The organism is Pseudoduganella sp. OTU4001, from assembly GCF_038440195.1.
Lineage (GTDB): Bacteria > Pseudomonadota > Gammaproteobacteria > Burkholderiales > Burkholderiaceae_D > Rugamonas.
Window position 1 is genome coordinate 53,963 of the sequence record NZ_JASATG010000011.1, and the last position, 98,199, is coordinate 152,161.

Genomic DNA, 98,199 nt, shown 5'->3' on the forward strand with positions numbered 1-98,199 from the left:
CTGGAAGCCACCATCGACGCCGGCCTGCCAGCGAACGTGGTGCGCGTGTCTGCCGCACACGCATCGACCTCGATGCTGGGCGCGATGTTCGGTGAAATCACCGTTGCCAAAGCAGGGGAGGGCAAGTAATGGCTCTGCCAGAAATGATTGATTCGATTAAAGCGATGGGCGAGGCCAACCTCGGCACCTTCTGGCCGTTCGTCTGGACCATGGCCAAGATCCTGTGCGTGACCCTGCCCCTGATGGGCCTGGTCGCCTACCTGACCCTGTGGGAGCGTAAGCTGCTGGGCTGGATCCAGATCCGTATCGGCCCGAACCGCGTAGGCCCGAACGGCCTGCTGCAGCCGATCGCCGACGCGCTGAAACTGCTGTTTAAAGAGATCATCGTCCCGACCAAGTCGAACAAGTCCCTGTTCTTCATCGGTCCTGTGATGACCATCATGCCGGCGCTGGCTTGCTGGGCGGTGGTGCCGTTCGCCCCGGGCGCTGCCCTGGCCGACGTCAACGCCGGCCTGCTGCTGATCATGGCAATCGCCTCGATGGAGGTGTACGGCATCATCATCGCCGGCTGGTCCGCCAACTCGAAGTACTCCTTCATGGGCGCGATGCGTGCATCGGCACAGATGGTGTCCTACGAAATCGCGATGGGCTTCTGCCTGGTGATCGTACTGATGGTGGCGGGTTCCCTGAACCTGTCCGAGATCGTCGCCGGCCAGCAGAAGGGCATGATGGCCGACATGGGCCTGAACCTGTTCTCCTGGAACTGGCTGCCGCTGCTGCCGATCTTCGTGGTCTACCTGGTGTCCGGCCTGGCCGAATGCAACCGCCACCCGTTCGACGTGGTGGAAGGCGAGTCCGAGATCGTCGGCGGCCACATGGTCGAATACGGCGGCATGGCTTACGCCATGTTCTTCCTGGCGGAATACGCCAACATGATCCTGATCGGCCTGCTGGCATCGATCATGTTCCTGGGGGGCTGGTCCGCTCCGATCGCAGCGCTGGAAATCGGCGGTGTGTTCGGCGGCTTCTTCTGGCTGTTCATCAAGACCTTCTTCATCGTATCGCTGTTCATCTGGACGCGTGGCACCTTCCCACGCTACCGCTATGACCAGATCATGCGTTTGGGCTGGAAAGTGTTCATCCCACTGACCCTGGTGTACCTGGTGTTCGTGGCGACCTGGATGCAGACCTCCTGGAATATTTGGAAGTAAGAGAGCGAATACGAAATGGACCGATTGAAAGACTTCTTCGGCAGCTTCATGCTGACCGAACTGTTCAAGGGGATGGCGCTGACCGGCAAATACATGTTTGCCAAGAAGATCACCGTCCAGTTCCCGGAAGAGAAGACCCCGATCTCGCCGCGTTTCCGCGGCCTGCACGCCCTGCGCCGTTATCCGAACGGCGAAGAGCGCTGCATCGCCTGCAAACTGTGCGAAGCAGTTTGCCCGGCGATGGCGATCACCATCGAGTCGGAGCAGCGTGACGACGGCAGCCGCCGTACCACCCGCTACGACATCGACCTGACCAAGTGCATCTTCTGCGGCTTCTGCGAAGAATCCTGCCCGGTGGACTCGATCGTCGAGACGCACGTACTGGAATACCACGGCGAAAAGCGCGGTGACCTGTACTACACCAAGGAAATGCTGCTGGCCGTGGGCGACCGCTACGAAGCGGAAATCGCGGCCAACCGCGAAGCCGACGCCAAGTACCGCTGATCGCCGAGGTTAAAGATAATGAACTTCACTAATATCCTGTTCTACGTGTTCGCTGCCATCCTGGTGCTGGCATCGCTGCGCGTTATCACTGCACGCAATCCGGTGCAAGCTGCGCTGTTCCTGGTGCTGGCCTTCTTCCAGGCGGCCGGCATCTGGATGCTGCTGAAAGCTGAATTCCTGTCCATCGTGCTGGTGCTGGTGTACGTCGGCGCCGTCATGGTCCTGTTCCTGTTCGTCGTGATGATGATCGACATCGACCTCGACAAGCTGCGTGCGGGCTTCTGGAATTACCTGCCGGTGGCTGCCGTCGTCGGCGGCGTGATCGTGGTGGAAATGGCTGCCGTCATCTGGCGCGCCTTCCCATCGACCGGCACCGCGGTTCCTGCAGCGGCCAACACCATCGGCCAGACCAAGGCCCTCGGCCTGAAGATCTACACCGAGTACATCTACGCGTTTGAAATCGCGGCGGTGGTACTGCTGGTGGCGATCGTGGCTGCCGTGGCACTGACCCTGCGCAAGCGCAAAGACACCAAGTTCTTCGACCCGGCAGAAGCTGTCCGCGTCAAGCGTAACGACCGCCTGAAGATCGTGAAGATGGACGCTACCGTCCACGCTCCGGTCGCCGCTGCGGAAACCAAGGAGGCACCATGACTTTATCCTCGGTACTGATCCTGGGCGCGATCCTGTTCGCGATCTCGATCGTCGGTATTTTCCTGAACCGCAAGAACGTCATCGTCCTGCTGATGGCCATCGAACTGATGCTGCTGGCAGTGAACATGAACTTCATCGCGTTCTCGCACTACCTGGGCGACGCGGCCGGGCAGATCTTCGTCTTCTTCATCCTGACCGTGGCGGCTGCCGAATCGGCAATCGGCCTCGCGATCCTGGTGGTGATGTTCCGTAACCTGGACACCATCAACGTGGAAGACCTGGACAGCCTCAAAGGCTAAGTTAAATCCTCGAATAATAGATAAGGTAAATCATGACGGGGCAACTTAACCCAACCCTCCTTCTGGCCGTTCCGCTGGCGCCGCTGGCAGGTTCCGCAATCGCGGGCCTGCTGGGCACCAAGTTCTTCGGCAATGTCGTCGGCCGCAAGGTGTCGCATACCGCGACCATCCTGGGCGTGCTGATCGCTTTCCTGATCTCGTTCCAGACCCTGCTGCAGGTGATGGATGGCGCCACCTTCAACGGTGACGTCTACCGCTGGATGACCGTGGCCGGCGTCAAGCTGGCGGTCGGCTTCCAGATCGACACGCTGACCGCGATGATGATGAACGTGGTGACGTTCGTGTCGCTGATGGTGCACATCTACACCATCGGCTACATGGCGGAAGATGAAGGCTACAACCGCTTCTTCTCCTACATCTCGCTGTTCACCTTCTCGATGCTGATGCTGGTGATGTCCAACAACTTCCTGCAGCTGTTCTTCGGCTGGGAAGCTGTGGGCCTGGTGTCCTACCTGCTGATCGGTTTCTGGTACACCCGCCCGACCGCCATTTTCGCCAACATGAAGGCCTTCCTGGTCAACCGTGTGGGTGACTTCGGCTTCATCCTGGGCATTGGCCTGATCCTGGCTTACACCGGTTCCATGGACTACCAGGAAGTGTTCGCCAAGAAGGACGCGCTGATCAACGGTACCCTGCCGGGCACCGACTGGGCGCTGATCTCGGTGGCCTGTATCTGCCTGTTCATCGGCGCGATGGGCAAGTCGGCGCAGTTCCCGCTGCACGTCTGGCTGCCTGACTCGATGGAAGGCCCGACCCCGATCTCGGCACTGATCCACGCTGCAACCATGGTTACCGCCGGTATCTTCATGGTGACCCGCATGTCGCCGCTGTTCGAAATGTCGGATGCTGCGCTGTCCGTGATCCTGGTGGTGGGTTCGATCACCGCGCTGTTCATGGGCTTCATGGGCATCATCCAGAACGACATCAAGCGCGTGGTGGCTTACTCGACCCTGTCGCAGCTGGGCTACATGACCGTGGCGCTGGGCGCCTCCGCTTACTCGGTGGCCGTGTTCCACCTGATGACCCACGCGTTCTTCAAGGCGCTGCTGTTCCTTGGCGCCGGCGCCGTCATCATGGCGATGCACCACGACCAGGACATCCGCAATATGGGCGGCCTGAAGAAGTACCTGAAGATCATCTGGATCACCTCGCTGCTGGGCTCCCTGGCGCTGATCGGTACCCCAGGCTTATCCGGCTTCTACTCGAAGGACATGATCATCGAAGCGGTGCACGCGACCCATATCCCGGGCGCTGGCTTTGCCAACTTCGCTGTGCTGGCAGGCGTGTTCGTGACCGCGTTCTATTCCTTCCGTATGTACTTCCTGGTGTTCCACGGTCCGGAAAACTTCGGCAAGGAGCATCACCACGACCACGCGTCGCACCATGCTGACGAAGGCGAAGAAGACGACCACGGCCACCACGGCCTGGCGCCAGGCGAGAAGCCGCATTCGCCAGGCCTGGTAGTGACCCTGCCGCTGATCCTGCTGGCTATCCCGTCGGTCCTGATCGGCGCGATCGCGATCCAGCCGATGCTGTTCGGCGATTTCTTCAAGGGCGTGATCTTCGTCGGTGAAAACCACGGCGCAATGGAAGCACTGCACCACCACTTCCACGACTGGCTGAGCATGGCCCTGCACTCGGTGCAGACCGCGCCTCTGTGGCTGGCTGTCGCCGGTGTGGCCACCGCGTACTACTGCTACATGGTCAACCCGAAGGTGCCGGAAGCCTTCTACAAGACCCTGAAGCCGCTGCACACCCTGCTGGACAACAAGTACTACATGGACAAGTTCAACGAGGCTGTCTTTGCCCGCGGCGCACGCCTGCTGGGCGAGGGCCTGTGGAGCGCGGGCGACCGCACCATCATCGATGGCTTGTTCGTGAACGGTTCCGCGAAAGTGGTGGGCTGGTTCTCCGGCATCACCCGCGTGTTCCAGACCGGCTACATCTATCACTACGCCTTCGTGATGATCATCGGTATCCTGGGCTTCCTGGTGTACTTCCTGCCGTTTTGGCACGCTTAACAGCTGACGCAAAAGAGATAACAAATGCAGTCAACGACTAATCTTTCTACTTACCTGAGCCTGTCGATCTGGGTGCCGATCGTCTTCGGCCTGATCGTGCTGGCCATCGGCCGCGATTCGCGTGCCGGCATGGTGCGTGTGCTGTCGCTGGTGGGCGCGCTGGTCTCGCTGGTGCCGACCATCCCGCTGTTCACCCAGTTCGACAAAGCTGCCCACGGCATGCAATTCGTGGAGAAGGCTCCATGGATCGAACGCTTCAACATCTTCTACTCGCTGGGTATTGACGGCCTGTCGATGTGGTTCATCCCCCTGACCGCCTTCATCACCATCATCGTGGTGATATCGGCGTGGGAAGTGATCACCGAGCGCGTGGCGGAATACATGGGCGCGTTCCTGATGCTGTCCGGCCTGATGATCGGCGTATTCGCCGCCACCGACGGCCTGCTGTTCTACTTCTTCTTCGAAGCGACCCTGATCCCGATGTACATCATCATCGGCGTGTGGGGCGGCCAGAACCGCATCTACGCAGCGTTCAAGTTCTTCCTCTACACCTTCTTCGGCTCGCTGCTGACGCTGGTTGCCATCATCTACCTGTACAACAAGTCCGGTAGCTGGGACATCCTGGCGTGGCACAAGCTGCCGCTGACGCTGAAAGAGCAGACCCTGATCTTCTTCGCCTTCTTCATGGCCTTCGCCGTGAAGGTGCCGATGTTCCCAGTCCACACCTGGCTGCCGGACGTGCACGTGGAAGCGCCGACCGGCGGTTCCGCCGTGCTGGCCGCGATCATGCTGAAGCTGGGTGCTTACGGCTTCCTGCGATTCTCCATGCCGATCGCGCCTGACGCGTCGCGCGAATACGCCTGGTTCATCATCGGCCTGTCGCTGATCGCTGTGATCTACATCGGCCTGGTGGCCCTGGTGCAGAAAGACATGAAGAAACTGGTGGCGTATTCGTCCATCGCGCACATGGGCTTCGTGACCCTGGGCCTCTTCATGTTCAACGACATGTCGGTGCAGGGCGGTATCGTGCAGATGGTGTCGCACGGCTTCATCTCCGGCGCCATGTTCCTGTGCATCGGCGTGCTGTATGACCGCATGCACTCGCGCCAGATCGCCGACTACGGTGGCGTCGTGAACAAGATGCCTAAGTTCGCCGCACTGTTCATCCTGTTCTCCATGGCCAACTGCGGCCTGCCAGCCACCTCCGGCTTCGTGGGCGAGTTCATGGTGATCCTGGGCGCCGTGCAGTTCAACTTCGTGACCGGTATCGCGGCGGCGACCGCCCTGATCTTCGGCGCGGCTTACTCCCTGTGGATGGCCAAGCGCGTGATCTTCGGCGCCATCACCAACCCGCACGTGGAAGAACTGACCGACGTCAACAATCGCGAGTTCCTGATGCTGGGCATCCTGGCAATCGCCGTACTGTATATGGGCCTGTACCCAGCCCCATTTACCGACGTGATGCAAGTATCCGTGGCCGACCTGCTGGCGCATGTCGCCCAGAGCAAGCTGCCAGCCGTTGTGGCCCCTTGATAGCAGATAGGACCAAGTTTTCATGAATACCACTAACCTGATCCCGCTCTACGCAGAAGTCTTTCTGCTGATCGCCGCTTCGGCGATCCTGCTGATCGACATGTTCCTGGACCAGAGCAAACGTGCGGTCACTTACATGCTGTCGCTGGCCGCACTGGCCGGCGCCGCAGTGTTCAGCTTTGGCGATTACAGCCAGGGCACGACCGTGTACGCGTTCTCGAACATGTTCATCAGCGACCCGATGGGTAACCTGCTGAAGCTGTTCTCCTACCTGACCATGGGCATGACCCTGGTGTATGCCCGCCAATATTCCACCGACCGTGGCATGTTGGGCGGTAACCTGGGCGGCGAGTTCTACGTCCTGGCGCTGTTCTCCATGCTGGGCCAGATGGTGATGATCTCGGCTAACAGCTTCCTGTCCATCTACCTGGGCCTGGAACTGATGTCGCTGTCGCTGTACGCCCTGGTGGCCCTGCGCCGCGACGACGCACGTGCGACCGAAGCTGCGATGAAGTATTTCATCCTGGGCGCGCTGGCTTCCGGCTTCCTGCTGTACGGCATGTCGATGCTGTACGGCGCCACCGGCTCGCTGGAAATCGGCGAAGTGGCCAAGAAGATCGGCTCCGGCACCCTGGACAAGTCGATCCTGACCTTCGGCCTGGTGTTCGTGGTGGCCGGCCTGGCCTTCAAGCTGGGCGCCGTGCCGTTCCACATGTGGGTACCGGACGTCTACCAGGGCGCGCCGACCGGCGTGACCCTGCTGCTGGGCGGCGCACCGAAGCTGGCGACCTTCGCCATCTGCGTGCGCCTGCTGGTGGAAGGCATGCTGCCAATGGCATTCGACTGGCAGGAAATGCTGATGATCCTGGCGGTGCTGTCGCTGGCCATCGGTAACCTGACCGCGATCGCCCAGACTAACCTGAAGCGTATGCTGGCTTACTCCACCATCGCTCAGATGGGCTTCGTGCTGCTCGGCCTGATGGCCGGCGTGGTGGGCCAATCGCAGGCCAACGCCGCTGCCGCTTACTCGGCTGCCATGTACTACGCCATCACCTACGTGATGACCACCGTCGGCTCCTTCGGCCTGATCATGGTCCTGGCGCGCCAGGGCTTCGAAGCGGAAGAGATCGACGACTTCAAGGGCCTGTCCAAGCGCAGCCCAGGCTACGCGCTGCTGATGTCCGTGCTGATGTTCTCGCTGGCCGGCGTGCCTCCGATGATGGGCTTCGCGGCCAAGTTCGCGGTGCTGCAGTCGGTGCTGACCACCGGCGCCGTGTGGCTGACCGTGTTCGCCGTGATGTTCTCGCTGGTGGGCGCGTTCTACTACATCCGCATCGTGAAGGTCATGTGGTTCGACGAAGCGACCGATACCGCTCCGCTGTCGGTTGCCAGCGACAAGGGCCTGGTACTGGCACTGAACGGCCTGGCCGTTGTGGTGCTGGGTATGATCCCCGGTCCGCTGCTGAACGCCTGCATGTCGGCGATCTCCAAGACCCTGGCTTCCTGATCGCCCGATCGATGGACGTCAATGCATCATCCTGGCTGGTCATCCTGCTCGCAGTGGTGGCCGCCAACCTGCCTTTCCTGAACGAGAAGGTGTTTGCCCTGGTTCCCCTGAAAGCCGCCAAGAAGCCATTCCTGGTGCGGCTGGGGGAGCTGGCGGTGCTGTATGTCGTCGTTGGCGGCATCGGCATGGCCCTCGAATCCCGCATCGGCACCGCGTTTCCACAGAACTGGGAGTTCTACTGGGTCGCGGCGTTCGCATTCCTGGTATTTGCATTCCCTGGCTTCGTGGTACGCTACCTGCGTAAACACCACTAAAACCGGTAAACCTGGGTCTGACCCAAGGGTCAGACCCGGATCTGCTGCGGGCGCGGGCCATCATCCGCAAGACCGTACAGGGTCTGACCCTTGGGTCAGACCCAGGTTTACCGGTTTGAAAGAAGACATGGACAAGCACCTAAAAGAAACCAAGATAGAAGGCAGCATTGCCTACGACGGCGGCTTCCTGAAAGTCCACCGCGACACGGTAGCCCTGCCCGACGGCAAGCACACCTCGCGCGAGTACATCAAACACCCCGGCGCCGTCGTGATCATCCCCGTGCTGGACGACGGCACGATCCTGCTGGAGCGCCAGTACCGCTACCCGAACGACCGCGTCTTCATCGAACTCCCGGCCGGCAAGATCGACCCGGGTGAAGACCCGCTGGCCTGCGCCATCCGCGAGCTGGAAGAAGAAACCGGCTACACCGGCACCGACTGGCAGTTCGTCTGCACCATCCACAACGCCATCGCCTACTCGGACGAGCACCTGGACATCTACCTGGCGCGCGGCCTGACCGCCGGCGAGGCCAAACTGGACGAAGGCGAGTTTATTGAAACCTTCACCGCCACGGTGGATGAAATGCTGGACTGGGTGCGCAACGGCCAGATCACCGACGTGAAAACCGTGATCGGCGCCTTCTGGCTCGATAAGCTGCGCTCAAACGCCTGGAAGCTGGACTGAGGCCATGTACATCCTGCGCTTCCTGCTGCTGGTTGCCGCGCTGAGCGCAGGCCAGGCGCAGGCGGCGCAGGTCAAGCGCACGCCGTTCCAGATCCGCTGCGAGGATACGATCAGCAAAACGGTGTCGGTGCTGTCGGCGCGCCAGAGCGGCTACACGGTCAACACCCAGCTGTCGTACAAGCAGCTGTCCGCCATGAAGACGGACAAGATGCCGGCCACCGGTTTCGTGCTCGGCCTGACCCGCACCGAATCGCGCGTGCAGATTGGTCTCGATGGCCCGATGCTGACCGACCCGGTAAGCGGCTACGAATGCGTGGCGCCGCAGATCAAGGTGCAACTGACCTATGCGCCGGTGCGCATTTATGTCGGCAATGAATTCCCGCCGGGCAGTTGCGGGTATGCGGAGATTCTGTCGCATGAATTGCGGCACATGAATGCGTATATGGAGCATCTGCCCAAGGTCGAGGAGATCGTGCGCTCCGCGCTGGCGCGGCGCTTTGAGGCCAAGCCGCTGTACGCACCGGCCGGCACCGCGCGTTCCGCCCTGGCGCATGAAATCGACAGCGGCTGGATGCCGTACATCAAAGCCGAAATGGCCAAGGTGGAGGCGCTGCAGGCCGCCATCGACTCGCCGGCCGAATACGCCCGCCTGGGCAAAGCGTGCAACGGTGAGATACAAAGTATTTTGAGAAAGTCACGTAGCAAAAAATGAATCGCTATTTCGCATTGATCCCAGCCGCCGGAGTCGGCGCGCGCATGGCGGCGGCCAGCCCCAAACAGTATTTGCCGATCAACGGCGTGCCGATGCTGCAGCATACGCTGGAAGCTTTCCGCCGCAGCGATCTGATCGCCCACACCTACGTCGTGGTCAGCGCCGGCGACGGCTATATCGATTCGGTGACGCCGGAGCGCGGCGTGACTGTCCTGCGCTGCGGCGGCGCCACGCGCATGGATTCGATCCTGAACGGCCTGCGCGCGATCCGCGCCGAAGTGAGCGACGACGATATGGTGCTGGTGCATGATGCCGCGCGCCCCGGCTTGACGCCAGCCTTGATCGCCAAGCTGATCGCCACTGTGGGCGAGCACGAAGGCGGCGGGCTGCTTGCGCTGCCGGTGGTGGACACGGTAAAGTCCACGCGCTCGGGCGCGGTGGAGACCACGCCGCGCGATGGCTTGTGGCTGGCGCAGACGCCGCAGATGTTTTCTTACGCGCTGCTGCTGCGGGCCTTGGCGCTTGCGCCGGACCCGAATGCGATCACCGACGACGCCAGCGCGGTCGAGATGCTGGGGTATTCGCCCAAGCTGGTCGAAGGCCATCCACGCAATATGAAGGTGACGCTGCCGACTGACATCGCCATCGCAGAAATGTATTTAGGACAGGATTCTCAAAAATGACGCAACTCCCATTCCGTATCGGCCAGGGTTATGACTCGCACCGCCTGGTGGAAGGCCGCAAGCTGATACTCGGCGGGGTCGAGATCCCGCACGAGCGCGGGCTGCTGGGGCATTCGGATGCCGATGCGCTGCTGCATGCGATTACCGACGCCATCCTGGGCGCGGCGGCTTTGGGCGATATCGGCAAGCACTTCCCGGACACCGCCGAAGAATTCCGCGGCGCCGACTCGCGCGTGCTGCTGCGCGAAGCTGCCAAGCGGGTGCGCGCCACCGGCTACGATATCGGCAACGTCGACTGCACCATCATCGCCCAGCGCCCGAAGATGGCGCCGCACATCGCCACCATGGCAGCCAACATCGCCGCCGACCTCGGCGTGCCGGTCGGCCACGTGAACGTGAAAGCCAAGACCAACGAAACGCTCGGCTACCTTGGCCGCGAAGAAGGCATCAACGCCGAAGCCGTGGCATTGCTCGTGCTGCGCGCGGGAGCGTAGGCGTGTCGTCCCGCTTGCCGCCGCTGGAGGCGTCTCGCAGCGTGCCGCCCGAAGGCGAAGCCGCGAAGGCCGAAGCCCGCGCACGACGCGATGCGCAGGTGCGCGGGGTGGCTTCGATGCAGGAAATGCGCGAAGCGATCCGCGCCGCCAGCCGTACCGTGCCGGCGATTGACGCCGTGCCGCGCGTGCGCCCGATGAGCGCGACGGCATTTCGCGCCCGCGCCAAGGAAGGCCTGCCATTCCTGGTCCCCGGCGCAGTTGCCCGCTGGCCGATCTGTGCGCTGCAGCCGGATGTGCTGCGGGAACGCTTCGGCGAAGTACACGTACGCGCCCGCGTCGGCGACTACGTCGGCACCGCCTTCGCTCCCGACCGCGCCATGCAAGACATGACCATGCGCGCATACCTCGACCTGGCCGACGCCACCGAAGGCCTGCCGCCATACCTCGGTAACCTCGAACTGCGCGAACTGAATAGCCTGTGCCACTGGCCGACGTACTTCGAAAAGATGGGCCCGCCACGATTCTGGATCGGCCCAGCCGGCACCGTCACGCCACTGCATTGCGATTTCGACGACAACATCTTCGCCCAGGTGTGGGGCACCAAGCGCATCTTCCTCGCGCCGCCACATCACGACGAATTCCTCTACACGCGCGAAGCCAACCCTGTGCTGTTCGGCAGCCCCTTCGACCCGGAGGCGCCAGACTTCGAGCGCTATCCGCTGGCGAAGCGAGCCACCATGCTGGAAGTGATCGTCCAGCCGGGCGACATGCTGTATGTGCCGGCCGGCTGGTACCACCAGGTGCGCGCGCTGACGTTCTCGCTGTCGTCCAACCGGTGGGCGCGTGGCGTGCCGTACTTGATTTCCTGTTAAGTGACGCCAGATGGTGGTCTCCACTAACAATGAGAGACCACTACATGCGTCAATTCGCCACCGCACTCGTATTCGCAGCCGCCGCCATGCTGGGCGGCGTTAGCCATGCTGCCGACACCGTGCCCGCCTATATCGGCAAGCACGTCACCAGCCAGCAGGATACGGATGCGATCAACAAGATCATCCAGGACTTCCAGGCCGCGATCATCAAGAAAGACCAGAAGCTGCTCTCCACCCTGGTACTGAACTCCAACATCCTGTTCGATGCGCCTGCCGATCCGAAGTTCATTGCCGAGGTCCGCAATAAGCTCGACGTCACCTTTGATGGCCTGCGCAGCGGCGGCTTCAACGACTTCGCACGCTTTATCGCCACCAGCAAGGAGCCGGTGGAAGAGAAGTTCTACAACGTGAAGATCACGCAGGACGGCCACGTGGCGTGGGTGATGTTCGATTACGAATTCCAGATCGGCGGCAAGACCCAGAACCACGGCATCGAAACCTGGCAGATGATGAAGAACGCCGACAACCAATGGAAAATCGCCAGCGTGATGTGGACGATGAACCGCCCTTGATGGTAACTATTTCTTCTGCCGAGGGCGGTTGATGTAAGCGAGGACTTGCAGCTTTAGATCTTCAATCTCGGCAGATGTCGCTGGGCGGCCCTGGACTGTTACTTGGCTTCCCTTCCAGAATCCTCTTGGAATTTCCGGGCTGTCCTCATCAAAGATGATGTCTTCGTCGTCCATTGCATGGACTCGGGCCCAATCCGTTTTGCTTAAGCACTTCTCGGATGTAATTTCGGGACTCTCTTCGATTTGCTTTTCGAAATGAGATGACATGGATTTCCTCTGCTGTAAGCGTGTGAATGATAATTACGACTTGTCCTGCAAGCATCCCAGTTGAGCAATAACGTCGCTCTGTGTAAGCAAATCGCTGGTCCTCCTTTGAGATGATTGCGCCGGTAAATACGCACGCGACGTCCACGAAGTCCAAACCGTGGGAGCGAAGATTTTCGATCCTTTTAGATTCGTTCCAAGCAAATTTCATGGTATGCCTGTTAGTGGAAGTCTTCAAGCAAGCGCGGCAGATGGGTTTATTGTCGGGCGGGTGTACGGCACACGTGTTGAGGTGGATCAGGTAACATGTTGGGATGACAAGAGATCTGTTTGAGTATCGCGAGGTGGCGGTGGAGTCGCTGGAGGAGGGCGGCCAGGTGGTGGTGCGTGCGGTGAATGGGCAGGCGTTCAGCCCGGAGATGCGGGTGCAGTGCTCGCAGCGTTTGCGGGACACCAGCGTCTACCCGCTCGGCACCAGCTTCCTGGTGATGGCGAAGATGACCGACCGGCTGGGCGGCGAGCCTTACCTGTACGTCTTCCACGGCGATCCGGTAAAGGTGCTGACGCCGCAGCAGCTGGACACCTTCCTCAACGACCGCCGCCGCTTGCGGATCTAGGAGCGCCGATGAAGCCATTCATCGCAGCCTTGCTTGCCGTGCCAGCGCTGGCCAGCGCGCAGCCCGCCGATCCGCAGCCAGAGGAGCTGCTGCAAATCGTCTTCCCGAAATGGGCAGACGAGGAGGGCGGCCGCGTCGTATCGATCCCCACCAGCACGGTGACGCGCGGCTGGGACACCCGCCAGGGCAAGCAGCGCAAAGTCGCCATCGTCCCGCGCCAGGTGGTGCGCGTGGCGCCCGACCGCCTGGTCCTGCTGGCGGCCATGACGCCGGTTGGCGAAAGCGGCGACCTGCAGGTATCGCACGGCACACCGATTGGCCTGTCTGCCTATACCTTCAAGCCTGGCAAGGATGGCTGGCAGGTGGCCCGGCGTCAGGAACCTTTTGACCTGCAGGGCTTCGAAGGGCGGGTGCAAATGGACGTGGTGCCGCTGCCAGCCGCGCCGCACGCCCTGCACGTAAGCTGGGGCAGTTGCTGGCAGGGGCATTGCGTGGACCTGTTCGCGCTATACGCCATCGGCATGGATGGCGTTCAGGCGCAGCCGCTGGTGCTGCAAAAGATCAAAGGCGGCAATGTGTACTCGCGTCCCGATTGCGTGGACCGGCTGGGTGGATTGCTGCCCGGCCTCGCGCCTCCGGACGGCGCGGATGAGAAGGTGCCGCCGGGGAAGTGCTATGCCGTTGAGGGCCGCTGGGAGATCTCCGGTGGCGGCGCGCTGACCATCCGCTTCAAAGGCGCGATGAGCACCGCCAGCAAACAAGCCAACGAGCCGGCCAGGCGCGTTGACCAGGTGATGAAATTCGAATTCCGTGGCGGGCGCTACGTGCCCGTCTCCGGCAGCAACCCCGTCCCAGACGCATAGGAGACTACCTTGATCAAGATTCGAGAGATTGACCACATCGTGCTGCGCGTTGTCGATGCCGACCGCATGATCCGCTTCTACACCGAAGTCCTTGGCTGCCACATCGAGCGCAGGCAGGACGAAATCGGCCTGATCCAGCTGCGCGCCGGCAGCTCGCTGGTGGACCTGGTCCCGATTGACAAGAAGCTGGGCAAGATGGGTGGCGCAGCGCCGGGCAAGGAAGGCCGCAATGTCGACCACTTCTGCTTCCGCGTCGAACCGTTCGACGAAGCCGCGATCCGCGCCCACCTGACCGCGCACGACGTGCCCAACGGCCCGTCCGAATCGCGCTATGGCGCGGAAGGCGAGGGCCCATCGATCTACGTCAACGACCCCGAAGGCAATACCGTCGAACTGCGCGGCGCGCCATTCCCCGCATAGGCGCCTGGGAATAAGCTTAGCGGTGGCCCGGGTTGTGGAGGATCTCGTCCACGATGGCTTTGAGCCGGGCTTCCTCTTCAGGCTCGATGATGGTGAATTTGCAGCCGAGGTGGAGCTGTTCGCCCAGCAGGAAGGAGCGCACCGAACGCGTGACGCGGACTTCCATCTCGGTGATGGTGATGGATTCGTCGCCCAGGGCCAGCACCACATCGCGCACTTTACGGCCCCGCAGCAAGCCTTTCATCTGGGCCTTCGAGCCACGCAGGCCAAGCCCACCCTGCGACAGATCGAAAACCGTCAGCTCATACGGCGTGGTGCCGTTCATCACGAACGAAGCCTCGAAGACGGAGCCCACCGGCGTTTCAACGCGCTCGAAGGCGCGGCGGTTCAATACCGTGCAGGTCTCGGGGAAGGTCAGTGGGATCAGGTGCGGCTGGCCGGGGAGCGATTTCCAGTCCTGGCTGGATAGCTTGAACTGCATCTTCGAGTTGCCAAGCACCGTGGCAAAGGTGATTTTCCCAGGCGGCAGGACCGACCCTTCGTTCAGCTCCATGACGAAATGGGGCTGCTCGGGATCGACCGACAAGATGCGTCCCAGCACCGGTTCACGGCTGCCTGCGGCATACATGGCGATGCAATCGCCATGGGTGGCCAGCACGGTCAGCGCGTCGCCGATCTCGTCTTCGGTTTCCATCTCAAACGAGTTAGTCGAAGCTGCGAATGGGGCTATCGCATCTTGTGGCCGGGGCGGACCTTTGCGGATCGGCGCGGCATGAGGTTCGTGGAGCAACATAGTGCCTCCTATTAATATCATTCTAGACGGTTAGAACCATCTATCTATAAATTAATAGTAGTCCAGAATTTTCCTCAAAGCAATATCTTTTGCTTAAAGCAAATCAATCTTCTTCGTCATCATCCTTCTTCAATTTCGACGATTTACGGGCCTCATCGGCTGCTGCTTTAAGCTTTGCGGCCTCGCCCATGAACTCATCCACGGTATGGTCCGGGCTTTGGCGCACCTCGGGCGGCAGGATCAGTGACATATACAACTCGTCCCGCAGACGGCCGGCGTTCTCGTAGTTGCGCATCAAAATCAGGCCGGAACCCAAGGCCAGGAAGATGGCGCAGGACGAGATGAAGGCGCGCGGCTTGTGCGGCTTGATGGTGCGCAGGTGGTTATAGATCATCGTCACCAGGATTAACATGACGACATGGTTGCCATAACGCGTGAACACTTCCGCCGACCAGGCATAGGCCAGCACGCCGCTGACGGCCTTCCAGGCGCCGATGGCGACCAGGCCGCTGCCCAGGATGAACAGGTGGCGTCCCAAGCGTGCATGGCCGCCGAACAGGCGATTGGCCAGCGCCCAGACGCCGCTCCACACCATGCCGATGCCAACACCGGATGCAATCACCAGCAGGTAGCGGATGGCCTGGAAGGTGCCGGTATCGGCCAGCGCTTCCGTTACGCCGACGAACAGGGCGATCAGCGCCAGGCCGGCCAGCGCCGGCACGCCGCCTTCCCAGGCGTGCATGGTGGTGTCGGTGACTTCCGCTTCGACCGGGAAGGCGGCATCGCGCACGCGCAGGCGGGTGTGGCCGAGGCGGACCACCGTGGTGCCGTTGATCGGCACCGAAGCCTGGCGCTTGCCATGCACCACGATGCCGTTCTGGCTGCCCAGGTCGCGCATCACCAGGCCGCCGTCTTCGGCCAGTTCCACCACCGCGTGGGTGGCGGCGGTGTGGGCGTCGTCCAGGATGAAATCGTTGTTGTAGCCGCGGCCGATCGTGATCGGCAGCGTGTTCACGCGGTGGCGGTGCAGCACATCGCCATTACGCGCCAGCGTCTCGATGAAAAACGGGCCGTTCATTTCTTGCTCCCGCGCGCCAGCGAATCAAGGAAGGCGCGCGAGGCACGCATGCCGTTTTCATACGACACACCGCGTGCATCGAGGCGGCTTTGCAGGTTCATCTTGCCCTCGTCGGTGCTGGACGTGAGCAGGGCGAAGTCGTACAGGCCGTCGAACTTGCGGTAGGCGCGCACGCACATCACGGCACGCATCGGCAGGCTGGAATTTTTGACGAATTGTTCGGTGCAGATCGGGCCGGTCAGGCGCTTGTCCTTGTGGCTGCCGAAGGCTTCGTTGCGGAAGGAGGCGCTGGACAGCACTGCGAAGCGCACTTCATCAAGGCCGGTGCTCTTCATGTACTGGTGCTGGATCTGCACCTGGCCGGTCTGCAGCGAGCTGGAAACGAACAGCGAGGATTCCATGGCGCAGTTGGTCAGCTCCACCGAGAACGAGTCGCGGTCGTTGGAGCGCCCCCAGCAGCGCATCTGCTCCGACTCGCGCACCGGCACCGAGTAGGGGCCCATGGCTTTGGCGGTCAGCGGCTTGGCAAGCAGCTGGTCGACCATCGCGGCCTGGTGCGCCAGCAGCTGCTGGGCGACGACCGCCGTGAAGTCTTTGGGCGGCTTGGCGTCGGGCGCGACTTTCTTCAGCAGCTCCTGCGCGTACTTGGCCGGCACCAGGAAGGACACCAGTTCGCCGTCCAGGCGCTTGGAGACGTTGACGCCGGCCACTTCGCCGTCCACGGTCACGCTTGGGCCGCCGCTCATGCCGGCGTTGATCGGGCCGGTGAACATCAGTTGCTCGTAGAAGCTGCGCGCGATCACGCCGTTGTAGGCGCCTTCGGAAATGGCGAAGCCCAGGTCGAGCGGGTTGCCGAGGGAGTAGAGGTACTGGCCCTGGGTCAGGCGGGCCGGTTTGTCGAGCTTGAAGTAGCCGGTGCCGTAGCGGTTCACGCGCACCACGGCCAGGTCATGCAGCACGTCCACCGCCAGCAACTCGATGCTGCCGCGCTGGCCTTCGGTATCGACCCATTCGCCGGTGTAGGTGTCCGGATCGAGGGCGAATTGCGAAACCACGTGGTAGTTGGTCAGCACCAGGTTGGAGGTGCCGACCAGGAAGCCGGAGCCGACCGAGGATTGGGTACGGCCGCTTTTCAGCAGCGAGCGTACCTGCAGCAGGTCGGCCTTGGCGGCGGAATAGAGTTTTTGCGCGGTGCTGGATGGCGTCGGCAAGGACACGGCATCCGTAGCGGCAGGGGCGGGCGCCTGCTGCGCATTGGCTGCCACGCACCCCCAGGTCAAAGTCAGTAGTAAAGCCAGTTTAGTGAATTTCATCTATTCCTTGACGCGGGTGCGGGGCGGGGGCTGGATTACAGCTCGCCGTCTTCGGCGGCTGGCGGGTTCACCGGGGTCATCATGTGTCCCAGTTTGAGCGCCTTGGTGTTCAGGTAGTGCTGGTTGAAGGCGTTGCGGTTGACCAGCAGCGGCACACGCTCGGCCACTTCAACTCCCAGGGAGCCCATGGCTGCGATCTTGCGCGGGTTGTTGGTCATCAGCTTCAGGCTCTTCACGCCGAACTGCTTCAGCATCGGTTCGACCAGGGCGTAGTTGCGCTGGTCGGGCTTGAAGCCCAGTTGTTCGTTGGCTTGCACGGTGTCGGCGCCTTGCTCTTGCAGGCGGTAGGCGCGCATCTTGTTGATCAGGCCAATGCCGCGGCCTTCCTGGCGCAGGTAAAGCAGCACGCCGCGGCCTTCCTGGGCGATGCGTTTCAGTGCGCCTTCCAGCTGGGCGCCGCAGTCGCAGCGCTGCGAGAAGAGGACGTCACCGGTCAGGCACTCGGAGTGGACGCGGGCCAGCACGGGCTGGCCGTCGCTGATATCACCCAATACCATGGCCAGGTGCTCCTTGCCGGTGGCGTGTTCGACGAAGGCATGCAGCGTGAACTGGGCCCACGGGGTCGGCAGGGCGCACGACGTGACGTAGTCCAGTTCTTCTTTTACCGGTTGTTCTGCTACGGGCTGCATGTTGCTCTTTCAATCTTTGTATTGTGTAACCCTACAATCATAACAAAGAACCGGTAAATCTGGGTCAGACCCAAGGGTCTGACCCTGGTTTACCGGTTTAAGGCAGGTCGAAGAGCAAGACTTCAACATTGTCCGCCGCAGACAAGACCACCTTCTCCTCACCGGTAATCTTGGCGGCATCGCCACCCTTCAACGCGGTGCCGTTGACCGTCAGCGAACCGCGGATCACGTGGACATAAGCCTGCCGCCCCGCCGCCAGCGTATGTTCCGCGCCGCCCTCGTTCAGGATCGAGGCATAGATATAGGCATCCTGGTGCACCAGCACCGACCCCTCGCGCCCATCCGGCGACGCCACCATCCGCAGCACGCCAGCCTTGCTCTCCGGCGTGAAGTGCTTCTCCTCGTACCCGGGCTCGATCCCGCCCTGCGAAGGCTGGATCCAGATCTGCAGGAAATGCACACCCTCGCGGTTCGAATGGTTGTACTCACTATGCCGCACGCCGGTACCTGCCGTCATGCGCTGCACATCGCCATAGTGCAGTACCGAGCCATTGCCCATGCTGTCCTTGTGTTCCAGCGCCCCGCTCAACACATAGGAAATGATCTCCATGTCGCGGTGGCCGTGGGTGCCAAAGCCCTGGCCTGGCGCCACCTTGTCCTCATTAATCACCAGCAGCGGGCCGAAGCCAACGTGTTTCGGGTCGTAGTAGTGGCCGAAAGAGAAGCTGTGCTTCGAGTCCAGCCAGCCGAAATTGGCGGTACCGCGTTCTTCAGATTTGCGAATTTGCAACATGATTAGCTCCTTGTGCGATAATTTCGATCAGATGTTTCACAGTATATGGGCGGTTCTTCGTGTAAAAAAGCGAATAATTTGCCTTCTTATAATCGAAAATTTCGAATGCTTAGACTCAGCCTGGAAGCCCTGCAAATTGTGGACGCCATCGACCGTGGCGGCTCCTTCGCTGCCGCCGCGCGCGAACTGTTCCGCGTGCCCTCGACCATCTCCTATACCGTGGGCAAGCTGGAGGAGGAGCTGGGCGTGCAGGTGTTCGAGCGCATCGGCCCGCGCGTCGAGCTGACCGCCGCCGGGCGCGAGCTGCTGAAAGAAGGCCGCTACCTGCTCAAGGCCGCAGGCGACCTGGAACAGCGCGTGCGCCGCGTGGCATCGGGCTGGGAGACCGAACTGGCGGTCGGCCTGGATTCGATGTTCAGCGCCACCGTGCTGGCGGACGATGTGGACGCCTTCTACGGCGTGACGCAGCAAACCCGCCTGCGCCTGGTGCAGGAAGCGCTGGGCGGCACCTGGGAAGCCTTGCTCGAACGTCGCGTCGACCTGGTGGTGGGCGCGCCAGGCGACGGGCCAGCCGGTGGCGGCTACGTATCGCAGGCCATCGGCCAACTGAAATGGGTGTTCGCCGTTGCGCCGCACCATCCGTTGGCCAAGGCGCCCGGCCCGCTGGGGCGCAACGACCTGCAGCACCACCGCGCCATCGTGGTCGCCGATTCCTCGCGCCTGCTGGCGCCGCGCACGGTGGGCCTGGTGCTGGGGCAGGACTCGCTGGCGGTACCGACCATGCAGGCCAAATTCGACTACCAGTTGGCCGGGCTGGGTTTCGGCTTCCTGCCGGAACGCTGCGCGCGGCAGGCGATTGCCTCCGGCCTGCTGGTGGAGAAGGCGGTGGAGGAGCCAAAGCCGGACGAAACCTTCTATCTCGCCTGGCGCAGCGGCGAGTCCGGTGCTGCGTTACGCTGGTGGCAAGAGCGCATGCGTGAGCCGGGTTTGTTCGATCGCCTGTGCCGCCACCTGCCGACTGTTGCGAATGGTCAAGAAATGCGCAGATGAGGTAGCTTTCATGTTGACGCCAGCCAACTGTTTCGGAGTACCATAAGGATCGTTTCCTCATGATTTCGAATGTATGACTAGTCCAGCAACTCCAGTGTTTTTAAAGCTACTCGCCGACCGCCAGGGCAAGCCAGGCGGCTTCCTGTTTTGCGGCAGCGGCGAACCGGCGCTGCCGGAGGAGCTGGGCGAGCTCGCCGCCAGGCTGCCGTGCTTCTTCAAGGAGTCGACGGCGGCGCCGCTGTCCGGGCAACTGGCGGCTGCCGGCTTCAAGGCCATGCCGGCCGGCGCCTTGCAGCGCAACGATACCGAATTCGAACTGGTGCTGGAGCCGAAGATCGACTGGATCGAGGGCGATTGGCCCTTGCAGGCGCCACCGCGTTCCACCGGCGCGCAAGCCGCTTCGCGCGCGATGGCGCTGCAGCTGGTGCAACTGGTCACCAACGACGCCGACACCCACGAGATCGAAGAGATCCTGCGCCGCGACCCGACCTTATCCTACCATTTGCTCAAGCTGGTGAACTCGCTCGGCATGGGCACCGGCCGCAAGGTGACGAGCTTCAGCCAGGCGATCCTGATCCTGGGCCGCCAGCAGCTGCGGCGCTGGCTGAACCTGATGCTGTTCGCGGCCCGCAGCGATGATGTGCGCTCGCCGATGCTGCTGGCGCGCGTCTCGGTGCGTGCGCGCACCATGGAATTGCTGGCGCGCGAAACCGGGCAAGGCAAGCAGGTGCAGGAGCAGGCCTTCATGGTCGGCATGTTCTCGCTGCTGGGCGTATTGTTCGGCGTGCCGCTGGGCGAGCTGCTGGCGCCATTGAGCTTGAGCGACGCGGCGCAGCAAGCCTTGCTGTCCAAGTCCGGCGAGCTGGGCGAGCTGCTCGGCATCGTCGAGGCTGCCGAGCATTGCGATATGGTGGCGGTGGCCAAGGGCCTGGAAGCGCTGCAGCTGCCGGCCATGGAGTTCAACCGCCTGGTGGCGGAAGCCAATTTGTGGATGTTGAGCGTAACCAGCGAAGCGGGCGGCAATGGATAAGGACCGGATAGCGCACTGCCTGAAACTCAGCCTGCTGGCCCGCAGCCAGCAGGGTGAGGAGCTGGCGGCTACGCTGGCCGAACTGGATGCCGCGCTGCAGGCGATCCAGTCGGCGCCGCCCGCGCTGCCCGGCGCGGAGATGATGCTCGACCAGGCAGGCTATCTGACGGCGTGGAATGCCGGCGCCGAACACCTGTTCGGCTATCGCGCCAGCGAGGCCCTGGGCCAGCACGTGCTGTTCCTGTACGACGGCGACGATGAAAACGGCGACATCGCCGAAATGGTGCTGGATGCCGACCACGCGGTGGCGGACGTCAAGCGCCGCAAGAAATCCGGCGAAGTCATCCGCGTACGCCTGTCGATTTCGCTGGAGCGCGACGCGGCGGGCCAGCCGACCAGCATGCGGGTGCAGATCGCGCCGCTGATGGAAGGCCTGACGCTGGAGGAAAAGACCAAGCTGCAGGCGCGCATCATCGAGGACAGCGACCAGGGCGTGCTGATTACCGACGCCAATGAACGCATCGTCTCGATCAACGGCGCCTTCACCCGCATCACCGGCTACAGCGCAGCGGAAGCGCTGGGCAAGACGCCGGATCTGCTGCGCTCCGGCGTGCACGACGCCGAATTCCGCGCCAAGGTGCGCGCCGCGATGCAGGGCGCCGGTCCGTGGCGCGGCGAGATCATCGGCAAGCGCAAGAACGGCGAGCTGTTCCCGCAGTCTGTGACCGTCAGCGCGGTGCGCGACGAGCAGGGCGCGATCAGCCATACCTTCTCGCTGTTCTCCGACATCAGCGTGCATAAGGATGCCGAAGCGCGCATGCAGCAGATGGCCAATTACGACTCGCTGACCGGCTTGCCGAACCTTGGCCTGCTGGGGCGCCTGCTGGAGCAGGCCATGACCGAAGCGCGCCGCAAGGGCGAGCATGGCGCGCTGCTGGTGATCGATTTGCCGCGCATGGGCGCCATCAGCGACACCCTGGGCTATGAAGTTTCCAATTCGGTGACGATCGCGGTAGGGCGCCTGTTCCGCCAGGTGCTGCGCGATGAGGACATCCTGGCGCGCCTTGACGGCGGCAGGTTTGCGGCAGCCTTGCCGCAGATCGAGAAGCGCGAGCACGCTGCCATCGTCGCGCAAAAGCTGATGGCGGTGCTGGAGTCGCCGATCCAGATCGGCAGCCACTCGCTGCAGATGAATGCGCAGATCGGCATCGCCGTGTATCCGGAAGATGCGCAGGATGCGCCGGAACTGGTGCGCGGCGCCGAGGCTGCGATGTCGCGCGTGGTGCCGGGCCAGGTGCCGGCGCTGCTGTTCTACAGCGAAGAAATGAACCAGCGCGCCAAGGAGCATCTGCGCATCGAAAGCGAATTGCGGCAGGCGCTGGCGAACAACGAGCTGCTGCTGTACTACCAGCCGAAAGTCAGCCTGCGCAGCGGACGTATCGTCGGTGCGGAAGCGCTGCTGCGCTGGCGCCATCCGGTGCGCGGGCTGGTGTCGCCGGGCGTGTTCATCCCGGTGGCGGAAGAGACGGGACTGATCCTCGAGCTGGGCAACTGGGTGCTGGAGGAGGCCTGCCGCCAGATCGCTGCCTGGCGCGACGCCAACCTGATGATGCCGCCGATTGCCGTCAACCTGTCGGCGCGCCAGTTCGACAGCCAGCTGCCGGAGCGCGTGGCCGACGTGATGGCGCGCCACCAGGTGCATCCCGAGCAGCTGATGCTGGAAATTACAGAGAGCCTGCTGGTGCGCGGCGCCGAGAATGTGATCGCCATCATGAATGAGCTGGTGGCGATGGGCTTGTCGCTGGCGCTGGATGATTTCGGCACCGGCTACTCGTCGCTGGCCTACCTGAAGAAATTCCCGATCAGCACCCTGAAGATCGACCGCGCCTTTGTGGTCGGCCTGCCGTTCGAGGAGAACGATTGCGCCATCGCGCGCGCCATCGTGACCATGGCCAAGCAGCTGCGGCAGGAAATCGTGGCCGAAGGCGTGGAAACCATCGAGCAGATGAGTTTCCTGCGCGAGCTGGGCTGCGACCAACTGCAGGGCTACCTGTTCAGCCAGCCGGTCGGCTCGGCGGACTTCGAACGCATGCTGCGGGAAGGCAAGCGCCTGGCGGTGACTGGGCGGCAGGCGTCGCTGGCCCTATAAAATCCGCCATTCCTGGATCTTTTCTGGGGCCAGGTGGCGGCGCAAACTATCCCTGACGAAACATGAAAGGGATGGGCCATGCTGGATTTCTACTACGTCGACACACCGCAAGGGCAGCAGCTGCTGATGTTCCTGGAAGAGACGCGCCTGCCATTCCGCCGCATCCCCAAGCCGACGTCGCTGGCCCTGGTCGACCACTGGCCGGCCGATGGCGGCGAGCCCTTGCCATTGCAGGATGCCGGCGCGGCGTTGCTCTACCTGGCCGAAAAAGCCGGATCCGGCATTCCCGCCACCATGCGCGGTCGGGTCGAAGCGCGGCAGTGGCTGTTCTGGCAGAAGGCATTCGAGTGCGAGGGCAGAGGCACGGCCGAGCTGTTCGGCGTACTTGAACGCAAGCTGGCGGACAGCGCCTACCTGTGCGGCGAGCAATACACGGTGGCTGACATCGCCTGCTTCCCCTGGGTCAGCACCCGCGGCGCCGAGCTCTCGGCATATCCCAGCCTGGCCCGCTGGTTCCACGCCATCAGCCAGCGCCCCGCCACCCAGCGCGCCTATGGCCGCCAATCAGCTGAGCAACTTTTGTCCGCTTTGGGGTCAGGAACGAATGTGGACAAAAGTTGCTTGCTGGCGGAGGTGTTGCCATGAGGCGGGGGGATGTGGGGCAGCTGGTGTCGGTGGCGGCGATTTGGGGGGCGTCGTATCTGTTCATCCGCGTCGGGGCGCCGGAGTTTGGGGCGGCGGCGATGGGGGGCGTGAGGGCGGTGGCGGCGGCGGCGTTGCTGTTGCCGCTATTGCTGTGGCGTGGGCAGCTGGCAACCCTGCGCCGGCATTGGCGTGGAATCGGTTTCGTCGGCGTGACCAATGCAGCGCTGCCTTTCCTGCTGTTTAATTTCGCGGCGCTGACCATTCCGGCGGGGCTGTCTTCGATCCTGAGCGCGACCACGCCGCTGTTCGCGGCCCTGATCGGTGCGATTTGGCTGGGCGAGCGGCTGACCATCGGGCGCATGGCCGGGCTGGCGCTGGGCTTCGGCGGCGTGGTGCTGCTGGTGGCGGGCAAGCTGCACTTCTTGCCGCAGCAGGATATGCTGCGCACGGCGCTGGCTTCGCTGGCCTGCCTGATGGCGACTTTGCTGTATGGGATTTCCGGCAATTTCAGCCGGCGCTATTTGTCCGATGCGCCGCCGCTGGCGGTGGCAGCGGGCAGCCAGCTGGTGGCGGCCATCTTGCTGATCGGCCCGGCGCTGCTGCTGTGGCCCGCCGCGCCGCCTTCCATGCAAGCCTGGGGCGCGGTGCTGGCGCTGGCGGCGCTGTGCACGACCTTTGCCTATGTGCTGTTCTTCGGCTTGATTGCGCGGCTGGGCGCGAGCAGGGCGATGAGCGCGCTGTTCCTGATCCCGGCCTTTGGTGTGCTGTGGGGCTGCGTATTTCTGGGGGAGAGCTTCTCGCTGCAGATGGGATTGAGCTGCCTGGTGATCCTCGCAGGTTGCGCGCTGACCACCGGGCTGCTACCGGAACCGTCGCGCTGGACGGTCCCGTTCATGACGAAACGCGCTTAACGTTTGTCATCATTTTTGTGGCTCTGGCGGCCGGCTTCGGCATGCTGTTCAGGCGTGCCGCCGCGGGTACCGCCACTACTGCCACCGCTGCTGCCGCCACCACCGCTTTGGCGGCTGCTGCCGGAGTCCGAGCTGGACTGGCGGCTGCCGTCGTTCTTGTGGCTCATGCTGCCGGCTTTGCGGGCTTCTTCCGAAGTAAACTCATGCGCGTTGCCGGAAGCGTGGGCGGCTTTGCCGCCTTCGCTGGCGATTTCACGCTGGCGTTCCGGATCCATCGAGGCGAAACCACGGTTGCTGGTATCGCCGCCGCTTTGCTTGTTGCCGCCCTGGCCGCCGGACTGTTTGGAGCCGCCTTTGTCTTGATTACTCGATGCCATGATCATCTCCCATTAGGTTCGAAGGAGTCGTCATGGTAGGCGGGGGCCATGGGCCTATTAATCAGAACACGCGACTAGACTTTGTAGGACAATGGCTCATTGAAAAGTAACTTTTCGAGGGGCCGCCATGTTCGAATTGGAACGTTTTGTCGCTGCTCAGGAAGGTATCTACCAACAGGTGGTCGATGAACTGTCGGCTGGACGCAAGCGTAGCCATTGGATGTGGTTCATCTTCCCGCAGCTGGCGGGCCTTGGCTTCAGCGCCATGGCGCAGCGCTATGCGATCAGCGGGCTGGCGGAGGCGCGTGCTTACCTGGCGCATCCGGTGCTGGGCGCGCGGCTGCGCGAATGCAGTGGGCTGGTGCAGGCTGTCCAGGGGGCCACGGTCCATGGTATCTTCGGGTCGCCGGACAATATGAAATTCCATTCGTCGATGACGCTGTTCGCGCAAGCTGCGCCGGAGGAAGCGCTGTTCCGCGCCTGTCTCGACAAATATTTTGGCGGTGCGCCCGACCAGGCCACGCTGGACTTACTGCTTAAGGAGAAACGATGACCCGCACCATCCTCGACGACGCCCACCTGCATCCTGCCATCCGCGAGCGCGTGGCCAAGAACCATGCCGATATCGTGGCGGAAGTGCAGGCGGCGATTGCGGCCAACCGCGTGGTGGTGGTCGGCATGCGCCAGAATCCCTTCCCGAAAAAGGCGCGCAAAATGCTCGATGCGCAGGGCACGCAGTACGCTTATCTGGAATACGGCAGCTACTTCAGCCAGTGGCGCCGCCGCACCGCGCTGAAGATGTGGACCGGCTGGCCGACGCTGCCGATGATCTTCATCGACGGCGTATTGATCGGCGGCGCGCAGGACCTGGAGCGCCTGATCGAGAAGGGCGAGTTCACCACCTTGGTGGCGCCGCGCCTGCAGGGATGATGGAAGCGCTGCCGTTACGCCTGAATCCGGGCGATGATTTGCGCGAGGCGGTGGAGCGGGCCTTGCGTGACGCGGGCGCTGCGGCGGGCTACCTGCTGCAAGGGATCGGCAGCCTGTCGGTGGCGCAGATCCGCTATGCCGGGCTGGCGCAGCCGACCGAGCTGCTGGGCGACCTGGAGATCCTGACCGTGGCGGGTTCGGTGGCGCCGGACGGCGCCCACCTGCACATGATGCTGTCCGACGCGCGCGGCCGGGTGTTCGGCGGCCATGTGGGCCGTGGCTGCATCGTGCGCACCACGGCTGAATTGCTGCTGGCGCTCCTGCCCGCGCACAGCTTCGCGCGCGAGCACGATCCGCTTACGGGTTTTGCGGAGCTGGCGATCCGACGCGCGCCAGGCTAGGCTTGCGTTCCTTTTGCAGCCTGGCGGCGACCTGCTCGGCGCGGGCGAAGGCGCGCACCAGGTTGCCGCCGGCCAGCTTGGCCAGATCCTTGTCGTTCCAGCCGCGGCGCACCAGTTCTGCGAACAGGGCGGGGTAGGTGGAGACGTCTTCGAGACCTTCCGGATTGGTGGCGCCGTAGTAGTCGCCGGCGATGCCGACGTGGTCGTGGCCTGCGGTGCGGGCTACGTGCTCGATATGGTCGGCCACCTGGGCCAGCGTGGCCTTTGGCGCGGGGCCGACCTTGGCGATGTAGGCGGCTTCGCGTTCCTTGAATTCCGGCGTGCCGGCTTCGGCGCTGCCGACCGCCTGCATCAGGCCTTTGCGCCAGGCGGCAACTTGCGGCGAGATGAAGGTCGGGACGAAGGTCACCATCACCACGCCGCCATTGGCCGGCAGGCGTTTCAGCACTTCGTCGGGCACATTGCGCGGGTGGTCGTTCAAGGCGCGCGCGCTGGAGTGGGAGAAGATGACCGGCGCTTCGCTGGTGTCCAGCGCCTGGTGCATCACTTCCGGGCTGACGTGGCTCAGGTCCACCAGCATGCCGAGGCGGTTCATTTCGCGCACGACTTCCTTGCCGAAGGCGGTAAGGCCGCCATGTTTACGCTCGCCCAGTGCGGCGTCGACCCAGTCCAGCGTGCTGTTGTGGGTCAGGGTCATGTAGCGTGCGCCCAGCTCGTAGTAGGCGCGCAGGGCGCCCAGGCTGTTCTCGATCACGTGGCCGCCTTCCATGCCGAGGAAGCTGGCGATCTTGCCTTCGCGCTTGGCCTTGGCGATGTCGCTGCTGCGGGTGGCCAGCACCAGCATTTCCGGATACTTGGCGATCATGCGGCGCGCCAGGTCGATCTGCTCAAGCTGGGCGACGGCCCAGCCGGTTTTCAGTTCGCCGGGGACGTAGACGCTCCAGAACTGGGCCGACAGCTTGCCTTGCTTCAGGCGCGCCAGGTCGGTTTCGTGCGGGGTGCGCTGGCGCAGGTCGTAATGCTCGATGTCCATCGAGTGGGCGGCGTCTTCGCGGATGGTCCAGGGCAGGTCGTTGTGGCCGTCGATCAGGGGCACTTTGTCGAGCAGGGCGCGGGCGTGGGCGAGGGCGGCGTCGCCGGAGGGTGCAGCGGAGGCGGCGAGCGGCAGGGCGAAGGCGGCGGCTACGGCGAAAGCGAGAGTGCGGGTGCTGCGGAACTTCATCGGTATCCTTTCGGCGCGCGCAGCGGGTCGAGCAGGCTGCGCAGGTTGTTGTGGTCAATCTCGTACATCAATGCCAGCAGCGCGCCCAGCTCCCCCTTGGGGAAGCCTTCGCGCGCCATCCAGCCCAGGTAGTGGCCCGGCAGGTCGGCCAGCTTGCGGCCCTTGTACTTCCCGTAGGGCATATCGCGTGCCACCAGCATGGCCAGGTATTCAGGGTTCATTGTTCTTACAGTGCTCGCACAGGTATGCAAATCTCGCAGGTGAAGCTGCCGTCGGACTGCGTTGCCAGCGCTTCGTAGCGCTCAAAGCATGGGCGCTCGTCGCATTGCAGGCCGCTTGACGGCAGCCACTCCTTCATCAGCCGGTTCCACACCGGGCCGATGTCGCGCGGCAGGCCGGTATAGCGGGTGACAGCGTAGCGCCCGCCGGGCAGCTTGGCAACGCTGAATTGCCCGCCCGGTTCGAAGCCGTCCGGAATTTCAACGCAGGCATCGTAGCGGCATTTGTCGGCCGGGGTGACGCTGGGATCGTCGTGGCCGATCCCATAGCAGGTGGCGCCGGCCAGGCCGTTGGCGAACAGCCAGGGCATCATCACGCGGCCCCAGAATTCGCCGATAGCCGGGCCGTAAGGTCCGATGTGGCGGCGGTAGGCGATGCGGGCTGGCGGCAGGTCGATCAGTTTGACTTCCATGGTGGTGTCTCCATATGGGTTGTTGGAGCCGCCATGTTCGCCGTTCCCGCCCTGGCCGGCCTGACCGTAGTTGCGGTTCGCCTGATCAGGATTGCTATTTTGCGCGCGCAGTCCGGCCAGGAAGGCGGCCGTGCGCTCGGGCGTATTGTTGCGCCATTCGGTCGGCGTGCTGCCGAAGCGGGCCTTGAAGGCGCGCGCGAACGCTTCGCCGGAGCCGAAGCCGGTGGCCAGCGCCACCTCCAGCACAGCGCCGCCGGCGGCCAGCTTGTGCGCCGCCACTTCCAGCCGGCGCCGCCGCACATAGTCGCCGATGGTTTCACCCATCCACGCTGCGAACAGGCGGTGGAAGTGGTAGCGCGAGAAGTTGGCGACGTCGGCCAGCGCCGGCAGGTCCAGCTGGGCGTCCAGGTTGCGGTCGATGTGGTCGAGCACCCGGTTCATGCGGCGCTCGTATTCGCTGCGCGGATCGTTCATGCGATGGGGTAGATGCGGTCAAGGCTGCCGGGGCCGAAGTATTTTTCGTACTCCCTGGCGGCGTAGGAGTCCATCATGCCCGAGATGTAGTCGACCACCAGGCGCTCGCGCGAGTCCTTCAGGCTGCGGATCGCCGGCGGCAGCAGGATGCCGCCCTTGTTGTAGCTCTTGTCGGTCAACACTTCAAACAGGCCGCGGATGATCTTTTCGCCGCGCTTTTCGTACAGCTGCACGTCCTTCTTGCGCAGGATGGCGCGCCACAGCAGGCTTTTCAGGCCGCGCGCCAGCAGGCCCTTGGTGCGGTAGCCCAGCTCGGGGCCGTGCTTGCCTTCGACCACGGCGATGTCGCGGCAAAGTTCGTGCACGATCTGCGACGTCAGTTCCTTGCGCAGCACGATCGAGTATTCCTCCGAGCTTTCCTGCATCTCGCAGTCCAGCGCCACGGCGTGGGCATGGTTGGCGATGGCGGAAAACTGCTCGTAGGCGCCGCAGAAGTCCTTGCTGATCTTGAATTCGTGGACGATCTCGCCCCAGGTGATGATGCCGAAGCTCAGCGCATCTTCCACGTCGTGCGCGGCGTAAGCGATTTCGTCGGCCAGGTCCATGATCTGGGCGTCGATGCTTTTGCGCAGGGAGACGCTATGCGCGGCCAGCTGGGCGCTCAGGAAATCATGGTCTTCGTCGTACAGGAATTTCTTGGGATTGTCGGCGCGGCGTTGGAAGTACTTGGTGATGCCAAGCAGCGAGCGCACGGTCAGGTTCAGGCCCGCATAGGCGTGGTGCTTCTTTTCCAGCGTGCGCAGGGTGCGGAAGGCTTGCGCATTGCCTTCGAAACCACCGGCATCGGCCACTAGTTCGTCCAGGATTTTTTCGCCGTAATGGCCGAAGGGCGGGTTGCCGATATCGTGCGCCAGCGAGCAGGTTTCCGACACCACGGTGCGCTCCAGCCCCAGGTCGGCAGCGATCGAGCGGGCGATCTGCGCCACTTCCAGGCTGTGCGTCAGTCGGTTGCGGTTGAAGCGGTTGGCGTCGACGCCGAGCAGCTGCATCTTGCCTTGCAGGCGGCGGAAGGAAGATGAGTACAGCACGCGCGCGTAATCGCGCATGCATTCCTCGCGGCCCTCGCTGCGGCCGTCGGCCTGGGCGTGGACCCGGTATTCCAGCGGCAGCACCAGCGCCTCCTGGGCGCGGGCGAATTCAATGGTGGTTTGATCGTACATGCGGTGATTCTACGGTATATTGCAGGCCAAAATGTTTCATGACTAGGTAATAAAATGTCACCTGTTTCGCTTTTCATCGTGGTGCTGGCCTATTTCGGCCTGCTGCTTGGCGTGGCCTGGGCCACTTCCCGCAACGCCAACAACGACAGCTTCTTCATCGGGAACAAGAGTTCGAACTGGATGCTGGTGGCCTTCGGCATGGTGGGCACCACGCTGAGCGGCGTCACCTTCATCAGCGTGCCGGGCGCGGTGGGGCGCGACGGCTTCGGCTACCTGCAGATCATGCTCGGCTACACGCTGGGCTATATCGCGGTGGCCTTCGTGCTGCTGCCGCTGTACTACCGGCTGAAACTGACCTCGATCTACCATTACCTCGACGTGCGCCTGGGGCGCCGTTCCTACCAGAGCGGGGCGGCTTTCTTCATCATTTCGCGCACGCTCGGCGCCACGGCGCGCCTGTACCTGGTGGTGAACATCCTGCAGGCGACCATCCTGGACAGCCTGGGCGTGCCGTTCTGGCTCACCAACGCGATCATCCTGGCCATGATCCTGCTGTATACCTACGAGGGCGGGGTCAAGACCATCGTGTGGACCGATACGCTGCAAACCAGCGGCATGCTGCTTGGCCTGGTGGCGTGCGCCGTGTTCCTGCTGAACCAGATGGATATGGGCGTGCTGGAAAGCCTGGACAAGATGCGCTCCAGCGGCCTGGCGCGCGTGTTCACGATGGACGTCGACAGCCCGGCCTACTTCTGGAAGCAGGTGCTGGCCGGCGCCTTCATCACCATCGCCATGACCGGCATGGACCAGGAGATGATGCAGAAGAATATCTCGGTCAAGACCTTGGGCGATTCGCAGAAAAACATGCTGACCCTGACCGCCATCCTGTTCGGCGTGCTGTCGCTGTTCCTGTTCCTGGGCGGCCTGCTGTACCTGTACGCGCCGCAGGTCGGGGTGACGGCGACCGGCGACAAGATCTTCCCGGCGGTGGTGATGGGCCACCTGCCGGCGGCCTTGCAGCTGGTGTTCATCATCGCCCTGATCAGCGCCTTGTTCCCCAGCGCCGATGGCGCGATCACGGCGCTGACGTCGTCCTTTTGCATCGACATCCTGGGCCTGAAGCGGCGCGACGACCTGGGCGAGGGCGCCCAGCTGCGCATCCGCCACCGCGTGCACCTGTCGTTCTGCGCACTGTTCCTGCTGCTGGTGATGGTGTTCAAATGGATCGACAACCCCAGCATGATCGGCGTGGTGCTGAAACTGGGCGGCTACACCTACGGGCCGCTGCTTGGCCTGTTCGCCTTTGGCCTGCTGAGCAAGCGCGCCGTCAACGACCGGCTGGTGCCGTGGGTGGCGCTGGCCGGGCCGCTGCTGTGCGGCCTGCTCGACTTTAACCAGCATTTGCTGTTCGTCAGCTACCGCCTGGGCCTGGAGCTGCTGGTCATCAATGGCCTGCTGGTCATGGCCGGGCTGTACCTGATTTCTTCAGCAGATAAAGCGAATGTCGCTTATAGTGTGAAGTAGTTATATTTTATGCACCAGGAGTAACGATGTCCCGCTCAGTTTTCTCTTATATCTGTGGTGGTTTTGCCTGGTTCTGGCGCGCCGTGGATAGCGGCCGCCGCACCACCATGAACCTGCTGTTCCTGCTGGTGGTGGTGATCCTGCTGGCCGCGATTTTCGGCGGCGGCGCCAAGCCGCTGTCCAACAAGACCATGCTGGTGCTGAACCTGGAAGGCGCACTGGTGGAGCAGTCGCACGGCAATAGCCGCGAAGCGCTGATGGCCGGCCTGGCCGGCGGCGAGGTGCGCAAGTCGGTGCAGCTGCGCGATGTTCTGAACGTGCTGGATGCGGCGGCCAAGGATCCGAATATCGGCGGCGCGGTCCTGATCCTGGATGAAATGCAGGGCGGCGGCCAGGCCATGCTGCGCGAGATCGGCGCGGCGCTGGACCGCTTCAAGGCCAGCGGCAAGAAGGTGATCGCCTGGGGTTCCAGCTACAGCCAGCGCCAGTACCAGGTCGCCATCCATGCCGACGAGGTTTACCTGCACCCGATGGGGATGGTGATCCTGGAAGGCTTCGGCGGACACCGCAACTATTATCGCGACGCGCTGGACAAGGTGGGCGTGACCGTCAACCTGCTGAAGGTCGGCACCTACAAGAGCGCGGCCGAGCCCTTCATCGCCAACGGCCCGTCGCCGGCGGCGGCCGAGGCGGAAGCCTTCCTGAACAACGACCTGTGGACGCGCTACACCGCCCAGGTGGAGCAGGCGCGCAAGCTGCCGGAAGGCGGCGTGATGAAGTTCATCGACAGCCTGCCGGCGCTGGTGCAGGACGCCAAGGGCAACCTGGCCAAGGTGGCGCTGGACGCCAAGCTGGTGGACGGCCTGAAGACCAAGGACGAACTGCGTGCGCTGGTGACCAAGCTGGGCGTGCATGATCCGGCGGCCAAATCGTTCCGCCAGGTGAGCTTTGGCGATTACCTGGCGCGCGTGTATCCGAAACTGACCGGCGATGCGGTCGGCGTGGTGATGGCGGTGGGCGAGATCAGCGACGGCGATGCCCCGGCCGGCCAGATCGGCGGCGCTTCCACTGCACGCCTGGTGCGCATGGCGCGCGAGGACAATTCGATCAAGGCGGTGGTGCTGCGCGTCGATTCGCCGGGCGGCAGCGCCTTCGGTTCGGAACTGATCCGGCGCGAACTGGAACTGACCCGCGCGGCCGGCAAGCCGGTCGTAGTGTCGATGGGGAATGTGGCGGCTTCCGGCGGCTACTGGATTTCGATGGCGGCCGACGAGGTGATCGCCGACCCGGCCACCATCACCGGTTCGATCGGCGTGTTCGCGCTGTTCCCGACCGTGGACAAGGTGATGGACAAGCTGGGCATCCACAGCGCCGGCCAGCCCACCACCTGGCTGGGCGGCGCCGGTAATCCGCTGCGGCCGATGGATCCGCGCTTCGGCCAGTTGATCCAGGGCGCGATCGGCCACACCTACGACGAATTCACCACCAAGGCCGCCAAGGCGCGCAACACCACGCCCGACAAGATCGACGCGGTGGGCCAGGGCCGCGTGTGGACCGGCGCGCAGGCGCAGGAGCGCGGCCTGGTCGATACGCTGGGCGGCTACAAGGATGCGCTGAAATCCGCTGCGCGCCGCGCCAAGCTGGCCGGCGAACCGCGCGTGGTGTATATCGAGCGCGAAGTGTCGCGCTTCGACAAGGTGCTGGAATTCTTCGGTGCGTCCGGCGCCCGGGCAGTGGCCAAGGCCTACGGCGAACAGGCGCGCACGGCGCTGCTGCCGGCGGGCGTGCCGGCCGGCGTCGCGCAGGAAGTGGTACGGGACCTGAGCTGGTTGAACGAGATGACTGTCCAGGGCAAACCATTCGTGGCGCTGACCCATTGCCTGTGCACGTCGCCGGACTGATTGTTGGTTTGCTATTTCCCCCTGGCACTGGCATCATGGTGGGATGACCAACCCCTTAGTTTCATCGGAGTCCGATGCCATCGATGGTCTGCGCCACCGCCAGGCGGTGCAGATCGTCGGCATGGGCGCATCGGCCGGCGGGCTGGACGCAATCTCTGAATTCCTTGCGTCGATGCCGTCCCGCACCGGGATGGCATTCATCGTGCTGCAGCACCAGGATCCTTCGCGCCGCGGCTTGCTGCCGGAACTGCTGCGCCGTATCACCACCATGGAAGTGTGCGAGATCGCCGAGTCGATCGAAGTGCGGCCCGACCATGTCTACGTGGCGCCGCCCAATTCCGACCTGGCCTTCGCCAACGACAAGCTGATGCCGGTGGAGGTATCGGAAAGCCACGGCCGCTATCCGATTGATTCCTTCTTCCGCGCGCTGGCCGCAGAAAAAGGGCAGGCGGCGGCCGGGGTGGTGTTCTCCGGCATGGGGACCGATGGCACGGCGGGCTTGCGCGCCATCCAGGAAGCCGGCGGCGTGACGCTGGCGCAGGAGCCGCTGTCGGCCAAGTTCGATTCGATGCCGCGCAGCGCCATTTCCGCCGGCGTGGCCGATTTCGTGGCGCCACCGGGCGCCATGCCGATGTGGCTATGCCAGGTGCGTTCGGTGCCGCACGGCGGGGCCCACGGCGCGGCGCGCGCGCGGCGCCAGGCCCTGCGCGAATTGATGTCGCTGCTGCAGCGCCACACCGGCAACAACTTCACAGAGTACAAAATGAGCACGGTGCTGCGCCGTATCGAACGGCGTATGAAGCTGCACCAGCTGGACTCGATGGAATCCTACGTTGCCTTCCTGCGCGAGAATCCGGGCGAAGTGCAGCTGCTGTTCCGCGAGATGCTGATCGGCGTGACCAGCTTCTTCCGCGACCCAGCCGTGTGGGAGCACCTGCGCAGCGAGACCATTCCGCAGCTGCTGGATGCCAATCCAGACGGCGCGGCTTTCAAGGCCTGGGTGCCGGCCTGCTCCACCGGCGAGGAAGCCTATACCCTGGCCATGGTGTTTGACGAAGCGATGTCGAAGGTCAATGAGACCGGCAAATACTCGCTGCAGATCTTTGCCACCGACCTGCATGGCGATGCCATCGACAAAGCGCGCCAGGGCGTGTTTGCGCGCGGCGTGGAGGATGCGCTCTCGCCGGCGCGGCTTCAGCGCTACTTCATCGCGGACGGTGCCGGCTACCGCATCCGCAAGGAGCTGCGCAATATGATCATCTTCGCGCAGCAGAACATCATTTCCGATCCGCCGTTCACCAAACTCGATATTCTTAGCTGCCGCAATCTGCTAATCTATTTCAACCCAAAGCTGCAGGAGCAGCTGATACCGTTGTTTCATTACGCCTTGAAACCGGAAGGCTTGCTGGTGCTGGGCAGTGCCGACACGCCGGGCAGCTATAACGAATTGTTCTGCCCAGTGCCAGGTTGCGGACGCATCTACCGCCGCCTGGACGCCAACACGCAGCGCGTGGCGAACTATTTCCCGACCAAGATCGCGAAGGCCGCGCAACCGAGTTCCACCGAAGTTACCACCATCACCATGAATGGCAATATCCAGACACAAGTAGAGCAATTGCTGCTCAAGGCCCATACGCCGGCAGCGGTCATGATCAACGCCGAGGGCGATATCCTGTATATCCATGGCCGTACCGGAACCTTCCTGGAGCCGGCGGCCGGCCGCGCCAACTGGAATATCCACGCCATGGCGCGCGACGGCTTGCGCTACGAGCTGGCCGACCTGATCGAGCGCGCCACGCGCAGCGAATCGACGGAAACGGTGCGCGAACTGCTGTTCAAGGACGGTGCCGCCTCGCTGCTGGTGGACATGACGGCCGAATTGCTGCGCGAGGAAGGTAGCCAGAGCGGCTACAACCTGCTGGTCACCTTCAATGGCGTGCCGGTGCCGCCGCGCAAGCGCGGCAGCCGCGGCGCCGATACGCGTCCGCAGGAACTCGAGCAGCAGCTGTCCATGGCGCGCCTGGAGTTGCAGGCCGTGCGCGAAGAGATGCAGACGTCGCGCGAGGAACTGAAGGCGGCCAACGAGGAACTGCAGTCGACCAATGAGGAACTGCAGTCGACCAACGAGGAGCTGACCACCTCGAAAGAAGAGATGCAGTCGCTGAACGAGGAGCTGTACACCGTCAACGCCGAGCTGCAGTCGAAGGTGGACGACCTGTCTCTGGTCAACAGCGATATGAAGAACCTGTTGAACAGCACCGACATCGCGGTGATCTTCCTGGACAGCCAGATGAATATCCGGCGCTACACCAACCAGGCCACCCAGCTGTACAAGCTGATTGCGACCGACCTGAACCGGCCTTTGAGCGATATCGCCAACGACCTGGTGTACCCGAATATGGAAGCCGACGCGCATGAAGTGCTGCGCAGCCTGGTGTTCTGCGAACGCCAGATCCCGACCCGCGACGGGCGCTGGTTCATGGTGCGCATCATGCCTTACCGCACCGTCAATAACGTGATCGACGGCCTGGTGCTGACCTTCGTCAACGTCACCGAACTCAAACTGCTGGAAGCGCGCCTGACGCCTGAAGGAGGCGTCAGCAAATGACCCGCACCGACGCCCTGCGCCAATGGCACGAGCTGCAAGTCAGCCAGCTGGAACTCGAAGTCCAGAGCGCCGCGCTGGCGGAGCTTGGGCGTCAGAAGCGCGAGGCCGAACAAGGCCTGCTGCGCTATGCGGGCCTGTTCGACCAGGCGCCGGTATGCTACCTGGCGCTGGCGCGCGACGGCATGATCGCCGGCGCCAACCACGCGGCGGCGGCGCTGTTCGGCGTGCCGCTGCACGATTTGCCGGGGCAGGCGGTGGAGCGGTTCCTGGCGCCGCATAGCCAGGTGGCGCTGCGCCACCTCTTGTCGGGCCTGCGCGCGGACGGCGCCAGTACGGCGATGGAGGCGCAGCTGTTCGACGCCCTCGGCGGCGCGCGCGTGCGCATCGAGGCCAACCTGGACCGCGCGGGCGAAGCGATCCGCATGGTGCTCACCGATGTGCGGCTGCGCGGCCAGCACGACGCCGCCTTGCAGCGCACCTTTGCGGTCCTGGATTCGCTGGGCGAGGGCGTGGCCGTGGCCGATGCCGGCGGCGCGATTGTGGCGGTCAACCCGGCCTTCAGCGCGATCAGCGGCTATGGCGAGGCGCAGGCGATCGGCAGCGCGCTGTCCGCCATCTGCGGCGAGGAAGCGCTGCTGGTGGCGCTGCACGACGGCAGCTGGCAGGGCGAACTGGCGGGCGCGCGCCCGGACGGGGGCGAGTTCCAGGCGGCGCTGTCGCTGCGCACCCTGGCGGGAACCGACGGCAGCGTGGCCGGCCTGGTGGCGGTGCTGTCCGACATCAGCCGCCGCAAGCAGGCCGAAACCGCGCTGCAGGACCTGCACCGCAACCTGGAAACGCGCGTGGTACAGCGCACCGCCGAGCTGCTGCACACCAATGGCCAGCTGCGCCAGCTGTCGGCCCATATGGCCTCGGTCAAGGAAGAAGAGCGCAAGCGCATCGCGCGCGAAATCCACGACGAACTGGGGCAGAACCTGTTGGCGCTCAAGCTCGACATCGTGCAGCTGAACGAGCGCATGGCCGGCCGCCAGACCCGCTTCGCGCGCCGTGTATCGGCCGCCCTGGCCAATATCGACGCCACCCTGCGCAGCGTGCGCGGCATCATGAACGAGTTGCGTCCTTCGGTGCTGGACCTGGGCCTGGCGGCGGCGCTGGAATGGCTGGTCAACGATTTCCGCCACCGCAGCAGCCTGCGCTACGATCTGGAATTGCCCGGCGAAGCCGAACTGGCGGCCATCGGCAGCGAAGCGAGCCTGGTGCTGTTCCGCATCGTGCAGGAAGCCCTGGTCAACGTGCTGCGCCACTCGCGCGCCACGCAAGTGGCGGTGCGCCTGGCGGTGGGGCAGGGCGCGGTGGTGCTGGAGGTGGAGGATAACGGCATCGGCATCGCGCCGGCCTGCCGCGAACGTCCCGGTTCCTTTGGCCTGATCGGCATGCAGGAGCGTGCCGACGCCCTGCACGGCAGTTTTGCCCTGAACGACTATGAGCCGGGCGCCGGTTGCTGCGTCACGGTGCGCCTGCCGTTGTAATTAAGTCAATAGCCCTGCGGCCCCGGAACGCATATACTGCCGGTGCTTTTATCTGTTCAGGGGATTGTCTTGCTTAAAAAAATCGCACTTTCGGCTGCTTTGGCAGCTGCTTTCGCTCCTGCCATGGCCGACGAGGGCCAATGGCAACCGCACCAGCTGCCTCAATTGAAGGCGGAGCTGAAGCGCATCGGCATCACGATCCCGGCAGAACGCCTGGCCGACCTGTCCAAGCACCCGATGAGCGCCATGGTGTCGCTGGACGGCTGCTCGGCGTCCTTCGTCTCCCCGGACGGCCTGGTGGTCACCAACCACCACTGCGCCTACGGCGCCATCCAGCGCAATTCGACCGCTGAAAAGAATTACATCGCCAACGGCTTCCTGGCCAAGACCCGCGCCGAAGAACTGCCGGGCGGCCCGACCACCCGCGTCTACGTGACCGACAAGCTGGAAAACGTGACCGCGCGCGTGAACGATGGCCTGGACAAGCTGTCCGGCAAGGCGCGCCACGAAGAAGTGAAGAAGCGCATCAAGGCCCTGATCGCGGAATGCGAAAGCGATAAGATCTACCGCTGCTCCGTGCCGGCCTTCCACCGCGGCGCCGAGTACTACCGCATCCGCCAGATGATGATCAAGGACGTGCGACTGGTGTACGCGCCGGCCGAATCGATCGGCAACTACGGCGGCGACATCGACAACTACGAATGGCCGCGCCACACCGGCGACTATTCCTTCCTGCGCGCCTACGTGGGCAAGGACGGCCGTCCGGCCGACCCGTCGCCGGACAACGTGCCGTATAAATCCAAGGACTTCCTGGTGGTTTCCGCCGAAGGCCTGAAGAACGGCGACCCGATCCTGCTGGCCGGCTACCCGGGCCGCACCAGCCGCTACAAGCTGCCGGTCGAAATCCGCTTCGCGCGCGACAGCAACTACCCGGCCATGGTGGCCGACTACCAGGCCGACCTGGATGCCATCGACGCCGCCACCAAGGGCAAGCCGAACGACGTGGTGCGCTACGCGTCCGTGGTCAAGTCGATCAACAACCGCATGAAGAAGACCCAGGGCCTGCTGGACGGCTTCGCGCGCAAGGACATCGCCGCCATCAAGGACGCCCAGGACGCCGGCTTCCGCACCTGGTACGGCAAGCAGCCGAACGCTTCGGCCGCCATGCTGGCCGAGCTGGACGCCGCCATCGCCGCCGACATGGCGCTGACCAGCGAGGAATTCGCCTACGGCGTGGCGACCTACAGCGACCTGCTGAAGAGCGCCCGCACCCTGTACCGCCTGGCGCTGGAAAAACAGAAGCCGGACGCCGAACGCGAGTCCGGCTTCCAGGAGCGCGACATCGCCAACATCAAGGGCCGCCTGACCCGCCTGGAGCAGTCGCTGGTGGCATCGGTCGACCAGGCGCGCTACACGGCGGGCCTGCAGCGCTACGCCAAGCTGGATGCCAAGCTGCATCCGCAAGGCCTGGATGCGCTGGTGCCTGCCGCCGACGCCGTGCCGGCCATGTACGCGCAATCCAAGCTGGCCGACACCAAGGCCCGCCTGGCGTGGATGGATGCCGCACCGGCCGCCTTCGAGCAGAGCGACGACCCGTTCATCAAGCTGGCCGTGCGCATGCACCAGGTGGCGCTGTCGTTGGAGGACCGCCGCAAGGAAGTCGACGGCAACCTGGAAAAGTTCATCCCGCAATACATGGGCGCCGTGATCGCCTGGAAGAAGTCGCAAGGCAAGCCGGTCTACCCGGACGCCAACTCGACCCTGCGCGTGACCTACGGCACCGTCTCGGCCTATTCGCCGAAAGACGGCCTGACCAAGGGCCCGTTCACCACGGTGGAAGGCATCGTCGAGAAGTTCACCGGCAAAGACCCGTTCGACGCGCCGAAAGGCCTGCTGGAAGCGGTCAAGGCCAAGCGCTACGGCCAGTTCAAGGATCCGGTGCTGGGCACCGTGCCGGTCAACTTCCTGTCCTCGGCTGACACCACCGGCGGCAATTCCGGTTCCGCCATCGTCAACAAGCGCGGCGAGCTGATTGGCCTGAACTTCGATTCGACCTACGAGTCCATCACCAAGGACTGGTATTTCGACACCGACATCACGCGCGCCATCCACCTGGACGTGCGCTACATGCTGTGGGTGATGAAGGAAGTCGACCATGCCGACAACCTGCTGCAGGAAATGAAGATCAAGTACCCTAAAAAGTGAACGAGACTATTTCCCTGTTCGGCCTCGCCGCCACCACGCCGCTGGAGCTGGTCTCCTTCGTGCTGTCGGTGGCGACGGTGTGGCTGAATATCCGCCAGAACCACTGGGCCTGGCTATTCGCCATCCTGTCGTCCGCCACCTACGGCGTGGTGTTCTTTGGCGCCAAGCTTTATGGCGACATGGCCCTGCAGGGCGTGTTTGTATCGGTGTCGTTCTGGGGCTGGTACCAGTGGCTGCATGGGAACCAGGGCAAGGCGCTGGGCGTGTCCACGCTCGACATGCGCGGACGCATGCTGGCCGGCGTGGCCTGGCTGGCATGCTTCGGCGTGCTGGCCTGGTTCCTGCGCAGCTTCACCGATACCGACGTGCCGAATGCGGACGCTTTCCTGACCGCCGGCAGCCTGGTTGGCCAGGCACTGCTGTCGCGCAAGAAGATCGAGAACTGGCATGTCTGGATCATCGTCGACGTGCTGTACGTCGCGCTGTACGTGCATAAAGGCCTGATGCTGACCGCCGTCCTGTACGGCATGTTCGTCGCGATGGCGATTGCCGGCCTGCTGGCCTGGCAGGGCAGCAGCGCCGAACCGGAAGAAGCAGTCGTCTGGAAATGAAGCGCCCTTACCGCGTCGCCATCATCGGCGCCGCATCGTCCGGCAAGACCACCCTGGCGCAGGCCCTGGCAGAGCGCTATGGCGCGCTGTGGGTGCCGGAGTACCTGCGCGAGTTCTGCGACGTACGCCAGGGCGTTCCTGTAGCCGGCGACCAGTTCCATATCGCTACCACCCAGGTGGCGCGCGAGGAGGCGATGGCCGCACAAGGCGGCCGTTTCCTGTTCTGCGACACGACGCCGCTGATGACGGCGGTGTACAGCATCCACTACTTCGGCGGCATTGACGACCAGCTTGAAAGCCTTGCTTCGTCGCGCCAATACGACATTACCCTGGTCTGCAAGCCGGAATTTGCATGGATACCCGACGGACTTCACCACGAAGAGGAAGATGTCAGCGGTATTATTGATGCAATATTGCTCGCAGAGCTGGCCCGGCGCGGCGTCCCATACACGCGCATCAGCGGCAGCCTCGAGGAACGCTTACTGCAAGTAGCACAACTGCTAGGGGACTGAAGCGATGAAAAGACTGCTCGTACTGGCCGCCATGCTTCCACTGGCGGCGTTGGCGGAGACGGGCTACTACATGGTCACCACCTACGATGTGGAAGGCCAGGCTTCAATCGACTACAAGTACTGGAATGCCCATTACAAAAATTCGCGCAATGTAGCCAGCCCGGAGATCGGCATCGGCTATGGCGTGACGTCGCGCTGGTATACCGAAGTCACCGCGCAGTGGGTCCAGTTCAACGGCCGCCAGACGCGCGCCACCGGCGTGGAGTGGCAGAACGATTTCCTCCTGACGCAGGGCCAGTATGACGTGGATGTGGCGCTGCATACGCTGGTGGAGCGTGCGCGCCGGCGCGACAACGGCTACTACGTGGAGTTCGGGCCGGTGCTGCAGACGCAGGTCTGGCGCACGCAGCTCAATTTCAACCTGTTCTTCCAGCGTGAGATGGATAACGGGCTGCAGAACGAGACCGAGCTGGCTTACCAGTGGCAGGTCAAGCAGCGTTGGAAGCCGTGGTTCGCGCCGGGCTTGCAGGGGTTTGGGGAGGTGGGGAAGTGGAATGACTGGCTGCCGTCGAAGCAGCAGTCGCACCGGGCCGGGCCGGCGCTGTTTGGCGAGCTTGGCCGCGTCAAGTACGAGGCGGCCTACTTGTTCGGGAAGAACTCGCGACGGCCGGCCAATTCGTTCACCATGCGCGTCCAGTACCTTTTCTAGAACCGGTAAACCAGGGTCAGACCCTTGGGTCTGACCCTGGTTTACCGGTTTAAAAGTCGACCTGAGCCGACACCTGGAAAGTACGCGGCGCACCCGGGAACAGATACCCGCCCAGATCCGGCGTCACATCACGCCAGTAGAATTTATCGAAGGCATTCTTCACCTGCGCCCGCAGGATCACCGACGAACCGCCCATGCGGGTAGCATAAGACCCACCCAGGTTCACTACATGGTAAGCCGGCACCATGACCTTGTTCTCCAGGTCAAAAGCCTTCTTGCCCGCATACTGCCAGTTGGCAGTCAGCTTCAGCCCCGGCACAGCGGAAACCACATAATCCGCCCACACGGTCGACTTAAAGTTCGGCACATTGGTCACACGCTTGCCGTCATAAATCGCCAGCCCGGTCCCATCCTGCTCGGTATCAATGGCCGCAGCAGAAACGCCCAGCAGCAATTCGCGCGACACCTTACCCTGCGCCATGAATTCCACACCGCGGTGGCGGTCGTCGCCCTGGCGCACGAAGGTGTTGCCCGGATTGGTGAACTCCAGCCCCTGCTCGATCTGGTACACGGCAGCCGACAGCGAAATGCCATTGATCTCCGCCTTCGCACCCGCTTCCACCTGCTTCGACTTGCCCGGCGCCAGAGCGGTATTCCGGTTGCTGGTCTCAATCGGCGCCACGCCGCCATGCTGCAGGCCCTGCGCGTAGGAAGCATAGTAGGACAGCTTGCTGGAAGGGCTGAACACCAGCGACACATTCGGCAGCCAGAAGTTGTCGCTGGTCGGCGCAGCGGTGGCCTGGGTACGGCGCACCGACACGTAGCGCGCGCCCGCGTGCAGCGCCACTTGCTCGCCCAGGCCGATGATGTCGTGCACGAATGCAGCACGCTCATGGTCGGTACGGCGCTCGGACACCGGTCCCAGGACGCCGGTCGACATCGGCACCACCACCGGGTGGAAGATATTGCTCACACCCGCGTAGTCGTACACATAGTCGCCCCAGCGCTCATGGTTGCTGAAGAAGGACAGGCCGCCGGTCAGCTCGTGCTTGATGCCGCCGGTCGCGAACTTGCCTTGCAGCTGGGCCTTGGCCGACAGCGGCTTTTTCTCTTCGCCCAGGCTGCGGTAGTCGTACACGTCGTAATCGCCGTTGCTGCAATAGCCCGGCCACAGTTCCTCGCTCGAGCAGCCGTAAGGGAAGGCGGTGTAGTCGTCGCGCTTGAAGTGGTGCTGGTTGGCGCTGACGGCGGCTTTCCACTCAGGCGAGAGCTGGTATTGGAAGGCGATGCCGATATTGCTCGATTCGGTCTCCACCGGCTTGGCCCATGGCTGGTCGTTCAGGAAGATGTCGGCATCGACCACCGGCAGCTGGGTGCCTCCGGTCAGCTGGAAGCCAGGCGCGGTCTTTTGCGACTTCTTCTGGAAGTCGCCGTCCACGGTCAGCAGCGCCTGTGGGCTGATGCGCCAGTCGAAGGCGGCGGAGACGAAGCTGCGGTGGCCGTCGGCGCCCTTGATGATGGAGCGCATGCGCTCGCCGGCAGCGTTGATGCGGTAGCCGAAGCGGCGGTCTTCGAAGCGGCCGCCCAGGTCCACGGTGCCCAGCACGGAACCGCGCTCGCTCACTTCCAGCACCACGGAACGCAGGTTGGCGTCGGTCGGGCGCTTGGTCACGTAGTTGACGATGCCGCCCGGCGCCGCGACGCCCATCTGCAGGCCGGCCAGGCCGCGCAGCACTTCGATGCTTTCCTTGTTTTCCAGAGGGATCTGGGTGTCGCCGGAGATCGCATGGCCGTCCTTGCGGTAGGAACTGGCGTTATCGAGCTTGAAGCCGCGGATCGAGAATTGCTCGGCATAGCCGACGGCGTTGTAGGCGTCGCCGATGGCGGCGTCGAATTTTACGGCGTCGCTGGTGTTGCGGATGTTCAGGTCCTGCAGCTGTTCGCGCGTCAGCACGCTGACGGAGGCCGGGGTTTGCAGCAAAGCCTGTTCGCCGAAACCGGCGACAGAGGCGCGGTCGGCTACGATGCGGTTGGCGGTGATGACCACTTCGGTCATTTTCTGGTCCTGCGCGTGGGCGGCAGGGGCGAAGGCGGAAGCGATGGCCAGTGCGGCCAGGGTGAGGCGGGTGCTGTTCATATTGTGCTCTTGCTGTGCGTGTGCGCCAGCGGGGAGAGCACGAGTGTGAGGCGGGGCCCGGGTTCCCGGGCCTTCAACCGTCTTGCGCTTTCCTTCGCTGGCATTATCCAGATCAGGTTCGGAGGGTATTTCTCACCCCGCGCACATTGCGCGAGGACCCCTAGCGAGGCGGTATTGTACTACAGGCTCAGTTGCAGCGCCTGGCGCACGTCGGCCGGCGTGATATCGCGCCGTTCGCCCAGGCCGGTGATGCCGGCGGTTTCCAGCGCCGCCACGGTGGCGTCGATGGCTTCGGGACCCAGGCTGTAACCTGACAGGCGGGTCGGCACGCCCATCTGCTCGAAGAAGGCGCGGGTGCGCGCGATGGCGAGATCAATGCGCTCGTCTTCGCTGCCCTGGCTGGCGCCGAGACCCCACACGCGCTCCGCATACTGCAGCAGCTTGCCGCGCTTGGCCTCGCGCCGGATTTGCAGGATGCCCGGCAGGACGATGGCCAGCGTCTGCGCATGGTCCAGGCCAAACAGCGCGGTCAGCTCGTGGCCGACGCCGTGGGTAGCCCAGTCCTGCGGCACGCCGACGCCGATCAGGCCATTCAGCGCCATGGTGGCCGTCCACATGATATTGGCGCGCACTTCGACGTCGTCCGGGCGCTCCAGCACTTGCGGACCCAGTTCCAGCAAAGTTTGCAGCAGGCCTTCGGCGAAGCGGTCCTGCACCGGCGCGTTGGCCGGGTAGGTCAGGTATTGCTCGGTGGTGTGCACGAAGGCATCCACCACGCCATTGCCGACCTGGCGCAGCGGCAGGGTCAGGGTCTTGGCCGGGTCCAGCACCGAGAAGCGCGGGTAGACGTGGGGCGACATGAAGGCGCGTTTTTCCTGCGTCGAAGCGCGGCTGACCACACTGGCGCTGTTCATTTCCGAACCGGTGGCCGGCAGCGTCAGCACGGCGCCGAAGGGCAGGGCGCCCTTCACGGCCTTGCCGCCGATTTTCAGGATGTCCCACGGGTCGCCGTCGAACAGCGCCGCCGCAGCGACGAATTTGGTGCCGTCCACCACCGAGCCGCCGCCGACGGCCAGCAGGAAGTCGATCTTCTCGCGCTGCACCAGCTCGACTGCTTTCATCAGCGTTTCGTAGCGCGGATTCGGCTCGATGCCGGAAAACTCCAGCACAGGATGGGCCAGGCCGGCCAGCGCGGCGCGCACCTCGTCATAGGTGCCATTGGTCTTGATACTGCCGCCGCCGTAGAGCATCAGCACGCGGGCGGTGGCGGGAATATGTTTCGCCAGGGCGGCGATCTGGCCCTTGCCGAAAATGACACGGGTCGGGTTGTGGAATTCAAAGTTTTGCATAGTGCCCGGCATTATCGCGCAATTCCCGCCCAGCCGTGCGACACTCCCAAAACGGCCTTGCTACACTTGAGAAATCCGCGCCGCAGGCTGACAATGCGTGTATCCGTACGCCTAAGGAGAGTGAGATATGACACAGGAACACGTGGTCGAGCCGCGCGATTACCTCAATGCCCAGGTGCTGGACATGCACCGTGCCTTGACGTCGCTGAGCGAGAAAATCGAAGCACTGGATTTGCATAACCAGCGCATTGAAACGTGCACCGACCCCGAGCTGAAGCTGGTCATGGCCAGCCACCGCGATTCCACGCGCAAGCAGATTGCGATGCTGCTGGAATGGGTAAGGCGGCGCGACCCGAAACTGGATAAGGAAATGAAGGATGCGCTGTTCAAAGCGGGCCCCATTGCCGCCCAGTATCATTACGAGTAAAGGAATTGAATGAAGTTGCAGCCGTACCGGGAGGGCAGCTGGTTTGCCGTCCCGCTCAGGAATGGCGGTTATGCCACAGGTTTGGTGGCGCGCCTGTCACCGCAGGGGAAGGTCATGCTGGCTTATCTGTTCGGGCCGACGCATTGGACCTTGCCGACGCTGGCCGATGTGCAGGACCTGTCGGCCAGTGACGCGTTGAAGGTAATCCGCACCGGAGATATCGCGGTTGCGAACGGGCGCTGGCCGGTGATCGGGAATACCGTCGGCTTCCAGCGCGAAGCGTGGCCGGTACCGATGTTTATCCGCCGCGCCGATGCATTGAAACGGGCCTGGCAGGCCACGTACGGCGACGATCCGGCCAAGCCGGAGCGCGAAGTGTCCGTGCCCTATGACACGGAGGGGTTGGAAAGCGATTCGCTGTACGGCTACGGATCGGCGGAACTGCTGATGACCAAGCTGCTGGAGTAGGGAGGCCCTATGTACCTGGGCGGCTGTTTTTGTGGCGCGGTGCGCTATGAGGCGGATGCGCCGGTGCTGAACTGCACCTGGTGCCATTGTTCGATGTGCCGCGGGGTGTGCGGTGCGCCCAGCGTGGCGTGGTTCAGCGTAGCGCGCGCCCAGTTCCGCTATGTGCGCGGCCAGCCTTCGGCCTTCCATTCCAGTCCCGGCGTGCGGCGCGAGTTCTGCGGCGTGTGCGGCACCCAGCTGACTTTCGCCGACGGCCGCACGCCGCAGGAAATCGACATCACCACCTGCAGCCTGGACGATCCGGAAGCTTTGCCGCCGGAAGACCACACCTTTGCCGGCAGCCGCCTGCACTGGGAGGCGATTTGCGACGACCTGCCGCGCTACCTGCGTACGCGCGGCGATGGGGCGCTGGAGAGCGCCTAGGCCTGGCAGGCGGCCGCCCGCGCCAGCAGCAGGTCGCGTTCGCGCTCATTCTGGGTGAGCGCCGCCGCCCGTTCGAATTCCACCCGGGCCTCCTTCTGGCGCTCCAGCTTGAACAGCAGGTCGCCGCGCACGCTGGGCAGCAGGTGGTACTGCTTGAGCGCCGGCTCGTCCAGCAGCTGGTCCACCAGTTCCAGCCCCACCGCCGGTCCATAAGCCATGGCCAACGCCACCGCGCGATTGAGTTCCACCACCGGCGACGGCGCACGCGTTGCCAGCGCGTGATACAGGTCGGCGATCATCTGCCAGTCGGTCTGCTCGGCGCGCCGCGCCCGCGCGTGGCAGGCCGCAATCGCCGCCTGCAGCAGATACGGTCCCGGCACCCGCCCCAGGGCCTGCGCCCGCTCCAGCGCCGCCAGCCCGCGCCGGATCAGCATCTGGTCCCAGCGCGTACGGTCCTGTTCCAGCAGCAGCACCGGCTTGCCCTGCGCGTCGGTGCGGGCGCGCGAACGGGACGACTGGATTTCCATCAGCGCCACCAGGCCGTGCACCTCCGGTTCGTCCGGCGCCAGCTCGGCCAGGATGCGACCCAGGCGCAACGCCTCATTGCACAGGGCAGGGCGCATCCAGTCGGTGCCCGCGCTGGCCGAATAGCCTTCGTTGTAGACCAGGTAGATCACCTGCAGCACGGCCGCCAGGCGCTCTTCCAGCTCGGCGCCGCGCGGCACCTCGAACGGTACCTTGGCGTCGCCCAGCGTGCGTTTGGCGCGCACGATGCGCTGCGCCACCGTCGCTTCCGACGCCAGGAAGGCGCGCGCGATTTCGTCCGTGGTCAGGCCGCCCAGCAGGCGCAGGGTCAGCGCCACGCGCGCTTCCATGGTCAGCACCGGGTGGCAGGAAATGAAGATCAGGCGTAGCAGGTCGTCGCCGATATTGTCGTCCAGCTCGCGCTCCAGGTCGGGCGCGGCGTCCTGCAGCAGGCCTTCGATTTCATAGGTCAGTTCCGGCTCTTTTTCCTGCGCCAGCTTCTGGTGGCGCAGGTAGTCGAGCGCCTTGTTTTTCGCCGCCTGCATCAGCCATGCCGCCGGGCGCTCCGGCGTGCCGTTTTCCGGCCAGGTCTCCAGTGCGCTGACCATGGCTTCCTGCGCCATTTCCTCCGCCAGCGCCACGTCGCGCAGCATGCGCGTGAGGACGGCGATGATCTTGGCTTCTTCAATGCGCCAGACGGCGACGATGGTGCGGTGGATGCTGTTGTCGTTCATGCATCTACTTTAGCATGATAAACTCAATCTCTTTTCGATCGAAAACCAGGGCAATGAAGAAGAGCGTAGCGACAATCCGCGATGTAGCCACCGCCGCAGGGGTTTCCACGGCCACGGTCTCCAAGTTCGTCAACGGCACGCAGCGCTTTTCACCGGCAGTCGAAGCCCGCCTGACCAGCGTCATCGAGCAACTGGGCTACCGCTCCAACCCGATGGCGCAGTCGATGATCACCGGCCGTACCAAGGCCATCGGCCTGTCTGTGCTGGATATCACCAACCCGCACTTCACCAGCGTGGTCAAAGGCGCCAACCGTGTGGCCCAGGCGCATGGCTACACCGTACTGCTGGTCGATACCGAGGAAACCCAGGAGCGCGAACGCCAGTTGCTGGAGGCGCTGAGCCGGCGCGTGGACGGCATGATCGTGTATTCGCGCACGCCGGAAGAAGAATTGGGCTGGCTGCTGGCGCTGGACCGTCCTGCCGTCTATTTTGGCCGTCCCGAACGCCTGGCGCTGCCTGCCGTGGCCAGCGACGACCAGCTGGGCGCCTTCATGGTGACGCGCCACCTGCTGACGCAGGGCCATAAGCGGGTGGCCTACCTCAGCTTCGCCCCATCGCGCCGCGACCGCGAACGCATGGCCGGCGTGCGCGAGGCACTGGCGGCGCTCGGCCTGGAGCTGACGGTGTTCGAAGCCGATGCGCCAAGCGCCGACGGCGGCGAAAGATTGTCCTCGGCCATCATGCTGGGCCGCCAGCCGCCCGATGCGCTGGTCTGCTACAACGACCTGACGGCGCTGGGCTTCCTGAAAGGTGCGCAGGAATTGGGCTTCAATGTGCCGGACGATATTTCCGTGGCCGGCTTCGACAACATCCAGTACGGCAGCTTCGCCACGCCGGGCCTGACCAGTGTTGACCTGCATAGTGAACGCATGGGCGCTGCGGCGATGCAGAAGCTGCTCGCCTCCATCGAGGGCCAGGAAGTAGAGCCGCTGACGGTGATCGACGCGCAGCTGGTGCTGCGCGGCTCGACCACTACCCGCGCTTAAAGCGCGACCTTGCGCAGTTCCACTTCCATATCGCCCGGGTTAGGGTAGGGATAGGACTTGACCCAGGCAATCACCTCGTCGCGCGATGCGGCGTCGACAGCCCAGTAGCCGGCGATCAGTTCCTTCACTTCGGCGAACGGACCGTCGGTGATGAAGGGCTTGCCGCCGCTGAACTTGACGCGCGCGCCGCGCGCTGTCGACTTCAGGCCCTCGCCGGACAGGGCGATGCCAGCCGCCACACCGGCCTGGTTGGCGCGGTTCATAATGTCGATGATGGCGGCCGGCGGCTCAAAGTCCTGCTCCGCGACGGGATCTGAGCGCAGCAGGATGGCCCAGGCAGTGTGGCTGGGCGCCTTGCCGGTGTCGAAACCGACGCAGCCGCCGGGGCAGCCCGCCTCGCGCACTTCGACGGTGGCGCCGCCTTCCGCGTCGGTGCTCGGCCAGCGCGCAGCCAGTTCGCTGGCGGCGCGCCGGTCTTCGGCATCGATGAAGGTGAAGCCGGCCACGCTCACATCGTCGAACGGGCCTTCCTCATATAGCCACTGGCCGTCGCGGCGGCGCATTCGCAGGCCGCCGTCGGCGCTGCAACGCAGCCACTTGGCACCCGGTACGGCCCGCACCAGTTCAGCGGATGGAAAATCATCCAGTTCCGACGCGGCGTCGGCCTTGCGAATTACCATGTACTGCATTGCAATCTCCTTTATGCGCGCGCGGCGATCTTGTCGGCGATGCGCTGTTCCTGCTCGCGCAGTTCCGGCGTGAACTCGGCGCCGAAGTCTTCGGCCTCGAACACCTGGCGGATTTCGATGTCGGAATCGCTTTCCATCGGGTTAGGGCAGCGCTTGACCCATTCGATGGCTTCGTCCAGCGACTTGACCTGGATCAGCCAGAAGCCGGCGATCAGCTCCTTGGTTTCCGAGAACGGGCCGTCGATCACGGTGCGCTTGTTGCCCGAGAAGTGCACGCGGGCGCCGCGCGAACTTGGGTGCAGGCCTTCGCCGGCCAGCAGTACGCCGGCATTCACCAGTTCTTCATTGAACTTGCCCATGGCTTCGAGCAGTTCGGTGCGGGGCATCTTGCCGGCTTCGGATTCCGGGCTGGCCTTGACGATGAGCATGAATCGCATAACGGTGTCTCCTAAAAGTTGATCAAGCTTTGCCGCATTCGGGCATGGTTTTTTTCATTTCTTCCTGCATCTGCTCGGGCGTCAGGTCGCGCTTGTGCGTGGCGATCGACCAGTTATGGCCGAACGGGTCCACCAGCACGCCGTAGCGGTCGCCCCAGAACATATCGGCGGGCGGCATCTTGGCAGTGCCGCCGGCGTCGACCGCCCGCTTGTAGACTGCGTCGACGTCCTCCACGTACAGGTGCAGGGTAACGGGCGAGCCGTTCAGGTGTTTCGGACCGAAGCAGCCCATGTCCGGGAAGTCGTCGACCAGCATGATATTGGAATCGCCGATTTTGATCTGGGCGTGCATGATTTTGCCGCCAGGCCCTGGCATACGGGCGGTTTCGACGGCGTTGAAGGCTTTCTTATAGAAAGCAATGGCGTCGGCGGCGCCTTCGCAAACCAGGTGCGGGGTGACGGAACGCATATCTTCTGGAATCGGTTTGACAGTCATGGTGGATCTCCGTTGTAGTTGAGAATTCTGGACACCGTTTTGCGGCCTCCATACTCCCACGACGAACGGCGATGCGCCAGATCGACACGATTAAAAAAGATTTTTTTGTTTTAGCCAGTCCGGATTGAAAAGACGGGCGGCATAGGTTGCGCCGCGGTCGCACAGCAGGGTGACGATGGTGTGGCCGGGACCCATCTGCTGCGCCAATGCGACGGCGGCGGCCACGTTGATGCCACTGGAGCCGCCGACATACAGGCCTTCTTCGCGCAGCAGGTGGTAGACCATCTTGACGCAGGTCTTGTCGTCGATGCGGATGGCGTCGTCGATTGGCGTTCCTTGCAGGTTGGCGGTGACGCGGCTGTTGCCGATGCCTTCGGAGATCGAGCTGCCCTCGCTCTTCAGTTCGCCATGCTTGACCCAGTTGTAGAGCGCGCTGCCAAAAGGATCGGCCAGGATGATGCGGATGGCGGGGTCCTGTTCCTTCAGATAGCGCGCCACGCCGGCCAGGGTGCCGCCGGTGCCGGTGGCGCAGGTGAAGGCGTCGATGCGGCCGGCGCTGTCGTTCCAGATTTCGGGACCGGTGTGGGCGTAGTGGGCCTGGCGGTTGGCCAGGTTGTCGAATTGCTGGGCCCAGATGGCGTTGGGCAACTCTTGCGCCAGGCGGCCGGCGACTTTTTGGTAGTTGTTGTCGTCGGCATAGGGCACGGCGGGGACGGGGCGGACTTCAGCGCCCAAGGTGCGCAGGATGGCGAATTTTTCTTCGGACTGCGTTTCCGGGATCACGATCACGCATTTGTAGCCGCGCGCCGCGCACAGGTGGGCCAGGCCGATGCCGGTGTTGCCGGCCGTGCCTTCGACCACGGTGCCGCCGGGTTTGAGTTTGCCGCTGAGTTCGGCTTCCTGCAGGATGGCCAGGGCGGCGCGGTCTTTGACGGAGCCGCCGGGGTTCATGAATTCGGCTTTGGCCAGGATTTCACAGCCGGTCTCGGCCGAGAGGCGGGCGAGACGGATCAGGGGCGTGTTGCCGATAGTGCCGGCGAAACCGGATTTGGGGTGCATGGGTTCACTTTAGTCCAAAACCGGTAAACCTGGGTCTGACCCGCAGGGTCAGACCCAGGTTTACCGGTTTCAGAGCGCCCGCAGCGTGATGGTGAACTTAAGCCCACCGCCCTCGCGGTTCGCCACCTCCAGCTCCGCATCATGCCGCGACAGCACGCGGTCGACGATGGCGAGCCCGAGGCCGGCGCCATTGGCCTGCCCACGCGCGGTATCGAGCCGTGTGAACGGTTTCAACAGCTGCGCAATCTGGCCGTCGGGCACCCCCACGCCATGGTCCTGCACCTCCACCACCACCCGCTTTGCGGTATGCATCCCGCGCACCGAGCACTTGATATCAATCTCCGCCACATCCTTGCCCGGCGTCTTGCCATAGCGCCGCGCGTTCTCCACCAGGTTGGCGATCACGCGCTTGAGATCGGTGGCATTGCCCAGCACATGCGCATGTTCCGGCAGCTCCGTCGTCACCCGCACATCCGCATGCCGTCCGGCCTCATGCGCGGATTCGGCCAGCAGCGCCGCCATATCCACATTGATAAAGGTCGACGCCTCGGTCGGCTTCGCATAGTCGAGGAACTGGGCAATGATGGCATCCATCTGCGCAATATCCGACTGCATGCCTTCGCGCGCCTCGGTCGACAGGTTGGCCATCTCCACTTCCAGCTGCATACGCGCCAGCGGCGTGCGCAAGTCGTGCGAGATGCCGGCCAGGATCACGGCCCGGTCCGATTCGACTTGCCGCAAGTCATCTACCATCTGGTTGAAGCTGCGGTTGGCCTGGCGTACTTCCTGCGGGCCAACTTCCGGCAGCGGCGTAGGCGGGCGGCCCTGGGCCACGTCGCGCGCGGCGGCGGTCAGGCGTTTCAGCGGCAGGTTGATCAGGCTGGAAATCACGGCCGCGCCCAGCAGCGACACCACCGACACGATACCGGCCCAGCCCAGCCACTCCACCGACTCGCGCACGCGTTCGCGTTCCAGCATCAGCCAGTAGCGGTCATCGGCAATCTTGAAACTGACCCAGTAGCCCGGCACGCCATTCACCTCGGACGAGAAGCGCGTATCGGCGCCCAGCTTGGCGCGCACCAGGGCCTGGGTGTCGCGCATCAGGGCCGAATCGGGCGGCGGCTCGACCTCATCCTCATCCTCCATGGTGAAGACGCGGATGCCCTCGTTCGACACCAGTTCGAACAGCAATTCGTTGCGCAGGTCGGGCGCGGAGTGGGTCAGGGCGGCGCGGGTAATGGTCACCACCGACACCACCTGGGCGGCGGTCTGCTGTGCCAGCGGCTCGCGCTGGACGAAGTTGACCACGCCGAACCAGGCCGACATGGAGAGCGTGGTGAGCACGCTCAGCAGCAGGAAGGTGCGCCAGAACAGGCCGCTGGACAGCGACCCGAGGCGCGGCAGGCGGAATTTCATCGACAGCCCAAAATCAGCGTGGCTGGCCCTCAGGGATGAAGACGTAGCCCAGGCCCCATACGGTCTGGATGTACAGCGGGCTGGATGGATCCGGCTCGATCAGCTTGCGCAGGCGGGAGATCTGCACGTCCAGGCTGCGGTCGAACACCTCGTATTCGCGGCCGCGCGCCAGTTCCATCAGTTTCTCGCGCGACAGCGGCTGGCGCGCGTGGCGCGCAAACACTTTCAGCACCGAGAATTCGCCGGTGGTCAGCGGCACGGTCTCGCCGTTCTTTTTCAGGGTGCGGGTGCCCAGGTCCAGCACGAACTGGCCGAATTCGAAGGTCTGCGGATGTTCCGACGGCGCACCCGGGATTTCGTCCGGCTGCTTGCGGCGCAGCACGGCGCCGATACGGGCCACCAGCTCGCGCGGGTTGAATGGCTTGGGCAGGTAGTCGTCCGCGCCCATTTCCAGGCCGACGATGCGGTCCACGTCTTCGCCCTTGGCGGTCAGCATGATGATCGGGGTCTGGTCGCCCGCGCCGCGCAGGCGGCGGCAGATCGACAGCCCGTCTTCGCCAGGCAGCATCAGGTCCAGCACCAGCAGGTCGTAACGTTCGCGCAGCCACAGCTTGTTCATGGCGGTGGCATTTTCAGCGGTGACGACGTTGAAGCCTTGCTCGGTCAGGTAGCGGCGCAGCAGGTCGCGCAGGCGGACGTCGTCGTCCACCACCATGATCTTGGCCTGGTGGCCGTGCTGGCCGCCTGGTGCGGCCGGAGGGGTAGTGGTCGTAGTCATAGGATTTGTTGATATTGTTGAATTGTCAGATGCATGTCGCTATGGTAACGTCATATTCGTTGCGGGGGCCACCCCGGTGAAAACTCATTACAAATTCTTACAAACTTTACCCCGACACTCTTACCTTAGGAAGTCGGAGCGCATACACTGCGGGCATGGATACGGCAAGTACGACGAGGATGGCGATGAAATTCGGTGCAAAATCAGGAGTGGGCAAAGCGGCATCCGCGCTGTGCGCAGCCCTGTGCTGCACCTTGATGGCCAGCGCCCAGGCCCAGTCCGACCAGCAAAACCGCCAGCAGGAACAGCGCAAGGAAGGCCGCCGCGATTTCCGCGACCCGCGCTGGGGCGATGCCCGTGATCCACGCTCATTTGAAGCGCGCGCCGAAGAACAGCGCCGCCTGATGGAAGAAAACCGGGATAACGCAGATTCGCGCCGCATGGGCCGCATGACGCCCGACGAACGCCGCGACCTGCGCCGCCAGATTAACGAAGCAGGCCAGCAAGTTTATTCACTGCCGCCACGGCGCTGAAAATGTGACATTTACGTAACGTCACGAAAGCTTTCGGCCTTCGAATCCTCCGATATTCGATGTTTTGCGTGTAATATTGATTGCCCGCAAGATAATGCGCCCCGGCGCGCCCCATAATAGGGCATTGGAGGAGAGCTTTTGCCCCACACCGCACAACAGGACAGCCCCGGTACCTTGCCGGGTGGCGTGGTTGAAAGGCCCGATGGGGTCTTCCTCGACCTGCGCCGGCTCGCGCCTGAGCTGGTTGGGGCGGTCGACGCCTTGTTCCGCAGCGGCCGTCTGCTGCGCGGCCTCGATTACCCGGTCCTGACGCGCGTCCTGTACGGCGTCGGCCCCGAATTGGCGCCGAGCGCCGAGCTGCTGGCCCGCGTGGCCGACAGCCTGGAACCATTCCCCGCCGAGCGCAAGCCGCTGTACCGCAACGTCAAGGTGCGCGACGGCGAAGCGGAATACTTCTTTGAACCGATTTACCTGCCGGCCGAGGAGCTGCCGGATGGCACTCTGTTGCCGGAACGTCCGGCCCAGCTCGATTTCGACGAGTTTGTGGCCGATATGTGGCTGAAGAATGTGCGCTTTGGCATACAGGTGGCAGCCGTGCGCGCCGCGATTGCCGCGCCCAAGGGCGAGCGGGTGGCGGCGGCGCTCGACCTGGAACCGACCCCGGCGCAGGATGCGCAGGTGGTGGAAGTGGCCTCCGAGCTGCACCGCAGCGATGCGCCGCGCCAGCGCGCCGACGGCACCATGGACCTGACCAGTTTCCAGAACCGTTTCCCGCAGATCAAGCAGGGCATGCGCCTGCTGCAAAAGCTGCCGGGCAAGGCCGGCGAGCCGGGCCGCAATATTGCGGGCCAGCTGATGCCGGCGCTGCAGCCGAAAGACGTCGACTTCCAGCGCTATGCCGGCGAGGGCACCCTGATCGCGCGCGAGGCCGACGGCGAATTCCTGGTGGCGGCGCGCGAAGGTTTCCTGAATGTGGACCCGAAGAGCGGCCAGGTGGCGCTGAGCGACAAGATCATCAGCCGCGAAGGCGTGTCCGGACGCACCACGGGCAACCTGGAGCTGATGGGCGCCTTCGAGGAGTTCGGCGACGTGCAGGAGTTGCGCGACGTGAACGGCAGCGACATCACGGTGCACGGCGACGTGTTTGGCAATATCAATTCCAGCGGCGGCACGATTGTGCTGGGCCGCAACCTGGTGGGCGGCAAGGCGATCAATGCCAAGGGCGACATCAAGGTCGCCGGCGTCGCTTCCGGCGCCATCATCCAGACCGCCAGCGGCACGGTCATCATCAAGGGCCGCGCTGAAAGCTGCGTGATCAGCGCACCCAAAGTGGTGATCGCGGAAGCTTCCAACTGCGAGATCTTCGCCGACGAAGTGGAAATCGAACTGGCCGTCGGTTGCGCCGTGGCGGGCCGCAGCGTGGCCATCGAAAGCGCCGGCCCGCGCAAGAGCAGCGAGATGTTCGTCTACGTCATCGTCAAGGACGTGGCCGGCCACGACGCGGAACTGGAAGCGCTGCAAAAGCAGACCGCCGGCCAGGAAGCTGATATCGCCACCTGGACTGCCGAGCATGAGCGCCTGAACGGCCTGGCCGAAGTGCGCAGCTACCTGACCCTGGCGGAAAAGCTGCGCAAGGGTGAAATCCAGCTGACGCCGGCCCAGGTGCCGCAGCTGAAGAAAGTTGCCGCCGCCGTGGCGCCGCAGGTGAAGGCCATTGGCCAGCTGCTGCAGGCGATCAAGCAGGCGGAAGATTCGATTGCCGGCGCGCGCGCCCGGCGCGATGAGCTGGAGGCGCTCAAGCGCGACGCGGCGGCGCGTTCCTCGGTGCGCCTGCATATGGTGGACGGCGACGTCCTGGTGCGCACCTTGCCGCTGGGCGAGGCCGTGGCCGCCAATTTCATGGCCCAGCCCAAGGATTACAAGGCCATGCTGCGCGGGCCAAGGCTGGACAGCCTGACCATCTTCTCCGGCTCGGCCGGAACGGTGTCCTGGCACGGTTCGGCACAGGTTGAGGCGGTTGTGAGCTAGCCGTACAATGGCCGAAGAAAACCATCCGGGAGACAAGGTGCCTGCAGATGCCGCCCCGGCCGCCATGGCGGCTGGCGATCTGCCATCGTCGCTGGTGCAGCGCGCCGATGGCGTCTATTTCAAGGCGGAAGCTCCAGCCGCCTTGCTGCAAGCGGCTGTCAACCAGGTCTTCCTGTCCGGCGCCAGCTTCCGCGGCATCGACTACGGCGTCTTCATCCGCGCACTGTATGGCGCCGGGCCGGAGCTGCCGGCCGGCATGAAAGACCAGCCGCTGTGGCGCTTTGCCGATGAGATCGCGCCATTCCCCAGCGGCCGCCGCGAACTTTACAAGTCGGTGCGCATTGTCGGCGGCGAGGCTGAATACTATTTCGAACCCGTCTTTATCGAAGTGGAAGGCATGCCGCCCACGCCGGCGCAGCTGGACTTTGGCGAATTCGTGGCCGATATGTGGACCAAAGGCATCCGCTTCGGCATCGACGCGCCGGTGGTGCGCGAAGCCATTGCCAGCGGCAAGGTGGCGCGCCTGATCGTGGCGCGCAAGCTGCCGGCGGCGCCGGGACGCGATGCCGCCATCGTCGAAGTGTCCGAGAGCATCCACCGCTCCAATGCGCCGCGCCTGCTGGCCAATGGCCGCTTCGACCTGCACACCTTCCAGAACCGCTTCCCGCAAGTGAAAGCCCAGGTGCGCCTGCTGCGCAAGGAGCCGCCGGTGCCGGGCACGCGCGGCTTTGAATTGTCCGGCATCGTGCTGGAACCGCCAGCCTCGCGCGACCTGGAAATGACCAGCGTGGCGGGCGAGGGCACGGTAGTGTTGCATATCGACGACGCCGATTACCTGGTGTCGTCGGTGGAAGGCTTCATCAACGTCGACAGCAAGAGCAAGCGCATTTCCATCGGTCCCAAGATCGTCAGCCGCGAAGGCGTGTCGGTGCGCACCACCGGCAACCTGACGCTGGATGGCGATTACGAGGAGTTCGGCGAGGTGCAGGAACAGCGCGTGGTGGGGGGCGGCAATATCACCGTGCATGGCGACGTATTCGGCAACATCAACTCGCGCGGCGGCACCATCGCCCTGCGCAAGAACCTGATGGGCGGCAGCGCCACCAATGCCGATGGCAATATCCGCGTATCCGGCGTCGCTTCGGGCGCGGTGCTGCAGGCCAAGAAGGGCGAAATAGTGCTGGGCAAGGCGCAGAACTGTGTGATCACTGGTTCGCGCGTCATCATCACCGAGGCCTACAACTGCGAAATCATGGCTGACGAAGTGCTGATCACGCTGGCGGCGGGCTGCGCGATCGCGGCGCGCCGCATCGAGGTCGACGGCGCCGGTCCGCGCAAGCAGGCCGAGATGCTGCTGCACGTGATGGTGCCCGACACCGCCAAGTACGACCAGAAGCTGGCTGAGTGTGCCGCGCGCGCCACGCGCCATGAGCAGCAGGCGGCGCGCTGCAAGGAGCAGATGGATGCCATCACCGCCGACCAGGAAGTACGCAACTACCTGCAGCTGGCCAGCAAAGTGCGCAAGCAGGAAGTCACGCTGAACCAGGAGCAGCTGGTGCTGTTCCAGAAGATGGCGCTGAAGGTCGGTCCGTCGCTGAAAATGGTGGCGCGCTTGCAGGTGCAGATGAAGGAGGCCCAGGCAGCGCAGCAGAAGGAGCAGGAGCTGGGCGAGCACGTCTACCAGCAAAAGTTGATGGTGATCGGCAGCGCGCGCTGTACGGTGCGCAAGGTCAATGGCGACACGACGGTGCGCAAGATGATCTTCAACCCCGACCTGGGACCGGCCTACCTGCTGCCGCCCAAGGAAGTCAAAGCCCGCCTGCGCGCAGCGGCGACCTCGCAGCAGCCGCTGTTCTCCGGCAGCAGCGGTGAGTTCGACTGGAGCGCCAGCGCCGCTTAGCGCTTAAATGAGCGCCGCGTAGCACGGCATGGCGCCCAACGGCAGGCCGTGGAACAGGTTGTTTTCCGAATCATTCAGCTCGCCCTGGGCCGCCAGCATGCGGATCTTGGCCAGGTAATCTCCCAGTACCAGCACGCGCGCCATCGGCGACAGGGCGCTGCCTTTGCGCACGTCGCCCTGTTCGCGGATCGCTTGCGTAATAGCGGGCGGGAAGCGCCACGCTTCGGCAATGCCGGCGGATATGGCGCGCGCTTCGTGCGCCATGCGGGCCCGGAACATCGACGAGCCAAGCACGCCGGGCACATTGCTGGTGCTGTCCATTACGCGCAGGGCGGTCAGCAGTCCCGCGTTCAGCACCAGACCCGCCAGGAAGGCTTCAAACGGAGCGACGCCGAATTCCGGCGCCAGCATGCGGCAGGCGATGGCGCTTTTCTCGGACTGGTCCCAGATGCGCGGCGCCATCAGCTTGGTGTAGTAGCCGGAGTTGAGGTCGATGATGGGGCGGAATGCCACCGTGGTGATCAACTGGCGCAAGCCTTCCTGGCCGATCACGATTACCGCGTGCTCCACGCTGGTGATGGTGGTCGGTTCGCCGCTGTTCTGGATGGCGGCATTGGCCAGGCGCAGCACCGAACCTACCAGTACCAGGTCGTTGGAAATCTTGCGGGCGATATCGGCGCCGGCGAAATTGTCGCTGCGCAGGCTTTGCAGCAGCTGCGGGATGACGCCGGGCATGCGGCGCAGCATATCGGCGGCATTGTGGCCGGACTTGGCGGCTACACCCAGTTCCTGCAGCACCCGGTTTTCTGGAGCTGTGGTGTCGAGCGAGTCGCCTTCCGGCAGGGCGAACAGCCAGTGCTGGAAAGCGGAGTTGACCAGGTCCTTCTGCTCAAAATCGGGGCCGCCTTCCAGGGCGGGCGACAGTGCAGCGGCGGGCGGCGGGGCGGCTGGCTGCGGCGAAGGCGCCTGCGGCACGGTCGGCGGCTGCGGATCTTCGTCAGATTTCGCGAACAGTCGCTTCAGCCATTGGTACATGGGCGCTTTCCCTGGCAATTGTCATGAAAGCATTGTAGCCCACGCGGCAACCTTTGAGGATGCTCAAACTGCTTGCTGTTGCGTAACGGTACGATGGAACAGCGTATCAGCGGATTCAGAGGAGCATTAAGTTATGGAAGCCGACCTGCGACAGTACCTGACCTTCCGCCTGGGCGGGCTTGAGTATGCGCTGGACTACCGCCGCGTGCAGGAGCTGCGCCCTTTGAGCGCGCTCGAACGCGTGGCCTCGGGCGGGGCGATTGTGGAGGGCGTGGCGCTGTCGCGCGGGGTGATCATGCCCATCGTGGACATGCGGGTGGCGTTCGGCCCGCGCCCGCCGGCGCATGACCCGTGCACGGACGTGATCATCCTGCAGCTGTCGGCCTGCGTGATGGGGATGGTGACGGACGGCGTGACCGACCTGGTGACCCTGCCGGCGACCGCCATCCACCCCCTGCCGCATGTGGGCGAGGAGGTGGATTACCTGCTGGGCATGGGGCAGCTGGGCGAGCGGCGCCTGATTGTGCTCGATATCGACCGCCTGATGGCGGTGCGCAATGCGATGCGTCCGCGTCAGGCCGCCAGAGCTTCCAGCTGCTCCTGAAGCTCCAGCCATTCGCCTTCCAGCTGCTCCAGCTCCTTGGTGCATTCGACCTGGTCGGTCAGCAGGGTTTTCAGCTTTGGCTTGTTGTCCGCTTCGTAGATGGCCGGATCGGCCAGGGCGGCGTCGATCGTGGCTTTCTGCTCGCTGCGCTGGGCCATCGCGGCTTCCACCTTCTTCAGGCGGTTTTCCAGCGGCTTGCGCTGGGCCGACAGGCGCTGGCGCTGCTCGGCTTCCAGGCGCTTTTGCTCCTTGCGGTCGACCGGGCTGGCTTCGACCGCGGCGCTGGCGGCGCCAGCCGCTGCAACGGGCGCTGCGGCTGCCGGCTTGGCCAGCTTGGTCTGCAGCAGCCAGTCCTTGTATTCATCCAGGTCGCCATCGAACTCGCGCAGGCGGCCGTTCTCGACGATGATGAACTGCTCGGTGGTGGCGCGCAGCAGGTGGCGGTCGTGGGACACCACCAGCAGGGTGCCTTCGAACTGCGCCAGCGCATCGGTCAGCGCTTCGCGGGTTTCCAGGTCCAGGTGGTTGGTCGGTTCGTCCAGCAGCAGCAGGTTGGGGCGTTGCCACACGATCAGTGCCAGCGCCAGGCGTGCCTTCTCGCCGCCGGAGAACGGTGCGATCTTGCTGGTCACCATATCGCCGGGGAAGTTGAAGCTGCCCAGGAAGTTGCGCAGTTCCTGCTCGCGTACAGTCGGCGCCATCTTCTGCAGGTGCCACAGCGGCGACTCGTCATGGCGCAGCATCTCCACCTGGTGCTGGGCGAAGTAGCCGATCACCAGGCCTTTGCCGGTGGTGGCGGTGCCGGTCAGCGGATCGATGTCTCCGGCGATGGTCTTGATCAGGGTCGATTTACCGGCCCCGTTCACGCCCAGCAGGCCGATACGCTGGCCCTGCACCAGCGAGAACGTCACGCCGCGCACGATGGTTTTGTCGCCCTGCTCGGTGTGGTAGCCGCAGTTGACGTCTTCCATCACCAGCAGCGGGTTGGGGGCGCTGACCGGGTCGCGGAATTCGAAGCTGAACTCGGCGGCGGCGCGCAGCGGCGCCAGTTCTTCCATCTTGGCCAGCTGTTTCATGCGCGACTGCGCCTGGCGCGCCTTGGTGGCCTTGGCCTTGAAGCGGTCGATGAACGATTGCAGGTGGGCGCGGGCGCGCTGCTGCTTCTCGATGGCGGAAGCCTGCAGCACCAGCTGCGCGGCGCGCTGGCGCTCGAAGCCGGAGTAGTTGCCGGAGTAGCGTTTCAGCTTGCGGTCGTCGATGTGGACGATCACGTTCACGATCTCGTCGAGGAAATCGCGGTCGTGGGAAATGATGATCAGGGTGCCGGGGTAGCGCTTCAGCCAGTCCTCCAGCCAGATGATCGCGTCCAGGTCCAGGTGGTTGGTCGGTTCGTCCAGCAGCAGCAGGTCGGATGGGCACATCAGCGCTTGCGCCAGGTTCAGGCGCATACGCCAGCCGCCGGAGAAGCTGGCTACCGGCTGCTGCATCTGCTCCAGCGAGAAGCCCAGGCCCAGCAGCAGCTGCTCGGCGCGCGACTGCACGGTGTAGGCGTTGGCGTCGGCCAGTGCGGTGTGCACGTGGGCGATCTCGATGCCGTGTTCCGGCGAGTCCGGCATGGCTTCCAGGCGCGCCAGTTCGGCCTCCAGCTCGCGCAGGTGGGCGTCGCCGTCGATGGCATAGTCGATGGCGGTGCGCGGCAGGGCAGGGGTTTCCTGCGCCACGTAGGCCATGCGCCAGCTTTTCGGGAAGTCGATGTCGCCCAGGTCCGGGTGCAGCTCGTTGCGCAGCATGGCGAACAGGCTGGATTTGCCGGCGCCATTGGCGCCGATCAGGCCGATCTTGTCGCCCGGGTTCAGGGTCAGGTCGGTGTTTTCCAGCAGCGGCTTCAGGCCGCGCATCAGGCTGACGTTGGTGAAGCGGATCATTTTCTTGGTCGTTTTGTTTTAACCCCGGTAAACCGGGGTCAGACCCGGGTTTGCCGGGTTTAGATTTTCAGTTGGTCAGCGGTGAGCAGGAACACCATATCGTCGCCCTGGCTGGTGGTCAGCCAGGTCAGGCCCAGGTGGCCGAAGGCCGCCTCGGCAAACTCCTTCTCGTTGCCGATTTCAACGATCAGCAGGCCGTCGTCGGTCAGGCGCTCGGCGGCGCCGGCCACAATCTTGCGCACCAGGTCCATGCCATCCGCACCGCCATCCAGCGCGATTTGCGGCTCGTGCAGGTATTCCTGCGGCAGCTTGGCCATCGACGAAGAATTCACGTACGGCGGGTTGGTGATGATCAGGTCATACTTTTTGCCGGCCGGGACGTTGGCGTACAGGTCGGACTGGATCAGGTTCAGGCGCTTGCCCAGTTCGTACTTGTCCACGTTCTTGCGCGCCACTTCCAGCGCATCGCCGGAAATATCCACCGCATCGACTTCGGCGTCAGGGAAGGCATCGGCCATCATGATCGCCAGGCAGCCGGAGCCGGTGCACAGTTCCAGGATGTTGGAGACGTTCTCCGGATCCGGCACCCACGGCGCGAAGTATTGCGGGATCAGTTCCGCGATATAGGAACGCGGCACGATGGTGCGCTCGTCCACGTAGAAGTTGTAGGTGCCCAGCCAGGCCTCGTTGGTGATGTAGGCCGCCGGAACGCGGTCCTTGGCGCGGCGTTCGATCACGGCCAGCACTTCCGCCACTTCTTCCGGCTGCAGGCGCGCATCCATGAACGGCTCCAGGCGGTCCAGCGGCAGCGCCAGGGTGTGCAGGGTCAGGTAGGCTGCTTCATCGTAGGCTTCCGCGCTGCCATGGCCGAAGAACAGCTTGGCCTTGTTGAAACGGGTGACAGCGTGGCGAATCAGGTCGCGCGGGGTCGTGTACAGGGTGGTATCCATAGTGTTCTTCTCAAGCCAGGAGGTTTTCCAGGGTGCGGCGGTAGATGTTCTTCAGCGGATCGATGAAACGCACTTCAATGTGCTCGTCGATCTTGTGGATGCTGGCATTCGGGGGGCCAAATTCTATCACCTGGGGGCAGATCTGGGCGATGAAGCGCCCGTCGGAAGTGCCGCCGGTGGTGGACAGTTCGGTGTCGACGCCGGTTTCATCCTTGATGGCGTGGCACAGCGCTTCGGACAGCGTGCCGCGCGGGGTCAGGAAGGGCAGGCCGGACAGGGTCCAGTCGATGTGGTAATCCAGGCCGTGCTTGTCGAGGATCGCATGCACGCGCTCGCGCAGGCTCTCGTGGGTGGAGGCGGTCGAGAAGCGGAAGTTGAAGTCGATGTGCAGCTCGCCCGGAATTACGTTGTTCGCGCCGGTGCCGCCCTTGATGTTCGACATCTGCCACGACGTCGGCAGGTAGTACTCGTTGCCGTTGTCCCAGACTTCCGCCACCAGGTCGGCCAGCGCCGGCGCGGCCAGGTGGATCGGGTTCCTGGCCAGCTGCGGGTAGGCGATATGGCCCTGCACGCCCTTGATGGTCAGGATGCCCGACAGCGAACCGCGGCGGCCATTCTTGATCATGTCGCCCAGGGTCTGGTCGGAGGTCGGCTCGCCGACGATGCAGTAGTCCAGGGTTTCGCCGCGCTCGCGCAGCATCTCCACCACCTTGACGGTGCCGTCCACCGCCGGGCCTTCCTCGTCGGAGGTGATCAGGAAGGCGATCGAACCCTTATGGCCAGGGTGTGCGGCCAGGAATTCTTCGCAGGCCACCACCATGGCGGCGATCGAGGTTTTCATGTCGGCCGCGCCGCGGCCATACAGCTTGCCGTCGCGGTGGGTCGGGTAGAACGGCTCGGACGACCACTTCTCCAGCGGGCCGGTCGGCACCACGTCGGTATGGCCGGCGAATACCAGCACCGGGCTTGCGGTGCCCTTGCGCGCCCACAGGTTGGTGACTTCGCCCGAAATCACGGTCTCGCAGCGGAAGCCGAGCGGCTCCAGCCAGGACTTCAGGTGGTCCTGGCAGCCCTTGTCTTCCGGCGTAACGGAGGCGCGGCCCAGCAGCTTTTCGGTCAGGTCGAGGGTGCGGGACGCGCTCATGCTGCGAAGATTTCCTGGTACATGCCGGCGTTGAAGCCGACATGGGCGCGCGGGCTGGCGCCAACCAGCACCGGACGCTTGATCACGGACGGGTTCTCCAGCATCAGGGCGACAGCGGCATCGGCGCCGGTGACGGCGGCCTTGCGCTCGTCCGGCAGGGCGCGCCAGGTGGTGCCCTTTTTGTTGACCAGCACTTCCCAGTCCAGGGTTTCCAGCCAGCCGCGCACGGTGGCTTCGTCCAGGCCCTGTTTCTTGAAGTCGTGGAAAGTGAAGTCGTGCTGCTGGTCCGCCAGCCACACGCGGGCTTTCTTGACGGTGTCGCAGTTCGGGATGCCGTAGAGAGTAATCATTCAGTAAATATTGATGTGCGGGGAGGCCTGGCGGCCGAAGGACGACATTATATCGCGGCTCCAACTGCTATCATGGGACACATCTTGCCAACTCATTAACTGCGAATGCGTCACCACCTGCTTGCCCTGATCCTGTGCTTCCCGCTTCACTCCTTTGCCGCCGATGACATGCCCGCCGGGCTGACCATCGCACAGGCGATCGATCCCCTCGGTTTCACGTCGGCTGTGCTGTCGCCCGATGGCCGCCATGTTGCTGCGCTTGGGTACACCGGACACGAGGCGGGCCTGGTTTTGTACGACACGGAAACCCGCAAAACGGCCGTATTGGTGAAGGGCCGCTACGTAAGCGAATACGGCAGGGTGTTCCAGAAAGACCCGCTGCGCGCGACTTGGGTAAGTAACGACCTGATCGCTGTCGATTACGGCATCTGGGCCGAGTCCATCGATTTATCCGGCAAAAAGGTCGCTGAGATTGGCGTTTCGGTGATCGGCAAAGCGGAGCCGGCCCGGCCCGACTCGACTTCGTTGCTCGTTTATGACGATGAAGGTGGACAGACCCTGGCCAAGGTCGATGCCCGCACCGGGAAAAAGAGGAAATTCGACTACCCGTCGGCTGGCAAATTGCGCCATTGGGCTTTTGACCGGCTGGGCAACCTGCGTGCGGTGACGCTGGTTGATTCGGCCTTCTGGAGCGACGATACCAAGGTGGTCAACTGGTACCGTCCCGCGCCGGACGCGCCATGGCAGAAACTGGCCGAATTCCAGATCACGGACGACTACTGGACGCCGCTGCGCGTGCCCGACGAAGACGGCCGGCTGCTTGTCATGTCGGCCGAGGGCCGTGAAACGCGCGCCGTGTTTTCCTACGACACGGTGCAGCGGCAGCTCAAGGAGGTGGTGTACGGCCATCCAAGCCAGGACCTGGCCGTAGTCAAAGGACTGGTCCTTGCAGAACCAAGTGCGGTTGTCACCATGGGCATGAAGCCGGAGCAGCACTGGCTGGATCCGCAATGGAGCAAGGTGCAGCAACGCATCGATGAAGCGCTGCCCGGACGTATCAATGTCCTCTCAGGTAACCCGGCAGGAAAGATGCTGGTGTACTCGTATAGCGACCAGGATCCTGGTGTTTGGTATCTGCTGGAGCGCAAGACAATGCACATGGAGCCTATCCTCTACCGAAACCGGGAGGTCGACCCGGCAGAGCAGCGGGCGATGGAGGTAATGCGCTACCCGGCCCGCGATGGGCTTTCCATACCGGCCTACCTGACCCGCCCGGTGCAACAGGCAGGGCCGATGCCAACGGTGGTGCTGGTGCATGGCGGCCCGGCAGTGCGCGACCATTGGAACTGGGACGCGGAAGTGCAGCTTCTGGCGGCGCACGGCTACCTGGTGTTCCAGCCGCAGTTCCGGGGTTCTGCCGGTTTTGGCAAGGTCTTTGAGCAGGCGGGCAAGGGCGAGTGGGGGCGTGCGATGCAGGACGATATCAATGACGGCATCGCTGCCCTTGTTAAGCAAGGCTTGGCGGATCCTTCGCGCATCTGCATCGTTGGCGCCAGCTATGGCGGGTATGCCGCGCTCTGGGGCTTGGCCAGGGACCCGGACCTGTATCGCTGCGGCGTCAGTTTTGCGGGAGTGGTCGATATCGGCCTGATGCTGCGCGATCGATCCGACGTCAACCGCAATACGATCGGTCGCCAGTTCCGTGCCCGCGATTTCGGCGATGCCGAGGCAAACAAGAACCGGTATGACGAGGTGTCGCCGCTGCAGCACGTGGCGCGCATCAAGGCTCCGCTCATGCTGCTGCATGGAGAGAATGACCGGCGCGTGCCGTTCGAGCATGGCCGCAGGATGGCGGAGGCATTGCGCAAGCATGGCAAGGTCCATGAGTGGCACGACATACCTCAGGAAGGTCATGGGCTGAGATATGTCCGCAGCCAGATGATCTACCATGCCAATGTGCTGGGCTTCCTGGCCACCCATTTGGGCGGCAGGCGGCCACTGGTGCCAGCGGATTTTGAGTGAGGGCAAAGCTTGATGGCGTGCTAACGGTTGGTGCAAGGAGCTAAATTTGCTATTTCGACCCGGAGTGCACACTGACCCGCGCACGATTGAATTTCGCGTTGACGCATGGAAATTGTGTGGCGATACTGGGGTTTCCGTTTCACATTTGTTTTCGCACCCACCGATATGGCAACTGTTTCCCAAGTCCGCAGCACCACGCTTTCTGGCCTGAATTACATCGATTCCCTGCTGGGTAACCTGCCCAACTGGAATTACCAGACCGGTACCGTCAACACCCTGTATTACACGTTCTCCGTCGCGAGCGGCCTGGAAACGGGCAACAGCTCGATCCTGAGCGCGCCCAAGGCTTTCACCGCGGCCCAGCAGGCGGCCACGCGCGGCGCCATGGCCTATGCGGCCAAACTGACCGGCATCAACTTCGTGGAAACCACGGATGGCAGCGCGGCGCAATTCCACTTTGCCAACGCCAATATCAGCGGCGCCTATACCACGGGCCTGGACAGCTCGCGTTACAGCTATTCCTACAACAGCGCCGGCACGGTGACCAAGTTCACCGCCGCGACCTACGTCTACCTGGATAACGCCGAATGGGCGACCAAGAACGCCAACCTGACGCCCGGCACGCAGGGCTACGAAACCCTGTTGCACGAGATCGGCCACGCCCTCGGCCTGAAGCACTCCTTCGAGGGGACGATCAAGCTGCCGACGGCGCTGGATAACACTTCGCACACGCTGATGTCTTACACCCACTCGGGCGGCTTCCACTCCACCTTCAGCGAGTACGATGTCGCTGCGCTGAAGTGGCTGTATGGCGGCGATGGCCTGGCGGGCGCACTGGGTGTGAATTCGACCACCGGCGCGCGCTATCTGGCCGGCACCAGCGTGGCCGATACGCTGACCGGCACGGCCTTCAACGACAAGCTGGAAGGCAATGGCGGCAACGACGTGCTGAATGGCGGCGCGGGCAACGATATCGCGGTCTACAACGGCTTGAGCACGGCCTACACCTTGCTGCGCACCGGCGCCAGCACCTGGCAGGTCTCGGGTGCGGAAGGCGTGGATTTGTTGAGCAATATCGAAATGCTGCAGTTCACCGACCGCAGCGTTGCGCTCACTACCACCACTACGACCGCCACAGCAACCAGCGCTGCGACCACCACCACGACGGCGTATGCCGCTGGCACTGGCGTAGTGGGCACGGCGGCGCGCATGGAGAGCGATGCGCCGATGGACGATCTGGTGCAACTGGTGGGCCACCGCGGCCACCAGCTCCACCATCTCGACCACAGCCTGGTTTAAGGCGTGCTGAAGGCGGGCAGGTAAATCCCGCTGAACTCCGGCGGCAGGCGTTTCGGCTTGCCGCTGGAGAGTTCTATACATACCAAGTCCCAGCGCGCACGCAGCACCGTGCTGCAATCACGTTCGCGCACCAGCTGGAAGCAGCGCTGCATCGACAGCGGGCTGTCGCCTGGCAGCAGCCAGGTTCCCAACAGCAGTTTCTCACCCTCGTCGGTCGCGAAGATGTAGTCGAATTCGCTGCGGCGGATCGCCATGCCGCGGTCCAGCCGTTTGTAGTCGGCCAGGGTCAGGCCGAGCGCATTCGAATGCGCCCAGCCGGCTTCCTCGCACCAGCGCACGTAGACTGCGTTGTTGGTGTGGTCCAGGCCATCAATATCGGCAGCTAGCGGTGTGACCGGCAGGATGAAGGGTTGCGGGCGGTCCCAGGCGATTGCTTCTGCCGTCATCAGCGTTTTTTCAGGATCGAGCCGAGTACGCCGCGGATGATTTCGCGCCCGACTTGCGAGCCGATGCTGCGGGCGGCGGATTTCACCATGGCTTGTACGGCGGTGTCGCGCTTGCTGCTGCCGCCGCCGAACAGGCCGCCCAACACGTCGCCGAAGATGGAGCCGCCGCTGTCGGCTGGGGCTTCGGCCGGGGCTGGGGCGGGAGCACGGCCTGCCGGTGCGCGGCCGGCTGGCGCTGGTGCCGTGCCGCTGCCGCCGGCGACGCGGCCGGTCAGCTTCTCGTAGGCCGATTCGCGGTCGACCGCTTTTTCGTACACGCCCGCCACGACGGAGTTGTCGCGCGCGGCCTGGCGTTCGGCCGGCGAAATCGGGCCAAGCTGCGAGGCAGGCGGCAGCACGAAGGCGCGCTGCACGATTTGCGGCGTGCCTTTCTCGTCGAGGAAGGACACCAGCGCTTCACCCACGCCAAGCTCGGTGATCACCTGCGCCACGTCGATGGCGGGATTGGGGCGGAAAGTTTCGGCAGCCGACTTGACGGCCTTCTGGTCGCGCGGGGTGTAGGCGCGCAGGGCGTGCTGCACGCGGTTGCCCAGCTGGCCCAGCACAGTTTCCGGAATATCGAGCGGGTTCTGGGTGATGAAGAATACGCCCACGCCTTTGGAGCGGATCAGGCGCACCACCTGCTCGATCTTTTGCAGCAGCGCTTTCGGCGCCTCGGCAAACAGCAGGTGCGCTTCATCGAAGAAGAACACCAGTTTCGGCTTATCGAGGTCGCCCACTTCTGGCAGGTTTTCGAACAGTTCGGACAGCATCCACAGCAGGAATACCGCGTAGATACGCGGCGCGTTCATCAGCTTGTCGGCAGCCAGGATATTGACCACGCCTTTGCCCGCCGCATCGGTTTGCAGCAGGTCGTCTATATTCAGCATCGGCTCGCCGAAGAAGTGCTCGCCGCCTTGTTCCTCAATCGCCAGCAGGCCGCGCTGGATGGCGCCGATGCTGGCGGCGCTGACGTTGCCGTAGCTGGTCTTGTAGTCCGCCGCGTTGTCGCCCACGTGCTGCAGCATGGCGCGCAGGTCTTTGGTGTCGAGCAGCAGCATGCCGTTGTCGTCGGCGATCTTGAAGACCAGTTGCAGCACGCCTTCCTGCGTGTCGTTCAGGTTCAGCATGCGTGCCAGCAGGGTAGGGCCCAGGTCGGAGATGGTGGCGCGCACCGGGTGGCCCTGTTCGCCGAACACGTCCCAGAAGGTGACCGGGCAGCCGGCCCATTGCGGCGCTTCCAGTTTCAGCGACTCCAGGCGCTTGGCCATTTTCTCGCCCAGTTGGCCGGGCTTGGCCATGCCGGACAGGTCGCCCTTGATGTCGGCCATGAACACCGGCACACCGATGTCGGACAGCGACTGCGCAACGCGCTGCAAGGTGACCGTCTTGCCGGTGCCGGTGGCGCCGGTAATGCAACCGTGGCGGTTGACCAGATTGGACAGTATGTCGAGGCTTTGGTCGGCGGATTTGGCGATGGGCAGGGCGGTGCTCATAGGGACAGAATTTCTTGTTGATATGAAATTCTGATGATACCTCATGCCAGCCTATGTACGGCAGGAGTGCCGATCGCTTCGGCAATTTTGTCGGCAAACTTACTTAACCAATACCATGGCAGGATCGGCGGTCCGATTTTCTTAACCACCTCGTCATTTGAAATGACCATGAGTTCGCACATGCGATCCTCATGCGGGAACAAATAGTCATCGATATACATTCGTTTTTCCACGCAAATCAGCTTTGCAGGACTGCCCTCGAAGGTAATCGGCGCTTCAAACTGCCGCATTATGTTCCATGGCTCATTTATTTGCTTAGCATGTTTTTCTTTAGGGACCGGATGCCATTTCAGGGAGCCATCGTAGGTTCCATCCAGGATGTCTTCTATGAAGTCCAAATACTTGTTCATATGTCCTCCGAGTAAGAACTGATGTCCTTAAGGACTTCCTTGATGCCCCTTAAGTCACGCAAGTCAATCCTTTGATGAAGCGCGATCACAAGGCGACCACGTTTGGTAAGGTTTGACCAACGATAGAGGGGAAAGTTCCTGCGTAAGGAGTCAAAAATGCTGTCAAACTCATCGGACGCTGGGACGCCCTTTCCCATGTCGCTAATCGTTGATGCGAGTTCTTTCAGCCGTTGCTTGCGGCGGAAACGAATGATGTTGGTTTTAATGCTGCGAACCAGCAACAGCGAGATGACGGCAACGACCAAAGAGATGATCGATGCCCAGGATGAGATGAAGACGAGCTGGTCGGTCGTCATGGCGCGCTCCGCAGAAAGGCCGAAGCCTTGTTGTACTACGGAGCGGCCAGGGCGGCCTTGCGGGAGATCAGGAGTTCAGGGTGAACTCGGTGAAGGAGGTGTCGCCGACGGCTTTGAGTTCTTCTTCCTCGGCCGGAGGCGGGGCTTCCATGCCATGGTTCAGCAGCCACAGCAGGTTGGTGGCGGAATCGGCGTTGGCCAGCGCTTCGTCCTTGGTGATGGAGCCGTCCATTACCAGCTTGTACAGCGCCTGTTCGAACGATTGCGAACCCGGCGACAGGGACTTCTCCAGCGCTTCCTTGATGGCGCCGATCTCGCCTTTTTCGATCAGGTCCGAAATGTAGCGGGTGTTGACCATGACTTCCACCGCCGGGGTGCGGGTGCCGCCGCCGGCGGAGCGGATCAGGCGCTGCGAGACGATGGCCTTGATGGTGGAGGACAAGTCCTGCAGCAGCGCCGGGCGGTTCTCGATCGGGTAGAAGGAGATGATGCGGTTCAGCGCGTTGTAGGAGTTGTTGGCGTGCAGGGTGGCCAGCACCAGGTGGCCCGACTGCGCGTAGGCCATGGCCGAGGCCATGGTTTCGCGGTCGCGGATCTCGCCGATCAGGATGCAGTCCGGCGCCTGGCGCATCGAGTTGCGCAGGGCGGTGTAGAAGTCCTTGGCGTCGCTGCCGATCTCGCGCTGGTTGACGATCGATTTCTTGTTGCGGAACAGGTATTCGATCGGGTCTTCCAGCGTCAGGATGTGGCCTGAACGCAGTTCGTTGCGGTGGTCCAGCATGGAGGCGATGGTGGTGGACTTGCCGGAGCCGGTGGCGCCGACCAGCAGCACCAGGCCGCGCTTTTCCATGATCAGGTCGGCCAGCACCGGCGGCAGGCCCAGTTCGCCCAGCGGCGGGATGTTGGCCGGGACGAAACGGAATACCGCCGAAATGCTGCCGCGCTGGCGGAAGGCCGACAGACGGAAGCGGCCCAGGTTGGGCACGGAGATACCCATGTTCAGCTCATTGGTCGTGTTCAGCTCTTCCAGCTGCTCGGGCGAGCATACTTCGGCCAGCAGGCCGCGCAGGTTGTCGGGTTCGAGCTTTTGCTGGTTGATGGGGATCAGCATGCCGTTGATCTTGAGATGCACCGGCGAGCCTACGGCGAAAAACATGTCCGAGGCGTTCTTTTCCTTCATCAGCTGGAACAGGCGGTCCATTGCCATTTTTTGGGTATCTCCCTAAGAGGTTTTATACGCCGCGCAGCAGTTCGTTGATGCCGGTCTTGGCGCGGGTTTGTGCGTCCACGCGCTTGACGATCACGGCGCAGTACAGGCTGTACTTGCCGTCAGCCGACGGCAGCGAGCCCGACACCACCACGGAACCGGACGGCACGCGGCCGTAGGTCACTTCGCCGGTGGTGCGGTCGTAGATCTTGGTCGACTGGCCGATGTACACGCCCATCGAAATCACCGAGTTCTCTTCCACGATCACGCCTTCCACGATCTCGGAACGGGCGCCGATGAAGCAGTTGTCTTCGATGATGGTCGGATTGGCCTGCATCGGCTCCAGCACGCCGCCGATGCCCACGCCGCCGGACAGGTGCACGTTCTTGCCGATCTGCGCGCAGGAACCCACGGTGGCCCAGGTGTCGACCATCGCGCCTTCGTCAACGTAGGCGCCGATGTTCACGTAAGAAGGCATCAGCACCACGTTCTTGCCGATGAAGGAGCCGCGGCGCGCCACAGCCGGCGGCACCACGCGGAAGCCGCCCTTGGCGAAATCGTCGGCGCTGTAGTTGGCGAACTTGGTCGGGACCTTGTCGTAGAACTGCATGGTGCCGTCCGATGGCAGCACGACGTTGTTCTCCAGGCGGAAGGACAGCAGCACGGCCTTCTTGATCCACTGGTTGACGATCCAGGCGCCGTTTTCCTTCTGGGCTACGCGCAGCGAGCCGTTGTCCAGGCCAGCCAGCACGTGGTTGACGGCGTCGCGCACTTCGGCGCTGGCGTTGGACGGGTTGATCTCGGCGCGGTTTTCCCACGCGGTTTCGATGATTTGCTGGATGCTCATGATTTAACTAGTTGATGGCAGAATTGGACAATGCGGCGCGCCGCTTCCAGCCCTTCCTCGGTTTCGGCAACCAGCGCCATACGGATGCGGTTGCGGCCCGGGTTGGAGCCATGGGCGTCGCGCGCCAGGTAGCTACCCGGCAGCACCGTTACATTGTACTCGGCGTGCAGGCGGCGGGCGAATTCAGTATCGGACAGGCCGGTGCGGGTCACATCGGCCCACAGGTAGAAGCCGGCGTCCGGCATTTGCACGTCCAGCACTTCCTGGATAAGGGGCGTGATGGCGGCAAACTTGGCGCGGTATTGCGCGCGGTTTTCCTCGACATGGGTTTCGTCGTCCCACGCGGCGACAGAGGCGGCCTGCACATGCGGGCCCATGGCGCTGCCGTGGTAGGTGCGGTACAGCAGGAATTTCTTCAGCACTTGCGCGTCGCCGGCCACAAAGCCGGAGCGCATGCCCGGCACATTGGAGCGCTTGGACAGGCTGGAAAACACCACCAGGCGGGCGTAGGGCTCGCCGACCTTGGTCAGGCCAAGGATATTGGCGGCTTGCATGGCGCCCAGCGGCGCCTCGTCGCTGTGGTAGATCTCGGAATAGCACTCGTCGGCGGCGATGATGAAATTGTAACGTTCGGACAGGGCGAACAGGTGCTCCCAGTCGGTCAGCGTCAGCACGGCGCCGGTCGGGTTGCCGGGCGAACAGAGATACAGCAGGCGTACGCGCTGCCAGACTTCTTCCGGCACGCTGTCGTAGTCCGGGGCGAAATTGCGCGCCGGGTCGGAATTCACGAAATACGGCTCGGCGCCGGCCAGGAAAGCCGCACCTTCATAGATCTGGTAGAACGGGTTGGGGCACATCACCAGCGCGCCGGTATCGGGTGCGATCACCGTTTGCGCGAACGAGAACAGCGCTTCGCGCGAGCCGTTCACCGGCAGCACCTGCGTGGCGCGGTCGAGCGGCGGCAGGTCGTAGCGGCGTTCCAGCCAGCTGGCAATCGCATTGCGCAGCGCTTCCGAGCCCGCCGTGACCGGGTAGCTGGCCAGTCCGTCCAGGTTGTCCACCAGCGCCTGGCGGATAAAGGCCGGGGTAGGGTGTTTTGGCTCGCCCATGCCCAGGCTGATCGCCTTGTAGGCAGGATTGGGAGTGCTGCCGGCAAACAGCTGGCGCAGCTTTTCAAACGGGTAGGACTGCAGCTTGTCGAGATGTGGATTCATGGCGCTTACGGCTGGTTGAGCTATTGATTATATAGCGACACCGCGCAACAGTGGCGTTGCTGCAAAATTGACAACCAGCTATGATCGTCCGATGGATGCCATGCCGCCTGATCCGGTCTTGCCGGCCGCCCAGCCGCCGGTGCGCGATGGCGCCGTTACACGGCGCGTGGGCCAGCTACGGCTGCTGGTCGGACTGCTGCAGGGCGGCTTGCTGTACTTCCTCTATCACGCGCAGCAGGCGGGGGCCTGGCCGGCCAATCATCCGGGACTGTTTTTCCCGTTGGTGCTGGGTGCGATTGTGCTGCCGGTGCTGCTGATTTCCAGCCTGGGGCACCTGCCCCGGCGGCCGCTGGGGCTGTGGCTGGGGGCGGCGGCGCTGGTGCTGGTGGTGGTGGGCATGCATGACGCCTGGCGCAGTGCGCTGGATGGCGCGCCGCAGCCGCATCCTTCGGTATTGGCTATCCCGTTCTGCCTGGGCTTCTTTTTTGTCGCCCACAGCCTGGTGCTGGCCGGCGCTTATGACCAGCGCCGGCTGCCCCATTACGCCACCTGCTTCGAAAGCGCCTGGAAGCTGGCGATCCAGCTGCTGTTTTCCGCCATGTTCGTGGCCGGCGTGTGGCTGGTCATGTGGCTGGGCGATGCGCTGTTCGACCTGCTCAAGCTGAATTTCATCGAGGAGCTGCTGCGCCAGTCCTGGTTTTCGGTGCCGCTGGTGTGCCTGGCGTTCTCCAGCGCCATGCATACCACGGACGTGCGGCCGGCCATCGTGCGCGGCATCCGCAGCCTGCTATTGGTGCTGATGGCTTGGATCTTGCCGATTGCCGCGCTGCTGGTGGGCGGCTTCCTGGCGGCGCTGCCATTCACCGGCCTGCAGGCCTTGTGGCAGACGCGCCACGCCACCGCCGTGCTGCTGGCCAGTTGCGCGGTGCTTATTGTGCTGGTGAATGCCGCCTTCCAGGCTGGCGACGCGGAGGATAGCCTGGCGCGCAGCGTACGGTTTGCGGCGCGCGTGGCGTGTTTCCTGCTGCCGCCACTGGCGCTGCTGGGTGTGTACGCGCTGGGGCTGCGGGTGGGGGAGTATGGCTGGACCACCGAGCGGGTGCTGGCGGCGGCCTGCCTGCTGGTGGGCCTGTTTTATGCCGGCGGCTATGTGCTGGCGGCGGTGCGGCGTAGCGGGCCGTGGCTGGACGGGCTGCGCCACGTCAACCTGGCGGCTGCGTTCCTGGTGCTGGCGGTGGCGCTGGCGCTGTTTTCGCCGCTGGCCGATCCGGCGCGCATCGCGGTGGCGGACCAGGTGGCGCGGCTGGCTGGCGGCAAGATAGCGCCGGAGCGGTTTGATTTCGCCTTCCTGCGCTTTCATGGGGAACGCTATGGCCAGCAAGCCTTGCAGCGGCTGGCCCAGGACGGGGCGGGGCCGCAGGCGGCCGCTGTGCGCTCCCTCGCTGCGAAGGCGCTTCGCCTGAAGTACGAGGTGCCGGGCGACCGCGAGGTGGCGGTGACCCCGGCGGACAATCTGCGCGTCTGGCCCCAAGGCGGGCAGTTGCCAGCCGACCTGCTGGCACAGGATTGGCTGGCCGACCAGCCGCCTGCGACGCCGCGCTGCCTGCGCTACGCCGACAGCCGCTGCGACGCCTTCCTGCTCGACGCCGATGGCGATGGGGAGCAGGAGGTGCTGCTGCTGGGGGATACCCGGCGTGATGGCGATGCCTTGCTGGCGCGGCGCGACGGCAAGTGGCAGATGGTGGCGCGCTTGCCCATGCATCTTCTGGCGCCGGGCTGCCAGCAATGGCGGGAGCGCTTGCGGGCCGGTGATTTCACGCTGGCCGAAGCGCGCCTGCGCGAGATCGAGATCGGCGGCCAGCGCATCCCGCTGACGCCGGTCGAACCGCGGCGCATCGACTGCCCGCCCGCCGCTGCGCCGCGCTAGCCGGTGTCGACGCCCTGGCTGGCAAGCAGGGCCTGCATGCGGCGCCAGTGCGAGCCGCGCCAGAACACGCCGTGGCAGGTATCGCAGGTCAGGAACTCCTCATGCGCGGCGCGCACCGACGGCGGCAGCTGCCCGGTCACCTCGGTCTTGGACACCGGCCGCAGCGGCGCATTGCACGCCAGGCAGAGCGTGAATGGCCGCGCACTGGCCGCCAGGTCGAGCCGCTGGAACAGCTCCGCAAACTGCAGCGCCGGTTTCAGCGCCCGCACATAGCAGCCATGCGTGATGCCGCGCCGCTTGAGCAGGTCGCGGTCGCGGGTGAGGGCGATGCGGCCTTCATCCTCGGACAGCGCCGCCACGGTAGGATCATCGATCCGGTTATCGTACAGCGTATCGAAGCCCGCCATGCGCAGCAGGCGCGCCAGCCCGCCCAGGTGGGCGTCGGCCACGAAGCGCACCGTGCGCAGCGGCGCGCTGCGCACCCGCAGCAGCGGGCGCACGTCGAAGCTCTCGAATTTGGGATAGACCGCCACCCGGTCCCCATCGCACAGCATGCGCTCGAAGCCGGACGATTCGCCGTTGACCAGGATCAGCTCCACCTCGGTGTGCGGCACGCCCAGCGCCTCGATCATGTGCTTGGTGGTGGCGGCGCGGGCGCAAGGCACCGTGAATTCCACCTTGCGCCGCGCGCGCGGCAGGAAGTCGTTCAGTTCTTCATAAAAACGGAAGGTGGCCGAAACCATGGCTATGCAGCCGCCCGCAGCGGGCAGTCCGCCATGGCTTCGCCCAGGCGGCGCGCCAGTTCGCCGCGCAGGGCCTGCAAGCCATCGATGCGGCGGTCGATTTCGTCCAGTTTGGCCTGCAGCGCGCCGCGCAGGGCAACTGCGGTGGCGGCGCCGTCAGCCGCCGCCGACAGCAGCGGCAGGTCGGCTTCGATCTCCTGCAAAGTAAATCCAAGCGCCTGCGCGGTGCGGATATAGCGCAGCCAGTCCGCCGCTTCGGGCGGGTAATCGCGGTAGCCGTTGCCGCTGCGGCGCGCCCGCAGCAAGCCGCGTTTTTCGTAATAGCGCAGGGTGTCGCGGCTGATGCCGGTCACCTGCGCCAGTTCACCGATCTGCATGGCGCCTCCAAAAAGTGCTTGACCTTGGAGTGTACTCCAAGGTTTAAGCTGCGCAGCATGAAACTTCAAAACATCCAGAATCTGGTGCGCGCCAGCGCCGCCTACGACCTGCTGCTGACGGCGCCTTTCGCCACCCCATGGACCTTCGCCCTCGCCCATGGCCAGCTCTCCACCCTTAACCAGGCGCTGGGCGGGGCGCCGCTGCCGTCATTCGGCGCCATGCATATCCTGTTTGCCTGCCTGCTGGGCAGCATTGTGCTGGTGTGGTCCTGGCTGCGCCTGCGCGATCCGCAGCCGCAGTTCGCCGCCTACGACGGCACGGCGCGCTTCCTGTTCAGTACCTGGTTCGCCTGGGTGCTGGCGAGCGGCGGCCTGCCGCTGGTGTGGCTGTTCCTCATGCCGGAATTCGCCTGGGGTGTTGCGCAATGGTCGGCATTTGTCATTTTCCGTCACAAATGGTGACTAGTTGAAGTGCCGGTTCACCTCTCCGGGCTTATATTCCCCGCATCCAACGGGAGGTGAAATGAAGCAAGCTTTAAGTATTAAGAAAACGATTTTCTATTTCTTAATTTTTACCGCACTATTATCCGGCGTGACGTTCTACGGCATGTTGCAAGTGCTGCAGGCCCAGAACGAGGCCAGCCAGGCGAATGCGGAGCGCTACCGTTCTTATTTGCTGGCCGACGAACTGCGTCAGAGCTCCGACGACCTGACCCGCCTGGCCCGTACCTATGTGATGACCGGCGACCAGTCTTACGAGCGGCAGTACCTGGAAATCCTCGACATCCGCAACGGCAAGAAGCCGCGCCCGGAAAACTACGAGCGCATCTACTGGGACTTCGTCGCGGCCGGCAACCTGAAGCCGACCGCCGACGGCGAGACGGCGCCGCTGCTGGAGATGATGAAGAAGACCGGCTTCACCGAGCAGGAGCTGGGCAAGCTGGCGGAGGCGCAGGCCAATTCCGATGGCCTGGTGCGCACGGAAACCATCGCCATGAATGCCGTCAAGAAGAAGGACGAAGCCAGCACCGAAATGGCGCGGCGCCTGATGCACGATGGCGACTACCACCGCAACAAGGCCAGGATCATGCAGCCAGTGAACGAATTCCTGGCGTTGCTGGACCAGCGCACCAGCCAGCGGGTGGCCCAGGCCGAAGCGGCGACCGCCAAGGCGTTCCGCACCACGGTCGGCATCCTGGCGTTTTCGCTGGTGGCTTCCGGGATTGCGCTGTATGCCATTTACCGCAGCCTGATCGGCCAGCTGGGCGGCGAGCCCGCCGCAGCCAAGGAGATCGTGCAAAGGGTGGCGGAAGGTGACCTGACGGTGGAAATCGAACTGCGCGCCAATGACCGCAGCAGCTTGCTGTCGACCATGAAGGGCATGGTCGACAAGCTGGCCCAGGTCACGCGCGAAGTGAATAGCAGTGTCGAAATCCTGTCCAGCGCTTCCGAGCAAGTCAGTTCGACGGCGCAGTCGCTGTCGCAGGCGGCCAGCGAACAGGCGGCCGGCATCGAACAGACCAGCGCCGCCATCGAGCAGATGGCGTCTTCCATCGCCCAGAACAATGGCAATGCCAAAGTGACCGACGGGATTGCCAGCCAGGCCTCCAGCGGCGCCGCCGAGGGTGGCCGCGCGGTGAAGGAAACCGTGGCCGCGATGCAGCAGATCGCCCGCAAGATCAGCATCATCGACGATATCGCCTACCAGACCAACCTGCTGGCGCTGAATGCCGCGATCGAGGCGGCGCGCGCCGGCTCGCATGGCGCCGGCTTTGCGGTGGTGGCGGCCGAAGTGCGCAAGCTGGCGGAGCGCAGCCAGGAAGCGGCGCAGGAGATCGAGCAAGTGGCTTCCGGCAGCGTGGCGCTTGCCGAACGCGCCGGGGTCCTGCTTGACGAGATGGTGCCGAAGATCCGCCAGACCTCCGACCTGGTGCAGGAGATTGCCGCCGCGTCCGACGAGCAGGCGGCCGGCGTGAACCAGATCAATGCCGCCATCTCCCAGCAAAGCCAGACCACCCAGCAGAACGCTGCCAGTTCGGAGGAGCTGGCTGCAACGGCGGAAGAAATGAGCTCCCAGGCGGAACAGCTGATGCGGACCGTGGCCTTCTTCAAGCTGGACAAGCCGGGGCACCAGGCTCCCGCCGCACGCATTGCGCAGCCTATACGGCTGGCCAGACTTGAAGTATGCTGAACCTCCGGTAAGCAACAAGGGAGGGTGATATGCAAGCGCAACCTTTAATTGCTGTCAGCAACGTCGAGGCGGCCAGCCGCTGGTACCAGAAGACGCTGGGCCTGAAGAGCGGCCACGGCGGCCATGAGTACGAACAGCTGCTGCACGACGGACGCATGGTGCTGCAACTGCACCGCTGGGACGCGCACCACCATCCCCACATCGGCAATCCGGAACAGCGGCCCTATGGCAATGGCGCGCTGCTGTGGTTCTGGACCGACGATTTCGACGATGCGGTCGAGCGCGCCGCAGCCGCCGGCGCCACCGTGCTGGAAGGGCCGAAGGAAAACAGCAACGCGCAGCACCGGGAACTGTGGCTGCGCGATCCGGAAGGGTATGTGGTGGTGCTGGCCGGGCCTTACGGCGACGTCGGCATGTGATTACTGCCAGGTGGCGCGCGCCACCCGCAGCATATTGCGGCCCAGGACCTGCTCGATCTCGCTGGGCGCCATGCCCAGCTTGCGCAACTCCATCGGCAGCGCCTTCCACGCGTTGAGCGGAACGAAGGCAGGCGCGCGCCCGGCGCGGTAGCCCGCCGCTTCCGGCCACCACCAGGACGGGTCGAAAGCGCCGGGCGGCGTATCGTCCAGGTCTTTCTGGGTGAGGCAGATATCCAGGCCGATGCCGACGTGGGCCACGCCCACCAGGTCGGCCACATAGCCCACGTGGCGCGCCACGTCGGCCGCCGCAGGCTGTTCGCTGCCAAGGAACCAGGACAGGCCCGAAATGCACACCACGCCGCCGGTGGCCGCGCAGGCGTGGATCTGTTCATCGGTCACATTGCGGCCATGCGGCACCAGCGCGAAAGGGTTGGCGTGGCTGAACACCACCGGCTTGCTGGATGCGGCCATGATCTCCAGGCTGCACAGGCGGCCCGTATGCGAGCAATCGACAATGATGCCGGCGGCGTTGACCGCTTCCAGCATGCGCTGGCCCAGCGGCGTCAGTCCGCGCGCGGTGTCGTGGCAGCCGTCGGCCACGCTGTTGTTGCGGTTGTAGGCGAAATGCATCTGGCGCACGCCGAGCTGGGCGTAGACTGCGGCCATCTCCGGCTGGTCCATCAGCGGCATCGCACCTTCCAGGTCGAAGCCGATGGCCAGCACGCCGTCTGCGGCGGCCTGGATGATTTCATCCACGCCCGACACCAGGCGGTAGCGCTCCGGATTGGCGGCGATGGTGGCGCGGTAGCCGGCGATCACGGACATCACCTGCGGAACAGGATTCATGTCCGCGCCCACGTTGATCGACACATAGTTCACGCCGGCGGCGTGCAATTGCTGAAGCGGTGAAAAATCCGCCTGCGGATGCTGCGGCAGGCAGAGGTGGGCGTCCCAATTAATCATTCTTCTACGGCAGTTGGTAGTTTGATAGCACGCGTATAGTCGCATGAAACGGCGCGCAAGGTATACTGGCGCCTTGTCCATCAGAAGCACACCATGAATTTTTCCAGCCTGGGCCTTGCGGCCCCACTGCTCAACGCCATCACCGAAACCGGCTATAGCACGCCGACCGCCATCCAGTCCGCCGCCATCCCGCCGGCATTGAAGGGCGCCGACGTGCTGGGGCAGGCGCAAACCGGCTCCGGCAAGACGGCCGCTTTCGCGTTGCCGCTGCTGGATGCCTTGCTGGCTGGCCGCAGCGGCGCCGGCGCCGGTCCGCGCAAGCTGCACGCGCTGGTGCTGACGCCGACGCGCGAACTGGCGGCCCAGGTGGGCGAGACCATCCGCGGCCTGGCCTCGCATTTGCCGGTGCCGGTGAAGGTATCGGTGGCCTTTGGCGGCGTCTCGATCAATCCGCAGATGATGGCGCTGCGCGGCGGCACCGACATCATGGTTGCCACGCCCGGCCGCCTGCTGGATCTGATCGAACACAATGCGCTGAAGCTCGAGGGCACGTCCGTGCTGGTGCTGGATGAAGCCGACAAGCTGCTCGACATGGGCTTTGCCGACGAACTGGCGCGCATCATGGCGCTGCTGCCGGCGCGGCGCCAGAACCTGTTCTTCTCCGCCACGTTCCCGCCGGCGGTGCAGGCGCTGGCCGAAAAGCTGCTACACGATCCGGTGCGGGTGGCTGCCGAAGTGGTGGCCGCGCATGCGCCGGATATCACGCAGCGCGCGATTGAAGTCGACCAGGCCGAGCGCACCAAGCTGCTGCGCATCCTGCTCAAGGAAGAAGGCTGGCGCCAGGTGCTGGTGTTCGTCGCCACCAAATACGCCTCCGAACACGTGGCCGACAAGCTGCGGCGCGGCGGCGTGGCGGCGGAAGCTTTCCACGGCGACTTCAGCCAGGGCGCGCGCACCTCGGTGCTGAACGACTTCCGCGAAGGCAAACTGAAGGTGCTGGTGGCGACCGACGTCGCCGCGCGCGGCATCGACATCGCCCAATTGCCGGTGGTGGTCAATTACGACCTGCCGCGCTCACCGGCCGACTACACCCATCGCATCGGCCGCACCGGCCGCGCTGGCGCATCCGGCCTGGCGGTCAGCTTCATCACCCCCGACGCCGAGCAGCACTTCCGCCTGATCGAAAAGCGCCATAACGTGCGGGTTGCCCGCGAGCGCGTGCCCGGTTTCGAACCCACCACGACCGCCCAGCCCCTGCCACCCGGCGCCAGCGACGGCAGCGGCGGCATCAAGGGCAAGCGAAAGAGCAAGAAAGACAAGCTGCGCGAAGCCGCCGCCAAGTCCGCAGACTAACTACGGCCGCGCCCGTGTCCACCTTGGGGTCAGGCTCTTTTGTAGACACGAACTCAGCCGCACGACGCTTGAGTCTGTGTCCACCAAAGAGCCTGACCCCAAGGTGGACACGGGCTCAGCTGGAGGCGAGGGTGATGCGGCGGCGGAGGCGGGCGGCTTCGGTGCTGTCGCCGGCTTGCTCGGCGCGCTGGAGCTGGACTTGCAGCCAGGCGAGGACGGCGCGGCGCCAGCCTTGCGATGAGGCGGTGTCGGCGGCCATCGCCAGCAACTCGGGTGTGGCGCGGTTGGCGCGCAGCAGGGCGCCGGCGGCGACCAGCCGTGACAGGGGATCGGCAATCGCCGCGGCGGCGCTGGCGGCTGCGCGGTCGTCGCCGGCTCCAGCGACGGCGCGCTGGGGCTCGGGCAGCAAGGCGGCATCGGCGGCGCTGGCGCGGCCTGATAGGTAGCGGGCGTAGGCTTCGTCGGCGGCGCTGGCGTCTGGCTGCAGGGCGGCAAAGCCGCTGCATTCTTCGAAGGCGAGGGCGGCGACTTGCACGGCGCAGCGCAGCAGCTCCACTCGGATGGCTTGCTCGGGCTTGGCAGTGCTGCCTACCTGGCTGCGCGCCAGCTTGAATTCACGCTCGGCGACGGCGCTCTTGCCTTCGAGGTAGGCGGAGGTGGCGCGTTCGGTGGCGCCGGCGGCATTCAGCTGCCAGTCGGGGACGCGCGGGCCGCTGCCGCAGGCGGCCAACAGTGCTGCCAGCATGGCGCAGCAGGCGGCGTGGTGCGGCTTGGTCATGGCAGCTTGATCTCCGGTTCGTTGCGCTTGAATGGCCATTTGCGGTTCAGTTCATTGATCATCTGTTCGATCTTGCGCACATTGGCGTCGACTTCGGCGCGCAGGGTGCCCAGATCCTCGGTGGCGGCGCGGGTGTTGGCGCCGACGGCTTGCGCTTCGACCAGCACCGCATCCAGTTTCTTCAGCGTGGTGCGGGCGTCGCTCAGCAGGGCGTTCAGCTGCTGCACCGCGGCCTGGGTGTCGTTGGCGATGCCTTTGTCGCCGAACACGCGCTTGTCGGCGTTGCCGATCAGGGTGTCGGCCTTGATCACCAGCGAATTGGCGTTGCGCAGCAGTTCGCGTGCTTTCTGGTCTTCGCCTGCCAGCACGCCAAGCGCGCCGCCCGGGCCGTTCAGTTTCTCCGTGACGCCCTGCACATTGCGCAGGCTGGTGCCGAGGGCGGATTCTTCCGCGGTCAGCGCCGCCAGGTTGTTCAGCAGGTCTTTGGCTGATTGCAGCAGGCGCGGGATCTCGGCCGCCATGTCGCCCACCAGCAGGGCGCGTTCGGCGTCCGGCGGCAGCGGCGGGTCGGCCGGGATGCCGGTGAAGGCGCGCAGCTTGGCGCCGCCCACCAGGCTCTTTTCCAGCGTGAAGATGCTGGTCGCGCGCAGCCAGTGCGCGTCCTTCTTCGGCACGTCGACCAGGATGCGCGCCTTGCCGTCCTGCGCCAGTTCGATGCGCTGCACGCGGCCGATCGGGAAGCCGGCAAACGTCACGTCCATGCCGACGCTGACGCCTTCCGAGTCGTCGGCGGTCAGCACCAGGCGCTGGGTGGGTTCGAAGGCGCCGCGCGCGTACATCAGGTACATGATGGCGCCCAGCACCAGGGCCACCAGCAGCACCAGCAAGGCCACCGCCTTGGCTTCGGCATTGTGGATCGGCGCCGGTTCCGCGCCGGTCGGGGGAGTCGTTTCGCTCATATTGTCAGTAATAGTTGCCCATCAGGGAAGCCGCTTCCACCACCAGGATCACGGAAAACATGCGCACCATGTCCGCCAGCCCGTGCGCCACGCCCATGCGCCGCAGCAGCGGGCTGGAAGCGCCGCTGTAATAGGAGGAAGCGAGCGGGATCACCGCCACCGCCAGGCTGAAAAACACGATCTTCAGCACCAGGATCAGGCATATGGCGGGATTGAAAATCTGGCCCACCACGCGGGTGTAGCCGGGTAGCGCCCACGGCGTGAAACCGTACATCACCAGGTAGGCCAGCACCAGGGTGAGGGCGCAGCTGACGGCGGCCAGCATCCATACCGCAAACACGCCGGCGGCGGCGCGCGGGTAGAACTGGGTGCGCAGGGCGGCCCGCGCGTCGGGCGCTTTGCCGGCCAGCCTTTGCTGGGCGAATTCGACGCCGGCGGGCAGGGTGGTGCGCAGCGCCACGAACAGGGCGGCGGTCAGCGGCACCAGTTCCAGCACCAGTACCCGCACCACCATCTCCAGCGCGTAGCGCGACAGGCCGTAGCTGGACGAGGTGACGACGACAATGCGGATGATGACAAGGCTGATCAGGGCGCACAGCACGGAGAACCAGGCCAGGTTGGCGGTGGTGGCGACCACGATCTGCTCCGACAGCATGCGCCGGTTGTCGCGCCGGTAGCTGGATGGCGCCATGGCGCGCGTGAGCAGCAGCGCGGCGAACTGCAGCAGCTGCCACCAGCTGGTAAGCCAGGCGATTGCGGAGCGGTGGGCGTTCATGTGCGCATACTAGCACCAGGAAGGCCCTATGGTGTATCGTACAGTGTTATGAAACTACTAAAATTCCTCCTGGCGGCCACCCTGGTGTGCTGCTCCCTGGTGGCTTCCGCGGCCCCGGAACTGTCCACGCCATTGCAGGTCGGCCCGCAGGTCAAGATGGGCAAGCTGGCGAATGGCCTGACCTACTATATCCAGCCCAATCGCCGCCCGGAAAAGCGGGTCGAGCTGCGCCTGGTGGTGCGCGCCGGTTCGGTGCTGGAGGACGAGGACCAGCTTGGCCTGGCCCACTTCACCGAGCACATGGCCTTCAACGGCTCAACCAATTTCAAGCGCCACGAGCTGGTGTCCTGGCTGCAGTCGGTGGGCGTGAAATTCGGCGCCGACCTGAATGCTTACACCAGTTTCGACGAAACCGTGTACATGCTGCCGATCCCGGTCGACAAGAAGGAGAACCTGGACAAGGGCTTGCTGGTGCTGGAAGACTGGGCCCAGGGCGTGACCTTCAACGATGCCGATATCGAGAGCGAGCGTGGCATCGTGCTGGAAGAACTGCGCCTCGGCAAAGGCGCTGCGGACCGCATGAACAAGGTGCTGCTGCCGAAGGTATTCAATGGTTCGCTGTATGCGCGCCGCCTGCCGATCGGCAAGGCGGAAGTGCTGAAGTCCTTCAAGCCGGAGGCGATCCGCCGCTTCTATAAAGACTGGTACCGTCCGGACCTGATGGCGGTGATCGTGGTCGGCGACATCGACCCGCAGGAGGCGGAACGTTTGGTGGTCAGCCACTTCTCCAAGCTGGTGAATCCCGCCAGCCCGCGCCCGCGCACTTACGCCAGCATTCCTGAACGCACCGAGTCGGAGGCGCTGGTGATCACCGACCGCGAGGCGCCGTCGAACCAGGTGGTGATCCGTTACCCGTTCACGCCGCGCCAGGAGTCGCGCACCGTGGGCGAGTACCGCAGCAAGATGGTGGAGAACCTGTCGGCGGCCATGCTGAGCCAGCGTATTGCGGAATTGACGCAGCAACCCAATCCGCCGTTCCTGCAGGGTTTCAGCAGTCTTGGCAAGGCGGTGCATGGCCATAACGCCTTCGTCTCCAGCGCGGTGGTGGGCAAGGCTGGTACGCTGCCGGCCATGCGCGCGCTGGTGGAAGAGGGCGAGCGTGCGCGCCAGTTCGGTTTCGGCGCGGCGGAGCTGGAGCGCGCCAAGAAGAACACCATGCGCTTCGTCGAGAACCTGTACAACGAGCGTGACAAGACCGATTCGGGCGTGCACGTGGCAGAAATCCAGCGCCATTTCCTGGATGGCGAGTCGATGCCGGGCATCGAGGCGGAATACGGTTTCCACAAGAACTTGCTGCCCGGCGTGACGCTGGAGGAGGTCAACGCGCAGGTGCGCAACGCGATTCCGGTCGGCCAGAAGAAGCTGATCATCTTCATGGGCAACGACAAGTCGGGCACCGTGGTGCCGAACCCGTCGCAGATGCTGGCCACCGTGGAGGAGGCTGAAAAAGCCACCGTGGCGGCGCACGAGGAGAAGGCGCTGGCGGCCAGCCTGATGGCGCAGCCGCCAAAAGGCGGCCGCATCGTGAAGGAAAGCACCGACAAGGCGCTCGGCACCACGGAACTGACGCTGTCCAACGGCGTGCGCGTGGTCCTGAAGCCGACCGACTTCAAGAACGACCAGGTGGTGATGACCTCGACCCGCTTCGGCGGCACCTCGCTGGCTGAGGAAAGCGATATCGTCAACGCGCGCTATGCCAACGGCGTCCTGGCCAGCATGGGCGTCAAGGATTACTCGCCGTTCGAATTGCAGAAGATCCTGGCCGGCCGCAGCGTGGGCTCGGTCTACGCAATGGGCAGCTTCACGGAAGGTTACGGCGGCACATCGACCAATACCGACGTGGAAACCCTGCTGCAGCTGGTCTACCTGCAAATGACCGCGCCGCGCCGCGATCCGGCGCTGTTTGAAGTCTTTATCGACAAACAGCAGGAACAGGCGCGCAATGCGCAGGCGCGCCCGGAAGCGGTGCAGACCGATACCATGCGCACCATCCTGTTCGGCAACCATCCGCGCGTGGCGCTGACGGCGCGGCCGGAGGAATTCGACGGCATCCGGATGGACCGCGTGATGGCGCTGCACAAGGAGCGCATGTCCAGCGCTTACGGCATGACCTTCTTCTTCGTCGGCAGTTTCGACCTGGCGAAAATCAAGCCGCTGCTGGCCACCTATATCGGCGGCCTGCCGGCGCACAAGATCGCTACCGAGTACATGGACCGCAATATTCGCCCTGTGCGCGGCGTGGTCAAGAAGGAAGTGCGCCGTGGCCGCGAACAAAAGAGCCATGTCAGCATCAATTTCAGCGGCGAGACCACCTTCAGCGAGATGGAGCAGCTGCGCCTGCGTGCGCTGGTCGAGATCATGCAGATCAAGATGACCGAGTCGCTGCGTGAGCAGAAAGGCCTGGTCTATGTTGCCAATATCGGCGGCGGCATGGCGCGCAATCCATACGCCAATTACAGCATCAATATCGGCTTGCCGGTTGCGCCGGAAAATGTGGACAAGGCGGTCGAGGCAACCTTTGAAGAAGCACGCAAGCTGCAGGAGAAGGGACCGGAGGCGGCCGACCTGGCCAAGATCAAGGAGAACTGGACCAGCAACTACCGCCGTGCGCTGCGCGAAAACGGCTGGTGGGCGGGCAACCTGCAGGCGGCATTGGTCAACAAGACCGATCCGAAAGCAATGCTGCGCCAGAACGAGATGATCGCCAGCCTGACCGCGGCCGATGTGCAGGCTGCCGCCAAGCGCTATTTCGACTTCAAGAACTATGTGCAGGTGGTGCTGCATCCGTCGGAAAAGCCGGAAGCCAAGCCGGAGGCAAAGCCGGAAGCCAGGCCCGAAGCTGGTAAACTCCCGGCTGGTAATTAAATTGAGTTGCAAAAAATGCATTTCCGTCCCGACCTGGCGCGCTGGCGCCAGCTGCCATCGCCTGCCTGGCTGGCGCGCCTGCTCGACGGCGTCCCGGTACTGGCGGCTCCGGCCGGGACCTGGCGCCTGTTCGAAGTAGGCTGCGGCGACCAGGCAGCCTTTGAAGCCGGCCATATCCCCGGCGCCGGCTATATCGATACCAACCGCCTGGAGCGGCAGCCGCTGTGGAACAAGGTGTCCGACGATGCCTTGCTGGCGCTGCTGCTGGAAAGCGGCATCCGCCACGACACCACTGTGATCCTGTACGGCCGCAGCTCGCTGGCCGCCGCCCGTGCCGCACACCTGTTGCTGTATGCCGGCGTAGCCGACGTGCGCCTGCTGGATGGCGGCCTGGATGGCTGGCTGCGCGCCGGCCATGCGCTGGAATCTGGCGCCGGCGCGGCGCCGCAGCCGGTGGCAGCCTTTGGCGCCGCATTCCCGCTGCGCCCCGACTTCCTGATCGACACCGCCCAGGCACGCGAACTGCTGCAGCAGCCGGACGGCGCCCTGGTCAGCATCCGCACCTGGCAGGAGCACGTCGGCGCGACCTCGGGCTACAGCTATATCGAAGCGCGCGGCGACATTCCCGGCGCGCGCTGGGGCCGTGCCGGCAATGACGGCGATGTGCACAGCATGAGCGAATACCAGCAGGCCGACGGCACCATGAAACCGCCTGCCGAAATCAGCGCGCTGTGGCGCCGGGCGGGCGTGGAGCCCGGCCAGCGCACCGCTTTCTACTGCGGCACCGGCTGGCGGGCTTCGCTGGCGTTTTTCTACGCCTGGTTGATGGAGTGGGAGCGCATCAGCGTGTACGACGGCGGCTGGTGCGAATGGAGCCGGGTCAATCCGCCTGCATCATGTAGCGGATCGCGGCCTTAAGCTGGGCGTCGTCCAGGTCGGCCTGGCCGCCGCGGGCGGGCATGGCGCCTACCCCTTTGGCTGCGTTGCGCACCAGGCCGTCCAGGCCGCCGGCGCGCTGCATGCGTTCCTGCCACTCCTTGCGCGCACCCAGCTTGGGCGCGCTGACCATCACATTTTCGACGGCGTGGCAGGCAATGCAGACCGATTCGTACACCGTGCGGCCCGGCTGCTGCGCCGGGACCGCGGTGGAAGCCAGCAGCCCGCAGGCTGCCAGCAGGGCGCGTGCCAGGCGCATGATTACTTCTTGCCTTCCTTGGCGTTGAACATCTCCTTGGCGTAGACGATGCCCAGGCCGTAGCCGCCGCCGTGTTCAGCCGCGATCTTGGTCACAGGAGCGTAGGTCTCGCCGCGTGCCCAGTCGCGCTGCAGTTCCAGCATGTACTGCAGCCAGGTCATTGGGCGGGCACCGGCCTGCACCATGCGCTGCACCGCCATGTCATGCGCTTCCTTGGTCACGCCGCCGGAGGCATCGGTCACGATATACACCTGGTAGCCCTGGTCGATGGCAGACAGCACTGGCTGCACCAGGCACACTTCGGTCCACAGCGCCGCCATCACCACTTTCTTGTGGCCGTTCTTCTGCACCGCGTCAACCACGCGCTGGTCTTCCCAGGTGTTCATGGTGGTGCGGTCGATCGGCGCCTGTTCCGGGAAGACGGCCTGCAGCTCGGGGAAGATCGGGCCGCTGAAGGACTTGGCGGCGACCGTGGTCAGGATGGTCGGCACCTTGAAGGTCTTGGCGGCTTTGGCCAGGCCGGTCACGTTGTTGCGCAGTTCGGCCACGTCGATGGAGCGGGTGGCGAAGGCCATTTGCGGCTGGTGGTCGATCAGCACCAGGGTGTGGTTCTTTGGCGTCAGCAGCTGTTCGGCCGGCGGGGCGGCGTGGGCGGCGACGGCGCCGAAGGCGAGGACGACAGGCAGGGCGGCTTTGATCAGGGACTTGAAGTTCATGGTGTGCTCCTTTGTGGTGAGTTGGTGGAATGAACTTTAATAAATCCGTTCGGCGTAATAAACTAGGGTTAGTGCAAATGATATTTACGCAAAATGGAACAATATGACCTGACCGATCTGCGCAGCTTCATCGCGGTGGTGGAAAGCGGCAGTTTCGTGCGCGCCGCGGAACAGCTGGCCGTCAGCACGGCCGCCATCAGCCGCCGCATCGCCACGCTGGAAGCGGCCCTCGGCAGCCAGCTGATTACCCGCACGACGCGCCGCAACGACATCACGGATGCCGGGCGCGCCTTCTACGCCGATGCGCAGGCCGTATTCCAGCTGCTGGATGAAGCGCAGGAACGCGTGCGCCAGGGCCAGGACTCGGCCAGCGGCACCCTGCGCGTGGCGGCGCCGCTCAGCTTTGGCATCCAGAAGGTGGCGCCGGTGCTGCCGCCGTTCATGCAGCGCCATCCCGACCTGAAAGTGCAACTGCTGCTGGAAGACCGCACCACCGACTTGCATGCGGAAGCGATCGACGTCGCCTTGCGTATCGGCTTCCTGCGCGACTCATCGCTGGTGGCGACACGCATCGGCACCGTGGGCCGCCTCTTCGCCGCTTCGCCAGCCTATCTGCAGCGCGCTGGCAGGCCGGCCTCGCTGGCGCAGCTGCGCGGCCACTCGGTGCTAAATTACAGTCTGCTTAGCGTGCGCGAAGAGTGGGGCAGGCTGATCGGCGACCCGGGCGAACAGCTCGACCTGAAGGTGCCGCTGGCCGCCAATAATGCGGAGGCGCTGGCCGAGTGGGCGGTCCAGGGCATGGGGATTGTGCTGCTGCCGGAGTTCGCGCTGGCGCAGGCGCTGGCCGATGGGCGGCTGGTGCAGCTGCTGCCGGATGCGAGTCCTGAGCCGTATGGCCTGTTTGCGGTGCGGCCGTCGCGCCAGTTCACGCCGGCCCGGCTGCGGCTGTTCATCGACTATTTGCGGGAGTGCGGTTTCTGAAGGAGGTGCAATATGGATCACCTGCCTGGCCCCAGCGGTTTGCCGCTGCTGGGGAATATTGGAATCGATGCCGCCCATTTCCACCAGCAACTGGAAGAGTGGGCGCGCGAATACGGCCCAATCTACCGCATGCGCCTGATGAAGCAGCGCTTTATCGTGAGCAGCCGGCGCGGGGACATTGCACAGGTCCTGCACGACCGGCCCGACCAGTGGCGGCGCTCGCGGCGCATCACCGCCATCCTCGAAGAAGCGGGGGCCACCGGTGTGTTTTCGGCCGAGGGCGATGCATGGCGCAGCCAGCGCAAGCTGGTAATGCATGCATTGACACCGGAAGTCATCAACAGCTTTCATCCCACGCTGTCGGCCATGACCGGGCGCTTGCGCGGGCGCTGGCTGGCGGCCGCCGAGTCAGCCCAGCCGCAACGCCTGCTGCGCGACCTGAAAGCGTTTGCGCTCGATGTGGCGATCGGTATGGCGCTGGGGCAGGACCAGGACATGCTGCGGCACGAGAACAACCCGCTGCAGCAGGACATCGAGTTCCTGTTTGCCCAGATGGGGCGCCGCCTGGTGGCGCCGATCCAGTACTGGCGCGCAATCCAGTTGCCGGTGGACCGCGCCACCGACGCAGCGGGCGAGCGTGTACGCAGCGCAGTAGCGGGTTTTGTGGCAGAGGCGCGGGCCCGCATGGCCGCCAATCCGGCGCTGCGCGAAAAGCCGGGCAACTTGCTGGAGGCGATGTTGCAGGCGGCCGATACTCCTGGTTCCGGCATCAATGACGCGCTGGTGCAGGCCAATGCGCTCACCATGGTGTTTGCCGGCGAGGACACTACCGCCAACACCATCGCCTGGCTGCTATACCTGCTGTCGCACGCGCCGCATGCCGCCGCGCGCCTTGCTGAAGAAGCCGATTCCGGGCCTGGGCTTGAGCACATGCCTTATCTGGATGCCTGCGTGCAGGAGGCCATGCGCCTGAAGCCCGTAGCGCCTTTCCTTGGCGCGGAAGCGGTGCATGATGTAGCGCTGGACGACGTGCAGGTACCGGCTGGGGTGGTGGTGTTCCTGTTGCTGCGCCACGCATTTGAGCGCGACGTGCCAATGGCCGACGGTACGGAATTCAGGCCCGAGCGCTGGCTCGACCCCGCCATCAGGGAAAAGCAGGACGACCCGGCGCGCAAGCTGCTGCCGTTCGGCGGCGGGCCGCGTTTCTGCCCGGGGCGCTACCTTGCGATGTGCGAGATCCGCACCGTGATGTCGATGGTGGCGCGCACCTTCACCATCGAAGCGCAGCCGGATGCGCCGCCGGTCGAAGAAATGTTCACCTTCACCATGACGCCCAGCGCATTGCCGGTGCTTTTGCGGCCGCGTACCCTGTGTTAGTCTTGCACGCATACCAACACTCGACGAGGGGACTATGCTGAAACGGATTTCGATGGGTTTGATTTTTGTGATGGTGTTGGTCCTGGGTATGGCAATGACCCAGCCGGACAGCTTCACCGTGCAGCGCAGCGCGGCGATCAAGGCGCCGCCGGCCAAAGTCATGGCCTACCTGAATGACTTCCACCAGTGGCCGGCCTGGTCGCCGTGGGAAAAGCTCGATCCGAAAATGCAGCGCACGTTTGAAGGCGCCGCCAGCGGCAAGGGCGCCGTCTACGCCTGGAATGGCGACGACAAGGTGGGCCAGGGCCGCATGGAGATCATCGACAGCAATGCGCCGGCCAGCCTGGCCATCAAGCTTGATTTCATCAAGCCGTTCGCATCGTCCAACCAGACCGAATTCCAGCTGCAGCCGCAGGGCGATGGCACGCTGGTGACCTGGACCATGAAGGGCCAGAGCATGTTCGTGACCAAGCTGATGGGCGTGTTCTACAGCATGGACAAAATGATCGGCAAGGACTTTGAAAAAGGCCTGGCCCAGTTGAAGGAAGTCGCTGAGAAATGAGCCTGGCGCTGGTGTTGACGCTGGCGGCAGGGCCGGCGCTCGGGCGCTTCGACGAAAAGCTGGTGGGCGACGCGGTACGCGCCACTTCCCGGTTGGGCATACGCCGCAGCAACAGGAAAGTGCAAGTAGCCTAACAGGGATATACTGGCTCTAACACACCATGGGAGCCGCCATGAAATCCACCTTCCTGTTTGCCGCAGCATTGCTGGCGGCCCAATGTGCGCTGGCTGCTCCCTTAAGGTCCGACCACCCCATCGTCGGCACCTGGCGTTTCGAATTGCCGGACGGTTCATGCCACGAGATGTACCGCATCCGCGCCGACGGCACGGCGCTGATTACCAGCGCTGCCGAAGTGGCTGAATCCGAGTTCGAGATCGACGACCAGCCCGATGGCGACGGGTTCTATGGCTCCAACGACAAGATTGTCAAAGACAACGGCAAGAAGGATTGCACCGGCGAGATCACCCAGGTCGGCCACGTGATCAAGGCCTTCATCCTGTTCCATCCCTCGAACAATATGTTCCTCATGTGCCAGCGGCGCGATATGGCCAGCTGTATCGGGCCGTTTGTGCGCGTGCGCGGGCTGGAAATCTGACCCTCAGCGCGCCGCAGCGCGCCAGGCGCCCGGATTCATGCCGGACCACTCGCGGAAGGCGTGCGTAAAGGCGCTTTGCTCCTGGTAGCCAAGCAGGAAGGCGATATCCACCAACGATAGCCCCGGCTGGCGCAGATAGTCGCGCGCCAGCGCGAAGCGTGCTTCGTCCAGCACCTGCTGGAAGCTGGAGCCGGCATCGGCCAGCTTGCGCTGCAGGGTGCGCGGCGAGAGCCCAAGTTCTTCCGCCACCGTGGCCACGCGCACCTGGCCCTGCGACAGTCGCTGCACGATTGCGCCGCGCGCGCGCTCCACGATGCCGGCAGCTCCGGCCCGTGCCGCGCGCTGCTGCAGCAATTGCTCCGCATGCTGCTGCAACACCGGGTACAGGCTTACGTCCGCATTGGGCACCGGCCACGCCAGCAGCGCCGCATCAAAACGCGCCACATTGGCCGGCGCGCCAAAACGGGGCAGGGCGCCGAACACGCGCACATATTCGGCATGCCCCGCGGGATCGCCGCCGTCATGCATCAGCGCCAGTTCCGCAGGCGGCAGCGGGGCGCCGGCCAGCCAGTTGCCGAACACGCGGATGCCGGCAAACACGCTGTCGGCCAGGTGGCGGCAGCCCGCCGGGTAATTGGAGTGCCAGGTGTAGTCGGCCAGCGCGCCATCCGCCTGCAAGGTGGAACGCCCCAGGTCATGCGCCAACTGCTCATAGCGCATGGTCTGCTCGAAAGCCTGGCCGAAATCGCGGCAGCTGAGCAGGATCAGGCCATACACGGTGTAGGTGCCCAGTTTGACGCGTTCGCCTACGTGCAGCCCGAAATGCGGGTCCTGCGTAAGGCCGGCGGCGACATCCAGCAACTGCACGTAGGTGTCGGCTGCTAGCGCCTCCGGCAGCGGATCCAGTGCGCCTGGCGGCAACCCTGCTGCCTGCTCCAATGCCTGCGCCGTCACGCCCTGTGCGGCCGCCGCCTCGAGCAAGGGCTGCAGGTAGGAACCCGCAACGCGGGATGGCTTGGCATGATCGAACAAATCGGCTGGCATGAAAACGCAAGACTGGCGGGTGGCAATGGGTTAAGCTTTATTGAGTAAAGTATAACAAGGGATTGCAGATGAAACGTTGGAACGGTTGGGGCGAAGAGACAATTGAATACCCGCTGCACGCGGATGCACTGGCTTTCCTGGCCGGTCGTATTGGCCCGGGCAAGGCGGTGCAGGATGCCAGCTTTGAAGCGGCCTGCGCCTCGCTGGCGGTTTCGCGCCTGCCCGACCATCCCCTGATCGACAAGCGGCCGGCCACACGCCTGCGCAATGCCCTCGGCCAAAGCCTGCCGGACTGGTTCAAGCTGCGCTATGGCCGCATCGGCAGCGCACCGGACGGCGTGGCTTACCCGGAAAGCACGCAGCAGGTGCGCGAGCTGATCGAGTTTGCGCGGCAAAAGAACGTCTCATTGATCCCGCAGGGCGGCGGCACCAGCGTGGCCGGCCATCTGACCGCGCCGGCCGGCGAGCGCCCGGTGCTGGCGGTGAACATGACCCGCATGGGCCGCATGCATTACCTGGACAAGCAGGCCCAGTTGGCCACCTTCGGCGCCGGCGTGCTCGGTCCGGACCTGGAGGCGCAACTGCGCGCCCACGGCTATATGCTGGGCCACTTCCCGCAATCGTTCGAATATTCCACGCTGGGCGGCTGGGTGGTGACGCGCTCGTCCGGCCAGCAATCGCTGCGCTACGGCCGCATCGAGCAGATGTTCGCGGGCGGCGTGGTGGAGACGCCGCAAGGGCGGCTGGATATCCCGACATTCCCCGCATCCGCCGCCGGCACCGACCTGCGCGAAATTGTGCTCGGTTCGGAAGGGCGCGTGGGCATCCTGACCGAGGCCACCGTGCGCGTGACCCCGGTGCCGGAATATGAGGCTTTCCATGCCGTGTTCTTCCCGGACTGGGAACGCGCCGAAACGGCGGTGCGCGAGCTGGCGCAGGCGCGCGGCGGCCTGTCGATGCTGCGTCTGTCCAATCCGCTCGAAACCGTGACCATGCTGGCGCTGGCCGGCCACAAGCGCCTGATCGGCTTGCTGGAAGGCTGGCTGCGCTTGCGTGGCTGCGGCGAGGGAAAATGCATGCTGATGATCGGCGCCAGCGGGCCGCGTGTCCAGGCGCGCGCCGCGCTGTCGGCCGCCCTGTCGATCTGCTCGCGTAATGACGGCGTGCATGTCGGCCGCCGCATGGGCGACAAGTGGAAGGAAGGCCGCTTCCGCAATGTCTACCTGCGCAATGCGGCCTGGCAGCATGGCTACGTCATCGACACGGTAGAGACGGCGGTGGACTGGCCGCGCGTCGGCACCATGATGCGCGCGGTGGAAGCCGCAGCCACCGGGGTGCTGGGCGGCATGGGCGAGAAGGTGCACACCTACACCCACCTGTCGCACCTGTATGCCCAGGGCGCCAGCGTGTACACCACATTTGTGTACCGCCTGGCCGGTGATTTCGAGACCGATATGGCGCGCTGGCGTGCGCTCAAGCATGCGGTCAGCATGGCGATTGTCGATAACGGCGGCACCATCAGCCACCAGCACGGCGTTGGCAGCGACCATGCGCCATACCTGGCGGCGGAGAAGGGCGCGGCGGGCATTGCGGCGATGCAGGCGCTGTTCTCGCACTTCGACCCGCAGGGCATCATGAATCCGGGCAAGCTGCTGCAGGATGGGCAGGTGGGGCAGGGCGCATGAGCGCGGCGGCGCAGGCGGCGCACTGGGCGCCGGGCGGCCGCGCGCAGCTGGCGGACTTGCTCGGCCGCGAATGGGACCTGCTGGTGGTTGGCGGCGGCATTACCGGCGCCGGCATCCTGCTGGAAGCGTCGCGGCGCGGCTTGCGGGCCTTGCTGGTGGAGCAGCGTGATTTCGCCTGGGGCACGTCGAGCCGCTCGTCCAAGCTGGTGCACGGCGGCTTGCGCTACCTGAAAGAAGGGCAGTTTGCGCTGACGCGCGAATCGGTCCATGAACGCGACGCCTTGCTGCGCGATGCGCCGGGGCTGGTCGAACCGCAAAGCTTTGCCTTTGGCGACTATGTGGGCCGCAAGCCGGGACGCCGCGCCTTCCTGCTTGGGCTGGCGATTTACGACCGCATGGCCGGGCAGCGCGCGCGCCATTATTTCAGCGCGCACGAGTTCCTGCAGATGGCGCCCCGCATCCGTACCGAGGGCCTGCAAGGCGGCATCTGCTACCAGGATGCCAGGACCGATGACGCGCGCCTGGTGCTGCGCGTGCTGCAGGAGGCGCAAGCCCACGGCGGTGTGGCGCTCAATTACTGCGCCGTGCAGTCGCTGCTGCGCGAAGGCGGCGCCGGGCGCGTGTGCGGAGCGCTGGTAGGCTGCGCGGAAAGCGGCGCGGTGCACGAGGTGCGCGCGCGGCTGGTGGTCAATGCCACCGGCGCCTGGGCCGACCGCCTGCACGCGCAGCCCGCCGCCAAGCTGCGCCCATTGCGCGGCAGCCATCTGGTCCTGCCGGCCTGGCGCCTGCCGCTGGCGCAGGCGATCAGCCTGATGCACCCGCAGGACGGCCGCCCGGTATTTGCCTTCCCCTGGGAGGGCGTGACGATCGTCGGCACCACCGACGTCGACCACCGCACCGACCTGCAGCAGGAAGCCGCCATCACCCAGGAAGAAACCGACTACCTGATGGCCGCCTTGCACGACCAGTTCCCCACCCTGGACCTCAGCGAAGACGACGTGCTGGCCACCTACGCCGGCGTGCGCCCGGTGATCGATACCGGCAAGGCCGACCCTTCCAAGGAAGCGCGCGACCACGTACTGTGGCAGCAGGACGGCCTGTTGACCGTCACCGGCGGCAAGCTCACCACCTTCCGCGCTATCGCACTGGACGTGCTGCGCCATGCCGCTGTCCAATTGCCCGCGTGGCAGCACGACCTCGCCCCGCATCCGATCTTCGCCCCCGCACCGCTGCCGAGGCACGCAGCGCTTTTGCCGCCCGGCCAGGCGCTGCGCCTGCAGGGCCGCTACGGCGACCTGGCAGCGCCGCTGCTGGCCGCAGCACAAGCGGACGAGCTGGACACCATCCCCGGCACGGAAACCCTGTGGGCCCAACTGCGCTGGGCCGCCCGCCACGAAGCCGTCCAGCACCTGGAAGACCTGATGCTGCGCCGCAGCCGCCTCGGCATCCAGCTGGCGCATGGCGGCGCTGCGGTGCTGGCGCGCATACGCACCATCTGCCAGCCCGAATTGGGCTGGGACGATCAACGCTGGACTGCCGAAGAGGCGGCATATCTGGCATTATGCCGGGCAAACTACAGCCTGCCGAAAGCGCGCGCATGACCCAATACCTCCTCTCCATCGACAATGGCACGCAAAGCGTGCGTGCGCTGCTGTTCGACCTGCAGGGCAAGCTGGTCGCCAAGACCCAGGTCCACCTGCAGCCAGCCTACTACTCCGAGCAGCCCGGCTGGGCCGAGCACAAGGCGGAAGGCTATTGGGACGCCGTGTGCGCCGCCTGCCAGCGCCTGTGGACTGTCACCGACGTCCCGCGCACGGCCATTGCCGGCGTCGCGGTCACCACCCAGCGCGGCACCGTGGTCAGCGTCGACAGCGAAGGCAAGCCGCTGCGTCCCGCCATCACCTGGCTCGACCAGCGCCGCACCGAGCAGGTGCCGCCGATCAGCGCATTGTGGAGGACCGCCTTCAAGCTGGCCGGCGTGCAGGGCACCATCGACTACTTCCGCCGCGAGGCGGAGGTCAACTGGATCAAGGCCCACCAGCCCGGCCTGTGGGACCGCACGCACAAGTTCCTGCTGCTGTCGGGCTACCTGAATTTCTGCCTGAGCGGACGCTATGCCGACTCCACCGGCTCGCAGGTCGCGTATATGCCGTTCGACTACAAGCGCCACGCCTGGGCCGGCGCGCGCGACTGGAAATGGCAGGCGCTGGCCGTGCGTCCCGAACAATTGCCGGAGCTGGTGCAGCCCGGCACCGTGATCGGCGCCATCAACGCAGCCGCCGCAGCGGCCACCGGCATCCCGGAAGGCGTACCCCTGGTCGCCGCCGCCGCCGACAAGGCCTGCGAAGTGATTGGCGCCGGCGGCCTGGAACCGCACATCGGCTGCTTGAGCTACGGCACCACCGCCACCATCAACACCACCAACAGCAAATACGTCGAAGTCACGCCGTTCATCCCGCCATACCCGGCGGCGATCCCCGGCGCCTACAGCACCGAGGTGCAGATCTTCCGCGGCTACTGGATGGTCAACTGGTTCAAGGAGCAGTTCGGCCACCTGGAACAGTCGGCGGCGATGGAGCAGGGCATGGCGCCGGAAGCGCTGTTCGACCGCCTGGTGAACGAAGTGCCGCCAGGCTCGATGGGGCTGATGCTGCAGCCATACTGGAGCCCCGGCATCAAGGTGCCGGGACCGGAAGCGAAGGGCGCCATGATCGGTTTCGGCGACGTGCACACGCGCGCCCACATGTACCGCGCCATCCTCGAAGGCCTGGCCTACGCCCTGCGTGAAGGCCGCGAGCGGATTGAAAAGCGCAGCGGCGTGAAGATCACCGAGCTGCGCGTCGCGGGCGGCGGCTCGCAAAGCGATGCCGCGATGCAGCTGACGGCCGACATCTTCGGCCTGCCCGCAGCGCGCGCCCACGTGTACGAGACCAGCGGCCTGGGCGCCGCCATCGCCATCGCGGCCGGCCTCGGCCTGCACAAGGACTTCGCCACCGCGATCAATGCCATGACGCGCAAAGGCCGCGTCTTCCAGCCCGACCCCGCGCACCGCAAGACCTACGACCAGCTATACCACCGCGTCTACCTGAAGATGTACAAGCGCCTGCAGCCGATGTACGCCGAAATCGCCGAAATTACCGGCTATCCCAACACGCTGTAAAAGTCGGGGGGGGGGGGGGGGGGGGGGGGGGGGGGGGG

General features: G+C 64.3%; 101 protein-coding genes and 1 riboswitch (1 of these 102 running past the window's edge). Of the genes, 59 read left to right on the forward strand and 42 right to left on the reverse strand.

Annotated elements, in window-relative coordinates; translation table 11 throughout:
- The 15 genes from nuoG to AAHE99_RS12530 form a co-directional block, all read left to right on the forward strand.
- A protein-coding gene (nuoG, locus tag AAHE99_RS12460) for an NADH-quinone oxidoreductase subunit NuoG (RefSeq protein WP_342117607.1) crosses the window boundary here: on the forward strand, positions 1-129 show its end. It extends 2,199 nt beyond the left edge of the window; the window shows 129 of its 2,328 coding nt (coding positions 2,200-2,328); its start codon lies off the left edge, out of view; its stop codon occupies positions 127-129.
- Positions 129-1,211: an NADH-quinone oxidoreductase subunit NuoH gene (gene nuoH / locus AAHE99_RS12465; protein WP_342117609.1), complete on the forward strand. Its 1,083-nt coding sequence runs from the start codon at positions 129-131 to the stop codon at positions 1,209-1,211. The genes nuoG and nuoH overlap by 1 nt, the downstream gene beginning before the upstream one ends.
- Before the next feature lie 15 nt (positions 1,212-1,226).
- Complete coding sequence (gene nuoI / locus AAHE99_RS12470) at positions 1,227-1,715, forward strand: NADH-quinone oxidoreductase subunit NuoI (protein WP_342117610.1); 489 nt, start codon at positions 1,227-1,229, stop codon at positions 1,713-1,715.
- Positions 1,716-1,733: 18 nt separating this feature from the next.
- Positions 1,734-2,366 (forward strand): NADH-quinone oxidoreductase subunit J, encoded by a 633-nt coding sequence (locus AAHE99_RS12475; protein ID WP_342117611.1) that lies wholly within the window; start codon positions 1,734-1,736, stop codon positions 2,364-2,366.
- Positions 2,363-2,665, forward strand: a complete 303-nt coding sequence (nuoK, locus tag AAHE99_RS12480) for an NADH-quinone oxidoreductase subunit NuoK (RefSeq protein WP_057259369.1) — start codon at positions 2,363-2,365, stop codon at positions 2,663-2,665. Before AAHE99_RS12475 ends, nuoK begins: the two co-directional genes overlap by 4 nt.
- A 32-nt stretch (positions 2,666-2,697) precedes the next feature.
- Positions 2,698-4,746 (forward strand): NADH-quinone oxidoreductase subunit L, encoded by a 2,049-nt coding sequence (nuoL, locus tag AAHE99_RS12485; RefSeq protein WP_342117613.1) that lies wholly within the window; start codon positions 2,698-2,700, stop codon positions 4,744-4,746.
- A 24-nt stretch (positions 4,747-4,770) separates the two neighbouring features.
- Complete coding sequence (locus AAHE99_RS12490; RefSeq protein ID WP_342117615.1) at positions 4,771-6,279, forward strand: NADH-quinone oxidoreductase subunit M; 1,509 nt, start codon at positions 4,771-4,773, stop codon at positions 6,277-6,279.
- 22 nt (positions 6,280-6,301) lie between these two features.
- Entirely contained in the window at positions 6,302-7,786 is a 1,485-nt protein-coding gene (gene nuoN, locus AAHE99_RS12495) for an NADH-quinone oxidoreductase subunit NuoN (protein WP_342117617.1), read from the forward strand.
- An 11-nt stretch (positions 7,787-7,797) separates the two neighbouring features.
- Positions 7,798-8,100 (forward strand): DUF2818 family protein, encoded by a 303-nt coding sequence (locus tag AAHE99_RS12500; RefSeq protein ID WP_342117618.1) that lies wholly within the window; start codon positions 7,798-7,800, stop codon positions 8,098-8,100.
- Between the two features lie 127 nt (positions 8,101-8,227).
- On the forward strand, positions 8,228-8,785 hold the full coding sequence (locus tag AAHE99_RS12505) for an NUDIX hydrolase (RefSeq protein WP_342117620.1): 558 nt from the start codon (positions 8,228-8,230) through the stop codon (positions 8,783-8,785).
- A gap of 4 nt (positions 8,786-8,789) precedes the next feature.
- Positions 8,790-9,497, forward strand: a complete 708-nt coding sequence (locus AAHE99_RS12510) for a hypothetical protein (protein ID WP_342117621.1) — start codon at positions 8,790-8,792, stop codon at positions 9,495-9,497.
- On the forward strand, positions 9,494-10,180 hold the full coding sequence (gene ispD / locus AAHE99_RS12515) for a 2-C-methyl-D-erythritol 4-phosphate cytidylyltransferase (protein ID WP_342117622.1): 687 nt from the start codon (positions 9,494-9,496) through the stop codon (positions 10,178-10,180). The genes AAHE99_RS12510 and ispD overlap by 4 nt, the downstream gene beginning before the upstream one ends.
- Positions 10,177-10,674: a 2-C-methyl-D-erythritol 2,4-cyclodiphosphate synthase gene (gene ispF / locus AAHE99_RS12520; protein WP_342117624.1), complete on the forward strand. Its 498-nt coding sequence runs from the start codon at positions 10,177-10,179 to the stop codon at positions 10,672-10,674. Before ispD ends, ispF begins: the two co-directional genes overlap by 4 nt.
- Before the next feature lie 2 nt (positions 10,675-10,676).
- Positions 10,677-11,546: a cupin-like domain-containing protein gene (locus AAHE99_RS12525; RefSeq protein WP_342117625.1), complete on the forward strand. Its 870-nt coding sequence runs from the start codon at positions 10,677-10,679 to the stop codon at positions 11,544-11,546.
- A gap of 44 nt (positions 11,547-11,590) precedes the next feature.
- Positions 11,591-12,118 (forward strand): hypothetical protein, encoded by a 528-nt coding sequence (locus AAHE99_RS12530; RefSeq protein ID WP_342117626.1) that lies wholly within the window; start codon positions 11,591-11,593, stop codon positions 12,116-12,118.
- Between the two features lie 6 nt (positions 12,119-12,124).
- Here AAHE99_RS12530 and AAHE99_RS12535 read toward each other — a convergent pair whose 3' ends face one another.
- Together AAHE99_RS12535 and AAHE99_RS26795 are read right to left on the reverse strand one after the other, a co-directional pair.
- A complete protein-coding gene (locus AAHE99_RS12535) occupies positions 12,125-12,292 on the reverse strand; it encodes a hypothetical protein (protein ID WP_342117627.1) in 168 nt (55 codons plus the stop codon).
- Complete coding sequence (locus tag AAHE99_RS26795; RefSeq protein ID WP_446728918.1) at positions 12,267-12,593, reverse strand: BrnT family toxin; 327 nt, start codon at positions 12,591-12,593, stop codon at positions 12,267-12,269. Before AAHE99_RS26795 ends, AAHE99_RS12535 begins: the two co-directional genes overlap by 26 nt.
- 103 nt (positions 12,594-12,696) lie before the next feature.
- Here AAHE99_RS26795 and AAHE99_RS12540 point away from each other — a divergent pair, with 103 nt between their 5' ends.
- Genes AAHE99_RS12540 through AAHE99_RS12550 form a run of 3 tightly spaced genes read left to right on the forward strand, consistent with a single transcriptional unit; the run spans position 12,697 to position 14,282 of the window.
- Positions 12,697-12,999, forward strand: a complete 303-nt coding sequence (locus AAHE99_RS12540; protein ID WP_342117629.1) for a hypothetical protein — start codon at positions 12,697-12,699, stop codon at positions 12,997-12,999.
- A gap of 8 nt (positions 13,000-13,007) precedes the next feature.
- Positions 13,008-13,862: a hypothetical protein gene (locus tag AAHE99_RS12545; RefSeq protein ID WP_342117632.1), complete on the forward strand. Its 855-nt coding sequence runs from the start codon at positions 13,008-13,010 to the stop codon at positions 13,860-13,862.
- 9 nt (positions 13,863-13,871) lie between these two features.
- On the forward strand, positions 13,872-14,282 hold the full coding sequence (locus tag AAHE99_RS12550; RefSeq protein ID WP_342117634.1) for a VOC family protein: 411 nt from the start codon (positions 13,872-13,874) through the stop codon (positions 14,280-14,282).
- A gap of 16 nt (positions 14,283-14,298) precedes the next feature.
- Here AAHE99_RS12550 and AAHE99_RS12555 read toward each other — a convergent pair whose 3' ends face one another.
- The 5 genes from AAHE99_RS12555 to AAHE99_RS12575 all read right to left on the reverse strand — a co-directional run bounded on the left by AAHE99_RS12555 (position 14,299) and on the right by AAHE99_RS12575 (position 18,948).
- Positions 14,299-14,976 (reverse strand): flagellar brake protein, encoded by a 678-nt coding sequence (locus AAHE99_RS12555; RefSeq protein ID WP_342117636.1) that lies wholly within the window; start codon positions 14,974-14,976, stop codon positions 14,299-14,301.
- A 202-nt stretch (positions 14,977-15,178) separates the two neighbouring features.
- Positions 15,179-16,153: an FHA domain-containing protein gene (locus AAHE99_RS12560; RefSeq protein ID WP_342117637.1), complete on the reverse strand. Its 975-nt coding sequence runs from the start codon at positions 16,151-16,153 to the stop codon at positions 15,179-15,181.
- Positions 16,150-17,466: a S1 family peptidase gene (locus AAHE99_RS12565; RefSeq protein ID WP_342117639.1), complete on the reverse strand. Its 1,317-nt coding sequence runs from the start codon at positions 17,464-17,466 to the stop codon at positions 16,150-16,152. Before AAHE99_RS12565 ends, AAHE99_RS12560 begins: the two co-directional genes overlap by 4 nt.
- 35 nt (positions 17,467-17,501) lie before the next feature.
- Positions 17,502-18,155, reverse strand: a complete 654-nt coding sequence (gene ribA, locus AAHE99_RS12570; RefSeq protein WP_342117641.1) for a GTP cyclohydrolase II — start codon at positions 18,153-18,155, stop codon at positions 17,502-17,504.
- Between the two features lie 97 nt (positions 18,156-18,252).
- The gene (locus AAHE99_RS12575; RefSeq protein WP_342117642.1) at positions 18,253-18,948 is read right to left on the reverse strand and encodes a pirin family protein; all 696 of its coding nucleotides are present in this window, start codon (positions 18,946-18,948) and stop codon (positions 18,253-18,255) included.
- 105 nt (positions 18,949-19,053) lie between these two features.
- On the opposite strand from AAHE99_RS12575, the gene AAHE99_RS12580 reads away from it, so the two are divergent.
- From AAHE99_RS12580 to AAHE99_RS12600, 5 genes are all read left to right on the forward strand, one after another.
- Positions 19,054-19,998, forward strand: a complete 945-nt coding sequence (locus AAHE99_RS12580; RefSeq protein ID WP_342117643.1) for a LysR substrate-binding domain-containing protein — start codon at positions 19,054-19,056, stop codon at positions 19,996-19,998.
- Between the two features lie 94 nt (positions 19,999-20,092).
- Positions 20,093-21,028 carry an EAL and HDOD domain-containing protein gene (locus AAHE99_RS12585; protein WP_342117644.1) on the forward strand — a complete coding sequence of 312 codons (936 nt, stop codon included), beginning with the start codon at positions 20,093-20,095 and terminating at the stop codon, positions 21,026-21,028.
- A complete protein-coding gene (locus tag AAHE99_RS12590; protein WP_342117646.1) occupies positions 21,021-23,177 on the forward strand; it encodes a putative bifunctional diguanylate cyclase/phosphodiesterase in 2,157 nt (718 codons plus the stop codon). The genes AAHE99_RS12585 and AAHE99_RS12590 overlap by 8 nt, the downstream gene beginning before the upstream one ends.
- A 78-nt stretch (positions 23,178-23,255) precedes the next feature.
- On the forward strand, positions 23,256-23,822 hold the full coding sequence (locus tag AAHE99_RS12595) for a glutathione binding-like protein (protein ID WP_342117647.1): 567 nt from the start codon (positions 23,256-23,258) through the stop codon (positions 23,820-23,822).
- Complete coding sequence (locus AAHE99_RS12600) at positions 23,819-24,733, forward strand: DMT family transporter (protein WP_342117649.1); 915 nt, start codon at positions 23,819-23,821, stop codon at positions 24,731-24,733. Before AAHE99_RS12595 ends, AAHE99_RS12600 begins: the two co-directional genes overlap by 4 nt.
- Here AAHE99_RS12600 and AAHE99_RS12605 read toward each other — a convergent pair.
- Complete coding sequence (locus AAHE99_RS12605) at positions 24,730-25,110, reverse strand: KGG domain-containing protein (RefSeq protein ID WP_342117651.1); 381 nt, start codon at positions 25,108-25,110, stop codon at positions 24,730-24,732. The genes AAHE99_RS12600 and AAHE99_RS12605 overlap by 4 nt on opposite strands.
- Before the next feature lie 127 nt (positions 25,111-25,237).
- Between AAHE99_RS12605 and AAHE99_RS12610 the strand changes: the two genes are divergently transcribed.
- From AAHE99_RS12610 to AAHE99_RS12620, 3 genes are read left to right on the forward strand one after another with little or no spacing between them, the layout of a single operon-like run.
- Entirely contained in the window at positions 25,238-25,663 is a 426-nt protein-coding gene (locus AAHE99_RS12610) for a DUF1810 domain-containing protein (protein ID WP_342117652.1), read from the forward strand.
- Positions 25,660-26,040, forward strand: coding sequence for a glutaredoxin (locus AAHE99_RS12615; protein ID WP_342117653.1), 381 nt, complete (start codon positions 25,660-25,662; stop codon positions 26,038-26,040). Before AAHE99_RS12610 ends, AAHE99_RS12615 begins: the two co-directional genes overlap by 4 nt.
- Positions 26,040-26,441: a PPC domain-containing DNA-binding protein gene (locus AAHE99_RS12620; protein WP_342117752.1), complete on the forward strand. Its 402-nt coding sequence runs from the start codon at positions 26,040-26,042 to the stop codon at positions 26,439-26,441. Before AAHE99_RS12615 ends, AAHE99_RS12620 begins: the two co-directional genes overlap by 1 nt.
- Here the strand turns inward: AAHE99_RS12620 and AAHE99_RS12625 are convergent.
- Genes AAHE99_RS12625 through dgt form a run of 4 tightly spaced genes read right to left on the reverse strand, consistent with a single transcriptional unit; the run spans position 26,398 to position 30,048 of the window.
- Entirely contained in the window at positions 26,398-27,663 is a 1,266-nt protein-coding gene (locus AAHE99_RS12625; RefSeq protein WP_342117656.1) for a dipeptidase, read from the reverse strand. The genes AAHE99_RS12620 and AAHE99_RS12625 overlap by 44 nt on opposite strands.
- A complete protein-coding gene (locus AAHE99_RS12630; RefSeq protein WP_342117657.1) occupies positions 27,660-27,884 on the reverse strand; it encodes a DUF3820 family protein in 225 nt (74 codons plus the stop codon). The genes AAHE99_RS12625 and AAHE99_RS12630 overlap by 4 nt, the downstream gene beginning before the upstream one ends.
- Positions 27,885-27,889: 5 nt before the next feature.
- Complete coding sequence (locus AAHE99_RS12635; protein WP_342117658.1) at positions 27,890-28,828, reverse strand: AraC family transcriptional regulator; 939 nt, start codon at positions 28,826-28,828, stop codon at positions 27,890-27,892.
- Positions 28,825-30,048, reverse strand: a complete 1,224-nt coding sequence (gene dgt, locus AAHE99_RS12640; protein ID WP_342117660.1) for a dGTP triphosphohydrolase — start codon at positions 30,046-30,048, stop codon at positions 28,825-28,827. The genes AAHE99_RS12635 and dgt overlap by 4 nt, the downstream gene beginning before the upstream one ends.
- A gap of 54 nt (positions 30,049-30,102) precedes the next feature.
- On the opposite strand from dgt, the gene AAHE99_RS12645 reads away from it, so the two are divergent.
- From AAHE99_RS12645 to AAHE99_RS12680, 8 genes are all read left to right on the forward strand, one after another.
- Complete coding sequence (locus AAHE99_RS12645; RefSeq protein WP_342117661.1) at positions 30,103-31,572, forward strand: sodium:solute symporter; 1,470 nt, start codon at positions 30,103-30,105, stop codon at positions 31,570-31,572.
- Between the two features lie 26 nt (positions 31,573-31,598).
- A complete protein-coding gene (sppA, locus tag AAHE99_RS12650) occupies positions 31,599-33,473 on the forward strand; it encodes a signal peptide peptidase SppA (RefSeq protein WP_342117663.1) in 1,875 nt (624 codons plus the stop codon).
- Positions 33,474-33,516: 43 nt separating this feature from the next.
- Complete coding sequence (locus AAHE99_RS12655; protein ID WP_342117665.1) at positions 33,517-36,081, forward strand: chemotaxis protein CheB; 2,565 nt, start codon at positions 33,517-33,519, stop codon at positions 36,079-36,081.
- On the forward strand, positions 36,078-37,610 hold the full coding sequence (locus AAHE99_RS12660; RefSeq protein WP_342117666.1) for a PAS domain-containing sensor histidine kinase: 1,533 nt from the start codon (positions 36,078-36,080) through the stop codon (positions 37,608-37,610). Before AAHE99_RS12655 ends, AAHE99_RS12660 begins: the two co-directional genes overlap by 4 nt.
- Before the next feature lie 69 nt (positions 37,611-37,679).
- Positions 37,680-39,815, forward strand: coding sequence for a S46 family peptidase (locus AAHE99_RS12665; RefSeq protein ID WP_446728919.1), 2,136 nt, complete (start codon positions 37,680-37,682; stop codon positions 39,813-39,815).
- Positions 39,812-40,426 (forward strand): nicotinamide riboside transporter PnuC, encoded by a 615-nt coding sequence (gene pnuC / locus AAHE99_RS12670; protein ID WP_342117667.1) that lies wholly within the window; start codon positions 39,812-39,814, stop codon positions 40,424-40,426. The genes AAHE99_RS12665 and pnuC overlap by 4 nt, the downstream gene beginning before the upstream one ends.
- On the forward strand, positions 40,423-40,938 hold the full coding sequence (locus AAHE99_RS12675) for an ATP-binding protein (RefSeq protein ID WP_342117669.1): 516 nt from the start codon (positions 40,423-40,425) through the stop codon (positions 40,936-40,938). Before pnuC ends, AAHE99_RS12675 begins: the two co-directional genes overlap by 4 nt.
- A 4-nt stretch (positions 40,939-40,942) precedes the next feature.
- Entirely contained in the window at positions 40,943-41,647 is a 705-nt protein-coding gene (locus tag AAHE99_RS12680; protein WP_342117670.1) for a hypothetical protein, read from the forward strand.
- 49 nt (positions 41,648-41,696) lie between these two features.
- On the opposite strand, the gene AAHE99_RS12685 is transcribed toward AAHE99_RS12680, so the two are convergent.
- Entirely contained in the window at positions 41,697-43,784 is a 2,088-nt protein-coding gene (locus tag AAHE99_RS12685) for a TonB-dependent siderophore receptor (protein ID WP_342117671.1), read from the reverse strand.
- 72 nt (positions 43,785-43,856) lie between these two features.
- Positions 43,857-43,956: riboswitch (TPP riboswitch) on the reverse strand.
- 7 nt (positions 43,957-43,963) lie between these two features.
- Entirely contained in the window at positions 43,964-45,133 is a 1,170-nt protein-coding gene (locus AAHE99_RS12690) for an iron-containing alcohol dehydrogenase (RefSeq protein WP_342117673.1), read from the reverse strand.
- Positions 45,134-45,260: 127 nt separating this feature from the next.
- On the opposite strand from AAHE99_RS12690, the gene AAHE99_RS12695 reads away from it, so the two are divergent.
- Genes AAHE99_RS12695 through AAHE99_RS12705 form a run of 3 tightly spaced genes read left to right on the forward strand, consistent with a single transcriptional unit; the run spans position 45,261 to position 46,451 of the window.
- Complete coding sequence (locus tag AAHE99_RS12695; protein WP_342117674.1) at positions 45,261-45,560, forward strand: ferritin family protein; 300 nt, start codon at positions 45,261-45,263, stop codon at positions 45,558-45,560.
- 9 nt (positions 45,561-45,569) lie between these two features.
- Positions 45,570-46,028 (forward strand): immunity 26/phosphotriesterase HocA family protein, encoded by a 459-nt coding sequence (locus AAHE99_RS12700; protein ID WP_342117675.1) that lies wholly within the window; start codon positions 45,570-45,572, stop codon positions 46,026-46,028.
- Positions 46,029-46,037: 9 nt separating this feature from the next.
- Positions 46,038-46,451, forward strand: a complete 414-nt coding sequence (locus tag AAHE99_RS12705; RefSeq protein WP_342117677.1) for a GFA family protein — start codon at positions 46,038-46,040, stop codon at positions 46,449-46,451.
- Here the strand turns inward: AAHE99_RS12705 and AAHE99_RS12710 are convergent.
- A complete protein-coding gene (locus AAHE99_RS12710) occupies positions 46,448-47,710 on the reverse strand; it encodes an RNA polymerase sigma factor (RefSeq protein ID WP_342117679.1) in 1,263 nt (420 codons plus the stop codon). The genes AAHE99_RS12705 and AAHE99_RS12710 overlap by 4 nt on opposite strands.
- Before the next feature lie 53 nt (positions 47,711-47,763).
- Between AAHE99_RS12710 and AAHE99_RS12715 the strand changes: the two genes are divergently transcribed.
- Positions 47,764-48,756, forward strand: coding sequence for a LacI family DNA-binding transcriptional regulator (locus AAHE99_RS12715; RefSeq protein ID WP_342117681.1), 993 nt, complete (start codon positions 47,764-47,766; stop codon positions 48,754-48,756).
- Here the strand turns inward: AAHE99_RS12715 and AAHE99_RS12720 are convergent.
- The 6 genes from AAHE99_RS12720 to ompR form a co-directional block, all read right to left on the reverse strand.
- A complete protein-coding gene (locus tag AAHE99_RS12720; protein ID WP_342117683.1) occupies positions 48,753-49,445 on the reverse strand; it encodes a YciI family protein in 693 nt (230 codons plus the stop codon). The two genes, AAHE99_RS12715 and AAHE99_RS12720, sit on opposite strands and share 4 nt — an antisense overlap.
- 11 nt (positions 49,446-49,456) lie before the next feature.
- Positions 49,457-49,882, reverse strand: coding sequence for a YciI family protein (locus tag AAHE99_RS12725; RefSeq protein ID WP_342117685.1), 426 nt, complete (start codon positions 49,880-49,882; stop codon positions 49,457-49,459).
- Positions 49,883-49,904: 22 nt separating this feature from the next.
- Positions 49,905-50,378: a VOC family protein gene (locus AAHE99_RS12730; protein WP_342117687.1), complete on the reverse strand. Its 474-nt coding sequence runs from the start codon at positions 50,376-50,378 to the stop codon at positions 49,905-49,907.
- A 90-nt stretch (positions 50,379-50,468) separates the two neighbouring features.
- Entirely contained in the window at positions 50,469-51,437 is a 969-nt protein-coding gene (locus AAHE99_RS12735; RefSeq protein WP_342117689.1) for a cysteine synthase A, read from the reverse strand.
- 69 nt (positions 51,438-51,506) lie between these two features.
- The gene (locus tag AAHE99_RS12740; RefSeq protein WP_342117691.1) at positions 51,507-52,853 is read right to left on the reverse strand and encodes a sensor histidine kinase; all 1,347 of its coding nucleotides are present in this window, start codon (positions 52,851-52,853) and stop codon (positions 51,507-51,509) included.
- Positions 52,854-52,866: 13 nt separating this feature from the next.
- Positions 52,867-53,631 carry an osmolarity response regulator transcription factor OmpR gene (gene ompR / locus AAHE99_RS12745; RefSeq protein WP_342117692.1) on the reverse strand — a complete coding sequence of 255 codons (765 nt, stop codon included), beginning with the start codon at positions 53,629-53,631 and terminating at the stop codon, positions 52,867-52,869.
- A gap of 185 nt (positions 53,632-53,816) precedes the next feature.
- Between ompR and AAHE99_RS12750 the strand changes: the two genes are divergently transcribed.
- From AAHE99_RS12750 to AAHE99_RS12760, 3 genes are all read left to right on the forward strand, one after another.
- Positions 53,817-54,164: a hypothetical protein gene (locus AAHE99_RS12750; protein WP_342117695.1), complete on the forward strand. Its 348-nt coding sequence runs from the start codon at positions 53,817-53,819 to the stop codon at positions 54,162-54,164.
- Between the two features lie 138 nt (positions 54,165-54,302).
- Entirely contained in the window at positions 54,303-56,192 is a 1,890-nt protein-coding gene (locus tag AAHE99_RS12755) for a flagellar assembly protein A (protein WP_342117696.1), read from the forward strand.
- Positions 56,193-56,199: 7 nt separating this feature from the next.
- Positions 56,200-58,092: a flagellar assembly protein A gene (locus tag AAHE99_RS12760; RefSeq protein WP_342117697.1), complete on the forward strand. Its 1,893-nt coding sequence runs from the start codon at positions 56,200-56,202 to the stop codon at positions 58,090-58,092.
- A 3-nt stretch (positions 58,093-58,095) separates the two neighbouring features.
- On the opposite strand, the gene AAHE99_RS12765 is transcribed toward AAHE99_RS12760, so the two are convergent.
- A complete protein-coding gene (locus AAHE99_RS12765) occupies positions 58,096-59,127 on the reverse strand; it encodes an HDOD domain-containing protein (RefSeq protein ID WP_342117698.1) in 1,032 nt (343 codons plus the stop codon).
- Between the two features lie 133 nt (positions 59,128-59,260).
- Between AAHE99_RS12765 and AAHE99_RS12770 the strand changes: the two genes are divergently transcribed.
- The gene (locus AAHE99_RS12770) at positions 59,261-59,731 is read left to right on the forward strand and encodes a chemotaxis protein CheW (RefSeq protein ID WP_342117699.1); all 471 of its coding nucleotides are present in this window, start codon (positions 59,261-59,263) and stop codon (positions 59,729-59,731) included.
- Here the strand turns inward: AAHE99_RS12770 and AAHE99_RS12775 are convergent.
- The 4 genes from AAHE99_RS12775 to AAHE99_RS12790 are packed head-to-tail and all read right to left on the reverse strand — an operon-like array spanning position 59,701 to position 64,100.
- On the reverse strand, positions 59,701-61,656 hold the full coding sequence (locus tag AAHE99_RS12775; RefSeq protein WP_342117701.1) for an ATP-binding cassette domain-containing protein: 1,956 nt from the start codon (positions 61,654-61,656) through the stop codon (positions 59,701-59,703). The genes AAHE99_RS12770 and AAHE99_RS12775 overlap by 31 nt on opposite strands.
- 59 nt (positions 61,657-61,715) lie before the next feature.
- Positions 61,716-62,606 carry a 50S ribosomal protein L3 N(5)-glutamine methyltransferase gene (gene prmB, locus AAHE99_RS12780; RefSeq protein ID WP_342117702.1) on the reverse strand — a complete coding sequence of 297 codons (891 nt, stop codon included), beginning with the start codon at positions 62,604-62,606 and terminating at the stop codon, positions 61,716-61,718.
- A gap of 10 nt (positions 62,607-62,616) precedes the next feature.
- The gene (gene dapE, locus AAHE99_RS12785) at positions 62,617-63,750 is read right to left on the reverse strand and encodes a succinyl-diaminopimelate desuccinylase (RefSeq protein ID WP_342117703.1); all 1,134 of its coding nucleotides are present in this window, start codon (positions 63,748-63,750) and stop codon (positions 62,617-62,619) included.
- Positions 63,747-64,100 carry an ArsC family reductase gene (locus AAHE99_RS12790; RefSeq protein ID WP_342117705.1) on the reverse strand — a complete coding sequence of 118 codons (354 nt, stop codon included), beginning with the start codon at positions 64,098-64,100 and terminating at the stop codon, positions 63,747-63,749. The genes dapE and AAHE99_RS12790 overlap by 4 nt, the downstream gene beginning before the upstream one ends.
- A 105-nt stretch (positions 64,101-64,205) precedes the next feature.
- On the opposite strand from AAHE99_RS12790, the gene AAHE99_RS12795 reads away from it, so the two are divergent.
- The gene (locus tag AAHE99_RS12795; RefSeq protein WP_342117706.1) at positions 64,206-66,122 is read left to right on the forward strand and encodes an alpha/beta hydrolase family protein; all 1,917 of its coding nucleotides are present in this window, start codon (positions 64,206-64,208) and stop codon (positions 66,120-66,122) included.
- Between the two features lie 165 nt (positions 66,123-66,287).
- Complete coding sequence (locus tag AAHE99_RS12800) at positions 66,288-67,421, forward strand: matrixin family metalloprotease (protein ID WP_342117708.1); 1,134 nt, start codon at positions 66,288-66,290, stop codon at positions 67,419-67,421.
- On the opposite strand, the gene AAHE99_RS12805 is transcribed toward AAHE99_RS12800, so the two are convergent.
- The 7 genes from AAHE99_RS12805 to dapC all read right to left on the reverse strand — a co-directional run bounded on the left by AAHE99_RS12805 (position 67,418) and on the right by dapC (position 73,436).
- Entirely contained in the window at positions 67,418-67,867 is a 450-nt protein-coding gene (locus tag AAHE99_RS12805; protein WP_342117709.1) for an acyl-CoA thioesterase, read from the reverse strand. The genes AAHE99_RS12800 and AAHE99_RS12805 overlap by 4 nt on opposite strands.
- Positions 67,867-69,402 (reverse strand): helicase HerA-like C-terminal domain-containing protein, encoded by a 1,536-nt coding sequence (locus AAHE99_RS12810; protein WP_342117711.1) that lies wholly within the window; start codon positions 69,400-69,402, stop codon positions 67,867-67,869. Before AAHE99_RS12810 ends, AAHE99_RS12805 begins: the two co-directional genes overlap by 1 nt.
- 41 nt (positions 69,403-69,443) lie before the next feature.
- A complete protein-coding gene (locus AAHE99_RS12815; RefSeq protein ID WP_342117713.1) occupies positions 69,444-69,812 on the reverse strand; it encodes a hypothetical protein in 369 nt (122 codons plus the stop codon).
- Positions 69,809-70,168, reverse strand: a complete 360-nt coding sequence (locus AAHE99_RS12820) for a hypothetical protein (RefSeq protein ID WP_342117714.1) — start codon at positions 70,166-70,168, stop codon at positions 69,809-69,811. Before AAHE99_RS12820 ends, AAHE99_RS12815 begins: the two co-directional genes overlap by 4 nt.
- Before the next feature lie 67 nt (positions 70,169-70,235).
- A complete protein-coding gene (locus AAHE99_RS12825; protein ID WP_342117716.1) occupies positions 70,236-71,375 on the reverse strand; it encodes a PilT/PilU family type 4a pilus ATPase in 1,140 nt (379 codons plus the stop codon).
- A 25-nt stretch (positions 71,376-71,400) separates the two neighbouring features.
- Complete coding sequence (gene dapD / locus AAHE99_RS12830) at positions 71,401-72,222, reverse strand: 2,3,4,5-tetrahydropyridine-2,6-dicarboxylate N-succinyltransferase (RefSeq protein WP_342117718.1); 822 nt, start codon at positions 72,220-72,222, stop codon at positions 71,401-71,403.
- Positions 72,219-73,436 (reverse strand): succinyldiaminopimelate transaminase, encoded by a 1,218-nt coding sequence (gene dapC, locus AAHE99_RS12835; RefSeq protein ID WP_342117719.1) that lies wholly within the window; start codon positions 73,434-73,436, stop codon positions 72,219-72,221. Before dapC ends, dapD begins: the two co-directional genes overlap by 4 nt.
- A 67-nt stretch (positions 73,437-73,503) precedes the next feature.
- On the opposite strand from dapC, the gene AAHE99_RS12840 reads away from it, so the two are divergent.
- Entirely contained in the window at positions 73,504-75,363 is a 1,860-nt protein-coding gene (locus tag AAHE99_RS12840; protein WP_342117721.1) for a DUF4153 domain-containing protein, read from the forward strand.
- On the opposite strand, the gene AAHE99_RS12845 is transcribed toward AAHE99_RS12840, so the two are convergent.
- Positions 75,360-76,106 (reverse strand): Mut7-C RNAse domain-containing protein, encoded by a 747-nt coding sequence (locus AAHE99_RS12845; protein ID WP_342117722.1) that lies wholly within the window; start codon positions 76,104-76,106, stop codon positions 75,360-75,362. The two genes, AAHE99_RS12840 and AAHE99_RS12845, sit on opposite strands and share 4 nt — an antisense overlap.
- Positions 76,107-76,108: 2 nt before the next feature.
- Positions 76,109-76,483 (reverse strand): MerR family transcriptional regulator, encoded by a 375-nt coding sequence (locus AAHE99_RS12850; protein ID WP_342117724.1) that lies wholly within the window; start codon positions 76,481-76,483, stop codon positions 76,109-76,111.
- A 57-nt stretch (positions 76,484-76,540) separates the two neighbouring features.
- On the opposite strand from AAHE99_RS12850, the gene AAHE99_RS12855 reads away from it, so the two are divergent.
- The 3 genes from AAHE99_RS12855 (at position 76,541) to AAHE99_RS12865 (ending at position 79,093) form a co-directional block, all read left to right on the forward strand.
- The gene (locus tag AAHE99_RS12855) at positions 76,541-76,945 is read left to right on the forward strand and encodes a hypothetical protein (protein WP_342117726.1); all 405 of its coding nucleotides are present in this window, start codon (positions 76,541-76,543) and stop codon (positions 76,943-76,945) included.
- Positions 76,946-77,090: 145 nt separating this feature from the next.
- Positions 77,091-78,674 carry a methyl-accepting chemotaxis protein gene (locus AAHE99_RS12860; protein ID WP_342117727.1) on the forward strand — a complete coding sequence of 528 codons (1,584 nt, stop codon included), beginning with the start codon at positions 77,091-77,093 and terminating at the stop codon, positions 78,672-78,674.
- A gap of 29 nt (positions 78,675-78,703) precedes the next feature.
- Positions 78,704-79,093: a VOC family protein gene (locus AAHE99_RS12865; protein ID WP_342117728.1), complete on the forward strand. Its 390-nt coding sequence runs from the start codon at positions 78,704-78,706 to the stop codon at positions 79,091-79,093.
- On the opposite strand, the gene AAHE99_RS12870 is transcribed toward AAHE99_RS12865, so the two are convergent.
- A complete protein-coding gene (locus AAHE99_RS12870; protein WP_342117730.1) occupies positions 79,094-80,056 on the reverse strand; it encodes a dipeptidase in 963 nt (320 codons plus the stop codon).
- Positions 80,057-80,149: 93 nt separating this feature from the next.
- Here AAHE99_RS12870 and AAHE99_RS12875 point away from each other — a divergent pair, with 93 nt between their 5' ends.
- Complete coding sequence (locus tag AAHE99_RS12875; RefSeq protein ID WP_342117731.1) at positions 80,150-81,409, forward strand: DEAD/DEAH box helicase; 1,260 nt, start codon at positions 80,150-80,152, stop codon at positions 81,407-81,409.
- Between the two features lie 115 nt (positions 81,410-81,524).
- On the opposite strand, the gene AAHE99_RS12880 is transcribed toward AAHE99_RS12875, so the two are convergent.
- Genes AAHE99_RS12880 through AAHE99_RS12890 form a run of 3 tightly spaced genes read right to left on the reverse strand, consistent with a single transcriptional unit; the run spans position 81,525 to position 83,921 of the window.
- Positions 81,525-82,187: a hypothetical protein gene (locus AAHE99_RS12880; RefSeq protein ID WP_342117732.1), complete on the reverse strand. Its 663-nt coding sequence runs from the start codon at positions 82,185-82,187 to the stop codon at positions 81,525-81,527.
- Positions 82,184-83,146 carry an MlaD family protein gene (locus AAHE99_RS12885; RefSeq protein ID WP_342117733.1) on the reverse strand — a complete coding sequence of 321 codons (963 nt, stop codon included), beginning with the start codon at positions 83,144-83,146 and terminating at the stop codon, positions 82,184-82,186. The genes AAHE99_RS12880 and AAHE99_RS12885 overlap by 4 nt, the downstream gene beginning before the upstream one ends.
- 4 nt (positions 83,147-83,150) lie before the next feature.
- Positions 83,151-83,921 carry an ABC transporter permease gene (locus AAHE99_RS12890; protein ID WP_342117734.1) on the reverse strand — a complete coding sequence of 257 codons (771 nt, stop codon included), beginning with the start codon at positions 83,919-83,921 and terminating at the stop codon, positions 83,151-83,153.
- Positions 83,922-83,969: 48 nt separating this feature from the next.
- Between AAHE99_RS12890 and AAHE99_RS12895 the strand changes: the two genes are divergently transcribed.
- Positions 83,970-86,846 carry a M16 family metallopeptidase gene (locus AAHE99_RS12895; protein WP_342117735.1) on the forward strand — a complete coding sequence of 959 codons (2,877 nt, stop codon included), beginning with the start codon at positions 83,970-83,972 and terminating at the stop codon, positions 86,844-86,846.
- 15 nt (positions 86,847-86,861) lie between these two features.
- A complete protein-coding gene (locus AAHE99_RS12900; RefSeq protein WP_342117736.1) occupies positions 86,862-87,764 on the forward strand; it encodes a sulfurtransferase in 903 nt (300 codons plus the stop codon).
- Here AAHE99_RS12900 and AAHE99_RS12905 read toward each other — a convergent pair.
- Together AAHE99_RS12905 and AAHE99_RS12910 are read right to left on the reverse strand one after the other, a co-directional pair.
- Positions 87,727-88,041 (reverse strand): c-type cytochrome, encoded by a 315-nt coding sequence (locus AAHE99_RS12905; protein ID WP_342117737.1) that lies wholly within the window; start codon positions 88,039-88,041, stop codon positions 87,727-87,729. The two genes, AAHE99_RS12900 and AAHE99_RS12905, sit on opposite strands and share 38 nt — an antisense overlap.
- A gap of 2 nt (positions 88,042-88,043) precedes the next feature.
- Positions 88,044-88,757 (reverse strand): hydrolase, encoded by a 714-nt coding sequence (locus AAHE99_RS12910; protein ID WP_342117738.1) that lies wholly within the window; start codon positions 88,755-88,757, stop codon positions 88,044-88,046.
- 93 nt (positions 88,758-88,850) lie between these two features.
- Between AAHE99_RS12910 and AAHE99_RS12915 the strand changes: the two genes are divergently transcribed.
- From AAHE99_RS12915 to AAHE99_RS12935, 5 genes are read left to right on the forward strand one after another with little or no spacing between them, the layout of a single operon-like run.
- On the forward strand, positions 88,851-89,738 hold the full coding sequence (locus tag AAHE99_RS12915; protein WP_342117739.1) for a LysR family transcriptional regulator: 888 nt from the start codon (positions 88,851-88,853) through the stop codon (positions 89,736-89,738).
- Positions 89,739-89,750: 12 nt separating this feature from the next.
- A complete protein-coding gene (locus AAHE99_RS12920; RefSeq protein WP_342117741.1) occupies positions 89,751-91,115 on the forward strand; it encodes a cytochrome P450 in 1,365 nt (454 codons plus the stop codon).
- 34 nt (positions 91,116-91,149) lie between these two features.
- Entirely contained in the window at positions 91,150-91,677 is a 528-nt protein-coding gene (locus AAHE99_RS12925) for an SRPBCC family protein (protein WP_342117743.1), read from the forward strand.
- Positions 91,674-91,811 carry a hypothetical protein gene (locus AAHE99_RS12930; protein WP_342117744.1) on the forward strand — a complete coding sequence of 46 codons (138 nt, stop codon included), beginning with the start codon at positions 91,674-91,676 and terminating at the stop codon, positions 91,809-91,811. The genes AAHE99_RS12925 and AAHE99_RS12930 overlap by 4 nt, the downstream gene beginning before the upstream one ends.
- Positions 91,812-91,849: 38 nt before the next feature.
- The gene (locus AAHE99_RS12935; protein WP_342117745.1) at positions 91,850-92,272 is read left to right on the forward strand and encodes a hypothetical protein; all 423 of its coding nucleotides are present in this window, start codon (positions 91,850-91,852) and stop codon (positions 92,270-92,272) included.
- A 3-nt stretch (positions 92,273-92,275) separates the two neighbouring features.
- On the opposite strand, the gene AAHE99_RS12940 is transcribed toward AAHE99_RS12935, so the two are convergent.
- A complete protein-coding gene (locus tag AAHE99_RS12940; protein ID WP_342117746.1) occupies positions 92,276-93,316 on the reverse strand; it encodes an AraC family transcriptional regulator in 1,041 nt (346 codons plus the stop codon).
- A gap of 68 nt (positions 93,317-93,384) precedes the next feature.
- On the opposite strand from AAHE99_RS12940, the gene AAHE99_RS12945 reads away from it, so the two are divergent.
- The 3 genes from AAHE99_RS12945 to AAHE99_RS12955 are packed head-to-tail and all read left to right on the forward strand — an operon-like array spanning position 93,385 to position 98,161.
- Complete coding sequence (locus tag AAHE99_RS12945) at positions 93,385-95,001, forward strand: FAD-binding oxidoreductase (RefSeq protein ID WP_342117747.1); 1,617 nt, start codon at positions 93,385-93,387, stop codon at positions 94,999-95,001.
- Entirely contained in the window at positions 94,998-96,602 is a 1,605-nt protein-coding gene (locus AAHE99_RS12950; protein WP_342117748.1) for a glycerol-3-phosphate dehydrogenase/oxidase, read from the forward strand. Before AAHE99_RS12945 ends, AAHE99_RS12950 begins: the two co-directional genes overlap by 4 nt.
- On the forward strand, positions 96,599-98,161 hold the full coding sequence (locus AAHE99_RS12955; RefSeq protein WP_342117750.1) for an FGGY-family carbohydrate kinase: 1,563 nt from the start codon (positions 96,599-96,601) through the stop codon (positions 98,159-98,161). Before AAHE99_RS12950 ends, AAHE99_RS12955 begins: the two co-directional genes overlap by 4 nt.
- Positions 98,162-98,199: the final 38 nt, after the last annotated feature.

Excerpts from the sequence above, each read along its gene's own strand:
- nuoH (WP_342117609.1), top strand. The coding sequence starts at position 129 with ATGGCTCTGCCAGAAATGATTGATTCGATTAAAGCGATGGGCGAGGCC.
- nuoI (WP_342117610.1), top strand. The coding sequence starts at position 1,227 with ATGGACCGATTGAAAGACTTCTTCGGCAGCTTCATGCTGACCGAACTG.
- AAHE99_RS12475 (WP_342117611.1), top strand. The coding sequence starts at position 1,734 with ATGAACTTCACTAATATCCTGTTCTACGTGTTCGCTGCCATCCTGGTG.
- nuoK (WP_057259369.1), top strand. The coding sequence starts at position 2,363 with ATGACTTTATCCTCGGTACTGATCCTGGGCGCGATCCTGTTCGCGATC.
- nuoL (WP_342117613.1), top strand. The coding sequence starts at position 2,698 with ATGACGGGGCAACTTAACCCAACCCTCCTTCTGGCCGTTCCGCTGGCG.
- AAHE99_RS12490 (WP_342117615.1), top strand. The coding sequence starts at position 4,771 with ATGCAGTCAACGACTAATCTTTCTACTTACCTGAGCCTGTCGATCTGG.
- nuoN (WP_342117617.1), top strand. The coding sequence starts at position 6,302 with ATGAATACCACTAACCTGATCCCGCTCTACGCAGAAGTCTTTCTGCTG.
- AAHE99_RS12500 (WP_342117618.1), top strand. The coding sequence starts at position 7,798 with ATGGACGTCAATGCATCATCCTGGCTGGTCATCCTGCTCGCAGTGGTG.
- AAHE99_RS12505 (WP_342117620.1), top strand. The coding sequence starts at position 8,228 with ATGGACAAGCACCTAAAAGAAACCAAGATAGAAGGCAGCATTGCCTAC.
- AAHE99_RS12510 (WP_342117621.1), top strand. The coding sequence starts at position 8,790 with ATGTACATCCTGCGCTTCCTGCTGCTGGTTGCCGCGCTGAGCGCAGGC.
- ispD (WP_342117622.1), top strand. The coding sequence starts at position 9,494 with ATGAATCGCTATTTCGCATTGATCCCAGCCGCCGGAGTCGGCGCGCGC.
- ispF (WP_342117624.1), top strand. The coding sequence starts at position 10,177 with ATGACGCAACTCCCATTCCGTATCGGCCAGGGTTATGACTCGCACCGC.
- AAHE99_RS12530 (WP_342117626.1), top strand. The coding sequence starts at position 11,591 with ATGCGTCAATTCGCCACCGCACTCGTATTCGCAGCCGCCGCCATGCTG.
- AAHE99_RS12535 (WP_342117627.1), bottom strand. The coding sequence starts at position 12,292 with ATGGACGACGAAGACATCATCTTTGATGAGGACAGCCCGGAAATTCCA.
- AAHE99_RS26795 (WP_446728918.1), bottom strand. The coding sequence starts at position 12,593 with ATGAAATTTGCTTGGAACGAATCTAAAAGGATCGAAAATCTTCGCTCC.
- AAHE99_RS12540 (WP_342117629.1), top strand. The coding sequence starts at position 12,697 with ATGACAAGAGATCTGTTTGAGTATCGCGAGGTGGCGGTGGAGTCGCTG.
- AAHE99_RS12545 (WP_342117632.1), top strand. The coding sequence starts at position 13,008 with ATGAAGCCATTCATCGCAGCCTTGCTTGCCGTGCCAGCGCTGGCCAGC.
- AAHE99_RS12555 (WP_342117636.1), bottom strand. The coding sequence starts at position 14,976 with ATGGAAACCGAAGACGAGATCGGCGACGCGCTGACCGTGCTGGCCACC.
- AAHE99_RS12560 (WP_342117637.1), bottom strand. The coding sequence starts at position 16,153 with ATGAACGGCCCGTTTTTCATCGAGACGCTGGCGCGTAATGGCGATGTG.
- AAHE99_RS12565 (WP_342117639.1), bottom strand. The coding sequence starts at position 17,466 with ATGAAATTCACTAAACTGGCTTTACTACTGACTTTGACCTGGGGGTGC.
- ribA (WP_342117641.1), bottom strand. The coding sequence starts at position 18,155 with ATGCAGCCCGTAGCAGAACAACCGGTAAAAGAAGAACTGGACTACGTC.
- AAHE99_RS12575 (WP_342117642.1), bottom strand. The coding sequence starts at position 18,948 with ATGTTGCAAATTCGCAAATCTGAAGAACGCGGTACCGCCAATTTCGGC.
- AAHE99_RS12580 (WP_342117643.1), top strand. The coding sequence starts at position 19,054 with ATGCTTAGACTCAGCCTGGAAGCCCTGCAAATTGTGGACGCCATCGAC.
- AAHE99_RS12590 (WP_342117646.1), top strand. The coding sequence starts at position 21,021 with ATGGATAAGGACCGGATAGCGCACTGCCTGAAACTCAGCCTGCTGGCC.
- AAHE99_RS12595 (WP_342117647.1), top strand. The coding sequence starts at position 23,256 with ATGCTGGATTTCTACTACGTCGACACACCGCAAGGGCAGCAGCTGCTG.
- AAHE99_RS12600 (WP_342117649.1), top strand. The coding sequence starts at position 23,819 with ATGAGGCGGGGGGATGTGGGGCAGCTGGTGTCGGTGGCGGCGATTTGG.
- AAHE99_RS12605 (WP_342117651.1), bottom strand. The coding sequence starts at position 25,110 with ATGGCATCGAGTAATCAAGACAAAGGCGGCTCCAAACAGTCCGGCGGC.
- AAHE99_RS12610 (WP_342117652.1), top strand. The coding sequence starts at position 25,238 with ATGTTCGAATTGGAACGTTTTGTCGCTGCTCAGGAAGGTATCTACCAA.
- AAHE99_RS12615 (WP_342117653.1), top strand. The coding sequence starts at position 25,660 with ATGACCCGCACCATCCTCGACGACGCCCACCTGCATCCTGCCATCCGC.
- AAHE99_RS12620 (WP_342117752.1), top strand. The coding sequence starts at position 26,040 with ATGGAAGCGCTGCCGTTACGCCTGAATCCGGGCGATGATTTGCGCGAG.
- AAHE99_RS12625 (WP_342117656.1), bottom strand. The coding sequence starts at position 27,663 with ATGAAGTTCCGCAGCACCCGCACTCTCGCTTTCGCCGTAGCCGCCGCC.
- AAHE99_RS12630 (WP_342117657.1), bottom strand. The coding sequence starts at position 27,884 with ATGAACCCTGAATACCTGGCCATGCTGGTGGCACGCGATATGCCCTAC.
- AAHE99_RS12635 (WP_342117658.1), bottom strand. The coding sequence starts at position 28,828 with ATGAACGATCCGCGCAGCGAATACGAGCGCCGCATGAACCGGGTGCTC.
- dgt (WP_342117660.1), bottom strand. The coding sequence starts at position 30,048 with ATGTACGATCAAACCACCATTGAATTCGCCCGCGCCCAGGAGGCGCTG.
- AAHE99_RS12645 (WP_342117661.1), top strand. The coding sequence starts at position 30,103 with ATGTCACCTGTTTCGCTTTTCATCGTGGTGCTGGCCTATTTCGGCCTG.
- sppA (WP_342117663.1), top strand. The coding sequence starts at position 31,599 with ATGTCCCGCTCAGTTTTCTCTTATATCTGTGGTGGTTTTGCCTGGTTC.
- AAHE99_RS12655 (WP_342117665.1), top strand. The coding sequence starts at position 33,517 with ATGACCAACCCCTTAGTTTCATCGGAGTCCGATGCCATCGATGGTCTG.
- AAHE99_RS12660 (WP_342117666.1), top strand. The coding sequence starts at position 36,078 with ATGACCCGCACCGACGCCCTGCGCCAATGGCACGAGCTGCAAGTCAGC.
- AAHE99_RS12675 (WP_342117669.1), top strand. The coding sequence starts at position 40,423 with ATGAAGCGCCCTTACCGCGTCGCCATCATCGGCGCCGCATCGTCCGGC.
- AAHE99_RS12680 (WP_342117670.1), top strand. The coding sequence starts at position 40,943 with ATGAAAAGACTGCTCGTACTGGCCGCCATGCTTCCACTGGCGGCGTTG.
- AAHE99_RS12685 (WP_342117671.1), bottom strand. The coding sequence starts at position 43,784 with ATGAACAGCACCCGCCTCACCCTGGCCGCACTGGCCATCGCTTCCGCC.
- AAHE99_RS12690 (WP_342117673.1), bottom strand. The coding sequence starts at position 45,133 with ATGCAAAACTTTGAATTCCACAACCCGACCCGTGTCATTTTCGGCAAG.
- AAHE99_RS12695 (WP_342117674.1), top strand. The coding sequence starts at position 45,261 with ATGACACAGGAACACGTGGTCGAGCCGCGCGATTACCTCAATGCCCAG.
- AAHE99_RS12700 (WP_342117675.1), top strand. The coding sequence starts at position 45,570 with ATGAAGTTGCAGCCGTACCGGGAGGGCAGCTGGTTTGCCGTCCCGCTC.
- AAHE99_RS12705 (WP_342117677.1), top strand. The coding sequence starts at position 46,038 with ATGTACCTGGGCGGCTGTTTTTGTGGCGCGGTGCGCTATGAGGCGGAT.
- AAHE99_RS12710 (WP_342117679.1), bottom strand. The coding sequence starts at position 47,710 with ATGAACGACAACAGCATCCACCGCACCATCGTCGCCGTCTGGCGCATT.
- AAHE99_RS12715 (WP_342117681.1), top strand. The coding sequence starts at position 47,764 with ATGAAGAAGAGCGTAGCGACAATCCGCGATGTAGCCACCGCCGCAGGG.
- AAHE99_RS12720 (WP_342117683.1), bottom strand. The coding sequence starts at position 49,445 with ATGCAGTACATGGTAATTCGCAAGGCCGACGCCGCGTCGGAACTGGAT.
- AAHE99_RS12725 (WP_342117685.1), bottom strand. The coding sequence starts at position 49,882 with ATGCGATTCATGCTCATCGTCAAGGCCAGCCCGGAATCCGAAGCCGGC.
- AAHE99_RS12730 (WP_342117687.1), bottom strand. The coding sequence starts at position 50,378 with ATGACTGTCAAACCGATTCCAGAAGATATGCGTTCCGTCACCCCGCAC.
- AAHE99_RS12735 (WP_342117689.1), bottom strand. The coding sequence starts at position 51,437 with ATGCACCCCAAATCCGGTTTCGCCGGCACTATCGGCAACACGCCCCTG.
- AAHE99_RS12740 (WP_342117691.1), bottom strand. The coding sequence starts at position 52,853 with ATGAAATTCCGCCTGCCGCGCCTCGGGTCGCTGTCCAGCGGCCTGTTC.
- ompR (WP_342117692.1), bottom strand. The coding sequence starts at position 53,631 with ATGACTACGACCACTACCCCTCCGGCCGCACCAGGCGGCCAGCACGGC.
- AAHE99_RS12750 (WP_342117695.1), top strand. The coding sequence starts at position 53,817 with ATGAAATTCGGTGCAAAATCAGGAGTGGGCAAAGCGGCATCCGCGCTG.
- AAHE99_RS12760 (WP_342117697.1), top strand. The coding sequence starts at position 56,200 with ATGGCCGAAGAAAACCATCCGGGAGACAAGGTGCCTGCAGATGCCGCC.
- AAHE99_RS12765 (WP_342117698.1), bottom strand. The coding sequence starts at position 59,127 with ATGTACCAATGGCTGAAGCGACTGTTCGCGAAATCTGACGAAGATCCG.
- AAHE99_RS12770 (WP_342117699.1), top strand. The coding sequence starts at position 59,261 with ATGGAAGCCGACCTGCGACAGTACCTGACCTTCCGCCTGGGCGGGCTT.
- AAHE99_RS12775 (WP_342117701.1), bottom strand. The coding sequence starts at position 61,656 with ATGATCCGCTTCACCAACGTCAGCCTGATGCGCGGCCTGAAGCCGCTG.
- prmB (WP_342117702.1), bottom strand. The coding sequence starts at position 62,606 with ATGGATACCACCCTGTACACGACCCCGCGCGACCTGATTCGCCACGCT.
- dapE (WP_342117703.1), bottom strand. The coding sequence starts at position 63,750 with ATGAGCGCGTCCCGCACCCTCGACCTGACCGAAAAGCTGCTGGGCCGC.
- AAHE99_RS12790 (WP_342117705.1), bottom strand. The coding sequence starts at position 64,100 with ATGATTACTCTCTACGGCATCCCGAACTGCGACACCGTCAAGAAAGCC.
- AAHE99_RS12795 (WP_342117706.1), top strand. The coding sequence starts at position 64,206 with ATGCGTCACCACCTGCTTGCCCTGATCCTGTGCTTCCCGCTTCACTCC.
- AAHE99_RS12800 (WP_342117708.1), top strand. The coding sequence starts at position 66,288 with ATGGCAACTGTTTCCCAAGTCCGCAGCACCACGCTTTCTGGCCTGAAT.
- AAHE99_RS12805 (WP_342117709.1), bottom strand. The coding sequence starts at position 67,867 with ATGACGGCAGAAGCAATCGCCTGGGACCGCCCGCAACCCTTCATCCTG.
- AAHE99_RS12810 (WP_342117711.1), bottom strand. The coding sequence starts at position 69,402 with ATGAGCACCGCCCTGCCCATCGCCAAATCCGCCGACCAAAGCCTCGAC.
- AAHE99_RS12815 (WP_342117713.1), bottom strand. The coding sequence starts at position 69,812 with ATGAACAAGTATTTGGACTTCATAGAAGACATCCTGGATGGAACCTAC.
- AAHE99_RS12820 (WP_342117714.1), bottom strand. The coding sequence starts at position 70,168 with ATGACGACCGACCAGCTCGTCTTCATCTCATCCTGGGCATCGATCATC.
- AAHE99_RS12825 (WP_342117716.1), bottom strand. The coding sequence starts at position 71,375 with ATGGCAATGGACCGCCTGTTCCAGCTGATGAAGGAAAAGAACGCCTCG.
- dapD (WP_342117718.1), bottom strand. The coding sequence starts at position 72,222 with ATGAGCATCCAGCAAATCATCGAAACCGCGTGGGAAAACCGCGCCGAG.
- dapC (WP_342117719.1), bottom strand. The coding sequence starts at position 73,436 with ATGAATCCACATCTCGACAAGCTGCAGTCCTACCCGTTTGAAAAGCTG.
- AAHE99_RS12845 (WP_342117722.1), bottom strand. The coding sequence starts at position 76,106 with ATGGTTTCGGCCACCTTCCGTTTTTATGAAGAACTGAACGACTTCCTG.
- AAHE99_RS12850 (WP_342117724.1), bottom strand. The coding sequence starts at position 76,483 with ATGCAGATCGGTGAACTGGCGCAGGTGACCGGCATCAGCCGCGACACC.
- AAHE99_RS12855 (WP_342117726.1), top strand. The coding sequence starts at position 76,541 with ATGAAACTTCAAAACATCCAGAATCTGGTGCGCGCCAGCGCCGCCTAC.
- AAHE99_RS12860 (WP_342117727.1), top strand. The coding sequence starts at position 77,091 with ATGTTGCAAGTGCTGCAGGCCCAGAACGAGGCCAGCCAGGCGAATGCG.
- AAHE99_RS12865 (WP_342117728.1), top strand. The coding sequence starts at position 78,704 with ATGCAAGCGCAACCTTTAATTGCTGTCAGCAACGTCGAGGCGGCCAGC.
- AAHE99_RS12870 (WP_342117730.1), bottom strand. The coding sequence starts at position 80,056 with ATGATTAATTGGGACGCCCACCTCTGCCTGCCGCAGCATCCGCAGGCG.
- AAHE99_RS12875 (WP_342117731.1), top strand. The coding sequence starts at position 80,150 with ATGAATTTTTCCAGCCTGGGCCTTGCGGCCCCACTGCTCAACGCCATC.
- AAHE99_RS12880 (WP_342117732.1), bottom strand. The coding sequence starts at position 82,187 with ATGACCAAGCCGCACCACGCCGCCTGCTGCGCCATGCTGGCAGCACTG.
- AAHE99_RS12885 (WP_342117733.1), bottom strand. The coding sequence starts at position 83,146 with ATGAGCGAAACGACTCCCCCGACCGGCGCGGAACCGGCGCCGATCCAC.
- AAHE99_RS12890 (WP_342117734.1), bottom strand. The coding sequence starts at position 83,921 with ATGAACGCCCACCGCTCCGCAATCGCCTGGCTTACCAGCTGGTGGCAG.
- AAHE99_RS12895 (WP_342117735.1), top strand. The coding sequence starts at position 83,970 with ATGAAACTACTAAAATTCCTCCTGGCGGCCACCCTGGTGTGCTGCTCC.
- AAHE99_RS12900 (WP_342117736.1), top strand. The coding sequence starts at position 86,862 with ATGCATTTCCGTCCCGACCTGGCGCGCTGGCGCCAGCTGCCATCGCCT.
- AAHE99_RS12905 (WP_342117737.1), bottom strand. The coding sequence starts at position 88,041 with ATGCGCCTGGCACGCGCCCTGCTGGCAGCCTGCGGGCTGCTGGCTTCC.
- AAHE99_RS12910 (WP_342117738.1), bottom strand. The coding sequence starts at position 88,757 with ATGAACTTCAAGTCCCTGATCAAAGCCGCCCTGCCTGTCGTCCTCGCC.
- AAHE99_RS12915 (WP_342117739.1), top strand. The coding sequence starts at position 88,851 with ATGGAACAATATGACCTGACCGATCTGCGCAGCTTCATCGCGGTGGTG.
- AAHE99_RS12920 (WP_342117741.1), top strand. The coding sequence starts at position 89,751 with ATGGATCACCTGCCTGGCCCCAGCGGTTTGCCGCTGCTGGGGAATATT.
- AAHE99_RS12925 (WP_342117743.1), top strand. The coding sequence starts at position 91,150 with ATGCTGAAACGGATTTCGATGGGTTTGATTTTTGTGATGGTGTTGGTC.
- AAHE99_RS12930 (WP_342117744.1), top strand. The coding sequence starts at position 91,674 with ATGAGCCTGGCGCTGGTGTTGACGCTGGCGGCAGGGCCGGCGCTCGGG.
- AAHE99_RS12935 (WP_342117745.1), top strand. The coding sequence starts at position 91,850 with ATGAAATCCACCTTCCTGTTTGCCGCAGCATTGCTGGCGGCCCAATGT.
- AAHE99_RS12940 (WP_342117746.1), bottom strand. The coding sequence starts at position 93,316 with ATGCCAGCCGATTTGTTCGATCATGCCAAGCCATCCCGCGTTGCGGGT.
- AAHE99_RS12945 (WP_342117747.1), top strand. The coding sequence starts at position 93,385 with ATGAAACGTTGGAACGGTTGGGGCGAAGAGACAATTGAATACCCGCTG.
- AAHE99_RS12950 (WP_342117748.1), top strand. The coding sequence starts at position 94,998 with ATGAGCGCGGCGGCGCAGGCGGCGCACTGGGCGCCGGGCGGCCGCGCG.
- AAHE99_RS12955 (WP_342117750.1), top strand. The coding sequence starts at position 96,599 with ATGACCCAATACCTCCTCTCCATCGACAATGGCACGCAAAGCGTGCGT.